This is a genomic window from Gemmatimonadales bacterium (assembly GCA_019637315.1).
Lineage (GTDB): Bacteria > Gemmatimonadota > Gemmatimonadetes > Gemmatimonadales > GWC2-71-9 > SHZU01.
Genome location: JAHBVU010000002.1, coordinates 1 through 115,343, shown reverse-complemented (window position 1 = coordinate 115,343; position 115,343 = coordinate 1). Strand labels below are relative to the sequence as shown.

The 115,343-nt window shown below is 66.1% G+C and carries 109 protein-coding genes, 1 tRNA gene and 1 other RNA gene (1 of these 111 running past the window's edge); 22 read left to right on the top strand and 89 right to left on the bottom strand.

Annotation, left to right across the window (positions count from 1 at the left end):
• Both KF785_02420 and KF785_02415 read right to left on the bottom strand, forming a co-directional pair.
• Positions 1–575, bottom strand: partial view of an HD domain-containing protein gene (locus tag KF785_02420; protein MBX3145599.1) — the 5' portion only. It extends 895 nt beyond the left edge of the window; the window shows 575 of its 1,470 coding nt (coding positions 1–575); it begins with the start codon at positions 573–575; its stop codon lies beyond the left edge, outside the window.
• Entirely contained in the window at positions 572–2,332 is a 1,761-nt protein-coding gene (locus tag KF785_02415; protein ID MBX3145598.1) for a HEAT repeat domain-containing protein, read from the bottom strand. Before KF785_02415 ends, KF785_02420 begins: the two co-directional genes overlap by 4 nt.
• 152 nt (positions 2,333–2,484) lie before the next feature.
• Here KF785_02415 and lexA point away from each other — a divergent pair, with 152 nt between their 5' ends.
• The 15 genes from lexA (at position 2,485) to KF785_02340 (ending at position 18,450) form a co-directional block, all read left to right on the top strand.
• Complete coding sequence (lexA, locus tag KF785_02410; GenBank protein ID MBX3145597.1) at positions 2,485–3,093, top strand: transcriptional repressor LexA; 609 nt, start codon at positions 2,485–2,487, stop codon at positions 3,091–3,093.
• A 137-nt stretch (positions 3,094–3,230) separates the two neighbouring features.
• Entirely contained in the window at positions 3,231–4,010 is a 780-nt protein-coding gene (truA, locus tag KF785_02405) for a tRNA pseudouridine(38-40) synthase TruA (protein MBX3145596.1), read from the top strand.
• Complete coding sequence (locus KF785_02400; GenBank protein MBX3145595.1) at positions 3,983–5,416, top strand: trypsin-like peptidase domain-containing protein; 1,434 nt, start codon at positions 3,983–3,985, stop codon at positions 5,414–5,416. The genes truA and KF785_02400 overlap by 28 nt, the downstream gene beginning before the upstream one ends.
• Complete coding sequence (locus KF785_02395; GenBank protein MBX3145594.1) at positions 5,413–6,852, top strand: adenylosuccinate lyase; 1,440 nt, start codon at positions 5,413–5,415, stop codon at positions 6,850–6,852. Before KF785_02400 ends, KF785_02395 begins: the two co-directional genes overlap by 4 nt.
• Positions 6,849–7,772 carry a phosphoribosylaminoimidazolesuccinocarboxamide synthase gene (locus KF785_02390; protein ID MBX3145593.1) on the top strand — a complete coding sequence of 308 codons (924 nt, stop codon included), beginning with the start codon at positions 6,849–6,851 and terminating at the stop codon, positions 7,770–7,772. The genes KF785_02395 and KF785_02390 overlap by 4 nt, the downstream gene beginning before the upstream one ends.
• Positions 7,769–8,398 (top strand): phosphatidylserine decarboxylase family protein, encoded by a 630-nt coding sequence (locus KF785_02385; GenBank protein MBX3145592.1) that lies wholly within the window; start codon positions 7,769–7,771, stop codon positions 8,396–8,398. The genes KF785_02390 and KF785_02385 overlap by 4 nt, the downstream gene beginning before the upstream one ends.
• Entirely contained in the window at positions 8,386–9,210 is an 825-nt protein-coding gene (pssA, locus tag KF785_02380; GenBank protein MBX3145591.1) for a CDP-diacylglycerol--serine O-phosphatidyltransferase, read from the top strand. Before KF785_02385 ends, pssA begins: the two co-directional genes overlap by 13 nt.
• Positions 9,207–9,458 (top strand): phosphoribosylformylglycinamidine synthase subunit PurS, encoded by a 252-nt coding sequence (purS, locus tag KF785_02375; protein ID MBX3145590.1) that lies wholly within the window; start codon positions 9,207–9,209, stop codon positions 9,456–9,458. The genes pssA and purS overlap by 4 nt, the downstream gene beginning before the upstream one ends.
• A complete protein-coding gene (purQ, locus tag KF785_02370) occupies positions 9,455–10,165 on the top strand; it encodes a phosphoribosylformylglycinamidine synthase subunit PurQ (GenBank protein ID MBX3145589.1) in 711 nt (236 codons plus the stop codon). The genes purS and purQ overlap by 4 nt, the downstream gene beginning before the upstream one ends.
• Before the next feature lie 25 nt (positions 10,166–10,190).
• Positions 10,191–10,502, top strand: a complete 312-nt coding sequence (locus KF785_02365) for a zf-TFIIB domain-containing protein (protein MBX3145588.1) — start codon at positions 10,191–10,193, stop codon at positions 10,500–10,502.
• Positions 10,503–10,504: 2 nt separating this feature from the next.
• Entirely contained in the window at positions 10,505–12,772 is a 2,268-nt protein-coding gene (gene purL / locus KF785_02360) for a phosphoribosylformylglycinamidine synthase subunit PurL (protein ID MBX3145587.1), read from the top strand.
• 3 nt (positions 12,773–12,775) lie between these two features.
• Positions 12,776–14,173, top strand: a complete 1,398-nt coding sequence (locus KF785_02355; protein ID MBX3145586.1) for an amidophosphoribosyltransferase — start codon at positions 12,776–12,778, stop codon at positions 14,171–14,173.
• Positions 14,170–16,833 (top strand): pyruvate, phosphate dikinase, encoded by a 2,664-nt coding sequence (ppdK, locus tag KF785_02350; protein MBX3145585.1) that lies wholly within the window; start codon positions 14,170–14,172, stop codon positions 16,831–16,833. Before KF785_02355 ends, ppdK begins: the two co-directional genes overlap by 4 nt.
• Before the next feature lies 1 nt (position 16,834).
• Positions 16,835–17,326: a 5-(carboxyamino)imidazole ribonucleotide mutase gene (gene purE, locus KF785_02345; GenBank protein ID MBX3145584.1), complete on the top strand. Its 492-nt coding sequence runs from the start codon at positions 16,835–16,837 to the stop codon at positions 17,324–17,326.
• Entirely contained in the window at positions 17,323–18,450 is a 1,128-nt protein-coding gene (locus KF785_02340; GenBank protein ID MBX3145583.1) for a 5-(carboxyamino)imidazole ribonucleotide synthase, read from the top strand. Before purE ends, KF785_02340 begins: the two co-directional genes overlap by 4 nt.
• A gap of 451 nt (positions 18,451–18,901) precedes the next feature.
• Here KF785_02340 and KF785_02335 read toward each other — a convergent pair whose 3' ends face one another.
• The 5 genes from KF785_02335 to KF785_02315 form a co-directional block, all read right to left on the bottom strand.
• Positions 18,902–20,230, bottom strand: a complete 1,329-nt coding sequence (locus KF785_02335; protein MBX3145582.1) for a hypothetical protein — start codon at positions 20,228–20,230, stop codon at positions 18,902–18,904.
• 916 nt (positions 20,231–21,146) lie between these two features.
• Positions 21,147–21,512: a transfer-messenger RNA gene (gene ssrA, locus KF785_02330) on the bottom strand.
• 136 nt (positions 21,513–21,648) lie between these two features.
• A complete protein-coding gene (locus tag KF785_02325) occupies positions 21,649–22,563 on the bottom strand; it encodes a hypothetical protein (GenBank protein ID MBX3145581.1) in 915 nt (304 codons plus the stop codon).
• A gap of 56 nt (positions 22,564–22,619) precedes the next feature.
• Positions 22,620–23,603, bottom strand: coding sequence for a tRNA dihydrouridine synthase DusB (gene dusB / locus KF785_02320; protein ID MBX3145580.1), 984 nt, complete (start codon positions 23,601–23,603; stop codon positions 22,620–22,622).
• 9 nt (positions 23,604–23,612) lie between these two features.
• The gene (locus KF785_02315) at positions 23,613–23,999 is read right to left on the bottom strand and encodes a DoxX family protein (GenBank protein ID MBX3145579.1); all 387 of its coding nucleotides are present in this window, start codon (positions 23,997–23,999) and stop codon (positions 23,613–23,615) included.
• 97 nt (positions 24,000–24,096) lie between these two features.
• Between KF785_02315 and KF785_02310 the strand changes: the two genes are divergently transcribed.
• A complete protein-coding gene (locus KF785_02310; GenBank protein ID MBX3145578.1) occupies positions 24,097–24,549 on the top strand; it encodes a PTS sugar transporter subunit IIA in 453 nt (150 codons plus the stop codon).
• 57 nt (positions 24,550–24,606) lie between these two features.
• Here the strand turns inward: KF785_02310 and KF785_02305 are convergent, their stop codons facing one another.
• The 42 genes from KF785_02305 to aroA all read right to left on the bottom strand — a co-directional run bounded on the left by KF785_02305 (position 24,607) and on the right by aroA (position 69,966).
• Positions 24,607–25,392, bottom strand: coding sequence for an SDR family oxidoreductase (locus KF785_02305; protein MBX3145577.1), 786 nt, complete (start codon positions 25,390–25,392; stop codon positions 24,607–24,609).
• A gap of 10 nt (positions 25,393–25,402) precedes the next feature.
• Complete coding sequence (gene guaA / locus KF785_02300) at positions 25,403–27,034, bottom strand: glutamine-hydrolyzing GMP synthase (protein MBX3145576.1); 1,632 nt, start codon at positions 27,032–27,034, stop codon at positions 25,403–25,405.
• On the bottom strand, positions 26,964–28,280 hold the full coding sequence (lysA, locus tag KF785_02295; protein ID MBX3145575.1) for a diaminopimelate decarboxylase: 1,317 nt from the start codon (positions 28,278–28,280) through the stop codon (positions 26,964–26,966). The genes guaA and lysA overlap by 71 nt, the downstream gene beginning before the upstream one ends.
• An 8-nt stretch (positions 28,281–28,288) precedes the next feature.
• Positions 28,289–29,740 (bottom strand): proline--tRNA ligase, encoded by a 1,452-nt coding sequence (gene proS / locus KF785_02290; protein MBX3145574.1) that lies wholly within the window; start codon positions 29,738–29,740, stop codon positions 28,289–28,291.
• Positions 29,741–29,749: 9 nt separating this feature from the next.
• Positions 29,750–31,063, bottom strand: a complete 1,314-nt coding sequence (hisS, locus tag KF785_02285; GenBank protein MBX3145573.1) for a histidine--tRNA ligase — start codon at positions 31,061–31,063, stop codon at positions 29,750–29,752.
• 44 nt (positions 31,064–31,107) lie between these two features.
• Positions 31,108–32,376, bottom strand: a complete 1,269-nt coding sequence (locus tag KF785_02280) for a hypothetical protein (protein MBX3145572.1) — start codon at positions 32,374–32,376, stop codon at positions 31,108–31,110.
• A complete protein-coding gene (gene accD / locus KF785_02275; protein ID MBX3145571.1) occupies positions 32,373–33,248 on the bottom strand; it encodes an acetyl-CoA carboxylase, carboxyltransferase subunit beta in 876 nt (291 codons plus the stop codon). The genes KF785_02280 and accD overlap by 4 nt, the downstream gene beginning before the upstream one ends.
• Before the next feature lie 104 nt (positions 33,249–33,352).
• Complete coding sequence (gene rodA, locus KF785_02270) at positions 33,353–34,591, bottom strand: rod shape-determining protein RodA (protein MBX3145570.1); 1,239 nt, start codon at positions 34,589–34,591, stop codon at positions 33,353–33,355.
• Positions 34,591–36,462 (bottom strand): penicillin-binding protein 2, encoded by a 1,872-nt coding sequence (mrdA, locus tag KF785_02265; protein ID MBX3145569.1) that lies wholly within the window; start codon positions 36,460–36,462, stop codon positions 34,591–34,593. Before mrdA ends, rodA begins: the two co-directional genes overlap by 1 nt.
• Positions 36,459–36,956 carry a rod shape-determining protein MreD gene (gene mreD / locus KF785_02260; protein ID MBX3145568.1) on the bottom strand — a complete coding sequence of 166 codons (498 nt, stop codon included), beginning with the start codon at positions 36,954–36,956 and terminating at the stop codon, positions 36,459–36,461. Before mreD ends, mrdA begins: the two co-directional genes overlap by 4 nt.
• On the bottom strand, positions 36,953–37,795 hold the full coding sequence (locus KF785_02255) for a rod shape-determining protein MreC (GenBank protein ID MBX3145567.1): 843 nt from the start codon (positions 37,793–37,795) through the stop codon (positions 36,953–36,955). The genes mreD and KF785_02255 overlap by 4 nt, the downstream gene beginning before the upstream one ends.
• Position 37,796: 1 nt before the next feature.
• The gene (locus KF785_02250; GenBank protein MBX3145566.1) at positions 37,797–38,831 is read right to left on the bottom strand and encodes a rod shape-determining protein; all 1,035 of its coding nucleotides are present in this window, start codon (positions 38,829–38,831) and stop codon (positions 37,797–37,799) included.
• 131 nt (positions 38,832–38,962) lie between these two features.
• Positions 38,963–39,403, bottom strand: coding sequence for a dUTP diphosphatase (gene dut, locus KF785_02245; GenBank protein MBX3145565.1), 441 nt, complete (start codon positions 39,401–39,403; stop codon positions 38,963–38,965).
• A 101-nt stretch (positions 39,404–39,504) separates the two neighbouring features.
• On the bottom strand, positions 39,505–40,617 hold the full coding sequence (gene ald, locus KF785_02240) for an alanine dehydrogenase (protein MBX3145564.1): 1,113 nt from the start codon (positions 40,615–40,617) through the stop codon (positions 39,505–39,507).
• A 55-nt stretch (positions 40,618–40,672) separates the two neighbouring features.
• On the bottom strand, positions 40,673–41,923 hold the full coding sequence (locus KF785_02235) for an insulinase family protein (GenBank protein MBX3145563.1): 1,251 nt from the start codon (positions 41,921–41,923) through the stop codon (positions 40,673–40,675).
• Between the two features lie 2 nt (positions 41,924–41,925).
• The gene (locus tag KF785_02230) at positions 41,926–44,007 is read right to left on the bottom strand and encodes a polyribonucleotide nucleotidyltransferase (GenBank protein ID MBX3145562.1); all 2,082 of its coding nucleotides are present in this window, start codon (positions 44,005–44,007) and stop codon (positions 41,926–41,928) included.
• A 108-nt stretch (positions 44,008–44,115) separates the two neighbouring features.
• Complete coding sequence (gene rpsO, locus KF785_02225) at positions 44,116–44,376, bottom strand: 30S ribosomal protein S15 (GenBank protein MBX3145561.1); 261 nt, start codon at positions 44,374–44,376, stop codon at positions 44,116–44,118.
• Between the two features lie 183 nt (positions 44,377–44,559).
• On the bottom strand, positions 44,560–45,666 hold the full coding sequence (locus KF785_02220; GenBank protein MBX3145560.1) for an NAD-dependent epimerase/dehydratase family protein: 1,107 nt from the start codon (positions 45,664–45,666) through the stop codon (positions 44,560–44,562).
• 73 nt (positions 45,667–45,739) lie between these two features.
• Entirely contained in the window at positions 45,740–46,972 is a 1,233-nt protein-coding gene (locus KF785_02215; protein MBX3145559.1) for an MFS transporter, read from the bottom strand.
• Positions 46,973–47,131: 159 nt separating this feature from the next.
• Positions 47,132–48,481 (bottom strand): RIP metalloprotease RseP, encoded by a 1,350-nt coding sequence (gene rseP / locus KF785_02210; protein MBX3145558.1) that lies wholly within the window; start codon positions 48,479–48,481, stop codon positions 47,132–47,134.
• A gap of 174 nt (positions 48,482–48,655) precedes the next feature.
• Positions 48,656–49,036 carry a chorismate mutase gene (gene aroH, locus KF785_02205; protein MBX3145557.1) on the bottom strand — a complete coding sequence of 127 codons (381 nt, stop codon included), beginning with the start codon at positions 49,034–49,036 and terminating at the stop codon, positions 48,656–48,658.
• Positions 49,033–49,584, bottom strand: coding sequence for a hypothetical protein (locus KF785_02200; GenBank protein MBX3145556.1), 552 nt, complete (start codon positions 49,582–49,584; stop codon positions 49,033–49,035). Before KF785_02200 ends, aroH begins: the two co-directional genes overlap by 4 nt.
• Positions 49,581–50,420, bottom strand: a complete 840-nt coding sequence (aroF, locus tag KF785_02195; protein ID MBX3145555.1) for a 3-deoxy-7-phosphoheptulonate synthase — start codon at positions 50,418–50,420, stop codon at positions 49,581–49,583. Before aroF ends, KF785_02200 begins: the two co-directional genes overlap by 4 nt.
• 264 nt (positions 50,421–50,684) lie before the next feature.
• On the bottom strand, positions 50,685–51,818 hold the full coding sequence (gene dxr, locus KF785_02190) for a 1-deoxy-D-xylulose-5-phosphate reductoisomerase (protein MBX3145554.1): 1,134 nt from the start codon (positions 51,816–51,818) through the stop codon (positions 50,685–50,687).
• Positions 51,819–51,826: 8 nt separating this feature from the next.
• The gene (locus tag KF785_02185) at positions 51,827–52,708 is read right to left on the bottom strand and encodes a phosphatidate cytidylyltransferase (protein MBX3145553.1); all 882 of its coding nucleotides are present in this window, start codon (positions 52,706–52,708) and stop codon (positions 51,827–51,829) included.
• 12 nt (positions 52,709–52,720) lie between these two features.
• On the bottom strand, positions 52,721–53,395 hold the full coding sequence (uppS, locus tag KF785_02180) for a di-trans,poly-cis-decaprenylcistransferase (GenBank protein MBX3145552.1): 675 nt from the start codon (positions 53,393–53,395) through the stop codon (positions 52,721–52,723).
• A 71-nt stretch (positions 53,396–53,466) separates the two neighbouring features.
• Entirely contained in the window at positions 53,467–54,021 is a 555-nt protein-coding gene (gene frr, locus KF785_02175) for a ribosome recycling factor (protein MBX3145551.1), read from the bottom strand.
• Complete coding sequence (pyrH, locus tag KF785_02170; protein MBX3145550.1) at positions 54,018–54,725, bottom strand: UMP kinase; 708 nt, start codon at positions 54,723–54,725, stop codon at positions 54,018–54,020. The genes frr and pyrH overlap by 4 nt, the downstream gene beginning before the upstream one ends.
• Entirely contained in the window at positions 54,725–55,591 is an 867-nt protein-coding gene (tsf, locus tag KF785_02165; protein ID MBX3145549.1) for a translation elongation factor Ts, read from the bottom strand. Before tsf ends, pyrH begins: the two co-directional genes overlap by 1 nt.
• A gap of 147 nt (positions 55,592–55,738) precedes the next feature.
• Entirely contained in the window at positions 55,739–56,635 is an 897-nt protein-coding gene (gene rpsB, locus KF785_02160) for a 30S ribosomal protein S2 (protein ID MBX3145548.1), read from the bottom strand.
• 161 nt (positions 56,636–56,796) lie between these two features.
• Entirely contained in the window at positions 56,797–57,201 is a 405-nt protein-coding gene (gene rpsI / locus KF785_02155) for a 30S ribosomal protein S9 (GenBank protein MBX3145547.1), read from the bottom strand.
• Entirely contained in the window at positions 57,198–57,641 is a 444-nt protein-coding gene (gene rplM, locus KF785_02150; GenBank protein ID MBX3145546.1) for a 50S ribosomal protein L13, read from the bottom strand. The genes rpsI and rplM overlap by 4 nt, the downstream gene beginning before the upstream one ends.
• Positions 57,642–57,786: 145 nt before the next feature.
• Positions 57,787–58,302: a biotin/lipoyl-binding protein gene (locus KF785_02145; protein MBX3145545.1), complete on the bottom strand. Its 516-nt coding sequence runs from the start codon at positions 58,300–58,302 to the stop codon at positions 57,787–57,789.
• Positions 58,299–59,546: a class I SAM-dependent RNA methyltransferase gene (locus KF785_02140; protein MBX3145544.1), complete on the bottom strand. Its 1,248-nt coding sequence runs from the start codon at positions 59,544–59,546 to the stop codon at positions 58,299–58,301. The genes KF785_02145 and KF785_02140 overlap by 4 nt, the downstream gene beginning before the upstream one ends.
• A gap of 3 nt (positions 59,547–59,549) precedes the next feature.
• Entirely contained in the window at positions 59,550–61,049 is a 1,500-nt protein-coding gene (locus KF785_02135) for an acetyl-CoA carboxylase biotin carboxylase subunit (protein MBX3145543.1), read from the bottom strand.
• Between the two features lie 13 nt (positions 61,050–61,062).
• A complete protein-coding gene (locus KF785_02130; protein MBX3145542.1) occupies positions 61,063–62,583 on the bottom strand; it encodes an acyl-CoA carboxylase subunit beta in 1,521 nt (506 codons plus the stop codon).
• A 107-nt stretch (positions 62,584–62,690) separates the two neighbouring features.
• Positions 62,691–62,975, bottom strand: a complete 285-nt coding sequence (locus KF785_02125) for a hypothetical protein (protein MBX3145541.1) — start codon at positions 62,973–62,975, stop codon at positions 62,691–62,693.
• Between the two features lie 135 nt (positions 62,976–63,110).
• Complete coding sequence (locus tag KF785_02120; protein ID MBX3145540.1) at positions 63,111–64,820, bottom strand: 30S ribosomal protein S1; 1,710 nt, start codon at positions 64,818–64,820, stop codon at positions 63,111–63,113.
• A 167-nt stretch (positions 64,821–64,987) separates the two neighbouring features.
• Positions 64,988–67,624 (bottom strand): ABC transporter permease, encoded by a 2,637-nt coding sequence (locus KF785_02115; GenBank protein ID MBX3145539.1) that lies wholly within the window; start codon positions 67,622–67,624, stop codon positions 64,988–64,990.
• An 11-nt stretch (positions 67,625–67,635) separates the two neighbouring features.
• Complete coding sequence (locus tag KF785_02110) at positions 67,636–67,968, bottom strand: PadR family transcriptional regulator (protein MBX3145538.1); 333 nt, start codon at positions 67,966–67,968, stop codon at positions 67,636–67,638.
• Positions 67,969–68,026: 58 nt separating this feature from the next.
• Positions 68,027–68,707, bottom strand: coding sequence for a (d)CMP kinase (gene cmk, locus KF785_02105; protein MBX3145537.1), 681 nt, complete (start codon positions 68,705–68,707; stop codon positions 68,027–68,029).
• Positions 68,707–69,966 carry a 3-phosphoshikimate 1-carboxyvinyltransferase gene (gene aroA, locus KF785_02100; GenBank protein MBX3145536.1) on the bottom strand — a complete coding sequence of 420 codons (1,260 nt, stop codon included), beginning with the start codon at positions 69,964–69,966 and terminating at the stop codon, positions 68,707–68,709. Before aroA ends, cmk begins: the two co-directional genes overlap by 1 nt.
• A gap of 237 nt (positions 69,967–70,203) precedes the next feature.
• On the opposite strand from aroA, the gene KF785_02095 reads away from it, so the two are divergent.
• On the top strand, positions 70,204–70,707 hold the full coding sequence (locus tag KF785_02095) for a hypothetical protein (GenBank protein MBX3145535.1): 504 nt from the start codon (positions 70,204–70,206) through the stop codon (positions 70,705–70,707).
• Positions 70,707–71,165, top strand: a complete 459-nt coding sequence (locus KF785_02090) for a type II secretion system protein (protein ID MBX3145534.1) — start codon at positions 70,707–70,709, stop codon at positions 71,163–71,165. The genes KF785_02095 and KF785_02090 overlap by 1 nt, the downstream gene beginning before the upstream one ends.
• Before the next feature lie 9 nt (positions 71,166–71,174).
• Here the strand turns inward: KF785_02090 and KF785_02085 are convergent, their stop codons facing one another.
• Together KF785_02085 and KF785_02080 are read right to left on the bottom strand one after the other, a co-directional pair.
• Positions 71,175–71,987, bottom strand: a complete 813-nt coding sequence (locus tag KF785_02085; protein MBX3145533.1) for a polyphosphate kinase 2 family protein — start codon at positions 71,985–71,987, stop codon at positions 71,175–71,177.
• 17 nt (positions 71,988–72,004) lie between these two features.
• Entirely contained in the window at positions 72,005–72,754 is a 750-nt protein-coding gene (locus tag KF785_02080) for a TIGR00730 family Rossman fold protein (protein MBX3145532.1), read from the bottom strand.
• Between the two features lie 140 nt (positions 72,755–72,894).
• On the opposite strand from KF785_02080, the gene KF785_02075 reads away from it, so the two are divergent.
• Positions 72,895–73,989, top strand: a complete 1,095-nt coding sequence (locus tag KF785_02075) for an HmuY family protein (protein ID MBX3145531.1) — start codon at positions 72,895–72,897, stop codon at positions 73,987–73,989.
• Entirely contained in the window at positions 73,986–76,097 is a 2,112-nt protein-coding gene (locus KF785_02070) for a TonB-dependent receptor (protein MBX3145530.1), read from the top strand. The genes KF785_02075 and KF785_02070 overlap by 4 nt, the downstream gene beginning before the upstream one ends.
• Before the next feature lie 172 nt (positions 76,098–76,269).
• Here the strand turns inward: KF785_02070 and KF785_02065 are convergent, their stop codons facing one another.
• Complete coding sequence (locus KF785_02065; protein MBX3145529.1) at positions 76,270–76,485, bottom strand: hypothetical protein; 216 nt, start codon at positions 76,483–76,485, stop codon at positions 76,270–76,272.
• Between the two features lie 500 nt (positions 76,486–76,985).
• Here KF785_02065 and KF785_02060 point away from each other — a divergent pair.
• Both KF785_02060 and KF785_02055 read left to right on the top strand, forming a co-directional pair.
• Positions 76,986–77,069 (top strand) — tRNA-Leu (locus KF785_02060).
• Between the two features lie 76 nt (positions 77,070–77,145).
• The gene (locus tag KF785_02055) at positions 77,146–78,768 is read left to right on the top strand and encodes a hypothetical protein (GenBank protein ID MBX3145528.1); all 1,623 of its coding nucleotides are present in this window, start codon (positions 77,146–77,148) and stop codon (positions 78,766–78,768) included.
• On the opposite strand, the gene recN is transcribed toward KF785_02055, so the two are convergent.
• From recN to KF785_01870, 37 genes are all read right to left on the bottom strand, one after another.
• Positions 78,765–80,429, bottom strand: a complete 1,665-nt coding sequence (gene recN, locus KF785_02050; protein MBX3145527.1) for a DNA repair protein RecN — start codon at positions 80,427–80,429, stop codon at positions 78,765–78,767. The two genes, KF785_02055 and recN, sit on opposite strands and share 4 nt — an antisense overlap.
• On the bottom strand, positions 80,426–81,295 hold the full coding sequence (locus KF785_02045) for an NAD(+)/NADH kinase (protein MBX3145526.1): 870 nt from the start codon (positions 81,293–81,295) through the stop codon (positions 80,426–80,428). Before KF785_02045 ends, recN begins: the two co-directional genes overlap by 4 nt.
• Positions 81,292–83,190 (bottom strand): 1-deoxy-D-xylulose-5-phosphate synthase, encoded by a 1,899-nt coding sequence (gene dxs, locus KF785_02040; protein MBX3145525.1) that lies wholly within the window; start codon positions 83,188–83,190, stop codon positions 81,292–81,294. Before dxs ends, KF785_02045 begins: the two co-directional genes overlap by 4 nt.
• Before the next feature lie 10 nt (positions 83,191–83,200).
• Positions 83,201–84,103 carry a polyprenyl synthetase family protein gene (locus KF785_02035; GenBank protein MBX3145524.1) on the bottom strand — a complete coding sequence of 301 codons (903 nt, stop codon included), beginning with the start codon at positions 84,101–84,103 and terminating at the stop codon, positions 83,201–83,203.
• Complete coding sequence (xseB, locus tag KF785_02030) at positions 84,096–84,314, bottom strand: exodeoxyribonuclease VII small subunit (GenBank protein ID MBX3145523.1); 219 nt, start codon at positions 84,312–84,314, stop codon at positions 84,096–84,098. Before xseB ends, KF785_02035 begins: the two co-directional genes overlap by 8 nt.
• Complete coding sequence (xseA, locus tag KF785_02025) at positions 84,311–85,498, bottom strand: exodeoxyribonuclease VII large subunit (GenBank protein MBX3145522.1); 1,188 nt, start codon at positions 85,496–85,498, stop codon at positions 84,311–84,313. The genes xseB and xseA overlap by 4 nt, the downstream gene beginning before the upstream one ends.
• Positions 85,495–86,376, bottom strand: a complete 882-nt coding sequence (locus KF785_02020; protein ID MBX3145521.1) for a bifunctional 5,10-methylene-tetrahydrofolate dehydrogenase/5,10-methylene-tetrahydrofolate cyclohydrolase — start codon at positions 86,374–86,376, stop codon at positions 85,495–85,497. The genes xseA and KF785_02020 overlap by 4 nt, the downstream gene beginning before the upstream one ends.
• Complete coding sequence (gene rny / locus KF785_02015; GenBank protein ID MBX3145520.1) at positions 86,373–87,953, bottom strand: ribonuclease Y; 1,581 nt, start codon at positions 87,951–87,953, stop codon at positions 86,373–86,375. The genes KF785_02020 and rny overlap by 4 nt, the downstream gene beginning before the upstream one ends.
• Before the next feature lie 62 nt (positions 87,954–88,015).
• Positions 88,016–88,294, bottom strand: coding sequence for a cell division protein ZapA (locus tag KF785_02010; GenBank protein ID MBX3145519.1), 279 nt, complete (start codon positions 88,292–88,294; stop codon positions 88,016–88,018).
• On the bottom strand, positions 88,291–88,596 hold the full coding sequence (locus KF785_02005) for a hypothetical protein (GenBank protein ID MBX3145518.1): 306 nt from the start codon (positions 88,594–88,596) through the stop codon (positions 88,291–88,293). Before KF785_02005 ends, KF785_02010 begins: the two co-directional genes overlap by 4 nt.
• Complete coding sequence (gene pheT, locus KF785_02000) at positions 88,574–90,964, bottom strand: phenylalanine--tRNA ligase subunit beta (protein ID MBX3145517.1); 2,391 nt, start codon at positions 90,962–90,964, stop codon at positions 88,574–88,576. The genes KF785_02005 and pheT overlap by 23 nt, the downstream gene beginning before the upstream one ends.
• Positions 90,961–92,031 (bottom strand): phenylalanine--tRNA ligase subunit alpha, encoded by a 1,071-nt coding sequence (pheS, locus tag KF785_01995; protein MBX3145516.1) that lies wholly within the window; start codon positions 92,029–92,031, stop codon positions 90,961–90,963. Before pheS ends, pheT begins: the two co-directional genes overlap by 4 nt.
• Positions 92,032–92,151: 120 nt before the next feature.
• The gene (gene rplT / locus KF785_01990) at positions 92,152–92,505 is read right to left on the bottom strand and encodes a 50S ribosomal protein L20 (protein MBX3145515.1); all 354 of its coding nucleotides are present in this window, start codon (positions 92,503–92,505) and stop codon (positions 92,152–92,154) included.
• 15 nt (positions 92,506–92,520) lie between these two features.
• On the bottom strand, positions 92,521–92,715 hold the full coding sequence (rpmI, locus tag KF785_01985; protein MBX3145514.1) for a 50S ribosomal protein L35: 195 nt from the start codon (positions 92,713–92,715) through the stop codon (positions 92,521–92,523).
• A gap of 67 nt (positions 92,716–92,782) precedes the next feature.
• A complete protein-coding gene (gene infC, locus KF785_01980; GenBank protein MBX3145513.1) occupies positions 92,783–93,262 on the bottom strand; it encodes a translation initiation factor IF-3 in 480 nt (159 codons plus the stop codon).
• Between the two features lie 403 nt (positions 93,263–93,665).
• Positions 93,666–95,240: a serine/threonine protein kinase gene (locus KF785_01975; protein ID MBX3145512.1), complete on the bottom strand. Its 1,575-nt coding sequence runs from the start codon at positions 95,238–95,240 to the stop codon at positions 93,666–93,668.
• On the bottom strand, positions 95,237–96,145 hold the full coding sequence (locus KF785_01970) for an MBL fold metallo-hydrolase (protein MBX3145511.1): 909 nt from the start codon (positions 96,143–96,145) through the stop codon (positions 95,237–95,239). The genes KF785_01975 and KF785_01970 overlap by 4 nt, the downstream gene beginning before the upstream one ends.
• Positions 96,145–96,993 carry a 3'-5' exonuclease gene (locus KF785_01965; protein MBX3145510.1) on the bottom strand — a complete coding sequence of 283 codons (849 nt, stop codon included), beginning with the start codon at positions 96,991–96,993 and terminating at the stop codon, positions 96,145–96,147. The genes KF785_01970 and KF785_01965 overlap by 1 nt, the downstream gene beginning before the upstream one ends.
• Positions 96,990–98,225 (bottom strand): hypothetical protein, encoded by a 1,236-nt coding sequence (locus KF785_01960; GenBank protein MBX3145509.1) that lies wholly within the window; start codon positions 98,223–98,225, stop codon positions 96,990–96,992. The genes KF785_01965 and KF785_01960 overlap by 4 nt, the downstream gene beginning before the upstream one ends.
• Before the next feature lie 22 nt (positions 98,226–98,247).
• Positions 98,248–98,868, bottom strand: coding sequence for a redox-sensing transcriptional repressor Rex (locus tag KF785_01955; GenBank protein ID MBX3145508.1), 621 nt, complete (start codon positions 98,866–98,868; stop codon positions 98,248–98,250).
• A 16-nt stretch (positions 98,869–98,884) separates the two neighbouring features.
• Entirely contained in the window at positions 98,885–99,694 is an 810-nt protein-coding gene (rsmA, locus tag KF785_01950; protein ID MBX3145507.1) for a ribosomal RNA small subunit methyltransferase A, read from the bottom strand.
• Positions 99,695–99,708: 14 nt separating this feature from the next.
• Positions 99,709–101,163 carry a SpoIIE family protein phosphatase gene (locus tag KF785_01945; GenBank protein MBX3145506.1) on the bottom strand — a complete coding sequence of 485 codons (1,455 nt, stop codon included), beginning with the start codon at positions 101,161–101,163 and terminating at the stop codon, positions 99,709–99,711.
• A 113-nt stretch (positions 101,164–101,276) separates the two neighbouring features.
• Positions 101,277–101,738 (bottom strand): ATP-binding protein, encoded by a 462-nt coding sequence (locus tag KF785_01940; protein ID MBX3145505.1) that lies wholly within the window; start codon positions 101,736–101,738, stop codon positions 101,277–101,279.
• 7 nt (positions 101,739–101,745) lie between these two features.
• Entirely contained in the window at positions 101,746–102,081 is a 336-nt protein-coding gene (locus KF785_01935) for an STAS domain-containing protein (protein ID MBX3145504.1), read from the bottom strand.
• 13 nt (positions 102,082–102,094) lie between these two features.
• Positions 102,095–102,994, bottom strand: a complete 900-nt coding sequence (locus KF785_01930; GenBank protein MBX3145503.1) for a hypothetical protein — start codon at positions 102,992–102,994, stop codon at positions 102,095–102,097.
• Positions 102,991–103,470, bottom strand: coding sequence for a pantetheine-phosphate adenylyltransferase (gene coaD / locus KF785_01925; protein ID MBX3145502.1), 480 nt, complete (start codon positions 103,468–103,470; stop codon positions 102,991–102,993). Before coaD ends, KF785_01930 begins: the two co-directional genes overlap by 4 nt.
• On the bottom strand, positions 103,467–103,985 hold the full coding sequence (locus KF785_01920) for an RsmD family RNA methyltransferase (protein ID MBX3145501.1): 519 nt from the start codon (positions 103,983–103,985) through the stop codon (positions 103,467–103,469). Before KF785_01920 ends, coaD begins: the two co-directional genes overlap by 4 nt.
• Complete coding sequence (gene recJ / locus KF785_01915) at positions 103,982–105,721, bottom strand: single-stranded-DNA-specific exonuclease RecJ (protein MBX3145500.1); 1,740 nt, start codon at positions 105,719–105,721, stop codon at positions 103,982–103,984. Before recJ ends, KF785_01920 begins: the two co-directional genes overlap by 4 nt.
• Positions 105,718–106,431: a hypothetical protein gene (locus KF785_01910; GenBank protein MBX3145499.1), complete on the bottom strand. Its 714-nt coding sequence runs from the start codon at positions 106,429–106,431 to the stop codon at positions 105,718–105,720. Before KF785_01910 ends, recJ begins: the two co-directional genes overlap by 4 nt.
• 8 nt (positions 106,432–106,439) lie before the next feature.
• On the bottom strand, positions 106,440–108,236 hold the full coding sequence (gene dnaG / locus KF785_01905; protein MBX3145498.1) for a DNA primase: 1,797 nt from the start codon (positions 108,234–108,236) through the stop codon (positions 106,440–106,442).
• Positions 108,237–108,239: 3 nt separating this feature from the next.
• Positions 108,240–110,678: a Smr/MutS family protein gene (locus KF785_01900; GenBank protein MBX3145497.1), complete on the bottom strand. Its 2,439-nt coding sequence runs from the start codon at positions 110,676–110,678 to the stop codon at positions 108,240–108,242.
• A gap of 153 nt (positions 110,679–110,831) precedes the next feature.
• Positions 110,832–111,179 (bottom strand): histidine triad nucleotide-binding protein, encoded by a 348-nt coding sequence (locus tag KF785_01895; protein ID MBX3145496.1) that lies wholly within the window; start codon positions 111,177–111,179, stop codon positions 110,832–110,834.
• A gap of 7 nt (positions 111,180–111,186) precedes the next feature.
• A complete protein-coding gene (locus KF785_01890; protein ID MBX3145495.1) occupies positions 111,187–111,885 on the bottom strand; it encodes a 16S rRNA (uracil(1498)-N(3))-methyltransferase in 699 nt (232 codons plus the stop codon).
• A gap of 3 nt (positions 111,886–111,888) precedes the next feature.
• Complete coding sequence (locus tag KF785_01885; protein MBX3145494.1) at positions 111,889–112,710, bottom strand: 50S ribosomal protein L11 methyltransferase; 822 nt, start codon at positions 112,708–112,710, stop codon at positions 111,889–111,891.
• A complete protein-coding gene (dnaJ, locus tag KF785_01880) occupies positions 112,707–113,846 on the bottom strand; it encodes a molecular chaperone DnaJ (protein ID MBX3145493.1) in 1,140 nt (379 codons plus the stop codon). The genes KF785_01885 and dnaJ overlap by 4 nt, the downstream gene beginning before the upstream one ends.
• Complete coding sequence (gene hrcA / locus KF785_01875; protein ID MBX3145492.1) at positions 113,843–114,886, bottom strand: heat-inducible transcription repressor HrcA; 1,044 nt, start codon at positions 114,884–114,886, stop codon at positions 113,843–113,845. The genes dnaJ and hrcA overlap by 4 nt, the downstream gene beginning before the upstream one ends.
• Positions 114,887–114,895: 9 nt before the next feature.
• Positions 114,896–115,343: hypothetical protein (locus tag KF785_01870; GenBank protein ID MBX3145491.1), on the bottom strand; the 448-nt coding region annotated here is incomplete at its 5' end.

The window sequence follows — 115,343 nt, the reverse complement described above, 5'->3', positions numbered from 1 at the left end:
ACTTCCTTCGTGACGGCGACGCCTTGCGCGTAGGTACGCTTCGCAACCTCCTTGGCCTCCTGCTCCCCCCCGATCTCTTCTGACGCCTCGGCGCTGGGTTCGAGCTCCAGGTTCGGCAGGCCCGCGCCCGTCATACGCTCCAGCAGCAGGAGGTAGCGATCCTCCGCGGGCTGCGCAGCGAGGTTCAGCATGATACTGAGGAAGGCGAGCCACTCCCGTCGCTCGATGCCGGCATGCACCCGCAGCACACCAACGTCGAACGCCCGCAGGATCGAAACGACACCACTGAAGGCGGCGAAATTGTCGAGTTCGAGCCGCAGTCGGACGCCGTTGAGGAACATGAAATCCCCGGAGAGCCGCAGCTCAACTTCCTGCTCCGCCGCGACGAAGGCGGACGACTGCGCCTGCAACTCGTCGAGCGACTTCTGCACGGTCGCGTTCTCGACCGGGTACAGCTTGAGCGACCGCAGCGCCGAGTGGAGGGCGAGCAGCAGACCGCGGCCGGAGGAACGGATGAAACCCTCGTCGCCCGGGTCCCGCCCGCCCGGTCGGGCCCTGTTCTCGTCGCCGGTCACTCGTCCCACTCCCGCAGCGCCCGGGCCACCGCGTTCCGGACCGACAGTTCCTTGTCATTCGCGACCCGCTCGAGCACATCCCGCGCCTCGGCCGTCTTGATCCGGGCAATCGCGTATGCCGCGCAGGTTCGCGTATCCGGCGACTCTTTGCGCTTGAACATGCCCTTGGGTTCGAGAACATCAGCCAGCATCGGCAATCCCTTTGGCCCGGCAACCACCGCAAAGGCTTCGAAGAACTGGCGCTTTTCCGCGCGTTCCAGTTCGTGCGGCCCCTTGCCCTGCACCACCGCTTCGAGGCGCCGGAGGGCGCCCTTGTAGCCGCGACTCGACACGATGGCAACCGCGGCCAGCCGGACGGCCCGGTCGGCATCATCCACGCCACGCTCGAGCAGCGAGAGGGCGCCGGGTGTGCCCAGCTGACCGAGCGTTTCCACCGCGGCCAGTCGCACTGACGGATCCTGATGCCCCACCAGATCGCCCAGCGGACCGATCGCCTGCTGGAGCTCGATCCGCCGAACGATCCCGATGGCCCCGGTCAGGGCGGGAAAGTCGCGACGGCGCAAAGCCTCGAGAAAGGCATCGACGTGTCCCCGAACGATCCGATCGGCGGCTTGTTCCAGAATCTTGCGCGTCCGCTCGTTGCGCACCCCTTGGAGGTGCACCAGCAGCGGTTCCAGCGCAGGCACCCGCAACTCCTTCAGCAGCTCGGTCATGTCCTCATCCTGGACGGAACCGACCGCTTCATCGACCGCCTGCAACATTTGGGCAAGCAAACCCGGCTCGCTGAGGCGGTTCTCGAAGGAGTCGAGCTTACCGCGCACGGCGGGGTCGATCGCGGCTACCCGATGCCCGATCAGCCGCAACTCTCGCAACAGCCACGCCACGACCCGGAACTCGCCCCGGTTGAGCAGGTTGGGAAACACCGACTCGAGGACCGAGATGACCTCCTCACGAACGGCGGTACTGGGCTGCAGCTCGAAAATGTCGAGCAACGCCGAGAGGGCCGAGGTCCGGATGTCGCGCTCGTACTCCTCGTCGACCTGGCGTTTGAGCGCGTTGATCTCGACCTCGTCGAGGAAGTACAGCGTCGAGTCGAACTCATCGAGATCAACAAACCCGGGACCGATCGACCCCAGCTCGTCGCGCACGCGCTGTTGTGTCTGGGTCTGCTGGTACGGATCCGGACCAACGCCCATCTCGATGGCCTGCGGATCGAGCACTGTCAGCGTTTCCGTTACGATCTCCGCGAAGCGGTAGTCGAGAAGCGTGTAGTCGTGCTCCCAGAGGAGAGTGAGCAGGTCGTCTCCTGCATCGGGCGCCAGCAGGCGGGCCCGAACGATGGTCTGGAGAAACACGGCGAGCTCTTCATCCTCGACGCCGGGTCGGAGCACCAGCAATCGGAGGCCGTCCTTGTACAGGCTCCAGGCAAAGCTCTCGGTCCGAACCGGCTGATGGTAGACAACCTGATCTTCCCAAACCAAGTCGGTCTCGACGACTTTGAGCGTCAGGACGGACACGTTGGCCCAGATCGGGTTGAATGCCGCACGCAGCGCGTCGATTGAACGCTGATAGATCGGATTGTTGGGGAGATACATCTGGAACGCCCGCACCGCCTTGACGACGGTCCGGATCAGTTCCTCGACCTGCTGTGGCGGGAGCGGAAGATCGAGATCTCCCGCGGAGCGAACAGCATCCGTCAGGCGGCCCCCCAAAGGCAATGCGTCATCGATTGCACCGAAGAATCGCTGAGCCGGCACCCCCGTGCCTGAGCCGCGATCAGCACAAGATAATAGCCGCCAACGGCATGCCGAGCCGATTGGGGTATCTTGCGCTTCGGGACCCGTTCGGGTACTTTGGCATTGTTTCGGGTTTCCGATACGTGGCCGACTTCCGGAGGACCATCCAAACTATGGCGCTGACACGACGCCAACGGGAAATCCTGACCTACCTCGAGGGGCACATTCGCCAGCACGGCTATGCGCCGAGTTTCGAGGAAATCGCCGAGCAGTTTGCCTTTCAGTCGCTGGCCACGGTGCACGAGCACCTGACCAATCTGGAGCGGAAAGGCTACATCCGGCGCACCTACAACGAGAGCCGATCGATCGAGGTCCTCCCTCCCAAAGGGGCGGCCGGAGCGACGGAAATCCCCCTGCTCGGTCTGGTAGCCGCCGGCCTTCCGATCGAAGCCGCCGTGCATGGGGAAATGGTGTCGGTCCCCGATCAGATGCTGAGCCGGCGCGGGCCGAATTATGCGCTCCGGGTCCGCGGCAACTCGATGATCGACGATCACGTCATCGACGGCGACCTCGTCGTGGTCCACGGCCGACAAACCGCCGAGAACGGCGAGATGGTTATCGCGCTCGTCAACGGCGCCGAGGCCACGGTCAAGCGATACTATCGAGAGGGGGGCGGCTGGGTTCGGCTCCAGCCGGCCAACGCCGCGATGCAGCCTATCAGGGTCCCCGAAGGCGACGTCATGGTTCAAGGCGTGGTGGTTGGGGTCATTCGGAAGTACTGAGCACAGCCGCCGTCGCTCCCAGTGCGCGCCCCGCATTCGACCATCGGTCGGCGCGGGGTTTTTCGTCAGTGGCCCGTCGGATTTTGACGCTGGCACCCGGCTTTGTTTCCCCCCTGTCTTGCGCTACATTAGAGCCGATGCCGCGAACGTTTCTCGCGACGCTCCAATTCGACGGTACCGACTTTGTCGGCTGGCAACGTCAGCGAGAAGGACGCGCGGTACAGACCGAGCTGGAGGCGGTTCTCGAGCGGCTCGCGGGCCAACCGGTGCGCGTGCACGCGGCAGGCCGAACCGACGCCGGGGTCCACGCTTTGGGAATGGCGATCAGCTTCGCTCTCCCGGATCGCTGGACCCCGACTGCGTTAGAGCGAGCGATGAACGCTCTGGTGCCGCGTGACTGCATGGTGACCGCCGTCCGGGAAGCCCGCGAGGGGTTCCACGCTCGGCGCTCGGCTACCGAACGGCGGTATCGGTATCAGATTGGCACCGACCGCCTGGCCAGGTCGCCGTTTCGGCGGCCCTTCGAGTGGGCCTTGGGGGCGCCGCTCGACCTGGCGCACTTGCGGACCTGTGCGGGTCGGTTGCTGGGCGAACACGATTTCGCCGCCTTTTCGGTGCTGCGGTCGCATCCGCCCCACACGCGGTGCGAGATCCGCCAGGCCGAATGGATCGAGCGACCTGACGGAACCGGGGTGACGTTTGCCATCGCCGCCAACCGCTTTCTGCACCACATGGTGCGCATGCTGGTCGGCACGTCGGTGGACATTGCCCTCGGTCGCCGACCGCTCGACGATCTCGACCGGCTGCTGGCTCGGGCCGCCGACGTCCGGACCAGTCCGCCGGCGCCGGCCGAGGGTCTCTACTTCGTAACCGCGGTGTATCCAGAGGAATGGTTCGCGCCTCCCTTCGTTTCCTGATTGCGTCACTGCTGCTCGCAGGCGCCTTCGTGGCGTGCTCCGACCGGCAACGCGACCCCGCCCCGCTCGGTGACCAGGCCAGTGCCCAGCGAGCGGCCACGCATTCATCGGCCATCGACACCAGCCGCCGAACCGCCATTGTCGACGCGGTGACCCGGGTCGCCCCCTCGGTCGTCTCGATCAGCGTGCTCTCGCGGCGCCGGGTCGCCGCCGGCGAATCTGCCGACTTCTTTTCGTTCTTCGTGCCCCAGACGAGGGAACGGACCGTACAGGGCTACGGCACCGGCTTCGTCGCCAAGGCGAACGGAATCATCGTTACCAACCAGCATGTAGTCGAGGGCGCCGACTCGATCACGGTGTCGCTGCCGGACGGTACCGATCTGCCAGCCAAGCTCCTCGGCGAAGATCCCACCACGGACATCGCCGTTCTCAAGGTCGAGCAAACCCTCCCCGCCGTGCAGATCGGCCGCAGTACGGATCTGATGATCGGCGAGTGGGTGGTGGCGCTGGGGAATCCATACACCTACTTGCTCGGCAACGCTGAGCCGACGGTTACCGCTGGCGTGGTAAGCGCCCTCGGCCGAAACGTGCTACCCAACAACACGCTGTCCGGGCTGTATCTCGACATGATTCAAACCGATGCGGCGATCAACCAGGGCAACTCGGGCGGTCCACTGACCAACTCGCTCGGCGAGGTGGTGGGGGTCAATTCCTTCATCCTTTCGACCACGGCCGGTTCCACCGGAATCGGGTTTGCCATCCCGATCGAGCGCGTGGTTCGGGTGGCCGAGGAAATCATTCGCAACGGGGCCGTCCGGCGGGCCTGGACGGGGCTGACCGTTGGCGACGCCTCCACCATGCGCGACTGGAAGCGGTCGGGCGGAGTCCAGGTGGTGGACGTGACCGCAGACGGGCCGGCGGCCAAGGCGGGCATCGAACGCGGAGCCATCCTGGTGGAAGCCAACGGTCGCCAGCTCCGCAACTACCTCGACTGGGAAGCGGTCAAGCTGGACCTGCATGTCGGCGACACCGTGTCATTGCGTGTCAAGCGCGGCACCACCGGCACGGTCGAGACTCGCAGGATCGTCACCGGCGACCTGCCCAGTGTCACCGCCGCCAAGGTCAGCGTGATCCGCGGCCTCGAGCTGATCACGGTCACGCCGAGTGTCATGGCCGAACGGCGCCTTCGCCGCGACCGGGGGGCGCTGATCTATCGGATCACCCCGGAAGTAAGCCGGGCCACCGGTCTACTCGAGGGTGACGTGCTGATCGCCATCAACCGCACCGAAGTCCGCACTGCAGCGCAGGTGGCTGGCATGCTCGAATCGATGGGCTCGAGCACGTTGTTCCGGATCTTTTTCGAACGGGCCGGCGCCTACTCATACGTGGATCTTTCGTTCCGATGACCGAGCCCCGTTACAACTCACCGCTGGGCACCCGATACGCGTCGCCCGCGATGCAGCTGCTGTGGAGCGAGCGCTACAAGATCGGGCTCTGGCGCCGGATCTGGCTTGCCCTGGCCGAAGCCGAGCGGGATCTGGGCCTTGCGATTCCCGACGAGGCGCTCGATCAGATCCGGGCGCACCTCGATGATTGCGACCTGGCCCAGGCCGCCCAGTTCGAGCGGCGGTTCCGCCACGATGTCATGGCCCATGTGCATGCGCTCGGTGAGCAGGCCCCCGCCGCGCGGCCGTTCATTCACCTCGGCGCCACCAGCGCGTTCGTGACCGATAACGCCGACATGATGGTGATGCGGGACGGGCTCCGCCTCCTGCTGGGTCGCCTGGTGGCGCTGGGACGCGCCCTGGCCGGTTTTGCGGAGCGCTACGCCGCGCTTCCCTGCCTGGCCTATACCCACTTCCAGCCTGCGCAGCTGACCACCGTCGGCAAGCGAGCGAGCTTGTGGGCCCAGGATGTGGCGCTGGATATCGAGGAGATGCTGCATCGGCTCGAGGTGCTGCGAACCCGCGGGTGCAAGGGCACCACCGGTACACAGGCCTCCTTCCTCGAACTCTTTCACGGCGACCACGACAAGGTGCGGGAGCTCGACCGAGCGGTGACCCGCCGGCTGGGCTTTGCGGCCTCGTTTCCCGTCACCGGCCAGACCTACAGTCGGAAGGCTGATGCCCAGATTCTCGATCTGCTGAGCGGCATCACCCAGTCGGCGTCGAAGATGGCGGCGGACCTCCGCCTGCTGCAGCACGAAGGCGAGCTGCTCGAGCCGTTCGAATCGGAGCAGATCGGCTCGAGTGCGATGGCGTACAAGCGAAATCCGATGCGCGCCGAGCGGATCAATGCCTTGGCGCGCTTCGTCATCTCGCTGACCGGCAACACCGCCCATACGGCAGCCACGCAATGGCTGGAGCGGACACTCGACGACAGCGCCAACCGCCGACTCACGCTGCCGGAGGCCTTCCTGGCCACCGACTCGGTGCTGATTCTGGCCACCAACATTGCGGCGGGCCTCGAAGTTCGCGAAGGCGTCATCGCACGCCACGTCGCCGATCAGATGCCGTTCATGGCCACCGAGCGGTGGATGATGGTCGGGGTCCGAGCCGGCGGCGATCGTCAGGTGCTGCACGAGGTGATTCGGCAGGCAAGCCACGCGGTCGCCAAGCAAGTCAGCGAGGGCGGGCGGAACGATCTGCTCGAACGCCTGGCCGTGGCGCCGGAGTTTGCCTCGGTGCCGGTGGCCCAGCTTCGCGCCGAACTCGATCCGGCCCGATACGTCGGACGCGCGCCCCAGCAGACCGCGGAGTTCCTCGAGGAATTCTTCCTTCCGCTCCTGGACCGGGCCGCAGCCGTCGCCGCCGAGGCGCCCGCTCCGGAGGTGACGGTATGACCGCACTGGCAGCCAGCTCGCTGCCCTTGCCCCTGCTTCGTCGCGGCAAGGTTCGCGAGGTGTACGAAGTCGATGCGGACCGTCTGCTGATGGTGGCCAGCGACCGGATCAGCGCGTTCGACATCGTCATGCACGAGACCATTCCGCAGAAGGGCGCCGTCCTGACGCAGCTTTCGGCCTTCTGGTTCGAGAAGCTGGCGCCGCTCGGCCCGACCCACTTTCTGACGGCCGATGCTGATGAGATCGTCCGGGAGATTCCCGCGCTGGCCGGCGAGCGAGGCCAGTTGTTCGGCCGGGCCATGCTGGTCCGACGCACTCAGCCGGTGTTGTTCGAATGCGTCATTCGCGGCTACCTCTCCGGCTCCGCCTGGAAGGAGTACGCAGCAACCGGTACACTGGCCGGCGTGCCCCTGCCACCGGGGCTTCGCGAAAGCGACCCTTTCCCTTCACCGGTGTTTTCGCCGGCAACCAAAGCTGCCTCAGGGCACGATATCAACGTCACTCCTGAGGACGTGGCACAGTCGCTCGGCACCGAGTTTACCGCGCAGCTCGAGGCCCGAAGCCAGGCCACCTATCGCGCTGGTCGTGACCATGCGGCTACTCGTGGCATCATCATCGCCGACACCAAGTTCGAGTTCGGCCTGAGCCCGGACGGGACCCTTCGCCTGATTGATGAAGTGCTCACACCGGATTCGTCGCGCTTCTGGCCCCAGGACCGGTATGCTCCCGGTCGCTCGCAGCCGAGCTTCGACAAACAGCCGCTGCGCGACTACCTGCAGGACCTTCAGCGCGCCGGACGCTGGAACATGGAGGCGCCACCTCCCCCGCTGCCGCCCGAGGTCGTTGACGCGACCAGTCGTCGCTATCTCGAGGCCTACCAGTTGCTGACCGGTGTTGCGCTCGCTGAGGACCATTCATGAGAGTTGCGCGGGAGGGCTGGCCGTTCATCCTGATTGCCGCCGCAATCCTGGTCCTGCTTGCCGCCGCCGGGTGGTACGCAGCGGCGCTGATCTGGCTGCCGATCGTCATCTGGGTGATTGCCTTCTTCCGCGACCCGGTCCGCGACCGGATTCGGGGAGACGACCTGATTCTGGCTCCTGCCGACGGCAGAATCGTCAGCATCATCTCGATCGACGAGCCGATTTACCTGGGCGGACCGGCCACCCGCGTGGCCATCTTCATGAACGTGTTCAACGTCCACGTCAACCGTTATCCCGCGACTGGCTCGGTCGAGTTCCGCAGTTACACCGAGGGAGCGTTTCTCAACGCGGCGGTGGAAAAGGCCAGCACCGCCAATGAGCAATCGACCATCGGGTTGCGGGTCCGACAGGGCAAACTGCTGATCCGCCAGATTGCCGGTCTCGTGGCACGCCGGATCGTGACCGACCACGAGGCGGGCCATCACGCCATGCAAGGTGAGCGACTCGGCCTGATCCGCTTCGGGTCGCGGGTCGATCTCTTCCTCCCGCCTGACGCCACGCTCCGCGTCAAGGCAGGCGACATCACCAAGGCGGGCGAGACGGTGATTGCCACATGGTCGACATGACGGACCCGCGGCGCCGGACCGGGATCCGGCGCGTCGTGGTCGTGGTGCCGAGCTTTTTCACGCTGGCGAATCTGTTTTTCGGATTCTGGGCCATCGTGATGGCCTTCAACGGCAACTTCCGCTGGGCCGGCTTCTTCATCGTGTTTGCCGGCGTCCTCGACATGGTCGACGGACGGATCGCGCGGCTTTCGAACACCGGCACCAAGTTCGGCGCCGAACTGGACTCGCTGGTCGATGTGGTGTCGTTTGGGGTTGCGCCGGCGCTGTTGATGTACTTTCTCGAGTTCACGACGGCCGGCAAGTTCGGCTGGGTGGTTTGCTATCTCTACGTCGTCGCCACGGCGCTCCGGTTGGCACGGTACAACGTGATGTCGCACGGTGCGCCGTCGGCATGGTTCACCGGCATTCCCTCGCCGGCCGCAGGTATGACGCTGGCGACGTTCTATCTGTTCACCGAGACTGCCTGGTTTCAGACTACGTTTGCCGACCGCGACGCGCAACACGTCGGCGTCACGGTGCTGATCCTGCTGCTCGCCGCGCTGATGGTGAGCAACATCAAGTATCCTCGCTGGCCACGCATCGGCCTGCGAACCTGGTCCGGCATAGCAGGCCTCCTGGTTCACGTGGTGATCATTGCCGGAGCGATCCTGGCGCCGGGCTCGTTCCTGTTTCTACTGGGCATCTTCTACATGCTGGGCGGCATCGTCCGTCATATGGTCCTGAATCTGCTCGAACGCGGGCAACCGACCGCGCTCGAGGCCGCCGCCGGCAATCAATCTCCTGTCGACCGCGTTCCGGAGGAGGAACGATGAGCTTTCGAATCTTTGTTCGTGTGATGCCGCGCCGGGGGCTGCTCGATCCGCAAGGGCAGGCCGTTGAATCCGCACTCCGCGCTCTCAAGTTCGACCAGGCGGACAACGTGCACGTCGGACGCGCCATCGCCTTCGATTTGCAGGCCGATAGCGAGGGCGCTGCCAGGAACGCAGCGATCGCCATGTGTGAAAAGCTGCTGGCCAACCCGGTAACCGAAGAGTACGAGATCGAGGTAACCGCGCGATGACACGGGTGGCGGTTCTCCGGTTTCCCGGCAGCAACTGCGAGCCGGACGCATACCGGGCTGTCGAGCGTGAAGGTGGCACGGCATTCTACGTCTTCCACCGGGAAACCGACCTGCGCGATGCCGATGCGGTCATCCTTCCCGGCGGCTTCAGCTACGGCGACTACCTGCGGGCCGGCGCCATCGCCCGCTTCAGCCCGATCATGGCCGCCGTGGAGCGCCACGCGGCCGACGGCAAGCCGGTGCTCGGCATCTGCAACGGGTTTCAGATCCTGTGCGAAGCGGGGCTGCTCCCCGGCGGCCTGGTCCGCAACGAAAGCCAGCGCTACGTCTCCCGTCCGGTCGACGTTCGCATCGAACGCACTGACACGCCGTTCACGAGCGACTATCGCCAGGGTGAGATCATCCGGATTCCGGTTGGACACGGCGACGGCCGCTATACCGCCTCGGAAGAGACCCTCGACCAGCTCGAGTCGACGGGGTGCGTCGTGATGCGCTACGTGGCGACCGGAATGCCCGACACGCTCCCCAACCCGAACGCGGCAGCGCGGGACATTGCGGCGATTTCGAGTCCCGGCGGCACGATCGTCGGGATGATGCCGCATCCCGAGCGCCTGGCTGACGACATGCTCGGCAGCTCGGCAGGCCGCCGCACTTTTTCGTCACTCATTCGCTGGACGCGAGCCTCGGTCGCGCCGGCCTCCTCCTGACCACCGCCATTTTGCGAGGTTCCCGATGACCGAGAAGCCGAGCCAGAACGAAGACGAATACTTCGCCCGTCAGAACGCCGAACTGCTCGAAACGCAGCGCATCGCTCAACAGAAGGCAGCCGACCTGGCGGAGCGGAAGACGCACTACATGCGCTGCCCCAAGGATGGCGGCCACCTCGAGCACCACAGCATCGGTGGTGTCGAGATCGACCGCTGTCCCGACTGCAACGGGATCTGGCTCGATGACGGCGAACTCGACACGCTTGCCAAGCAGGATGACCCCGGATACTTCGGGCGCTTCTTCGGTGGCCTCTTCGCGAATCGCAAGAAAGCGTGACCATGGTCCGAGCCGTTGCTGCCAGCCCGTTTGCCGGAGAACCCGTCGTCACCGATGCCCTCGTCCGGGAGCACAAGCTCACGGAGCGGGAGTATGAGGTCATTCTCGATATTCTCGGGCGTACCCCGACCCTGACCGAGCTCGGCGTCTTCAGCGCGCTCTGGTCGGAGCACTGTTCCTACAAGCATACCCGTCCGGTCCTTAAGACCTTTCCGACCGAGGGTCCGCAGGTGCTGCAGGGCCCCGGGGAAAACGCCGGTGTGCTGGGACTGCCCGACGGCTGGGCCGTTGCCTTCAAGATCGAGTCCCACAACCATCCCTCCGCGGTCGAACCGTATCAGGGCGCCGCCACCGGCGTCGGTGGCATCCTCCGCGATGTCTTCACGATGGGCGCCCGACCGATCGCGGTGCTCAACAGCCTCCGATTCGGCCCGCTCGACGACCCGCGTAACCGCTACCTCTTCAGTGGCGTCGTCAAGGGTGTCGGCGACTACGGGAACTGCGTCGGCGTCCCGACCCTGGGCGGCGAGGTGACCTTCGCACCGGGATACTCCGGCAACCCGCTGGTCAATGCGATGTGTGTCGGGATCCTGCGTGCCAAGGACCTTATTCGGGCCAAGGCGCATGGGGTCGGCAATATCCTGATGAATGTCGGCGCGCGCACCGGACGCGACGGCATTCACGGCGCCAGCTTTGCATCGGAAGATCTGTCTGCGGCCAGCGAGGCGCGCCGTCCGCAGGTCCAAGTCGGCGATCCGTTCACCGAGAAACTGCTGCTCGAGGCCAGTCTCGAGCTGATCACCTCCGGCACCATCGTCGCCATTCAGGATATGGGCGCCGCCGGACTCACGAGTTCGTCCGCAGAGATGGCGGCGCGCGGGGGCGTCGGCGTCGAGCTCGACACCAGCAAGGTTCCCCTGCGCGAAGCAGGAATGACGCCGTACGAGATCCTGCTGTCGGAGTCGCAGGAGCGCATGCTGCTGGTCGTCGAACCCCATCGCGTCGCGGAAGTGCAGGCCATCTGCGCCAAGTGGGAACTGTTCGGCACGCCCATCGGCCGGGTTACGGATGACGGCCTGTTTCGGGTAGTGCACGACGGCATTACGGTCGCCGCGATTCCGGGCGAACGGCTCGTCAACGGGGTCCCGATCTATTACCCCGAGGCAATCGAGTCAGCCGAGGCTATCGCTCGGCGCGCCGCGCAGCCGACCGCTCCGCCAGCCGTCGATCTGACCGAGGCCCTGCCCCGCCTGCTCGACGATCCGACCATTGCCAGCAAGCGCTGGGTCTACGAGCAGTACGATTCGACGGTTCAGGCCAACACCGTCCTCGGCCCCGGAGGCGATGCCGGCGTGCTGATGGTCGAGGGCGCCACCTTCGGGCTGGCCGTGTCGGTTGACTGTCCCAACCGGTATGTCGCCCTCGATCCGTATGAAGGCGGCAAGATGACAGTCGCAGAGGCGGCTCGGAATGTCGCCTGCACGGGAGCCGTCCCGCTCGGAATTACCAACTGCCTCAACTTCGGCAATCCTGACAAGCCCGAGGTCTTCTTCCAGTTCCGCGAGGCCGTTCGCGGCATGGGCGACGCTTGCCTGGCATTCAGCACGCCCGTCACCGGCGGTAACGTCTCGCTGTATAACGAGAATCCGACCGGCGCGATCGATCCGACGCCGACCGTGGGCATGGTTGGTTTGCTCGAGGACGTGACGACTCGGATACCCAGTTGCTTCCGGGCCCCCGGAGACCTGATTGCTCTGCTGGGCCATACCACCGGGCACCTCGGTGGTTCGATGTACTGGTGGATCATCCGTGACTTCCTGGGCGGACCGCCGCCGGCCTGCGACTTGGATGCCGAGCACAGGTTGCAGCGATTCCTCGCTGCTGCAGCCCGGCAACGGTTGCTTCGCTCCGCCCACGACCTGTCGGACGGCGGGTTGGCCGTTGCCCTGGCCGAAGCCTGCATCGGTGATCCGTACGCCCGGCACACGTTTGGCGCCGGGGTTCAGTTTGCCGTACCGGACGGCATCGAGCCGGCGGCTTTCCTCTACGGAGAGGACGGCGCCCGCGCGCTGGTGTCGTTTGCTCCGGACCAGGTCGAGGCCGTTCGGGCCCTGGCAGCAGAGCATGGGGTTCCCTTTGCCGTGGCCGGCACGGTTACCGATCCCAACGCCGAGTTGCGCGTGACGGTCGGGACGGCGCTGCACACCTGGCAGACGGTCGAACTGCGGCGAACCTACTTTGATGCTATCCCCCGACGAATGGCGGTCTGAACCATGTGCGGCGTAATCGGTGTCTCCAACCTGCCCGATGCGTCTCGGGCCGCGTATCTCGGCCTCTATGCGCTACAGCACCGGGGGCAGGAAAGCGCCGGGATCGTCACCGTGGACGACGACGGAACGCCGCACGCCGTTCGGGGAATGGGCTTGGTGGGTGACATCTTCCGTGAGGGCGACTTTCGGGCGCTCGAGGGCTCCGTGGCGGTTGGACACACGCGTTATTCCACGGCCGGCTCTTCGGTTCTGGCCAATGCGCAGCCGTGTCTGGCCGATATCCAGGGCGGCCCGCTCGCCCTGGCCCACAACGGCAATTTGACCAACGCGATGACGATCAAGCAGGAGCTGGTGTCGCAGGGCGCCATCTTCCAGACGTCATCGGATTCCGAAGTCATCGTTCATCTCATCGCCCGCTCGCGTGCACCGACGATCGAGGGCCGAATCCGTGAGGCGCTGTCCCGAGTCGAGGGCGCCTTCAGCCTGGTGATTGCGGTCGGGCGCACGCTCTACTGCGCGGTCGATCGACACGGCTTCCGACCGTTGGCGCTCGGTCGGCTGGGCCAGGGTGTCGTCGCAGCGTCCGAAACCTGTGCTCTCGACTTGGTCGGCGCGACGCTCGAGCGAGAACTTGCGCCCGGCGATTTCGTCGAAATCGACGCCGGCATGGTCCGGGATCTCGCGCCGATCGGCCGCGCACCGATTGCGCAGCGGTGCGTCTTCGAGCTGGTCTACTTTTCCCGACCCGACAGCACCGTCTTTGGCGAGTCGGTCGACCGAGTCCGCCGCGACCTCGGTCGTCAGCTGGCAATCGAGCATCCGGCACCCGGCGCCGATGTCGTATTCAGCGTCCCGGACAGCGCCAACATGATGGCGCTTGGCTATGCGGACCAGTCGGGGCTCAAGCTCGAGCACGGTTTGATCCGCAACCACTATATCGGCCGGACGTTCATCAATCCGACCCAGGCGCTTCGGGTGGCCAAGGTCAAGATCAAGTTCAACCCGGTGCGCCACGTCATCGAGGGCCGATCGGTGGTGGTGGTCGACGACAGCCTGGTCCGCGGCACCACCAGCAAGGGCCTGGTCGCGATGATCCGGGCGGCCGGCGCGCGGGAAGTCCATCTGCGGCTGGGGTCCCCCCCCATTACGGGCCCCTGCCACTACGGCATCGACACCCCCACCCGGTCAGAGCTCATCGCAGCGAACCATTCCCTGGCAGAGATTCGGGATTACCTCGGCGTCGACTCCCTCGGCTACCTCTCCTTGGACGGAATGATCAAGGCCGGCGGGGCGCGGAACAGCTTTTGCCACGCCTGCTTTTCGGGCCACTATCTCGTGGATGTGGCCGACGAGCTGGTCCAGCTCGGACGACCCCAAACTCTCGCTGGGAGCACGGCATGACCGACCACCTGACCCAACCGCTGGTCTACTTCTTCGGGCAGGGCCGCGCAGACGGCACAGCCGCCATGAAGGAGACGCTGGGTGGGAAGGGCGCAGGCCTGGCCGAGATGACCAATCTGGGTATCCCGGTGCCGCCGGGGTTCACCATTGCATCGACGGTCTGCGGCACCTACCTGGGCATGCGGCAGTTTCCGCCGCGGCTCCGTGCCCAGGTTGAGGCAGGGCTGCAACGGTTGGAGGCGGCAACCGGCAAGCAGTTTGGAGGTGTGGACAACCCGCTCCTGGTCTCGGTCAGGTCGGGGGCAGCCCTTTCGATGCCTGGGATGATGGAGACCATCCTCAACCTGGGGCTCAACGACACGACGGTGGCGGGCCTCGAACAGCTCAGCGGCAACCCCCACTTTGCCTGGGATTCCTATCGCCGGTTCGTCCAGATGTTCGGCGCCGTGGTGTTCGACCTGCCGAAGAAGCTCTTCGAGGAGCGACTGGAAGCCCACAAGCACCGCGTCGGCGTGGCCCGCGACATCGACCTGCCGATCGAGGAGCTGCGGGCCACGGTGGTCGAGTTCAAGGAACTGATTCGACAAGAGACGGGCAAACCGTTTCCCGAGGAACCGGTCGACCAGCTCTGGGGCGCCATCGAGGCAGTCTTCGAGAGCTGGAATACCCGCCGCGCCATCGACTACCGAAAGCTGCATGACATTCCGGACAGCATGGGAACGGCCGTCAACATCGTCGCGATGGTCTTCGGCAACATGGGCGAAGACTCCGGCACCGGGGTGGCCTTTACCCGGAACCCCTCGACTGGTGAGCACACCCTCTACGGCGAGTTTTTGCTCAACGCCCAGGGTGAAGATGTGGTCTCGGGCGCCCGCACCCCGGCACCGATTGCTGAGCTCAAAGAGCAGATGCCGCAGGCCTATGGCGAACTCGAACGGGTCGCGCGGACCCTCGAGCGCCACTTCCGCGATGTCCAGGACCTCGAGTTCACCATCGAGCGCGGCCGGCTCTACATGCTGCAGACTCGGCGCGGTCAGCGATCGGGCCAGGCGGCTGTCCGGATTGCGGTGGAAATGGTCGACGAGGGCTCGATCAGCGAAGAAGAAGCCGTTGCCCGCATCCCCCCCAACGACCTGAATCAGCTGCTGCACCCGACCATCGATCCGAATGCCCATCTCGACTTGCTCACGACCGGCTTACCGGCCTCGCCCGGCGCAGCGAGCGGCACCGTCGTTTTCGATGCAGACGTCGCAGCCGAGCTCAGCAAGAAGGGACCCGTCATCCTGGTCCGCCGCGAAACCAGTCCTGAGGACTTTCACGGGATGGTTGCCGCCAAGGCGATTCTGACGGCGCGCGGCGGCATGACCTCGCACGCGGCCGTGGTGGCGCGTGGCATGGGCACCCCGTGCGTGGCAGGCGCTCAGGATATCGATGTCGATGTGCCGGAAGCGGTCTTCCGCGTCAACGGGCGTTCGATTGCCGCAGGCGACTGGATCTCCGTCGACGGCAGCAACGGACGGGTTTATGCCGGTCAGGCGCAACTGGTCACGCCCGTCCTCGATGGGCACTTCACCCGGCTGATGACATGGGCGGATCGGATGCGCCACCTGCGCGTCCGAGTCAATGCCGACACCCCGGCCGACACACATCGGGGCCGAGATTTCGGCGCCGAAGGCATCGGGCTCTGCCGAACGGAGCACATGTTCTTCGAAGGCGACCGCCTGACGAGCATGCGCGAGATGATCCTGGCCGAGGACGAGGTCGGCCGGAAGAAGGCGTTGGCCAAGCTGCTGCCGATGCAGCGAGCGGACTTCGAAGGCATCTTCCGGGCGATGGAGGGCTATCCGGTCACCATCCGACTTCTCGACCCGCCGCTCCACGAGTTCCTGCCGCACGACGCCAGCGAACTGGCCGACCTGGCCAAGCAGCTTGGCAAGTCGGTCAAGGACATCCAGCGAATCATCGACTCGTTGCGGGAAGTCAATCCGATGCTGGGCCTGCGCGGCTGTCGGCTTGGTATCATGTATCCCGAGATCACGGCCATGCAGGCCCGCGCCATCTTCGAGGCGGCCTGCACGGTCGCGGAGCGGAAAGGCCGGGTCCAGCCGGAGGTGATGATTCCGCTGGTGGCGCATGTGGTCGAGTTCCGGAAGCAGGCCCTGATCGTCCGCCAGGTGGCGGAGGAGGTCTTCCGAGAACGGCAGATCACGGTACCCTACCTGCTGGGCACCATGATCGAGCTGCCCCGCGCCGCGCTGACCGCCGATGAGATTGCCCGCGAAGCCCAGTTCTTCTCGTTCGGCACCAACGACCTGACCCAGACGACCTGGGGCCTTTCCCGCGACGACTCGGGCTATTTCCTGCCGGCCTACCTCGAGCGTAACATCATCGAGTTCGACCCGTTCCAGGAGCTCGATACCGTGGGCGTCGGCCGCCTGCTGTCCATGGCGGTGGAGCTCGGTCGCAAAACCCGCCAGGACCTCAAAGTCGGCATCTGCGGCGAGCACGGCGGCGAACCGAACGCGGTGGCCTTCTGTGAGAAGCAGAAAATGAACTACGTTTCCTGCTCGCCCTATCGGGTTCCGATTGCGCGGCTTGCAGCTGCGCAGGCGGCCCTGGCCGAGCGCGGCACCATGGACCGGACCCGAGGCACCCTCTGAGATGACAGCTCCCCTGGTCGGCGTCGTGATGGGGTCCACCTCCGACTGGGAGGTGATGCGGCACGCGGCGGCGCGGCTGACCGAGTTTGCCGTGCCCCACGAAACCCGCGTCGTCTCGGCGCACCGGACGCCCGACTTGTTGTTCGAGTACGCCGAATCAGCGGCCGCCCGGGGACTCGGCTGCATCATCGCAGGCGCCGGCGGCGCAGCGCACCTGCCAGGAATGCTCGCCGCCAAGACGACCGTACCCGTCCTGGGTGTTCCGGTGCCGAGCCGCCATCTCAAGGGGCTCGACTCCCTGCTCTCGATCGTCCAGATGCCCGCCGGCGTGCCGGTCGCGACCTTTGCGATTGGAGAGGCTGGCGCCCACAACGCCGGCCTGTACGCTGTGGCCATCCTGGCGCGCCATGACCAGGCCCTGGCTGCGCGACTCGACGCCTTTCGTGCCAATCAGACCGCTGCCGTCCTCGGCGCGACGCTTCCGCCCGAATGATTCCGCCCGGCGGGACCCTCGGCCTCCTGGGCGGAGGGCAGCTGGGACGAATGTTCACACTGCGGGCCCGGGCCATGGGCTACGAGGTCGTCGTCCTCGAGCCTGACCCTGATAGCCCCGCCGGCGCTGTCGCGACCCGCCACCTGACCGCACCGTACGACGATCTCCAGGCCCTCGAGACGCTGGTACGATCGGTCGCGGCGGTGACGACCGAGTTCGAGAACGTTCCGGCCAGCACACTCGATTGGCTCGCAGAGCAGATCGAGTGCCGACCATCCGGAACTGCTGTCGCCATCTGTCAGGACCGGTTGATCGAGAAGTCGTTCCTTCGTGCCCACGGTATCGCCACTGCGCCGTTCGAGTCGATCGAAGTTGCTGCCGACCTTCCCGGCGCCTGGGATCGGCTCGGCGCCCCGGCTCTGCTCAAAACCAGCCGAATGGGCTATGACGGCAAAGGACAGGCAGTCGTCGATTCACTCGACGACGCGACTGGGGCCTTCGAGCGCTTTGGCCGAGTGCCCTGCGTCCTCGAGCGACGCCTCACGCTCGAACGGGAAGTTTCGGTGGTGCTTGCGCGTGGTGCCGATGGCGCTGTCGCGTCATTCCCGGTGGGTGAGAACGTGCACCGCAACGGCATCCTGCACACGACCGTCGTCCCGGCTGCGATCGATGCCGGACTCACGGCACAGGCGCTCGAGCTGGCCGGCCGAGTGGCCGCGGAACTCGAGTATGTCGGGGTGATGGGGGTCGAGCTGTTCGTGGCGGACGGAGGCCAGCTGTTCGTCAACGAGTTGGCACCCCGACCTCATAACTCGGGCCATTACACGATGGACGCTTGCGCAACCGATCAATTCGAGCAACAGGTGCGCTGCCTGGCCGGCCTGCCGCTCGGCGATCCGCGCCTGCTGACCCCAGTTGCCATGATCAACCTGCTCGGCGACCTGTGGTCCGATGGCCCCCCGCCCTGGCACCGCGCCCTGGCGCTACCGGGCGTGACCCTCCATCTCTACGGCAAGAAGACTCCTCGGCCGGGCCGGAAGATGGGGCACCTCAACTGCATCGCGGCCACGCCGCAGGGCGCACTTGCGCTTGCCGAGCACGCGTTCCGGCTCCTCACAGCTTAGCCCACTCGCTGCTCTTCCCTGCGGGGCCGCGCTATGGCGTATCCGGCACGACGACATCCAAGCGAACACTATCCCGCGGAACGATGTTGTTTCCCTCCCGGAACTCGAGATTCACTGGGAATTCGACTCCGGGGGGACGGTCTCCTGGTTCCGGATCCACGGCCACGAGGATACATCGGGCCGTCTGCGGTGAGTAGAGTGACGAAATCAGCATCCGACGGTGCCCGTTAGCGTCGGTTACAACGTTACTCTCTCCTCCGAGCTGAAAGCCCCCGCAAGCATCGCGGAAAGCCAGGACCACGAGTCGCGCCCCGGCAACTGCGGCGCCGCTTTGGGTGCGCACATAGACATTTGCAAGGGCCGTCGTTCGGCACGGATGGCATTCCGGCTTTGTGTTGCATCCCGCGAGGAACCCAACGAGCAGCACCAAGCCCAATGGGTGTTGCATGGCTTATGGCTTCTCGTACAGGTTCCAGACCCAGTTCTTTCGGGCACGAGCACTGGTCCATCCTCCGCCTTCGCTGGCTGATTCCCGATACTGACTGGCCACCAACATACGCGGCGAGAAGTACGAACCAGGGTTGATCGCGTTCTCTACACAGTACGCAATTTCGTCAGGGCCATCCGCTCGACCCCATGCACTTGCGCCATACTTGGTCTCGCAGGTACGAATGATGTCTCGTATATAGGTGCCCGGAGCGGCGATCGAATCGTGAACTTCGACTTCTGAATCTGTCAGATCGTACAGAAAGGCAGCGAACGCAGCCTCAATCAGAGCACCTTCGTATGAGGTACCTCCTGTACAGGCGTACGGATACGTCGATGCCCTCTGAACACAGCCCGGAAAGTAGACGTTGGATTCGATCTCACCCCGAATGGGGAACGTTCCGAGGTCCGGTCTGGTCGCAGCGCCAAAGTAGTCGGCAAACCCTTCCGAAAAGGCACAGGTCCAATTCGAGTTCGTGTCAAGAAAGTGCTTTGAAGGGCAATTGCCACCAACGTTCCCCCACAGCGTCGTCTGATGGAAGGCGTGCCCGTACTCGTGACCCGCGATGAACTGACCCCATCCGCCCCAAACGTCCTGGGTGCAGAGATAGATTTCGTCCTGCCCCGGCGAATAGTAGTTCGGATAACTGTCCGTTGGGCAGGAATACATATTGACGTCGATGAAGGGATGAATCGTTCCAAACAAGGACTGGGTTCCATCGAGCGTCTTCTGCAGATTGGTGAAGGCATGACCGCCCACCGACGACGTGATCGTATAGTAGCTTTCGCCACAGTCGGTCGCGACCATCCCCCATTGCTGTGTCCCGCCGCCCTTCACCTGAAACCGGCTGAGTCCGGCATGGGTCCAGAGTGTACTCCAGTACTCCGCGTTGGACGTGGTGCATCCCTCGAGATAATAGTACCCTTGAGAGTTCGTCGCCCCGGATACCGCGGTCTGCCAGTTCTCCGGATCGCAAATGAACTGCCACTCCTCGACGACACACGTATCGACCTGGAACTTGGCGCCAACCAACGGATGGTAGGCCGAGGCGTCGCTATTCCAATAGATCGCCTGGAACGTAATGACGTCGGGTGTGAGGGAACGGTTCTCGATGTCGAGTCTTGTGCTACTTGCCCCTGCTGCACGGCGGGGCGCATCCCGTGCTGGGCTGTCGGGCGCCTGGGGTGGACCCGACGTGCGCCGAAAAGGTCCAGGCTGGTGTTGGTAGCCGGGCGGGACATTGGCCCGCTCATACTCAGTGGTGACTCGTCCGCCCGTGTCGAGAACAAGCAACCATACCTCAACAACCCGTACGTTGCTGACCCACATTCGCTCGAACGTGTTGGGAGTCTGGGGTGAGGCGGAGCGAACCGAGACGGTTGCACGATAGTACCCGGGAGCCTGAGGTGTTACTTCGACAACCTCAGCCGACGTGCTCCCGCGATCGAGACTCCGTGGCTGCGTTCTCAGAACAGGACTTACCTCCGCGCCAACGTCATACGAAAACGTCTCGCCCCACCCTGTTCGCGCGGCAAGCGTTATCTCCGGCACAGACACGCTCACCTCGACGCATCGGTCGGAAGGTTCGCTCTCGTGGCGACGGCGAGTTGGACCGGCTGACCCGGACGGAAGGATCCCGTCGCAGCAATGGAGGCATCGAAGCGATGAATCCGCAGGACTTCGTTGGTTCCGTCGCTTCGACTACTCGCCTGGATGGCCGATTGAGGTTGTTGCACGATTGTCGGAGCGACCGTGGGTTCCTCGGCACAACCCCAATCAGGAGCAGGACAGCAACTGCAGTGAAACCTTGTACATAGCCGCCCCACCGTCTCGCAGCCGTACTCTCCCTCCAACGTGCTCGCGACAACATCGGCAGTTCCTCCTCGGTGGAGTGAAGCAGAAAGTGGCAGTAGTCTCCTACGATTGCTTTGGGGTGCGCGACCGAGAACCTGAGAATCACGGTAACAGCTTTCTTCTCGGTGCGCAAGACCTGAGAATCAATTTGCTGGGCATCATGCGCACCGGCTGCGCAAAACCAGCCACTCGTCAAGGACACAACATAGGGCCATTCGGCCCTACTCCGGAACAAGCGCATAGAGCAGTGAGGATGTGGAAGGCCGATTCGGAAGGCCTGAACCAGGCCTCGACCGCAGACCAAACACAGTAACGACAAAGCGACCGACCGTCTTCTCGACGGCCGGCCGCTCGGTCATGGAGGCGCAGGGAATCGAACCCTGGTCCGAATCAGCTTCCAGCAGAACCACTACGTGTGTAGGCCGATTTTCTTACCCTGGAGCGCCGCCGGCTACCGGCCAGCCTTCGTCGCCCCGAGCTCTCCTGAATCTCACCCGCACCGCGAGAGCGTCGCTACGGGCCAGCCTGGATTTTCGGTCCGGATTGGGGCGCCCCAGGCAGGGCTCCTTTCTCCGGTGGTGCGTAAGCGAGCTTAGCTCAGCTTAGGCAGCCATCGCCAATTCAGTGTTGGCAGATAATGTTTTCCAAGGGTTTTACCAGGTGCTTGGAACCTGGACACGCGTTTCCACCTTCAACTAACCCGTCGAAACCAGTCGCCCCCGAGAGGGCCCAACGAACCTGAACAATAACAACAATCCGCCATACGGTCAACAAAGCACTCCAAGACAATTGCCGTAAAGACAATACTGCCAGCGCCTTACAGTCGCAAACTCAAGTTACCTGTAAAGTGCCCACGGTCAGCCTAGCCAGCCTCTTCGGCGGAACCAGGCGGCGATTCCAAGGCACACGACCCCCATCAGAACGAGTACCCCGGGGTAACCCCAGCGATGCTCCAGCTCCGGCATCCAACGAAAGTTCATCCCGTAGATCCCAACGATGAACGTCAACGGGAGAAAGAAGGCCGAGAATACCGTCAACACCCGCATCGTGTCCCCGGCCCGCTGCGAAGCCATGGCGACGTGGAGGCTCTGGAGGTTGTTGATCTCGTCCATCAGTTGTTCGGCGTAGAAATAGTAGCTCTCGGCGTTCTCCTTGACGTCCTGGAAGACCGCCCCTGCCCGCTCTTGAACCGGCACCAGCCGCTGGATGACCGCATTGGTCTGCCAGAGTAGCCGCTTGATCACCCCCACCCGCCGCTTGATGCCGTGAACGGTCTGCAGGTCAGGCGTCGGGGTGTTCTGGGTCAGCAGCGCATCCTCGCAGCCGTCGATGGTCCGTTCGGCCACCTCCAGCGGAGCCTCGAAGGAATCGAGCGCGGAGTTGATGAGGTAGCCGAGAATTCTCGTTTCGTGGAGGGTGCCGGTCCCTGACCAGTGGGCAAACTGCTCCCGGGCAAGGCGCACTGCCGGCAGGTCGACCCGATGAACGGTGATGATGAGGCCGGCGCGAAAGTAGATCGCGATCTTGCGGGTGACGTCCTGAATGGTTCCACCCGAAGGAGGGCTGTTCGGATCGAAGACCCGGAGGATCAGAAAGGTGGTGTCGCCGATCCGCTCGACCTTGGGAAGGTGCCACGGATCGAGGCAGTCCTCGATCGACATCGAGTGGAAGCCGAAGTCACTGGCGAGCTCCGTCAGCTCGCGCCGGTCGGGACCCACGACATCGATCCATTTGAGAGGCGGGTCGGCTCGCTCGACAACGGTCTGCCACATGGTTGCTCTCTCGATTGCCGCCGGGTCGACCGGTTTGCCCCAAGGGATTTGCGACGTCAGACGCTGATGGTGCTTGCCTCGAGGTACTCGCGGAAAATCGCTTCTGCGGCCGACATGGTCTCGACCTGAAACAGGCGCTCCCGCAGCGATGACGCCTGCGGCAAACCCTTGGTGTACCAGCCCAGGTGTTTCCGGAACTCGATGACCGTCCTGCGGGAATCACCCTGGAGCCTGAGGGCCAACTCCGCATGGCGGAGCGCCACCTCGAACCGCTCCGCCGGCGAGGGGCGGCGGAAGTCGGCCGCTCCATCGAGGAGCGCCCGTCCCTGCTGGAAGAGCCACGGGTTGCCGAACGAGCCTCGGCCGATCATGATAGCCGCGCACCCCGTGTGCTCTTTCATGCGCACCAGGTCAGCCGGCGATTCGATATCGCCGTTGCCGATGACCGGGATGTCGAGCGCGTCGACCACCCGGGCGATCTCATCCCAATTGGCCTTGCCCGAAAACATCTGGGTCCGGGTCCTGGCGTGAAGCGTAAATGCCTTGGCCCCGGCCTCCTGCATCCGGAGGGCGATCTCGACCGGTTGACGGGAGTCCTCACTCCAGCCGCTGCGCGTCTTGACGGTGACCGGAAGATTGGTCGCGCGGACCACGGCCCGGATGATATTCGTCACCAGCTGCAGGTCGCGCAGGCAGCCCGACCCGCCGTTGCGCTGCACCACTTTCTTGACCGGGCAACCGAAATTGATGTCGATGAAATCGGGAGCGTACTCGGCGGTGACGATCTCCGCAGCCCGAGCCATCGCCTCCGGGTCGGCACCGTAGATCTGCACCCCGAGCGGACGCTCGATCTCCTCGAACTCGCACCCCTCCAGGGTCGCTCGGATGCCCCGGCGGATGGCCTCCGCCGCGAGAAACTCGGTCATCAGCACATCGGCACCGAACTGCCGGCAGATCTGCCGGAACGGTGCCTCCGAAACCCCGGCCATAGGGGCCAGGATCAGGGGTGTCTCGATCGAGGAGGCGTACGGTAACCGCATGGCCTAAAACTACTTGCGTGCAGGCCCGTGAGCCAGCGCCAGGGCAACCAGGCAGCCGATCAGCAGCACGCTGAACTCCATCCCGTTCCGCCCCAACCCGACGACGAACCAACCCTCACGAGCGTGAACCAGGGCAACACCGGCGGCCAGCTGACCCGCGAAGAGCCACGCGACCGGTCGGACGAATCGGCCCAGCCACAACGCAATGCCGCCGATCACCTCGAAAATCGAGATTGCCCAGGCCAGGGCGAAGCCAAACGGAATGCCCTGCCCGGCCAGGAACTCGCCAAATGGAGAAACGCCGCTGTGCGCGATCCTGGCTGCGCCATGAATCAGTAACGTTGCCGCCACGATCCGACGTATCAAACTCAGCGATTGCGCGGCAGACAGCGCCATAGAACCTCAGCCAGACGAAGGATGGATCAACGGATTGCGCAGGATGCGACCGACCACCCTACCGGATTCCCCGCCAGACTCATAGACTTCCCCCCGCATGCGACTGCGCGACTTCTTCGACCCTCGAGCAATCTCGCTCGATCTCCACGGTACCGACAAGGATGCGGTACTGGCGGAGATGGTGCACCTCCTCGGAATCGATCCGCGTTCGCACGGCACGGTACTTCGGCTGGTCCAGCGAAGGGAGCAACTGGGGTCGACTGGCATCGGACGGGGTATTGCCGTACCCCATTGCCGCACGCTTGCCGTGAACCGCCTTCGGGTCGCCTTTGGCCGGCATCAGGGAGGAATCGACTTCAATGCCATCGATCAGAAGATCGTCAACAACGTGTTCCTGATCGTGGCTCCGCCGTCCGAGGTCGCCAATCAGTACCTGCCAGTACTCGGCAAGATTGCACAGCTTGCCAAAGACCCCGAGGTGCCCCTCCGGCTGAGTCGCCTCAGCTCTGCCGAGGAGTTTCTGGCACTCCTCGACCTCAAGACAGCCTGACAGGCGCGAGCGTCCCATATCCCGCAGACGCACGGCACGCCGTCGTCTTGGTCAGGTCTACTCCTCCCATTCGACGTTGCCGTCAACCCCGATCAGCTGACCCGTAATCCGGGCGCCTCCGGGTGAGGCAAGAAACTCGATCATCGCAGCGATATCGTCCGGCTCGACCATCGTTCGCATCGAGATGTAGCGGAGCAGCGACCGTTCGTAGTCGGTCGGCGATACGCCGAGCGCCTCCGCCTTGGCCGCAATGACCCGCTCGATCCGCGGGCCGCGAATGGCCCCAGGGAGGATGGCATTGACCCGAATGCCAGACGGCCCCAGTTCCCGGGCAAGGTTGGTCGTCAGGCTGAGCACCGCGCCTTTCGACACGACATACGGCAATCGAAGTGGCAGGCCGACCTTGGCACTGCCCGAGGAGATGTTGACGATGAGGCCGCTGCCCTGATGCTTCATGCCCGGGATGGCTCCCCTGGCGAACAGGAAATGACTGGTCAGGTTGGCGCGGAGGCAACTCTCCCATTGATCCAAGGTCACGTCCTCAGCCGCCGCCGTCGGGCCCGCCACGCCAACGTTGTTCACCAGCACGTCGAGGCCGCCCAGCTGGCGGTCGACCATCTCGAAAACGCCGGCAACGTCCGACTCGATACCCGCATCGGCGCGGATACCAACGATGCCGTCCGACTCCTGAGCGACCTGTGCAATAGCTGCGCCGTCGATATCGCAGGCGACGACAGCGGCCCCAGCCGCGCGAAACCGCAGGGCGATCACACGGCCCAAACCACCGCCTGCTGCCGTGACCAGCACCCGCAGCGGAGGCGGTGGCGTCGAGTCCGAACTCATTGCGGGGTCTCTACTCCCACTCGATCGTGGCGGGCGGCTTCGAGCTGACATCGTACACGACGCGATTGACGCCGCGAACTTCATTGGCTATCCGATTGGACATCCGTCCCATGACCTCCGGCGGAAACGGGTACCAGTCGGCCGTCATGCCGTCTCGGCTGGTGACCGCCCGAAGGGCAATCACCTGATCGTAGGTCCGCCCATCGCCCTGCACACCGACCGACCGAATCGGCAGCAGGACCGCGAAGGCCTGCCAGATGTCGTCGTAGAGGCCCGCCGCCCGAATCTCCTCGAGATAGATCGCGTCGGCCTGGCGCAAGGTATCGAGCGATGGCCGGGTGATCTCCCCGAGAATACGAATGGCCAACCCGGGCCCCGGGAAGGGATGTCGCCCGACGATCTCTTCAGGCAGGCCAAGCTCCCTGCCTACCGAACGAACTTCGTCTTTGAAGAGCTCCCGCAGCGGCTCGACCAGCTTGAACGGCAGGCGCTCGGGCAGGCCGCCGACATTGTGATGGCTCTTGATCGTCACCGATGGCCCACCCGTCGGCGAGACGGACTCGATCACATCGGGATAGAGCGTCCCTTGCACCAGAAAGCCGACGCCATCGCCAACTTCTCTGGCCGCCTGCTCGAAGACATCGATGAAGGTATGGCCGATGATCCGGCGTTTCTGCTCCGGGTCGGTCACACCGTCGAGCAGGCCGAGGAACTGCTCGCTGGCATCGACAACCCGCAGGTCAATGCCCAGGTGACGCCGGAAGGTCTGCTCGACCTGCTCGCGCTCATGCAACCGCAGCAAGCCGTGATCGACGAAGATGCAGGTCAGCCGGTCGCCCACGGCGCGATGCACCAGTGCAGCCGCCACGGCGGAGTCGACCCCGCCCGAGAGGCCGCAGATGACGCGGGCCGTCTCGCCGGTCTGAGCTCGGACCTTGGCAACCTCGGTCTCGATGAAGTGCGCCGAGGTCCAGTCGGGGCTGCAACCGCAGACATCGAAGAGGAAGGCGTTGAGGATTTCTCCGCCGCGGGCCGTGTGGGCAACCTCCGGATGGAACTGCACCGCGTACCACGGCTCGCGTTCGTGCTCGATGCCGGCGACCGGGCAGTTGTCACTCGATGCGGTCAGGCGATACCCCGGCGGCACCGCATCGACGTGATCACCATGGCTCATCCAGACCGTGGTGCCCTCGCCGGCATGAAAGCCACCGAACAGCTTGCCGCCCTGCACTGTGATCTGCGCCCGACCATACTCGCGACGGCCGGCAGGAACCACGACGCCCCCCGCCAGCTGCGCCATGATCTGCATCCCGTAGCACAGCCCCAGCACCGGGACGCCGAGTTCGAGCACGCCTTCGGGAGCGGTTGGCGCGCCCTCGTCGTACACCGAATTGGGGCCTCCCGAGAGAATGATTCCCTTCGGATCCCACGCCTTGATCCACTCGAGCGAGCGGGTAGGCGGGTGGATTTCGCAGTAGACGTGCGCTTCGCGGACCCGGCGCGCAATCAGCTGGGTAAACTGGGAACCAAAATCCAGGATGAGAACTGCGTTCTTGCTCACGGGGACCCTGTTACGGTAACGGCTCGACCACCTCGTCGCGGAAGAGCGCGTCGGTAGTCTCACGCGGGCGGGCAACGGCATACCGGCCGCGATCGACCAGCACCTCCGGCGCCCGAGGCCTGGTGTTGTAGTTGGACGACATCACGGCACCGTAGGCGCCGGCACAGAGAATCGCGATGCGCTCCCCGGGCTGAACGTCGGGAAGCAGCCGCTCGAGCGCCAGAAAGTCGCCGGTTTCGCAGACCGGGCCAACCACGTCGGCCACCACGCCGTTGGCATGGCGGCTGGTGGTCTCGACCATCGCATGATAGGCCTGGTAGTGGCTCGGGCGCACCAGATCGGTCATCGACGCGTCGACGATGACGAAGTCCTTCCCCCCCGAACGCTTGCGATAGAGCACCTTGGCGAGCAGAATGCCCGCACTGCCCACCAGGTACCGACCGGGTTCCAGGTGCAGCGTCAGCCCCCGCCCGGTCACGATCGGGCCGAGCTGCGCAGCAAGACTTTCCGGACTGAGCGGCGTCTCATCGCGATACCGGATTCCCAGCCCGCCGCCCGCATCGAGGGTCGTGATGGTCCTGATCCCGAGGTCCTTCAGCTGGTCGAGCAGCTCCGTCAGCTTGGCAGCACCGCGGGTGAAGGGAGCAGGATCGAGCAACTGGCTCCCCAGGTGCATGGCGATGCCGACCAGGGTAAACCGCGGGTTCGACGCGATCCGCTTGGCGAGCGCAGGCACCTGCTCGACCGGGACCCCGAACTTGATGCCGCCGGCGCCCGTCGAGATATATGGATGGGTCTCCGCTGCGACATCGGGATTGACTCGAATACCCAACCGGATCGGACTCGGATCGGATCGACGGGCGGCGATCCGCTCGAGCACCGTCATTTCTTCAGGCGCTTCGATATTGATGCTGCCGATCCGGGCAGCCACCGCCGCTTCGAGTTCCTCTTCCGATTTCCCGACGCCGCTGAAGACAATCAACCCGGGGTCGAATCCAGCACGCAGCACCCGCTGCAGTTCGCCGCCCGACACGATGTCGGCCCCGGCGCCAAGCCCTTTGAGAAGATTCAGAACCGCCAAATTCGAGTTCGCTTTGACCGCATAGTGTATCTCATGCGGAATCTCGCGAAACGCCGCCGTCAACGACCGATATCGCTCCCGAATCGGTGCCGCGTGGTAAAGATAGGCCGGTGTCCCGATATCGGCGGCGATCGAGTCGAGCGACACGCCGCCCATGCGAAGCACGCCGTGCCCGTCCCGCTCGAGCCCGGCATCGGCGAAGAGCGGCGTTGGATCCGCCGGCGCCGATGCGTCGGTGCGAGCCACCGGCGCGTTCAATACGCCCTCGCAAAAACCACTTCGGCTGCGGCGGGCTTCCCCGTCCAAATACAGGTGGTCGGAGCCGTCGCTGATCGGAATTCGGGATCAGGGATTACCCGGATCGTCGCCTTGGTCGCCTCCTTGATCTCGGCCTCGACGGCGGCATCTCCGCACCAACCGGTATAGACCAGCCCGCCACCGCTTTCCAGATAGTCGATGAACTCCTGCTTGCTCTTCGGACCCCGAAGCGTGTTGGCCTCGCGCCGCGTCTGGGCGGCATCGATCAGATTACGCTGCATGGCATCGATCTCGCCATGCAAACGCCCCCCGAGCCCTGCGAGAGGAAGCGAGACTTTCGGGCCACCCAGCCGTCGGGCCAGCATGGCCGAACTGGTGGTGAGGTCGCGGGGACCGATCTCGATTCGGAACGGCACACCTCGCCCTTCCCACTCATAGTACTTGGCACCCGGCTTGATCCCCTCACGGGTGTCGACCATGACGCGAAGGTCCTGCGCCTTGAGCTCAGCCGCAAGCCGCGTGGCGGCCTCGAAAACAGTTGCCCGTTCCGAGTCGGTCTTGTAGATCGGCACGATTACGACCTGCCATTGCGCCAGGCGTGGCGGACAAACGAAGCCCGCGTCGTCGCTGTGCGCCATGATCATGCCGCCGATCATTCGAGTCGAGGAGCCCCACGACGTATTCCAGACGTGCTCGAGCCCGCCGTCGGCCGTCTGATATGTGATATCGAATGCCTTGGCAAAGTTCTGCCCGAGATTGTGGCTGGTCGCCAGCTGAAGGGCCTTGTTGTCCTGCATCAGGCCCTCGAGTGCGTAGGTCCGCAGCGCGCCGGCAAACTTCTCGCCTTCGCTCTTGCGCCCCGAGACGACGGGGATGGCCAGGTACTCTTCCTGAAAACGTCGATAGATCTGCAGGATTTCGAGCGTCTTGGCCTCCGCATCCGCCTCAGTGGCGTGGGCGGTGTGCCCCTCCTGCCAGAGGAACTCGGTGGTCCGCAGGAACAACCGGGTCCGCATTTCCCAGCGCACCACGTTGCACCACTGGTTGAGCAGCAGCGGCAGATCCCGGTGGCTCTGAATCCACTTCGCCATCATCGCACCGATGATCGTTTCCGAGGTCGGACGGACCACGAGTGGCTCTTCGAGTTCCTTGCCGCCAGCGTGCGTGACAACCGCCGTCTCGGGCGCAAAGCCCTCGACGTGCTCAGCTTCTTTGGCCAGAAAGCTCTGCGGAATGAAGACCGGGAAGTACGCGTTCTGCACCCCGGTGTCCTTGAACATCCGGTCGAGCGCGGATTGCATGTGCTCCCAGATCGCAAAGCCGTTCGGGCGAATCACCATACAGCCGCGCACGGGGCTGTAATCGGCCAGTTCAGCGCGAGCGATGAGTTCATTGTACCAGGCGCTGAAATCCTGCGCCCGAGTCGTGAGTGCCTTGTTGTCCGACATGCCGATTCCTTATCGTTCGATCCCAGCTGCGACCCTGGCAATGCCCATGTGGTCGAGCGCCTCCGGCAAGCGTGCCGGCTCGATAGCCAGCTGTGATCCCGCCGCCAGGTCTTTGAGTACCACGTGTCCGCGGGCTCGATCATCGGGCCCGATCACCACGACTGCCCGCGCACCGCGTGCGTCTGCCAGTTTGAGCTGCTTGCCAACGGCCTGCTCCGCAAACGGAAACTCCACCCGAAAGCCCGCATCGCGCAGCTGGTGCGTCACCGCCAGCACATGCGGACGGTCGTCCGCCGTGACCTGAGCCACGAAGACATCGGCGCTGGCCGGCGCGCGCGGCAACAGCCCGCGCTCCCGCAACAGGTCACCCAGCACCACGTCACCCATGCCGAAGCCGAGCGCGGGCAGGTCGACACCGCCGAGCGCCTGCAACAGACCGTCGTAGCGGCCGCCGCCGCAAATGGCGCGCAGCGATCGCTGGGCATCGAAGAGCTCGAACACCGTGCCCGTGTAGTACGCCAGCCCGCGCACGATCGTGAGGTCAAGATCGAGGTACCGACCGAGTCCCATGGCCTCGAGGGCCTGCCAACTGGCTCGGAGCGGCGCGGCGGCGGCCCCGAGATCGGGAAACGCCTGATCGAGCGCGTCCCACCCGTTCAAGGTGGCGAGCCCCGACAGCCGCGCCAGCGCGGACTCATCGACTCCAGCCGCTCGCAGCGCCGCCTCCCGCGCCGCGTACTCATTGCGACCCAGCTTGTCGAGCGCCTGAAACGCGAGCGTCCGCTGGGCATCCGTAAAGCTGAGTCGGGTCAGGATGCCGGTCAGCAAACGCCGATCGGAGATGCGCACCCGGACATCGGCCTCGGTCAGGCCGAGCTCGCGCATCACGTCGATCGAAAGCGCAATGATCTCGGCATCGGCCAGCGGCCCCGCCTCGCCAATCAGATCGCAGTTGAGCTGAAAGTGCTCCCGAAGCCGTCCACGCTGCTGCCGTTCATACCGGAACAGCTGGGGAATCGAGAACCAGCGGATCGGCTTCTTGAGCGCTGCCGCCTTCGGCGCCACCATGCGCGCCAGGGTCGGCGTCATTTCCGGGCGAAGCGCAACCTCCCGGTCGCCCTTGTCCCGGAAGTTGTAGAGCTGCCCGACGATCTCGTCGCCACTCTTCCTGGTGTACAGCTCCAGCGACTCGAGCGGCGGTCCGTCGTACTCCTGGAACCCGTACCTGAGGGCCACGCGCCGCATCGCCCCGAAGAGGTGCGACCGAGCGGCGAGATCATCTGGATGGAAGTCACGGAAGCCGGGGAGGGCCTGAATCGCCATGCCCCAATATAGACGGGGGCACCCCGGTTATGGACGGCTCTGCGTCAGGCGAAACCCAGTGCGGCCATGACGTCGCCAACGGTGTGGAACGAACCGGTGACCAGCACGGTTCCGGCCCCGTCTTGCACCTCCGCCAACGCCGCAGGGAAGTCCTCGATCAGTCTCCAGCGGGCCCGGGCCAACGGGCGATCCGACCGCTCCAGCCACTGACGAAGCCATTCCAGGTCCCACTTCCGCGTATCGGCGGACGGCGCAACGGTCAGAACACCCTGGTCGACGACCCGGTCGAGCTCGACCAGCATCGCGGGCCACTCCTTGTCGCCCAGGATCGAGACCAGAGCATGGACGGGCCCCGCCGGCGCCTGATCCTGCAGGGCCCGCACCAGTGCTCGGACCCCGTCCGGATTGTGGGCCACGTCGAAGAGCCACTTGCCCCGACGATCGAGCCGCCCGGGAACGAAGGCCGCCGCAAAACCGGCAGCCGTCGCCTCGGACGACGGTCGATAGGGCACCGGCAGGGCCGCCAGCAACGCGGCGGCGACGGCCGCATTGCGTCGCTGGTGCGGTCCTGCCAGACCCAGGGGGCCATCCCAAGCGACGCCAGCGGGAACCACCCGGAGATCGGGATGGACGCCGGCATCGATGGACTGAACCGCCCGGGCGGCTTCCGATGCCAGGACGGCTATTACGGCAGGATCTTCCTCGCCGATCACGAACGGCGCCCCCGGTTTGGCAATCCACGCCTTCTCGGCGGCAATCCGCTCGAGTGTGTCCCCGAGATACTTCTGGTGGTCCATCGCGATTTTGGTGACCCCGCTCGCCAGCGGCCGGACCACGTTCGTGCTGTCCAGTCGGCCACCCAGGCCGACCTCGATCACGGCAATCTCGGCACCGCGAGCGGCCAGGTCCGCAAACGCAATCGCGGTGGCGGCCTCGAAGAACGTCGCGCCCTCAGCCTCGATCAGAGGACGGAGCCGAGCCGTCCACATCGCCACGGCTGCTTCCGATATCGGAACGCCGCCGACGGTTATCCGCTCACGAAAATCGACGAGATGTGGCGAGGTGTAGGTCCCAACCCGCCACCCGGCTTCCGCCAGCGCAGCGACGACGAGGGCAGTGACGCTTCCCTTCCCATTGGTGCCGCCGACGTGCACAACCGGCACTACGTGGTGCGGATTGCCGAGCGCGGCCAGCAGGCGCTCGGTCCGCTCGAGGCCGAACTTGATCGCGGTGGTTCTGGGAAAGAGAAAGTCGAGGGCGTCGCGATAGCTGAGCTCCGCAGCCTCGACCATCGGGCTCGCGGGCTCGCTCACCCCTCGGCCCTCGGCCCTCCGACCTGAGCCTCAGACTTGTGACCCAGCATATGGCGGAAGAGCCGGGTCACGGTTTCACGAAGCGAGCCCCGGGGAACGACATCATCGATCTGGCCGTGCTCCAGCAGAAACTCGGCCGTCTGAAAACCTTCGGGAAGATCCTGTCCGATGGTTTGTTTGATGACCCGCTGGCCGGCAAACCCGATGACCGCCCCCGGTTCTGCAAGGATCACGTCTCCCTGCATGGCGTAGCTCGCCGAGACCCCACCTGTAGTCGGGTTGGTAAGCAGAGTCAGGAACGGCACCCCTTCACGCTTCACCTCCGCAATGGCCGCTGATGTCTTGGCCATCTGCATCAGTGAGAAGACGCCTTCCTGCATTCGGGCGCCGCCAGAGCAGCAGACCAGAATGAGCGGGACCCCTTTGTCGGCCGAGCGGCGCGCCAGCCGGGCAATCCGCTCACCAACCACCGAGCCCATCGAACCGCCCATGAAGGCAAAGTTCATGACGCCCAGGTGGATCGGAATCGACTCGAGGCGCGCCAGTCCGGTGAACATCGCATCGAGCTGACCCGTCTTGGCTTGGGAAAGCTTGGTGCGATCAGGATAGTGCTCGAACGAAAGCGGGTCCAGTGCGCGCAGGTTGCCGTTCAGCTCCCGCCAGGTTCCCGCATCGGTCAACAGCTCGATGTACTCCTCCGCCGTGAAGCGGCGATGGTGGCCGCAAGCCGGGCAGACATTGAGAGCCCGCTCGAACCGCTCCCGAATGTCGACGTGATCGCACGCCTCGCACTTGTCCCATGCGTCTTTCGGGATCTCGAGGCGGGCGCGCTGGGACGCCCGAGGCTTTCGTTCCTTCTTAAACCAGGCCATCGCTGCCACCGACTCGCAAGGAGAATCGCTCCGCAGAAGAAATCGAGCGGTGGAATCTGGCGGCCGGGGTCGGTTCGCGCCAGACCTTGACACCTAACATGTTGCTATGTCTCGACATAGCCACTCAATCTTGAGTCCCAAGCAACCCGGAACACAAGCCCCATCGACAGGCCACACGCCAGAATGAAGGATCCGCCATAGGAAAAAAACGGCAGCGGAATCCCGGTAATCGGCATGATGTTGATCGTCATCCCGATATTCTCGAAGACATGGGTAAACAGCACACCGAGCACCCCGAAGACAACCAGGCTGCTGAAGGTGTCGGTGGCCCGCCTGGCCACCCGCACCAGGATCATGAACAGGAGATAGAACAGCACCAGGGCCACGAGGACGCCAATGAACCCCAGCTCTTCCCCGACCACCGAAAAGATGAAATCGGTCTGCTGCTCGGGCAGGAAGGCAAGGCGCTTCTGCGGACCCTCCAGCCAGCCGTTGCCGAACCATCCGCCCGAGCCGATGGCAACCTTCGACTGAATCGCCTGGTACCCTGAATTGACCGGGTCGGCAGCCGGGTTGAGGAAGGAGACCAGCCGCAGCTGCTGGTGGGGTTTGAGACGATCCCAGAGCATGATCGCGAGCACGCCCATCGCCGCATTGACGAGCCAGATGAAGACGCCCTCGCTGACATAGGTCCGCCACACCAGCAGGAGCACCGTCAGCAGGACGATCCAGCCAGCCCACCAGACCGTGTTAGCGGCAAGCAGCAGACTCACCATCGGCGAGGCAAGCAGGAGCAGCAGGGAGGGTCGGACACCGGCCCAGAACAGCATCGCAAACACGATCCCGATGAAGACCATCGCGCTTCCCAGATCCGGCTGCTGCATCACGAGCAGGAAGGGTATGCCCGCAATCAAACCCGGCTTGACCAGGTCTCGGAGCGTCGCGGGAGCGTGCCTGAGGCTGGAGAGGTAGCGAGCAAGCAGCAGCACGGTCCCCAGCTTCGCAAGCTCAACGGGCTGACCAAGCCGGACGCCCGCGATCGTGAGCCAGCTTCTGCTGCTCGCCGCCGTGCCCGCCCCGGTCCCGATGAAAAGTGTTACGAGGAGCAGAACCAGGCCGAGCCCGTAGAGCATCGGCGCACTCCACTCGAGCAAGCGGAAAGAGACTCTAAAGGACAGGGCCGCTGCCGTGGCGCCGATCGCCATCCAGCCAGCCTGCCGAATCCAGGCGCCCTCGGCAACCGAGGGAACATCAGTCTGTCCGGCCGAATAGACCATGGCGAGGCCGTACCCGCAGAGCAGGATCAGCGTAACAAGCAGCGGCCTGTCGAGGGCTGTCCGCATCACGGCTCTCGCGCCGGTCCCGCCGAATCCTCTGGCAACTCCGACACTGTGGTCGCGGAATCGGGCTGAATCAGGAGTCGTACCTCGGCGTCGCTCAGCGAGGGATCGAGACCCTCCAGATAGCGCCGAATCACTTTGACCACGAAGGGCGCGACGCCCGACCCGTGCCTGGCAAACTCCATGATGGCGCCGACCACGATCTTGGGCTCATCGGCCGGCGCAAAGGCCACGAACCAGCCATGATCGGGGCCGTGCGGGTTCTGGGCGGTCCCAGTCTTGCCGCCAACCCTGATATCCCGGCCGCCGCTCCGGGCCGCCGTGCCGTGGTCGACCACGGCCTGCATCGCACTCCGCAAGCCTCGCAGCTGCTCCGGGGTCAAGCCCAGCGAGCGCTGCGCACCAGTCGGCGGGTTGACGATATACGGAGTCGGAATGGCGCCGTCGCCCGCCAGGGCGGCGTAGAACCTGACCTGGCTCAGCAGCGTCTGGGTGTTTTCGCCCTGCCCGATCGACAGGTTGAGGGTGACCGCGTTGCTCCAGCCGCGCGGCCCGTACTGCCGGTCGTAGTACGCGGTCGAGGGAGGAAAGATCGAGCTGCGTTCGGACCCAAGATCGATGCCGGTCGGCTGCCCAAGCCCCATTGCGGTGACTTCGCTGAGCAGGTTCGGAAGACCGATTCTGAGGCCGAGCTGGTAGAAATAGACGTTGCAACTGTTCGCAATCGCTCCCCTCAGATCAAGAGAGCCGTGGCCGCTACGCTTCCAGCAGTGGAACACCCGATTCCCGAACCGCAGTCCGCCGGAACACGACTGCGGCATATGGGTGTCGAAGTCGACCAGCCCCCGTTTGAGCGCCACGGCGGCCGTCACCAGCTTGAACGGCGATCCAGGAGGAAAGGTGCCGCGCACGGCCCGATTGAGCAGCGGTCGCGCCTCGTCGGTGTTGAGTTCAGCCCAGCGCCTCGACGTGATACCGCTGATGAACTCGTTCGGGTCGAACGCGGGCGCCGAGTATAGCGTCAGCACTTCGCCGTCGGGCTGCATCGCAATCAAGGCGCCGCGCGTACCCGGTCGCTCCGCATTCCACAGGCTGTCGGTAAAGAGCTGGAGATCCAAATCAATGGTCGTCTTGATCGGTTCACCCGCCACCGGTCGCAATACCGGCGACTGACTCTCATCTCGAACCATCCGGCCCCGGGCGTCGACCTCGACGAAGCTGACGCCCTCGAGGCCCCGCACGATCGAATCGTAACGGAACTCGAGTCCGTCCTTGCCGACCAGCGTTCCCGCCTTGGCGCCGGGATAGCGTTTCTTGTCGAGGTCGTCGTCCGAGACTTCGGTGACGTAACCGATCAGATGCGCGACAGCGGCCCCGCCCGGATAGGATCGACGCGGTTCCGTGCGCACCACCAGTCCGGGCAGCAGATACCGGTGTTCTTCAAGCACCGCCACCGTCTCGAGGCTTGCATTGGCGAAGACGAGCGCGGGTTGGAAGGGCGCGATCTCGTACCGGCGGATGACCTGGGCTTCCAGATCGTCGCTGACCGACACCAGCTTTCCGATCCGGCGCACCACGGCCCGCAATGAGTCCTTCGGACTCTGCCCGGACCCGGTCCGCGCCACCAGCCGCACCGTATACCCGGGAGCGTTCTCGGCGATGGGAATGCCATGCCGATCGAAAATGATTCCGCGCGGCGAGGCCAGCGTCAGGCGCCGAATCCGATTGTTGGCCGACTGTCGGCGGAAATCCTCGCTGCTCAGTACCTGCGCCCGGAAAAACGCCGCCACCAGCAGCAGGAACACCACGGCGAGCACCCACGCCGCGATCGTGCTCCGCTCGCGAACCCGGAAGGGATTGAACGCGCTGCTCATTCTTCCAACCGGATGGCCAGCCACTCTCGGAACAACACCACGACGATCACCCCCGCCACGGCCGTAGACAACGCCTGGATCGGCGACCAGATCAGGAGCGATTCCGCCAGGTCACCCGTCGTCGCCGAACTGGTGATCAATACAATCAGGTTTCGGAGCCAAAGGCCAGCGGCAAACAGGCCGGCATTGACCAGCAGGTTGTCCGGGAAGAACACCGCTCGGCCCCACGCCGCGAGATACCCGACGATCGTGTGCGCCAACGCACCCGCTCCGAATCGCGCCGGGGTCAGAATGTCTGCGGTGAGCCCGACCACGAATCCGACCACCGCGGCCGTTCCCGGGCGGCTCCGAATCGCAACCAGCATCATGGCCAGCATGATCAGATCCGGACCGGCACGCCCCCCGAACCACGGACGAACGTAGAAATGCGCGGCAACCAGAATCGCGATCACCACTCCGACCCGCCACCGCTGGGCCCGCCGGCTCGTCATCATGGATTGGAATCAGGCTCGCCGATGGACAGTCGGCTGCTGCTGCGGATCAGGTACACCAGGACGTGTGTTACGTGCGCCGGATTGGCCAGCGGGTTGAGGCGATAGATCCGCTCCCATCCCAGTTCTTCACGACGCACGCCGGCAACCCGACCGATCGGTATGCCCTTGGGATAGACCCCGGTGAGCCCGGACGTCAGCACCTGCGTACCGACCGCAACCGTGTCACGATACGGCACACCCCGAAGCTCCAGAAACGCTTCATTGGCGCCGACATTGCCGATCGGCGCCGCAAGACCCATTACGCTGCCATCTTCTGTCACCGCGGCCACGGCAAAATCGGGATGCGCCCAGGACATCGCGATTGACGACGCCGCATCCACACTGATCACCAGGCCGATCAGCCCTTCCGGCGACACCACGGGGTCACCCACTGCGACTCCGGACGACTGCCCCGCCCCGAGCAGCAGGGTCCGTCCGTCGGTCGGGAGCGACTGACGGAGCACCTCGGCTGGCACCGTCTGGTAGCCAACCCGCGGCCGCAACTCGAGCAACGCCCTGAGCTGCTGGTTCTCGGCGGTCAGGGCCGCCAGCGATTGCGCAGCGAGAGCCGCCGAATCGCGGGCGCCGGCAATAGCCCGCAACCGCAGCCGGCTGGTGCGCTGTTCTTCGGCGTTGTTCTGGATCCAGAGAAGCGGGGCAAGCGCGGTCGACCGCACCCAGGAGGCAAACGCCTGAGTCCAGCGCGACGGCAAGGCCAGCGCAATGAGCGACAGGACCAGGCACACCGCGAGAAGGAACGTATCGCTCCGGGACAGCGACCGGCCCAGGCTCGGCCTCATGTCACCTCGTCAGGACATTCCGATACTTGTCGTACTCGTCGAGAATGCGACCGGTACCGCGGACGACGCACGTCAGGGGATCCTCATCGACGTGGATCGGCAGACCGGTTTCCTGCTGCAACAGAAGATCGAGACCGCGAATCAGGGCGCCGCCGCCGGTCATCACGATGCCGCGATCGACGATGTCCGCGGCCAGTTCGGGCGGCGTGATTTCCAAGGCCCGGCGCACCGCGTCGACGATCTGCTGAATCGGCTCCTGAACCGCCTCACGCACCTCGGTCGAATGCACTCGAACCGTCTTGGGAATACCCGAGACCAGGTCGCGGCCTTTGACTTCCATCTCCCGCTCGTCGCCCGTCGGGTAGGCGGACCCGATCTTGATCTTGATCGCCTCGGCCGTCGGCTCACCAACCAGCAGGTTGTAATTCTTCCGCATGAACTGGACGATGGCCTGGTCGAGCTCGTCGCCGCCGGTCCGGATCGAGGTGTCACAGACGATGCCGGACAGCGCAATCACGGCGATCTCGGTAGTACCGCCGCCGATATCGATCACCATGTTGCCAGTCGGCGTTTCGACCGGAAGGCCCACCCCAATCGCCGCGGCCATCGGCTCCGCCACCATGAAGACAGCCTTGGCGCCCGCCGTTTCCGCCGAGTCACGAACCGCGCGGCGCTCCACCTCGGTAATCCCGGAGGGCACCGCAACGATGACCATCGGTTTGACGTGGAAGAAGTGCTTCGAGATGATGGTCCTGAGAAAGTGACGCAGCATCTTCTCGGTCCGCTCGAAGTCGGCGATTACCCCGTCTTTGAGTGGACGGACGGCGATGATCCCCTCAGGCGTACGCCCGAGCATCCGCTTAGCATCCAGTCCGAACGCCTTGGGCTCTCCGCTGGCCCGATCGATGGCGACCACCGACGGCTCGTTGAGGACGATCCCCTCGCCCTTGACGTAGACCAGCGTGTTTGCCGTGCCGAGATCGACGGCGATCTCGTTCGCGGGTATGAGTGACTTGAATTTGAACGGAAACTTCATGAGATAGCTGACGCCCCCCGGCCGATGCGCAAGTTAATGTCCGGCAAGAACTTCGACAAGGCTGCACCAGCCGACCTCGCCCGACCTGACCCCCCGGGCCCAAGAAGGACGTTTAAGAATGAAACGGCAAGTTACTTGAGGCCGGTACTCCCAAAACCGCCCTCTCCCCTCGACGTCGCTGGTAACGAATCAGCCAGCCGAAATTGCACCGGCTCGACTCGACCGAGTACCAACTGGGCGATCCGCATGCCGCGAGTCACCTGGAACGGCTCCTGGCCCAGGTTGATCAGCCCGACCTTGAGTTCGCCGCGGTAGTCCGAGTCGATCGTGGCGGGGCTGTTGGGAAGGGTGATCCCGTGATTGAGCGCCAGGCCAGAGCGCGGCCGAATCTGGATTTCGAATCCGGTCGGAATGGCCACGGCAAAGCCGGTTCGGAAGATCCGCCGCTCGCCGGGCAGAAGGGTGCCCTCATCGGCCGACGCGATATCCGCACCTGCCGAGCCCGCTGTCTGCAGAGCTGGCACTGGAAGGTCCACGCCGTGAGAGAGTCGCTGAATCTGAACAGTCACCATGATCGTTTTGCGGAGGAAGCGAAATGGTTCGAGGGAACAACACCTGCGGGAGAGGCGATCCCGGGCGCACCGTCGATCGGCGCGCCCGGGATCGCCTCGTCTCAGAGCACGGCGCCGACTTCGACCAGCGGCAGGCTAAACGCCTCCGCCACACCGGGATACACCACCTTGCCCTGCACCACGTTGAGGCCGAGTTGCAACGACCGATCGCGGCGACAGGCCTCCTGCCAGCCAAGCTTGGCAAGTGGAATGGCATAGGGCAGCGTTGCATTGGTCAGCGCCAGGGTCGAGGTCCGCGGCACCCCGCCCGGCATGTTTGCCACGGCGTAGTGCAGCACCCCGTCGACGAAATAGATCGGATCTTCGTGCGTCGTCGGCTTAATCGTTTCGACACACCCGCCCTGGTCGACCGCCACGTCGACGATGACCGCACCCGGCTTCATCGTCTTGAGGTCGTCACGGCGAATCAGTCGCGGCGCCTTGGCGCCCGGGAGCAGCACGGCGCCAACCACGAGATCGGCACGCTGAATCGCGCCGAGGATGTTGTAACGGTTGGAGTACAGGGTCGTGACGTTGGCCGGCAGGACGTCGTCGAGATAGCGCAGCCGATCGAGCGACAGGTCGAGAATGCTGACGTTGGCGCCCATGCCGGCCGCCATCTTCGCCGCATTGATGCCGACCACGCCGCCACCCAGGATGATCACATCGGCCGGCGGCACACCGGGAACGCCGCCCAGCAGCACACCCCGACCGCCGTAGACCTTCTCGAGGTACTTGGCCCCCTCCTGCACCGCCATTCGACCGGCTACCTCGGACATCGGCGTCAGCAGCGGCAGCTCCCCGGTCGGCAGCTGAACGGTTTCGTAGGCAATCGCAATGGCACCCGAGGCAATCACCGCCCGGGTCAGCTCCTCGGACGCCGCGAAGTGAAAGTAGGTGTAGATGACCTGCCCCGCGCGCATCCGGGGCCACTCCACCGCGATCGGCTCCTTCACCTTCATGATCATGTCGGCCTTGGCCCAAACCTCCTCCGCCGTATCGAGGATCTTGGCACCGGCGCCCACATAGTCTTCATCGGTGAAGCCGCTTCCCAGCCCCGCGCCTTTCTCGATGTAGACCGTATTGCCAGCCTCCGTCAGTAGCTCCGCACCAGCCGGGACCAATGCGATCCGATTCTCATTGGTCTTGATCTCCTTCGGTACGCCGATGATCATGCCCGTCTCCACATGTCGCGACAAAGTTGGTTTACGTCCGGAGCGGCCGGAAACTTCAGCCGCCCAACTGCACTACAGTCATCCGCTCGGGTGCCAGGAACTCCCCGGCTACTTGCAGCGCGTCATCCCGGCTAACCGCGTCGATCGTGGCCAGGACTTCGTCCAATCTACGGTACCGGTCGTCGTTGAGCACGAAGCCCGCCAGGCGGTGCATCCGGCTCGACGGGTTCTCCAGCGCCAGCATCAATTGGCCCTGGAGCTGGCGCTTGCCATCGGTCAGTTCCGAATCAGTCAGGTCACCGGCAGACAGCTGCCGAAGTTCCGCAGCAATCGCCTCCCGAGCCCGCTCCGCCGCGGCGGGCTGCGCCGCCACGTAGATACCCAGCAGCCCTGCGGATCGGTAGGCCTGCTGATAGGCGTAGATCGCATACGCCAGCCCCAACTGCTCGCGAACCCGCTGAAACAGCCGACTCGACATCCCGCCGCCCAGCAGGTTGACCAGGATGGCCAGGGCGAATCGCCGCGGATCCCGCGAGGCAAAGGTATCCGTTCCAAGGACCAGATGTGCCTGTGCCGTTTCACGCGGCACCACCGACCGATCGCCGCGGCGGCCAGGGCTCGGCGCAACCGGTGGCGTCCGATCGCCGTCGAGCGAGGTGTCAAACCACCCCTCAGCGGCCAGGTGTTCCAGCAACCGGTCGTGATCGACGTTACCGGCGGCCGCAATGACCGAGTTGCGAGGATGATAGGCGCCACGATGAAAGGCCGTCAGGTCGGCCGCAGTCAGCGCTCCCACCGTCTCCGGGGTGCCGAGTATGGAGTAGCCATAGGGATGCGAAGGCCAGAGCGCCGCCGAAGCCAGGTCGAAGACCAGGTCATCCGGGGTATCCTCGACTCCCTTGATCTCCTCGAGCACGACGTTGCGCTCGAGCTCGAGGTCCTCGGGCCGCAGCAGCGGGCGACGAACGAGATCGCTCAGAACCTCCACCGCGAGCGGCAGGTCCTGGTCGAGAACATGGGCCTGAAAACTGGTGTGATCCCGGCTGGTGTACGCGTCGAGAGCACCGCCGCGTACTTCGAGCGCGTGGGCCAGTTCCTTGGCCGATCGCCGCTCGGTTCCTTTGAAAACCATATGCTCGAGCAGATGGGCAATGCCCATCTGCTCGCGCCGCTCGTGACCACTCGCCGAGCGGAACCAGACCCCTGCCGCCACAGACCGGAGCCCCGGGAGGTGCTCGGTGAGCACCACGAGGCCGTTCGGTGCGGTGGTCTGGTAGAGCCGCTCGTCGAGTTGCTCCCGAGCCACGGTCACTCCTTGGGCAGGAGTGCTTTCCGCGACAGCTTCATACGGCCCCGCTCATCCACCTCGAGGAGCTGGACCCGCACGATGTCGCCTTTCTTGACCACGTCTTCGGTCTTCTCGGTCCGCGCATGCTGCAACTCGCTGATGTGCAGCAGGCCCTCGACGCCGGGCATGATTTCCACGAAGGCGCCGAACGCCGTCGTGCTCTTGACCGGTCCTTCGTAGACTTTGCCGACCTCGGGTTCGGCCACCAGCGCCGAGACCATCTCGCGCGCCTTGTCGCCCGCCTCACCACCGACAGCGGCGATGGTGACCAACCCCGAGTCCTCGATCGAGATCTTGGCCCCGGTGGCGTCCTGGATGCCCCGGATGGTCTTGCCCTTCGGACCGATCACGTCACCGATCTTGTCGGGCTTGATCATCATCGTGAAGATCCGCGGCGCATACTTGGAAAGCTCCGCACGCGGCGCAGCAAGCGCCTTCTTCATCTCGCCCAGGATGTGCAGGCGGCCACGGCGAGCCCGCTCCAGCGCATCGGTCATGATTTCGAGGCTCAGGCCGGCGATCTTGATGTCCATCTGGATCGAGGTAATACCCGCCTCGGTTCCGGCCACCTTGAAGTCCATGTCGCCAAGATGATCCTCGGTGCCGAGAATGTCGGTGAGCACTGCCACCCGCTTACCGTCGGTGATCAACCCCATCGCGACACCTGCGCACGGCGCCTTGATTGGCACGCCCGCATCCATCAGTGCCAGCGAACCGCCGCACACCGTCGCCATCGACGACGATCCGTTGGATTCGAGAATTTCAGACACCACCCGCAGCGTGTACGGGAAGGCATCGAAGCCCGGCAGCACCGCCTGCAACGCCCGCTCGGCCAAGGCGCCGTGTCCGACCTCCCGGCGGCTGGTGCCGCGGATCGGGCGCACTTCACCGGTCGAGTACGGCGGGAAGTTGTAGTGCAGCATGAACGACTTGGTCGACTCGCCGGCCACGTTGATCGAGTCGATCCGCTGCTCGTCATCGGCCGTGCCCAGGGTCACAGCCACCAGCGCCTGGGTTTCCCCGCGAGTAAAGAGGGTGGAACCGTGCACCCGCGGGAGGAGACCAGCCTCGATCGAGATCGGACGAACGGTCTCGAGATCGCGACCGTCGATCCGCTCGCCCTTGTCGAGCACCTGACCGCGCATGACGCGATACTCGATCTCGTCGAGCTCGGCCTCAGCATCCTTGATCTTGTCCGGGAACTCGACCGCAATCGTGGCGGCAGCCGCTTCACGAATCGACCGCACCTGACCGGCCCGACCCGCTTTGTCCTTGTGATTGATCGCCTTGGACATGTCCTTCTCGGCCAGCTCGCGAACGCGCTTGATCAGCGTCGCGTCCGGCTCGGAGCGGGTCCATGACATCTTGGGCTTGCCCGCCTTGGCCACCATCGTCTCGATGTGCCCCCGCAGCTCACGGATGCCCTTCTGGGCGACCTTGAGCGCTTCGATCACATCCGCCTCGGACACTTCGGCCGAACCGCCCTCGACCATGCCGATCGAGTCGCCGTTGCCGCTGACGGTCACGTCGAGATCGGAGAACTCGAGCTGGTGGAAGGTCGGGTTCAGAATCCACTTGCCTTCGACCCGGCCGACCCGCACCGTCGCGATCGGTCCGTTGAACGGAATCGGCGAGACGGCCAGCGCCGCCGACGCGGCCAGCGCACCAAGCACGTCCGCTCCGTGTTCCTGGTCGGCCGAGACGACCGTCACGAAGACCTGGACTTCGTTCTTGAAGCCCTCCGGAAAGAGCGGACGTATCGAGCGATCGATGATCCGCGCCGCCAGAATTTCGTCGTCGCTCGGACGGCCCTCACGCTTAAGGAAACCGCCCGGGATCTTGCCAGCCGCGTAGGTCTTTTCGCGATACTCGACCGTCAGCGGGAAAAACGGCAGCGACGACTCGCGGCTGCTCACGGTGACGGACGCCAGCACCACGGTTTCTCCGAACTGCGCCAGCACGGAGCCCGCAGCCTGCTTGGCCAATCGGCCGGTTTCGAGCAGCAGCGGCCGCCCGGCAAAAGTCGTTTCGATACGATGCACAGGATTTACCCTCAACGGTGAACTGGCGGTCGGCGACACACCAGGCAGCCCCAAAGCACCGAGGGCGTCCCGTCATATCCTGGGACGCCCGCGTCTGGAGCCGATGTTTTAGTGACGGAGACCGAGGTCCTGAATCAGCGCTCGGTACGTCTGAAGATCGGTGCTGCGGAGATAGGAAAGGAGCCGCCGCCGCTGACCGACCATCTTCAGCAACCCACGCCGACCATGATGGTCTTTCGGGTGAGTGCGGAAGTGATCCGTGAGGGAGTTGATACGCTCGGTGAGCATGGCGACCTGAACCCGGGCCGATCCCGTGTCCTCGCCGTGCTGGCGATACTTCACCATGACGCCCGCTTTGTCGTACCCCATTTTTCCGTGTCCTCGTTGCTTCGATGCTCAAAAAGTTCGTAAGTGGTTGTAGCCTTTCAATATAGATGCCTGGAACCCGGCAAGCAAGACGCCCCCAGCCTCGGCCGACGGGCGAGGTCGGGGGGGGGAAATCCGAGCCAGAGGCGCCGGCCGAATCCCCCTGGACCCCGCCCCCAAGCCCCCCTAGCGGCGGGCGCGCCAGGCGGCCAGGACTTCCCGCTCTCGCTCGGCCGAGATACCCGCCCGAAGCTGCGCCTGCCGTTCGGGCGTCTGCGCGTGGTAGTAATCGAGCGTATCCCTGGTCGTCACCGCCAGCGACCGGAAGGTCAACCCCAGCGCCACCTCACGGGAGATATCGAAGCGGGCAAACCCCTCTTTCCCGTCCCGCGCCGGCTGCCAGACCGGCATCTCCTGGTAGGGCCGAACCTTGTTGGCCAGCAGAAAGTCGGTATCGACCCAGGTAAATGTTGCGTTGGACGTCGTGACGGCCTTGATCCCATGGAGCAGCTCAGCGAAGGACCTCGGCGTCTGTGGCCCCAGAGCGTTGTACGTCCCTGTGGTGCCCATCTCGACCAGCCGAATGACCCACTCCCCCAGGTCCCGGGCATCGATGAACTGCACCGGATCGGTTCCATCGCCTGGCGAGAGCACCTCCCCGCCCCGTTCGATTCGCAGGGGCCAGTAGGTGAACCGATCGGTGGTGTCCCCGGGCCCGACCACGAGCGAGGGCCGCACCACCAGCAGCCGGCTGCCGAACCGATCTCGCAACGTCTGCTCGGAGATCGCCTTGGCAAGTCCGTACGGCAGGGGCTGCCCGGCGGGCACCGGCGTGTTCTCCCGAGAGAAGAGTGGCGCATCCACCGTCATCGGGACTCGGCTCGTGTCGTAGTAGACGGATCGGGTCGAAATGAAGACGTATCGTTTGACCGAGTTCTCCAGCACGCGCCCGGAGAGCGCCACCCAGTCCGGGTTGGTCGCGGAAATGTCGATCACAACATCCCACTTACGCCCTTCCAGCGACTTGAGGTCACTGTTCCGGTCACCGGTCAGCTTTTCGACATTGGGAAACAGGCCCGGATTGGTTTTGCCCCGGTTGAACAGCGTAATCGAATGCCCGCGATCGAGGGCGTACTGTACCTGGTAGGGTCCAATGAAGTTGGTGCCGCCGAGAATCAGGATGTTGAGCTTTTCCGAGCGGAAACGCGGCACCCAGATGTGAAACGGCGCCAGGGCGAGAGCCCCGGTCGCGGCCGAGGCCCGGCGAACGAACTGACGACGTGACGAGGTCATAAGAATCCGAAGTGGGGATGAGGAGGGAAACTTGCGCCGTCGATCCGAGGGCGTCAACGCTCCTTCGCGCCTCTCAGGCCGAGCGAGACCCTGGCACCGGCGACAGCGTGAGCGAGATCAACGCCGCCAGCAGCGCGGTCCAGACGAGCAGGCCAAGCGCGGCGGCCACGCCATGCTGATCGGCCATCCGACCGAGGAACGGTGCGGCAAGTCCGCCGACCGTCACGGCCAGTCCGAGCGTGACGCCGGACGCCGTGCCGACGTGGCGTGGCAAGTATTGCTGACCGAGCACCACCATCACGCTGAAGGGCGCCGAAAGCGCCAGAGCGAGGGGAACGAGCAGACCAAGCGCGACGAGACGATCGTCGGCCTGCAGGAAGAGCCAGAGCAGCGGCCCGAGCGCGCAGGAGCACGCCACCACCACAGCGCGCGCACCGAACCGATCGGCCGCGCGGCCCCCGAGCAACGTGCCTGCAACACCGACGACGAGGAGGACGGTCAGGGCCACCCCGCCCGCAGCAAGCGTGAGGTTGAAGCGGGTGGCCCAGTAGATGGGCAGAAAGGTGTTGAGCCCGAAGAACACGATCGAACGCATCCCGACCGCGCCGGTCAGCCGAGCAAACGCGCCCCACGCATCCGGAACCCGTGCCCCGCCACCTGGGCCGGTATGGGTCCGACCGACAGGAACGACCTGCCACTGGACCGCATTCCGGGCCAGATACGCCATCATGACGAGGGCCGGAATGATCAGGACCCCCACCGCGCGAATCCCGTAGCTCGAGGCCAGGGGGACGACGGCAAGCGGCGCCAGGGCAAAGCCGGCGTTGCCGCCCAAGGCAAACAGGCTCATCCCCGCCCCGCGCCGGCGCCCCGATGCCTGCGCGGTGGCCCGCGACGCCTCCGGATGGAATGCCGCAATCCCGACGCCGGTAACTCCGCAGAACGCCAGCACGAGGGGAAACGAGTCGACCAGCACCGCCAGCGATACCCCGATCCCCGCCAGGCCCATCCCGCCCCAGACGAGCCACGGCGCCCGTCGGCGATCGGCCCAGTAGCCGAACAGCGGCTGCAGCAGGGAGGACAGCAGGTTCGAGACCAGTACCGCAACCGCCGCCGCCTGATAACTCAACGAATGCGCGACCACAAAGAAGGGGACCAGGGCGGGCACGGCAGCCTGGTAGAAATCGTCGACGCCATGCGCAGCCGCAAGGTACGTAATGGCACGCCGATCATACCCGCCGGCACCGTCAGCGGCGGGCGCCGGCAGTTCGCCGGACCCCGCCGTGACCGGCACCGAAACGCTCATTTGAAGATCTCGAAATTCCCGAGCAGCCACCACAGCAGCAGAAAAATGAGCACGGTGCTGAGACACCCGCCGCCGAGCTTCTTGGCGCCCCAACCGGCCGCGAGTCCACGCAGCAGTTTGCTCATATGATCCTCCTGAAAAAATGACCGGCGTGACGCATCAAATGCCGAGCAATCGGCGGATGTCGTTCGAAAAAGCCAGTACCATCAGCATCACCAGGGCAATGAAGCCAGCCATGGTGAGCCCCTCGCGCACCCGCCCCGTGATCGGGCGCCGAGTCACCGCTTCCGCCAGAAGGAAGAGGAACTGGCCACCGTCGAGCAACGGGATCGGCAGCAGGTTGAGGACCGCCAGGTTGACCGAGATGGCCGCCATGAACAGCAGAAAGTCCTCTGCACCACGCCGGGCGCTTTCACCCGCGGCCATGCCGATGGCAATCGGCCCGCCGACCTCACGAGTGGAGACCCGACCCGAGAACATCCCGCGCACCGTGTTGACGATCTGGGTCGCGATGAACCAGGTCCATTCGCCGCCTTCGACAATCGCAGTGCCAAGGCCGACCTGCTCCCGGAGTTCCGGACTGAGCGGCCCGAAGATCCCGATCCGGCCGACCGTCCTGCTGCCGCTCGAATCGCGCACCTCCTCGGCTGCCGGGGTGACCTGGATGACGGTGCGACCGGTCGAGCGACCGACCAGCAGCTCGACTGACTGATCAGCCTTGCTCTCGATCTGGCTCACCATCTCGCGCCATTCGCCGACGGCGACCCCGTCGAACCTGACGATCGTGTCGCCCCGGGCCAAGCCGGCTTTCGCACCGGGGCGCTGAGGCACCACATCCGACACCACCGGGGGCAACAGGGGCCGCATCGTGCTGAGCGCCGTCCGCCGGTCGTCGAGCGAGCCCGAGATAATCACCGGGCTCCGCTCCGCAAGATCGATCCTGACCGTATCGCCGGTTCCGAGCCACTCCCTCTGCATCGCTTCCCACGTCGACACCGCAACCCCATTGATTGCGACGACGCGGTCACCGCGCCCGAGCAGCTCCAAATCTCTGGCCCCAGTCGGCAGCCGGGTAGAATCGACCCCTGCAATGGTGGTGACGGGCAAGGTCGGGCGTCCGCGCACATAGATCAGCCCCGACAGAACGATCCAGGCAAAGAGCGCGTTCATCGCAACGCCCGCCAGAATCACCACCATCCGAACCCAGACCGGCTTGGCTTCGAAGCGGCGCTCGGCAGGCACCTCGGCCTGCGCTGCCCCGCCCTCGAGGACCGCATCGGTTTCTTCCATGTCCGTCGCCATCTTGACATACCCGCCAAGCGGCAGCCAGGACACGGAGTATTCCGTCTCGTTTCGCTTGAAGGAGAGCCAGCGAATCGGCGCGCCAAGTCCGAGGGAGAAACGGTGGACGTGGATGCCGGCCCACTTGGCGGCCAGGAAATGCCCCAGCTCGTGGATGAACACGAGCACGCCGATGACAACCAGCGTCGAGATGATCGTTAAGCCCACACCAACCCCAGGTTCAGCCGACGATCCCGAGCGGGTACCCGCGGGAGGCCGGAGATCCAACCAACCCGGCCGAGCGCCGGGCTGGACTGTTCCGTGGCGGAACAAGTGCGGCAGGAAGGGTAACCCGACCGCCAGCCATTCCGAAATGGCCGGCTACCGATGCGGTGACCCGCCTCAGGAGGGCATCGCCACGAGATCAGGACGCAGCGTCGTGGCGCCCCGGAGATAGACCGGGTGCCATTGGGGCCGGGGCGCGGCAGGCTCGACATGCAGCAGCACCCGAATCACCCGGCGCAGCCCGCCCGGAACCGGAATTTCGGTCGTGCAGAGCAGCGGGACCTCGACCCAGCCCAGCTCCCGCGCCCCTGACGCAGGATACTCGCTGACCAAGTCTGTGGTCACGCTGAAGATGGCACTCACGATCTCGTCCTGGTCGAGACCGTTTCGCGCCACCAGCTCCGCGAGCAGCTCGCGCGTCGCGGCCCGCACCAGATCCGCGCGGTCTGCATCGACGGTGGTAGCGCCTCGAAGGGCCCACATCCGGCGGCGGCTCATGCACGCCTCCGAATCAGCACGAACCGCGTTGCGTTGCCGGGAAGGTCATGGACATCTGTCGCAAGGAGGGCCAGCCCGTAGCGGGTTGCGGCCGCGATGCCTGCGATGGCTGCAAACGAGGGCTCTCCTCGACCCGCCACGTCCCGAGCTGCACCCGCGCTGTCATAGTAGTCGTCCACGATCCAGCCGGGGTACCGCGCCAGGAAGCGGCGACACTGCGCCAACGCCACCGGGTGCGAGGCAACCTGCGTCAGGGTGTGCAGACTCGCCGTACTGAGCCCTATCAGGTGCAGCCGCACCGGAACCAGGCACTCCCCGTCGATCTCGACGGCCGTTCCGCTCGCCAGCGCAGCGAGGCTGTCGACCACGGGTCCTACCGTTCGGTTCTCAACCGGCAGCACGCCCGCATTGACCCGTCCGGCCTCGACCGCCTCGACCACGGCCCGGAACGACCGGGTCGGCACGACCTGACATCTCCCCCCGCTCAACGACTCGGCGGCAAGCTCAGAAAAGGCGCCGAGCTCGCCCTGAATGGCAATGCGCATCATGCGACCGCCTCGATCGGCAGCGGCGCGGCGGCCGCGGTGCGTCCGACCGCCGCCGCCACGCGTTCGACCTGCGCCATCAGCTCGGCAAATGCGGCAAACGTAAGGGCTTGCTCCGCATCGGACTGCGCCGAGGCGGGTTCGGGATGTACCTCGACGATCAACCCGTCCGCGCCCGCTGCGATCGCGGCGCGGGCCAGCGGGGCCACCAGCGAGGCCCGCCCGCCCGCGTGACTCGGATCGACGATGACCGGAAGATGGCTCTCGGCCTTGAGCACAGGGACCGCGGTGACGTCGAGGGTAAAGCGGGAGGTCGTTTCGAAGGTCCGAATGCCACGTTCGCAAAGCACGACCGCCTCATTGCCGGCCACTCGGATGTGTTCCGCAGCGAGCAGAAACTCCTTGAGGGTCGCCGCGAGGCCGCGTTTGAGCAGAACGGGCCGTCCGCTCCGACCGACCTCCGCCAACAGGGCGTAGTTCTGCATGTTGCGGGCGCCGACCTGCAGCATATCCGCCACCTGGGCAACCCGTTCGACGTGCCGTGGGTCGGTCACCTCCGTCACCACCGGAAGGCCCGCACGCACACCGGCCTGCGCCAGCAGGTCGAGAGCAGGATCGCCCAGCCCCTGGAAGGTGTGCGGCGAGGTGCGTGGCTTGAAGGCGCCGCCACGAAGCATCCGGGCACCCGATGCTGCCACTGCCAGGGCGGTATCGAGGACCATGGCGGCGCCCTCGACGGAGCAGGGACCGCCGACCACGACAAGATCGACGCCGCCAAAACAGCACCGATCCCCCACGAAGACGGGCGTGGTAGCTGGCTGGGCAGAAAAGGCGGTCATAGAATCCTCGGGTCTGGGGCAAACAAAAAGGCCCCCGCGATGTGCGGGGGCCGTGGCTCGCTTGCGTCGGGCGCTACTGTCAGCCTGATCTACGCATGCGAGCCACTCCCCCGCTGGCAAAATACGCCGCGTAGGTAAAGTAGGTCGCAAACGAATAGAATCGGGTCGAGCGCATGGATTGAATTTGGGAAGTCGTTAGGGTTTGCGCAAGCCCACCACGCCCCGAGAGGTAGCGTCCCGACACTACGCGCCCTGCCCAGGTCTCTAGGGCCGTGACGGCACGCCCTCGACAGCAGCCCGCGCTTCGGTACGAGCCCAGCCATCGGCAGTCCGAATGGCTGCCAGATCGTCCGCCGGCTCGGGACGATGAGCGGCCAGCACGCGCTCGACCACTTCGGCAATCCGACCGAACCCGATTTCTTCTGCCAGAAAAGCGGCCACCGCCACCTCATTGGCCGCGTTGAACACCGCGGGCGCCGTTCCCCCCGTTCGGCCGGCAGCAACACCGAGCGCGAACGCGCGGAAGACCTCATGGCGGACCGGCTCGAAGGTCAGCGGACCCGCGGTAACCGGATCGAAGCGGCGTATCCCCATATCGGGCAAACGCTCCGGATAGGTCAGCGCGTACAGGATGGGGAGTTCCATCGACGGGTAGCCCAGCTGGCTCAGCACACTGCCATCGACAAATTCGACGAACGCATGTACCACGCTCTGCGGGTGGACCACCACCTCGATCGCATCATAGGGCAGGCCGAAGAGCACGTGCGCTTCGATGACCTCGAGGGCCTTGTTGGCCAACGTGGCGCTGTCGACGGTGATCTTACTGCCCATCCGCCAGGTGGGATGCTGCAACGCCTCGGCAACCGTGGCTGCCGCCACCCGTTCAGCGGGCCAGTCACGGAACGGTCCGCCCGATGCCGTCAGGATGAGGCGACTCGGCCGCGGCCCGTCGGTGGTGATGCATTGGAGGACGGCACTGTGCTCCGAATCGACCGGGATGAGTTCCCCGCCCCCCCGACGACGGGCTCGATCGACCAGCGCCGCCGCCGCGACCAGCGACTCCTTGTTGGCCAGCGCGACCCGCTTGCCAGCCTCGAGCGCAGCGAGCGTAGCTTCGAGCCCGGCAAAACCGACCACCGCATTGACGACGATATCGACATCGGGATGCGTTGCCGCCTCTACCAGACAGGCCGTCCCGTTGGGCCGGTTGCCGCCCGCGGCGCCGTTGGCCAAGCCGGCAAACGCCGGCTGCCACTCCGCCACCTGCGCATCGAGCGCCGCGGCATTGGTGCCGGCGGCAAGCGCCACCAGGCGGAACCGGTCGCGGTGCCGACGCAGCACATCGAGCGTGGAACAACCGATCGACCCGGTCGATCCCAGGACGGCAACCCCACGCATGGCTGGTATCAGATCACGCCAAAGAAGCTGTAGAGCATCGCGGCAATCGGCACTACGAAGTAGAGCGCATCGAATCGATCGAGCACCCCGCCATGGCCGGGAATCAGGCCGCTGGAGTCCTTGACGCCGGCCTCGCGCTTGAAGAGCGACTCTGTCAAGTCGCCGATCTGCGCGGCGACCGACAGGATCACCCCGAACGCAACCGCTTCGAGGTCACTGATGGTGTAGCCCAACGGCGTCATCACCAGCCGGTTGAACAGCACGGCCGTGACCAGACCCGCGATCAGTCCGGCGACCGACCCCGCCCGGGTCTTGCCCGGACTGACCACCGGCGCGAGCTTGGCCCCGCCGATGGCCTTGCCCGCGTACATCGCGGCCGTGTCACAGATCCAGGTCACCGCCAGCGGGAAGAACACCGCCGCGGTGGCTTCCCAGCTCCGACCGAGGCCAGTGGCATAGCGGATCCCCAGCAGGAAACTCGGCAGCACGGCGCAGTACAGGGGCACCAGCAGCGTCACGCTCGCCACGCCGAGTGGACGCTCGTCCGGAGCGCGCCGGATCAGAGTCGCCGTCAGGATCCAGATGACCGTCCCGGCCAGGGTGAACCAAACGGACGGCATCAGCGAGCTTACCGCGAACCCGCCCCAGGCAATCGGCTGACCGCCATAGGTCAGCCAGACCCCGATCGGAATGGCAACCGAGAAGACCATGGCGTGCTTGTCGAGCGGCGCCAGGCCCTGATGCCGCGCCAGGGACACCATCTCCTTCGCACCAAGCGCTGCGATGACGGCCACGAGCACCGCGAGCGGCCAGCCGCCCCAGTAGACGACCCCGATGGCGATAGGAATGGCAACGACTGCAAAGAGAATGCGCTGCAGATTATTCGACATGGCCAACCGTCCTCAGGCTCCCACCCGCCCGAAACGCCGTTCGCGGCGCTGATAGTCCAACAACGCCTCGTAGAAATCGGACGGGGCGAAGTCGGGCCAGAGCACCGGGGTCACATACAACTCCGCGTAGGCAAGTTGCCAGAGCAGAAAATTCGAGATCCGGAACTCACCCGACGTTCGAATCAGCAGATCCGGGTCGCCCCACGGCGCGGTATAGAGGCGCTCCGCAATGTCGGCCTCGCCGATCGCATCCGGATCGAGCCGCCCCGCCACGGCGTCCTTCGCCAGTTGCTGAGCAACCGAGACAAGCTCCGCCCGCGCGCTGTATGAAATGCAGATATTGAGCGCCAGGACCGTCCCGGCTACCGTGGCCCCCTCCACGAAGTCGACCGCCCGACGCGCGGCCGGCGAGAGGCGGGTCAGATCGCCCAGCATCCGGACCCGGACGCCCTGAGCCGACAGTTCGGTCGACTGGGTCGCGACATACTCCTGCAGCAGCGCCATCAGCGCGTCGATCTCCTCAGGAGGACGCTGCCAGTTCTCCTGGCTGAAGGCAAAGACCGTCAGGGTGCGGACCCCGGCTGCGATGCTGGCTTCGACGATCCGTCGGACCGTGGCCATGCCCGCCTGATGGCCGGCGGTCCGCGGCAACTTGCGCTGCGCAGCCCACCGACCGTTCCCGTCCATGATGACCGCGACATGACCGGGCACCCGGCCATCGCGCTGCACGCGCGCCAGCACCTGCCCCGGATCGGAGGTCAAACCTCCATGATCTCCACTTCTTTGCCCTGCACCAGCTGATCGACCTGCTTGACATGCTCGTCGGTCAGCTTCTGGATTTCCTTCTCGGCGCGAGTCTTGTCGTCTTCGGAGACGTGCTCGACCTTCTTGACCTTCTGCAGCGCATCGGTTCTGGCATGGCGAATGGCAATCCGCCCTTCCTCGGCCAGCTTGTGGATCACCTTGATCAGATCCTTGCGCCGTTCCTGTGAGAGCGGCGGAATCGGAATCCGGATCAGGTTGCCCTGGGTCGAAGGATTGAGCCCCAGGTCGGACTCCCGAATGGCCTTCTCGATCGGGATGATCAGCGATTTGTCGAACGCCTGAACCGTCAGCAAACGCGGCTCGGGCGCCGACACCATCCCGACCTGATTGATCGGCACGTGACTGCCGTAGGCGTCGACTCGCAGCACGTCGAGCAGATGGGTGCTTGCCTTGCCCGTGCGAATCGAGCTGAACTCGCGCTTGGTATTCTCGACGGCTTTGTGCATGCCGTCCCGAGCGTGCTTCTGGATCTCCGGAATCTGGCTCATCGTACGATCGTCCCCACGCGTTCCCCGGACAGCACTCTGGCGATAGCCCCGGGTTTGTTCATGTTGAACACCACGATCGGCAATTTATTGTCCTTACAGAGCGCAAACGCATTGGCATCCATCACGGCATACCCTTTCACGATCGCCTCCTGGTAGGATAACTCCGGAATGAAGGTCGCGTTGGGATCCTTCTTGGGGTCGCCAGTGTAGATCCCATCGACGCTGGTGGCCTTGAGGATAACCTCGGCACCGATTTCCAGGGCGCGCAGCACCGCGGCCGTATCGGTGGAAAAGAAGGGATTCCCGGTCCCGCCGGCAAAGATGACCATCCGCCCCTTCTCGAGGTGGCGAACCGCCCGACGACGAATATACGGCTCCGCCAGCGACTCCATCCGAATCGCCGTCATGACCCGGGTCTGCACTTCCATCTTTTCGAGGATGTCCTGCAGAGCCAGGGCATTGATGACCGTGGCCAGCATGCCCATGTAATCGGCATTGACGCGGTCGAGCCCTTCTTTACTGGCGTGGGTGCCTCGCACAATGTTGCCGCCCCCGACCACCAGGCCGAGGTGGATTCCCTGGGCGTGAACACCCTTGAGCTGCCCGGCGAGTCCCTCGACGATACCATAGTCGAGACCGGACCGCTCTCCGGCGAGGGCTTCGCCGGAGAGCTTGAGCAGGGCTCGGCGATACGCCAAGCCCATCAGGCCTCACCCACCTTGAAGCGGGCAAAGCGACGCACCGTCACGGGCGCTCCGGCAGCCTTGGACGCCGCAGCGATCAGATCGCCGACGGTCTGAGTCTCGTCCTTGACGAAGGGCTGGCCCACCAGGGTTCGCTCGGCCACGAACTTGCGCACCTTGCCATCGACGATCTTGGCTCGGATGTTTTCCGGCTTGCCCTCGGCCGCGACCTGCTCCTCGGCAATCCGGCGCTCCCGGTCGACCAGGTCGGCAGGGATGTCCGCTTCCGTCACGCCGATCGGATCGGCCGACGCAATGTGGAGCGCCACATCCTTTGCCAGGGTCAGCAGGGCCTCACCCGCCGGACCCACGACGTCCACCAGGACGCCCACCTGCCCGTTGTGATGGAGATACGCAGCCACCACACCGTCGGGCTGCACGAACCGGGCGTAGCGATTGAGGGTCATGGCCTCACCCGTCTTGCCTGACACTTCCTTGATGGCCTCGCCCAGCGCCTTGCCGCGGAACTGCTGTTCGTCGATCGCGCCGGCCTTGATGCCCTCGGGCGCGTTGGCCGCGACGTGCACAGCAAGGTCGTTTGCCAGCGACTGGAAGTCATCGGTCTTGGCCACGAAGTCCGTTTCGCAGTTGAGCTCGATGATTCCCCCCGACCGACCATCCTCAGCCAGGCGAATCACCACCAGGCCCTGGCCGGCACTGCGTCCAGCCCGTTTCTCGGCCTTGGCAACGCCCCGCTTGCGGAGCGACTCGGCCGCCTTCTCCATGTCGCCGCCGGTCTCTTCGAGCGCCGCCTTGCAGTCGCCGATACCGGCGCCGGTTCGGGCTCTGAGCTCGCTGATTTCTTTCGGTGTTGGCTTGTAACTCATGTCTATCAACCAGGTTTACGTAGAAAAGAATGACTCACGCTTGAAAATGGCGCACCTGACGCGGTCCGATACGACGCCGCCGCGAACGACCCTCGGGGGCCATTGCGCGGCGGCAAACGGATCAGAGGCGCTTGGTCGGCGAGCCGGTCAGGCCTCTCCCGCCGGTGCATCGCCTTCGGTCTTGAGCCGCGCCGCAATGGCCTCGGGCTTCGGCCGCCGCTTGCGGGCGCCGCCGCCACCACCGCCACCGGCCGGAGCGCCCGCCCGACGCCGACGACGATCGCCGTCGCCTTCGCCCTCGCTGCCGGCATCGGTGCTGTAGGTCTCGGCTTCGCCGCCTTCAGACGCATCACGGGTCGGGGCCGCCATCCGGCCTTCTTTGACCGTCTCGGCCAGCGCCCGCGTGATCAGCGACACCGACCGAATCGCATCGTCGTTGCCCGGAATCGGAACCGTGACCACGTCGGGATCGGCGTTGGTGTCGACAATCGCCACCACCGGGATACCCAGCTTGTTGGCTTCCTGAATCGCGATCCGCTCCTTCTTCGCGTCGACCACGAAGATCGCGCCCGGGAGCCGGCTCATCTGCTTCACGCCTTCGAGGTACCGGGACAGTTTGACCCGTTCCCGCTCGAACAGCAGCTTTTCCTTCTTGGTGTAATTATCGAAATCGCCGTCCGTGGCTCCCTGCTCCAGCTCGCGCAGACGCCGAATCTGACGTTTGATCGTCTGGAAGTTGGTCAGCGTGCCGCCGAGCCACCGCTCGGTCACCCAGAGGGCGCTGCACTCGGCCGCATCGGCCTGAACCAGCCCTTTGAGCTGTTTCTTGGTGCAGACGAAAAGCACGTTGTCGCCCCGTGTGACGACCGACTTGACCAGCTCCTGGGCTTTGGCAATCTGGGAACGGGTCTTCTGGAGGTCGATCAGGTAGATCCCGGAGCGCTCGGCGAAGATGAATCGCCGCATCTTCGGGTTCCACCGGCGGGTCTGGTGACCAAAATGAACACCGGCGTCGAGCAGTTCCTGCAATTCGGGCAGCGCCATTCGAAAGACAAATCCTTCCAAGTATTCGGGTTTGATCCGCCACCGCCATCATCTCAGCCACGAACCCCTGAGGGCACCCCGCGACCGATCCGGCGATGTGTGTCGTTCGGATCAGCGGCGGCCGAGATGGTATCCCAGAGCCGGCCGCTGATCCGATGTGATTACCGCTTGCTGAACTGGAACCGCTTCCGGGCGCCAGGACGACCCGGCTTCTTCCGCTCGACCGCACGCGGATCGCGTGTCAGCAGTCCGCCGGCCCGCAGCTTGGTCCGATGCAAGCCGTCCACCTCGAGCAATGCCCGGGCAATGCCCAGTCGGAGCGCGCCGGCCTGGCCGGTGACCCCGCCGCCGTCGCAATGGGCTCGCACGTCGAACGCGCCCAGCGTGTCCGTTGCGGAAAAGGGCTGCTGGATGTGCTGAACCAGCGAGGGCCGCGGGAAGTAATCACCCAGCGTCCGGCCGTTGATTTCCCACTTCCCGGTGCCGGGGGTGAGGTAGACGCGGGCAACGCTGGTCTTGCGGCGGCCAACACCATGCCAACGCAGCAATTCGGGAGTCGCGGTCATGCGGACACCTTGATCGGATAAGCTTTCGGACTCTGCGCAGCATGCGGATGGCTCTCGCCGGCGTACACCTTGAGCTTGCCGCGCAAGCGCTGCTTCGAGAGCGCATTCTTCGGCAGCATTCCGAAGACCGCCTTCTGAATCACCCGATCCGGGTGCTTGGCCAGAAGGTCCTTGACCGGCGTGAATCGCTCGTGGCCCATGTAGCCGGTGTGCCGGAACGCGCGCTTGTTCTCGAGCTTGTTACCGGTCAGCTTGACCTTGTCCGCGTTGACGACAATGACGAAATCGCCACCGTCGACGTGCGGCGTAAAGGTCGGCTTATGCTTACCCCGAATGAGCTGCGCAACGGCGCTGGCGAGGCGCCCGAGCGGGACCCCGTTGGCATCAACCACATGCCAGCCGTGCTGAACGTCTTGCGTTCGCTCCGAAAAAGTCTTCATGACCGTGCGTGCATCCTCTGTGTTCGACGCTCGTCGCGATTATCGCGGAGCCATGAATAATACTGTGGGGCCTTGACTTAGGTCAAGTTGAGCCGCGACCCCGCCTGGGGCGACCCGGGTCGGGATCTGGGGGGTCCGGCTCGGCTCAGTTGGAAGGTTGCGGCGCGGCAAAGGTGATGAGCTGGGCCCCTTTTTCGACCGCCTGCCCGGGTTTGGCCAAAATCTGGTCCACGGTCGCGGGTCCGGCCGCCTTGAGTTCGTTCTCCATCTTCATGGCCTCGAGGACGACCAGACCCTGGCCGGCCACGACCGCCTGGCCCGGCTCGACCAGGACCCGGACGACCAGCCCCGGCATCGGGGCCTTGAGCACGGCCGGACCGCCCTGAGCCTTGCCTTCGCCGACCAGGCTTCGGATATGCCGGGTCCGCTCATCGACGACTTCGACCTCGAATCGCTCACCCCGCCGCTGCAGCGCCCATTCCCCCGGCTTGCCCGGCGACAGTGACACGATCCAGGACGAATCGTCCAGCAGGAGGTTTGCCAGCGGCGTTCCCGACACCCGCCGGAGCTCGGCGCGGCGGACCGTTCCGCCGACCCGGACCCCTTCGGGAACGATCTCGACCTCGACCTGCTGCCCCGCAATCGTCACCACGTATTTCATGCCCGCTCCATCACGGCCACGGTTTCCACGTGCGCCGTCTGAGGAAAGAGATCGAAGGCTTCCAGACTGACGAGCCGGTAGGCCGGCGGCCCCCTCCCGACCAGACGGGCCAGATCACGGCCCAGCGTTGCCGGGTCGCAGGAGACATAGACGATCCGGTCCGGTCCGCGCTCCCGCAGCCCGTCGACCACCTCGGTCGCCATCCCGGTTCGCGGCGGATTCACCACCACCCGATCTGGACGGCCGAGCGACCCGATGACCCGTTCGACGGCCCCGGCAATCCGCTCGATCTGCCGTCCATACCTGGCCTGACGCCGGGCGGCTTCCGCGACCGCGCTCCGGTCCCACTCGACGCTCACGACGTCGGCGCCCCGCTCGGCGAGGAGGCTGCTCGTCTCTCCGATCCCGGCGTAGAGATCCCAGACCGAGCGACCCCCGACGGCGCCCAAGCGCTCGATCGCGGCGGCGCGGACCCGGTCACCCATGACGGGATTGACCTGTTCGAAGGCGGTCGGGGGATAGGCACTGTCGCTTCCCGCCACGGCTCGCGGCGCCTCGCCTGCCTGGCGCCACCAGATCGTGAGCGGCGCCTCGGCCTTGACGGCGGCGTGCAGCGCGCGCCCGCCCTGCCAGACCGGCCCTTCGCCGGTTTCGACGACGACGTGCTCGGCGCCCGAGCGATCGAGCCGGAGCACCAGCCTGGACAGATGGCGCGGCAGCTCCGGTCGGCTCTGGCGTAACCGGGCCAGCAGGCGGTTGACTCCGGGCGCCGCGATGGGGCACTCTCGAACCGGAAAGACCTCGCCAGGTCGATCATACCGGTGATAGCCCACCGCCCCGTCAGGCCGTCGCGTCAGCGAGATCTTGGCCCGGTAGCCCCATTCCGAGGCTGCCGGCACCAGCGGCGGATCATCGGCCGACAACTTGCCGATCCGCCGGATCGCGTCGCCCACGATGGCACGGCGGGCCGTGCGCTGGGCCTCGGTCGGCAGGTGCTGCAACTGACAACCGCCACACTCGTCGGCCACGTAGTGGGCGCAACCGGGCTCGGTCCGATCGGGGCCGGGCTCGACAATCCGCACCAGGCGGCCGCGCACGAACCGTGGCGCCACCTGCATGACTCGCATTTCGACCCGGTCGCCGGGCGCGGTACGGGGCACGAACGCCACCCGGCCGTCCGACAGCCGGCCGACGCCGACCCCGCCCGCCGCAATCCGATCGATCGCCAGGATGTCCGTCGTCACCGCCTACCGGAGCCCCTCCTGGCGGGCTCGGGTCAACCAGGCACTCGCTCGACCATCCTCGACGGCCACGGCCGGCTTGTGCGCCAGCCTTCGCTCGTGCTCAGCGAGTGCAGCTGCAATCGCCAGCCGCTCGACGAGATCCGGGCCCGGCGGTCCGGTCACCAGATCGGGGCGCTGTTCCAGGAACTGGATGTGGATGTTGCCGGCCCGGAAGTCCGGATCGGCCAGCAGCCGAAGATGGAACGACTGGTTGGTCGCCACGCCGACGACGACCAGCTCCCAGAGGGCGCGTTCCATTCGAGCAATCGCGTCCGCGCGAGACCGACCATGGACAATCAGCTTGGCCAGCATCGAGTCGTAGAAGAGGCCCACGTCGTCGCCGGTTTCGACCCCGCTGTCCCAGCGCACCCCGGGCCCGGCGGGGCTGCGCAGGTACTCGATCCGGCCCGTCGACGGCAGAAACGCATTGGCCGGATCCTCACTGGTAATCCGGCACTCGATCGCCCAGCCGCGCGGCGACAACGGCAGCGCGGGCACGCTCATCGGGAGGCCGCGCATGATGCGCAGCTGCTCCCGCACCAGGTCGACCCCATAGACCAGCTCGGTCACCGGATGCTCGACCTGGATCCGGGTATTCATTTCCAGGAAGTAGAACGAACCGTCGCGGGCCAGCAGAAACTCGCAGGTTCCCGCACTCCGGTACCCGACGGCCTGCGCGGCGGCCACGGCGGCGGCGCCCATCCGCTCGCGGAGCGCTTCGTCGACCGCGACGCTGGGCGCCTCCTCCAGCAGCTTCTGATGGCGGCGCTGCACCGAGCACTCGCGCTCACCGAGGTGGATGGTCCGTTCGTGGTCGGCGAGGATCTGGATCTCGACGTGCCGAGGCTCCTCGATGTACTTCTCGAGATAGACCGACGCGTCGCCGAAGGACTTGAGCGCCTCCGACGCCGCCGACTCCAGCGCCCCGGCAAGCTCGGCAGACTCGCGCACCACCCGCATGCCCTTCCCGCCGCCGCCAGCAGCCGCCTTGACCAGCACCGGATACCCCAGCGACCCGGCGAGCACGGCCGCCTCGGCCGGATCAGTCAGAGCCGCCATGGCGCCGGGCACCACCGGGACCCCGGCAGCTTCCATCCGTCGCCGAGCTTCGGTCTTGTCGCCCATGGCGTCGATGGCGGACGCGGGCGGACCAATGAAGACGAGTCCAGCCTCCTCCACGGCCCGGGCAAACGGGGCCCGCTCCGACAGGAATCCGAACCCGGGATGGATCGCCTGCGCACCAGAGGCGCGCGCCGCCTCGAGGATGCGGTCGATCAGGAGATAGCTCTGCGCGGCTGGCGCGGGTCCGATATGGACCGCAGCGTCGGCCGCACGCACATAGGGCGAAGCCCGATCGGCGTCGGAATAGACCGCGACCGCCTCCAACCCCTCTTCGTGGCACGCCCGGATGATCCGGAGGGCGATCTCACCCCGGTTGGCAACCAGGACACGTCGAATCGTCATGAAAGAGTCACCGTCACAGGGGCATGGTGCCGTGCTTCTTCGGCGGGTTCCGGTCGCGTTTGTTCCGCAGCGAGCGAAGCGCATCGATCAGCCGAGGGCGGGTATCGCGCGGATCGATCACGTCATCGATGAAGCCGCGAGCCGCCGCCTTGTACGGATTGGCAAAGGTCCGGGTGTACTCGTCGATCTTGCGATCCGTTTCCGCCGCCGGATCGGCCGCGGCGGCAATTTCCTCCTTGAAGAGAATCTCGACAGCGCCCTTGGGACCCATCACCGCGATCTCCGCCGTAGGCCAGGCCAGGTTCAGGTCGGCCCGGATATGCTTCGAGTTCATCACATCGTAGGCGCCACCGTAGGCCTTGCGGGTAATCACCGTCAGCTTCGGCACGGTCGCTTCGCAGTAGGCGTAGAGCAACTTGGCTCCATGCCGGATGATGCCTCCGTGCTCCTGTGCCACGCCGGGCAGGAAGCCGGGTACGTCGACGAAGGTGACGAGGGGAATATTGAAGGCATCGCAGAAGCGAACGAACCGAGCCGCCTTGACCGAACTCGCGATATCGAGCACGCCGGCCAGTACGGCAGGCTGGTTGGCCACGATCCCGACCGACTGGCCGCCCAGCCGGGCAAAGCCGACCAGGATATTGCCCGCATGCCCCTCGGCGATCTCGTAGAAATGGCCCTGATCGGTCACCGCGCGAATGATGTCCCGCATGTCGTAGGGGCTCGACGACGAGGGCGGGATGATGTCGAGCAGCGACTCTTCCCGGCGGTCATCCGGGTCACTGCTCCGGTCGGCGGGAGGGTCATCAAGATTGTTCGACGGCAGGTAGCGGACCAGCTCCCGGATCGAGGCGAGGCACTCCGGTTCGGACGAGGCCACGCGATGGGCAATGCCGGAGGTCTCGCCGTGCACGTCGGCGCCGCCCAGCTCCTCGAAGCTGACATTCTCGTGGGTGACCGTCTTCACGACGTTCGGGCCAGTCACGAACATGTAGCTGACGCCCCGGACCATGAAGATGAAGTCGGTAATGGCCGGACTGTAAACGGCGCCACCTGCGCAGGGGCCGAGAATGGCGGAGATCTGGGGCACCACGCCGGAGGCAAGGGTGTTGCGCAGAAAGATGTCGGCGTACCCGCCAAGCGAGGCAACTCCCTCTTGGATCCGCGCACCGCCCGAGTCGTTGAGTCCGATGATCGGCGCACCATTCCTGACCGCGAGGTCCATGACCTTGCAGATCTTCTCGGCGTGGGTTTCCGAGAGTGAGCCGCCCAGCACGGTGAAGTCCTGCGAAAAGACGTAGACCAGGCGGCCCTCGATTCGGCCGCTTCCGGTCACGACACCGTCGCCTGGAATGCGTTGCTTATCGAGTCCGAAGTCGGTGGCACGGTGGGTGACGAATCGATCGATTTCGACGAAACTGCCCGGATCCAGCAGCAGGTCGAGTCGTTCGCGGGCGGTGAGCTTGCCCTTCTTGTGCTGTTGAGCGATGCGAGCCGGACCGCCACCCTGCTCCGCCTGGGTGCGGCGGGCCATCAGATCATCGAGGAGTTGTCGGGGATTGGGCATGGCGACAATCTAAACCGGGCAGCAATCGACCCGCGACGGCAGTGACCTCCGGCCAGCAGGGCGGGATGAGCGCTTCAAATGTCGCCGCGCCGGTGGGCCTCGACGGTCCAGAGGACGGCGATGGTCAGCGGGAGGACGATGACCCCGACCTGGCCTGCCCCGAGCAGGAAACGACCAAGCGCGGGGTCGTCGACGAGAAAGCCTGCGGCCCCCACCGCAGTTGCCGCCGCCTGCGCCCCGAAACACCAGGCAATCACGTTGCGGATGGTCCGTCGCCAGACCCGGTGCGCTGCCTCGGAGCGTTCAGCGGACCGAACCTCGCGAGCAACCTGCTGCTCCGACACTCGAAACCGGACCATGGTTTGCTCCTCGTCTACGCGACCTCTGGAAGGTTCGCTCCGACGACGGGCCGAGGCAAGGACTGGTACCCCGAAACGGACAACGTGGCGGGCCCCAGGGGAGCCCACCACGTTGTCACCTTGCCTGCCCGGCGCTTACTCCATCGTGTCCGTAATCGGTGGCAACGGCTCCTGCTTCGGCGGCGCGCCGGTCTCGTCCTCCGGATACGTCTTGACCACCACCACGATCCGGTGATGAATCGGGTCGACTTCGATCACTTCGACATCGGCGACCTGACCCTCGGTGACGACATCGGCGGGGTTCTGGACGTTCTCGAAGCCGAGCTGCGACATCGGGGCAAAACCCTCGAGGTCGTTGCCCAGGTCGACGACAACACCCTTGTCCATCATCCGCACGATCCGGCCGCGGATTTCCGAGCCGACCGGCAGGCTCTCACCGATCTTGAGCCAGGGATCTTCTTCCGCCTGCTTGAGGCCGAGCGAAATCCGCTTGTTCTCTGCATCGATGTTGAGCACCACCACGTCGACGCCGTCGCCTTTCTTGACGACCTCCGAGGGATGCTGCACCCGCTTGGTCCACGACATGTCGGAGATGTGGATCAGGCCATCGATGCCGGGCTCGATCTCGACGAAGGCGCCAAAGCTGGTCAGGTTGCGCACCTTGCCCTGGATCCGAGTGCCCACCGGGTACCGCTGCGGCAGGATCATCCACGGGTCCTGCTCGGTCTGCTTCATACCGAGCGAGATCTTCTCTTCGGTCTCGTCGACCTTGAGCACCACCGCCTCGATGGTCTCACCGATGGAGACGATCTTCGACGGATGCCGGACGTTGCGGGTCCAGCTCATCTCGGAGATGTGGACCAGACCTTCGATGCCCGCCTCGAGCTCGACGAAGGCGCCGTAATTGGTGATCGAGACCACCTTGCCCTGCACCCGGGTGCCGACCGGATACTTCTCGGCGATGTCCTTCCACGGGTACGGCTGGAGCTGCTTCATGCCGAGCGAAATCCGCTCACGCTGCCAGTCGATGTCGAGGATCTTGACCTCGACCTCGGAACCGATCTGGACCAGCTCGGTCGGATGCGAGACCCGGCCATACGACATGTCGGTGATGTGCAGCAAGCCGTCGACGCCACCGAGATCGATGAAGGCACCAAAGTCCGTGATGTTCTTGACGACGCCTTTGCGCACCTGCTGCGGCTGGAGCTCCTTCATCAGGTGCTCGCGCTTGCTGGCCCGCTCGTTCTCGAGGATGACGCGGCGTGACACCACGATGTTGCGGCGACGCTTGTTGAGCTTGATGATCTTGAACTCGAAGGTCTGCCCCAGCAGCTCGTCGATGTTCGGGACCCGGCGGAGCGCGATCTGCGACCCCGGGAGGAAGGCGTCGACGCCCATCACGTTGACGACCACGCCGCCCTTGATCTTCTTCATCAGGGCGCCCTGCACCGGCTCGTCGCTCTCGTGGGCTACACGGATCTTTTCCCAGACCCGCATGAAGTCGGCCTTCTTCTTGGAGAGCACCACCGCGCCCTCCTGGTCTTCCAGGTGCTCCAGGAAGACTTCGACCTCCTCACCCTCTTGCGGACGCTCTTTGAACTCATCGAGCGGCACGGAGCCTTCGGACTTGAACCCGACATCGAGAATGACCGCGTTGTCGGTGATCCGGAGGACCTTCGACTTGACGATCTCGCCCTCGACGATCTGGGCCATGGTGCCCTCGTACATCGAGAGCATGCTTTCGTAATCGGCATCCGAATAGTTCTCGTCGTACAAATCCGTGCGGACGCGAAGGCCCGTCGCGGTCGAGAACTGCGCAGCCCCTGATTTGCGGGGTTTGGACATAGGAGATCCCCTCGTGGAACACCCAGGCTCTGGATACCCGGGGTTGAAGTGAAAGACGCCAGGATCGACCGATCCGGGCAAGCATGGAAAGATATGGTATCTGAGGCCGTGAAACAAGCTTAGGGACTCGGCTGCCCTGTGTCGCTCAGGCCTTGCCTGGCGCCGAACTAATCGGCCTGGATTGCGGTGAGAGGATCGATCCGGGTGGCCCGTCGGGCCGGCAGCCAAGCGGCCAGAAACCCGGCGAAGGTGAGAACGACGAGCACGACCCCGACCGTAACGAGGTCGAACGGCCCGACGCCGAACAGCATGGACCGGATGGCTCGGCTGGCCAGGAAGGCACCCGCGGCGCCACCGATGGCCCCGACGACGACGAGCCGCGCCCCTTGGCCGAGAATCATCCGACGGATGGCGTGCGGGGTGGCGCCGAGGGCGATCCGAACGCCGATTTCCCGATGGCGCTGGGCGACCGAAAACGCCATCACGCCGTAGATCCCGAGCGCGGCCAACGCGAGGGCCGCCGCGGCGAAGATACCGACGAGCACCGCATAGGTCCTGGGTAGTGCTACCGCCCCGGCAGCCGCCTGCTCCAGCGTCCCCGGCTGGAAAATCGGCACCAGCGGGTCCACCTCGGCGAGCGAGGCACGGAGCGCGGCGAGGGCCGCCGCGCCGGTCGAGACAGGCTGGATGATGACCGTAAATGTCCGCGCCGGGTACTGTCCGATCGGGATATAGAGCTCCGGCTTGATCGGTGCCCGCGGCCCGTCGGAGGAGACATCGGCGACCACACCGATGACGGTGAGCTGCTCCGCATCGGGCCTCCCGCTGGTCGCCAGCGTCCGGCCGACCGGGTCCTTACCGCGCCAGAATCGGCGGGCGGCCTCCTCGTTCACGATGACCACCGGCCTGCTGCCCGCTCGGTCACCCGGCTCGAACCCTCGGCCCGACACCATCCGCATGCCCAAGGTGGGCATCAGCCCGGGAGACACGATCCGAACCCAGAGACTGTTGTTTCCCTCGGGCGGAGGCTCGCCGACTGGAAACGCGGACACATCCTGATCGCCGGCCACGAACGGAGCCCGATCGATGACTTCGACCGCCCGCACAGCCTGGTTGCTCCGCAACCTGCCGAGCAGATCCTCGACCGCAACGACCGCGTGCGCCGGATCGAGGTACCGCGCTCGCGGGAAGCTGACCCGAGCGGTTACCACGCCGTCGGTCCGGATGCCCAGGTCGTGGCGCTGCATTGCCACGAAGCTGCGCATCAGGAGTCCGGCACCGACCAGGAGGATGACCGAGAGCGCCAGCTGCACGACGACCAACCCGCTCCGCAAGCGGGCATCGTCCCGGCCAGCATCCCGCCCGGATCGGAGTGTCCTCATCAAGGAACCGCCCGCGGTTCGGAGCGCCGGGACCAGGCCGAAGAGCAGTCCTGCGAGGATCGCGACGCCCGCCGTGAAACCGACCACGGTATAATCCATTCGCAACGGTCGCACCTGGCGGAGCGAGGCGGGAATGATGGAGGTCAGGCCGCCCTGGAGCGCAAAGGCGAGCGCGAGCCCGAGCCCGCCGCCCAGGACCGCGAGCAGAACATTCTCGGTCAGGAGCTGGCGCAGCAAGCGGCTGCGCCCGGCACCCAGCGCGGCCCGAATGGCGAGCTCACGGGCCCGACCGGCTCCGCGCACCAGCAGCAGGTTGGCCAGGTTGACACAGGCAATGAGCAACACCATGCCCACGGCGCCGGCCAGCGCCCAGAGGGCCAGACGGGAGGCGCCCGTGAGCTGGTCCCGCAAGGGTATCAGCCAGACGCCCCGGTCCCGGTTCGTATCCGGGTAGGTGCGCTCGAGCTCCCCGGCAATCCCGGCAAGATCGTGATGCGCCTGTTCCAGGGTGACACCGGGACGGAGCCGCCCGACGGCGCGCAAGACGATGCAGTCGCGCCCGCAGCCGCTCGTGGCCAGGCGTCGGAGCGGCCGCCAGACGTCGGGCATTGCCGGCAATGGCGCCCGGAAGTCCGGACCAAGCACACCCACCACCGTCCAGGGCTCGCCGTTCAGGGTCAGGGCCTGCCCGATGATACCCGGATCCGCCCCGAAGCGATTCCGCCAGACCCGATCGCTGAGCATGATGACGGCTTCGGCGCCTGCGTCGTCGTCTTCCACCCGGAAATCACGACCGAGGGCCGGCCGAACTCCGAGCGTGGCAAAGTAGTTCCAGGAAACCTGAGCCCCACCGAGCGCTTCCGGATCGCCGGTGCCGGTCAGGTCGGGAGACCAGTCGATGTAGGCCGCCATCGACGCGAAGGTCCGGTTCTGATCCCGCCAATCCAGGAAATCGGGAGGCGTGAGCCATTCGGGCGCCAGCCGGCCGCGAGCCCGCTCATCGGTCCACAGCTGCACCAGCCGATCGGCCTCCGGATAGGGCAGCGGAGCAAGCAGCACCGAACGGACCACCGCGAAGATGGCTGCGTTGGCGCCGATACCCAGCGCCAGGGTCAGGATGGCGACCAGGGTAAAGCCCGGCGCCCGACGCAAGCCACGCACGGCGACCCGAAGATCCTGACGGAGATCGCCGAAGAACTCCCGCCGCCGACGCCACCGGATGAGATCACTCCGCACCTCGCGGCACTCGGCTGCAACCGCGCCCGGATCGCCGAACGAGGCCCGCGCGGCGCGACGCGCTTCTTCCGTTTCCAGCCCGGCCGCCTCCAGTTCTTTCGCCTTGAGCTCCAGGTGGAGGTCGATCTCCTTCTGGACGTCCCCGCCCGCTCGCCGCGGATCGTCGGGCAATCGGAAGATCGGCACGAGCGCCTCCGTCAGCTCCGCGCGGCGTCGAGCGCCAATCGCATCACGCGCGAAAACCGGTTCCAGCGGGCCATTTCGTCTTTGAGATGGGTCCTTCCGGCGGGGCTCAACCGGTAGAACTTCGCCTCCCGGTTGGTATCGGTGATACCCCACTCCTCCTCCACCAGCCCGCGCCGTTCGAGACGGTGGAGGGCCGGATAAAGGGCGCCTTCCTGAATCAGGATTTCCTGCTCGGTTTGATCCCGGATCCATCGCCCGATGGCATATCCGTGCCGGGGGCCGAAGCTGACGGCCTTGAGGATGAGGAGGTCGAGTGAGCCCGTGAAGAGATCGGAACCGGCCATAGGCCCAAGCTAGGCCATGACACCTAGCTGCACAAGGGGTATCAGAACTAGGCTTAGGTCAGGTGCAGGAGGCACCCAGTGCGGCCCGAGCCGCCGCGACGATCCGGGCGACCTGGTCCTCGAAGGCGAGACTGGTCGTATCGAGCAGCATGGCGTCCGCCGCCTGCCGGAGGGGCGCGACGGCTCGTCCCGCATCGAGCGCATCCCGAGCCGCGAGTGCATCCGCTTCCTGGCGGATCGTCTGCGCGTCGGGATCGGCGCCCCGCTGCCGAAGGCGCCGATCGGCTCGGGCCTCGGGTGTGGCGGTGAGATAGATTTTGAGCGGCGCCTCGGGAAACACGGCGGTGCCGATATCGCGGCCGTCGAGCACCAGCAGGTGCCCGTCGGCGGCCACGGCGCGAAGCCGGCGATTGACCCAGTCGCGGAGCGGCTCCAGCGCAGCAATCGCGGAGACATGGGCCGTCACCGCATCGGATCGGATCAGCGGTTCGGCCGGTCGGCCATCGAGTACGGGCACGATCTCGATCCCGTCCCGGACCAGCCCCAGGCCACGCCGGTCGGCGGCGGCAACGATCCGGGTCGGGTCATCGGTTCGGGCGTCGAGCGCCACCGCCGTGAGTCCCCGATACAGCGCCCCGGAATCCAGATGATGCGCCCCGATGACGCGGGCCACGGCCGATGCGGTCGACGACTTGCCTGACGCAGCGGGGCCGTCGATGGCAATGACGCGGACCGTCATCAGCGGCTCCGCACCTGCGCAAGCGCGGCGCTGAACCCGGGAAAGCTGACCGCTGCGCAGTCGGGGTCATCGACGACGACGCGCGCCCCCGGTACGGTGCCCAGCACGGCAAACGCCATGGCAATGCGATGATCGCCGTCAGTGCGCACCCGGCCGTGCGGCGGGTGGTCGCTGCCCTCGACGATCAGGGTATTCGCCTCGCCCGTTGCCCGGTAGCCCAGCCGGACCAGATTCTCCGCCATGAGGGCCAGTCGATCGCTCTCCTTGACTCGGAGCTCGCCCACTTCTTCGAACCGGGTGGTCCCCTCCGCCCGGGCGGCCATCACCGCGAGCAGGGGGACTTCATCGATCAAAGCCGGGATTTCGGTCGCCGGAACCACGGTGGCAGTGAGCGTCCCAGGCCCGACCTCGATGGTTCCGACCGGTTCGCCCAACTCGGTCCCGGACACCTCTGCGGACACGGCGCCGCCCATTCGGGTCAGCACGTCGAGAAAGGCCGTCCGGGTCGGGTTGAGCCCGACCGGGCCGATCCGCAACTGACGCCTGCCCAGGAGCCCGGCGCCGACCAGAAAAGCCGCCGAACTCGGGTCGCCGGGCACCGCAATCTCGAACGGCTCGATCGGCCCCCCGCCCTCGACGCTGACCCAGCCGCCGCGTTCCCGGACCGTGAAGCCCAGGCCGCGAAGCATTCGCTCGGTGTGATCGCGCGATTTGCCATGCGGTTCCCGGACCGACACAGGCAGGTTGCCGACGATACCGGCCAGGAGCAAGGCACTCTTGAGCTGCGCACTCGAGACCGGCAGCTCCCAGCGAATGCCCTCGAGCTTCCCGCCCCGAACCACCAGCGGCAGCCGATCGGCTAGCGCGGGCTCGAAGTGCGCACCCATTGCGCCCAGCGGTTCGGTCAGCCGTCGCATCGGACGGCGGCGCAAGCTCGCGTCGCCGGTCAACCGACTGGCAAAGGGGTGCGGCGCCAACAGGCCGAGCATCAGCCGGGCCGTGGTGCCGGAGTTGCCGCAATGGAGGGTTGACGCCGGCTCACGAAAGCGGCCCTTGCCGGCAACCAGCACGGTTCCCCCGCTCCGCAGCGGCCCGATCTGGGCGCCGAGTTGGCGGAGCACCCGGGCCGTCGACCGGGCGTCGAGGGAGGTCAATGGGCGGGAAATCCGGCTGGCCCCCCGGGCCAGGGCAGCCAGCATCAGGGCTCGGTGGGTAATGCTCTTGTCGCCTGGAACGGCGATCAGGTCCAAGGATGGCATGAAACTCGATATATAAGCCGGCAAGCCGCTCTGACGGGCCCCGGTCGGGCACCCTGCCTCGTCGTCTTGCATGGTGTCTAGAACGTTGCCACGTCGAAGCTTAGTATACCAGCAGGTGACCGGCTTTCGAAACGGCCGCGGGCGCGATGTCGCAGCTGGTCCGGCCGCAACGGCGTCCGGAAGACGGGGCAATCTGATTACCTTGGAGGATTGGATCCTCCGGAAAGCACTGACCGCATGGACCCTTCCCGCCCCCGGGGCACCCCGAAGCTGACCAGCAGCAAGAGCGCCCTGTACGAGGCCGCCAGCGCTGCCGTGGCCGACCAGCGGAACCGAGCTGCCGATGGTGCGGGCCGAGGTCCGCGGCGGGGGCGGACGGCGTTGCGGACGGCGCTGGTCGTGCTGCTGATCGCGGCAGGTACGGTGCTGGCGCTGCAACCGGTCTGGCTGGTGGGTCCCGGGCTGCCCGAGGAAACGCCCGCGATCCGCACCGCGTCGGCCGAGCTGGCGCTGGTCGATGCGGTGGCTCGGGTCCGCAGCTACACCGCGCAGCACGGCCGGCTCCCGGCAACGCTCGACGCTGCGGGCGTCACCAACCAGGCCATCCGCTTCACATCGCTCGGTTCGCAGGACTTCGAGGTCAGCCTCCCGAGCGGCGACTCGCTGATCCGCCTCCGACCGTCGAGTCCGATCGAATCGATTGCGGCGGGCGCCATTCGCGCCCTGCAAAGCAGGCAGTGATGCGGAAGGACCGAGGCGGCTTTACCCTGGTGGAGATGCTGATGGTCACCCTGATCATCGGCATGCTTGCCTCGCTCGGCATGCTCAAGTACATCGACCTTCGGTCGACGGCACGCGTGGCGTCACTCACCGCTGATTTCCGCTCGGTTACCGTTGCGGCGCTCAACTACTACGCCGACCACGATGTCTGGCCGCCGGAGGCGGGGGCCGGCCAGACCCCCCAGGGGCTCGCCCAGTACCTCCCCGGCGGTCTCGCAGCCTCCTTCGACCGCACGGACTACGTCCTGGATTATGACCACGTGGCCGCCGGCAACTTTCCCCTGATTTCCGTGTCGGTTTCCTCCAGCGACACCAAGCTCACGGCCAAGTTCGTCAACGCCTTTTCCACCAAGTACCCGTTCTATATGAACGGCGACCGGCTCGCCTACCTGATTGCGGGGCCGGGCGGCACGTTCTGAGCGATCGGGTCAGCGGATCTTGCCCCGGTAGGCAAGCACGGCAGGATCGGCTTCGGGATAACGAGGATCGATGCGTTCGAGCGCGTCCACCACGATCTCCGCAATCAGCAGATCCCGCGTCGCCTTTTGGTCGGCCGGGACCAGATACCACGGAGCGTGGGCCGTTCCCGTCTCGACAAACATGTCGTGGTACGCCTCGGTGTAGTCGTCCCAGAGCTCCCGCTCCTTGAGATCGCCCGAATCGAACTTCCAGTTCTTGGTCGGGTCGTTCAGGCGCTCTTCGAGCCGCTCTCGTTGCTCCTGCTTCGAGATGTGCAGGAAGAACTTGAGGATGGTGACGCCGTGGTCGACCAGCATCCGCTCAAACTCGTTGATGTGTCGATAACGGGCCCGCCAGAGCGACTCGGGCGCCAGCCGATGCACCCGAACCGGGAGCACGTCCTCGTAGTGGGAGCGATTGAACACGCCAATCACCCCGGCAGGCGGGATCTGATGATGCACGCGCCAGAGGAAGTCGTGGCGCAGTTCCAGCGGCGTCGGACGTTTGAAGGTGCTGATCCGGCAATAGGCGGGGTTGAGATCGCCAAATACCCGCTTGATCGTCCCGTCCTTCCCGGCGGCGTCGCGTCCCTGCAGCACCACCAGGAGCGCACGCCGGTTCTCCGCACCAAGAGCGTGCTGCAGGTCCTCCATCCGATGGCGGAGGGGGTCGAGCAAGGCATTGGCCTCGCTCCCCCTGGGCGTGCCTTTCGGTGCGCGCGCAGCCTCATCGGACAGGTCCGGCGCGGTGCCCGGGGCAACGGCATCGAGGCGTGGGGTCATGGCAACGTCGCTCCAGTTCAGGTACGCTCGCCCAGGATGGGCTTCGGGCGCGGTGACCGAGACCATCCGGGCGCATTCACAGCCATCGACCGTTCGAGCTCCTCGACCATCTCGTCGAGCGAGTCGGTCAGGCGAAAGTACTGCAAGTCCGACGGATCGATGGTGCCTTGCGCAACGAGCGTATCGCGGATGAAGTCAAACATGGGTGACCAGTAGTCGACACCCATCAGGACAATCGGAAACGCGGTGATCTTCTCCGTCTGCACCAGCGTGAGCGCCTCGAACAACTCGTCGAGCGTGCCAAAGCCACCCGGCAGCACCACGAAGGCGTAGCTGTACTTGACCAGCATCACCTTCCGAACGAAGAAGTACCGGAAGGTCACGAACCGATCGACGTAGGGATTGAGGTGCTGTTCTTTGGGCAGCCAGATGTTGCACCCGATCGATCGGCCGCCGGCCTCCCGCGCCCCGCGATTGGCCGCCTCCATGATGCCGGGCCCGCCGCCGGTCATCGTCGTCAACCCCAGCCCGGCGATCCGCTCGCCGACCTTGCGGCCGAGTGTGTAATACGGGTGGTCCTCGCGAAACCTGGCCGATCCAAACACGGTGACGCACGGACCGGCAAAATGAAGCGCCCGAAAGCCACGAACGAACTCGGTGGCGATGCGGACCACCCGGAAGAACTCGGCAAGGCGCGACGCCGGTGCCGCAAGAAAGCGTTCCTCGTCGTCGGGACGATGTGCAGATGGGTCTTCGATCTTGGTCATTCGGGAACGTGATCCGGCCTGGCTTCAGATGCAACCCCAAATACCGTAGAAGTTCGGTACCTGTCCCCGGGACACCTCCATAGCTTGTGCTCCAGGACCGTCCAAGGTCCGCCTGACCTCTTCCAATACGGTATGTTGCGATGCCAACCTCCTGGTTCGTTTCCCGGCTCGCCCCCCGCGTACGCGGGGCGCTTGCAGCTCTGACCGTCAGCGCCACGCTTGCCGGGTGCGAAGGTGACACCACCGGTCCCGACCCTGTGCTACCGTCCGGCACAGTAACCCTCGACGCCTCATCCGCCACCGCCTTCGTATACCTCGACCTTTCGTCGGGCCAAGCGGTTCAGGTGACGAGTCCGAGCACCTCATCGGCCTGGGACTTGGCGGTGCGCCGCTATGAGGTCCGCCTCAACGGCGGCGTTGCCGGTCCGAAGGGCCTTACCGGCGTCAACCTCGCCAACAACGAAAACGCAACGACAGAACAGATCCTCGCCTTTACGGCGGAGAACCAGAAGGCAGCCTTCGACGCCGTCGGCCCCAGCAACGTTCCGCCAGCTGCGTCATTCGTATCGGAGCGGGTCGTGGCCAATCCACTTGGCTGGCTCACCTTTGGCCAGCAAGGCCCGGTTGCCAACGCAACCGCGTCGTGGAAGGTCAGGCGGAGCAGCAATGGCGGGCACGCGGTCTTCCGGGTCATCCAGGTGACGGTCGGCGGCACCAGCCAGCAGAACGCGGTTCTCAACACGGCCACGGTCGAGTGGCGGGCGCAGGCGCCGAACGGCACCCTGGGTGCCAAGCAGACGGTCGTCGTTCCGGTCGGAACTGGCAGCGTAGCCCTCGATTTCGGAACCGGGGCAGCCGGTGCAGCCACGGGCTGCGGCTGGGACATCCGGTTCGACCCCGCCAGCTTCGCGATCATTCCCAACGTTGCCTGTGGAGCTGGCACCTTCCCGCTCGATGCGGCCCAGACGTTCGATGGCATAACCACGGCGGCCGACGCGCCCGAGTATGGCGCGTTCCTGGCCGGGCGAAGCGGGGTCGTCCCGTTCAGCGCTGCACTGGCGGACAAGAAGGGTCCGTTCCTCTACAACTTGGCGGGCGACAGCCGGCTTTCTCCGACCTTCAACATCTACCTGGTCCGATCCGGCAACGACGTTTACAAAATCCAGCTGACCAGCTACTACAGCGCCACCGGCGCAAGCGGCCACGTAACGTTGCGATACGCCCAGATCCAATGAGGCGCCTTTCCCGGCTCGGCATCGGTGTTCTGATCGCGCTGATCCCGGCCCGGGCAGTTGCGCACCAGGCATCACCACACCGCCAGGTTCGGGGCGTAGTGGTCGACACCGAGTCCGGGACCGCACTGGCCGGTGTTCGGGTCGCCGCGCGGGCCGGACGTGTGCGCACCGAGACAGGCGGCGATGGTCGCTTCACCATTGCCGCGACGCCGGGAGACACCCTGGTCATTCGCGCCGGCGGCTATCGGGCCGGCTTCCATGTCGTCGCGCCGGGCGATACCCTGCTTCGCATCAGTCTCACCAATGCGCCCATCATGCTGGCGGACTTGGTGGTCACGGCCAGCCGGCGGACCCAGCGCGCCGGCGAGTCCGCCGTTGCGGTGACCCGGATCTCGACGGCCGAGATCGAGAGCGCGGCGGCGGCATCGCTCGACGGTATCATTGCGACCGTGCCGGGTCTGGCCATCCTGCCCAACCCGCCGACCGGGGCCAACCTGGCGGTCAGGGGCATCGACGGCGCGCGGGTGCTGGTACTGATCGACGGCGAACCCACGCTCGGCGCGCTGCTCGAGAACCGAGACCTCAGTCGGATCTCGACCGTCGCCGCCGACCATATCGAGATCGTCAAAGGGCCGCTGTCTGCGCTATATGGCTCGGACGCGCTGGGCGGGGTCATCAACGTCATTACCCGCGATCCTGCCGGCCCGCTGTCGCTGGAGGGCCGGGCCCACTTCGGCAGCCTGGGCCGCCGAGATGCGCAGCTCACTGCCCAGGCGGGGGGGCCGTTCAGCTTTCGGATCTCGGGAGGATGGCGCGAACAGGGCCAGGTGGCCAGCGCGATGTGGGCCGACGACGCATTGAGCCGAGTCTGGGATGTGCGGGCGACCGGTCGCGTGGTCGCTACGCCGACACTCGCCATCCGCACCGACGTCAATCTGTTGCGTGAGCGCCAGCGTTGGCGGGTTTCCTCCGACGGGTTCAACGGCTTCAACGACAATACCGGAGCAACCGGTTGGACCGAGTTGCGCTGGCAGCAAGGCAACCATACGCTCCGATCCCGGGTCTACTTCGAACGGTACGAGCATTTGTTTCGTCAGGCCCGGTCCTCTCGCCCGCTGGCCATCGACACCACGCCGGCCCAGACGGAGTGGCTGGCGAAGGCCACGGCTTCATGGTCGGGGCTGCTTGGCGGGCATACCTGGGACGGTGGTCTCGACCTGAGCCACCGGGCTATCGAGTCCCCCGGCAAGGTGGCCGGCACCGCAGCCGACGATATGGTGGAGGGTTACCTGCAGGCCGGGTTCACTCTGGGCGAGCTGCTCATTACGCCCGCCGCGCGGCTCAGCTGGAACTCGAGATGGGGCGAGGCTCTGACGCCGAGCCTGGCGGCGGCGTGGAACGCGTCAGATCGGCTGCGACTGCGCGGTGGAGTTGGCCGCGGCTATCGCGGCCCGAGTTTCAAAGAGCTGCTCTGGGATTTCCCCAATCCGACGGCGGGATACCTGCTGAGCGGCAATCCGGACCTCCGGCCGGAGCGATCCTGGCAAGTCTCCGGCGGCGCTACCTGGGCGGTTGGGGGCGGCGTCTCGCTCGACGGCGAGGTGTACCACAACAACCTACGGGACCTGATCGAACTCGGGGACTTTGGCTTCGACCCACCGAGCGGCTTGATCCGGTACGCGGCACGCAATGTCGCCCGCGCAATCACGCAGGGCTTCGAGGTCGGCCTGCGCTGGACTCGACCCACCACCGACCTTTCGGTTGGCTACAACTACCTGGACTCAGAGGACCGGGCCACCGGAGACCCGCTGGCGCGGCGTGCCCGGCACAGCGGCCGCGCTCGTGGCGCCTGGAACACACCGGACAACCGGATCGGAGTGGCCACGACGCTCGTCCTGACCGGGCAGTCGAGCTTTCAGCAGCTGGACGGTACCCGGGCACAGCAGGGAGCGTTCGTATCCGTCGATGCGCAGGGACGCATCGACCTTGCCGAACGCCTCGGCGTCGTGCTCGGGGTCGACAACGTACTCGACCAGCGCCCGACCAACTGGGTCGGCATCTATGGCCGGAGAATGTACGCCGGGCTGCGCGCCGGCTGGAGGCCGTAGCACCCCCTGGGCAAACGGGTCCTTCCCCGGTTCAACTCTTGTTTAGACCGTGATTACTGCGAGACAGGGTGACGCCTGCCGGGCCCGCCCGACACCGACTCGGACCGGCAGCGCCTTTCGCCCCCTGGATCGAGCGCCAAGGGGCGAAGGAGACAGCGACGCTGTTGCTGACTTACCGCTTCTTGGCGCGCGCCTTTGCGTGCCGAGCCAAAGCGGCTTTCCGAGCCGACGCGGACCGCTGCGCCTTGGTGCGGGCCTTGGCCGTTGCCAAACCACCGAGCCGGCCGAGCCGGGCCCACTCTGACTTCTTGCGCGTCTTGGCCGTAGCTTTGCCGCCCTTACGACCCAGTGCGACGAACTTCGGGTTCTTCTTTGCAGCCTTTGCCATACCAGTTTCGAGCCTCCGAAGGAGAACGGTCCCCGAACGACCCGGTGCGCACACGCCGGACCTGGCGTGACACCCCGAGCGAGACCCTCGCGCAACCGCGAAAAGGCCCCACTTGACCTACCTGCCCAGTTAACACGAACCTCTGGCCAAACCCTGCACATTCAATGTATACAATTATTGTCAAGAGTGGTAGCGAAAAACCGAAACAGATTTCGGCGGCAGCGGCGGCGGACCCGCCGAACCCACTCGCACCGCACCTGACGCCGGCAGCCAACCAGCCGGCACGCCTGTAACCCGAAGCACACTTCGGGCCAGAACCCACCCCGGCCACCGGCAACCGGGGTTCCGAGCAAACGGCGGCAGGCGCACCTGACCGGCCGGAAGCGGATCGGCGGCCTTCGCATGCCCGCTGCGCAAGGGCCAGCCGGGACGTCGCCCGGCCACCGGCATTCGCTAGCGCTCCTGCCGGCGACTATCTTCCCGACGTGTCACGATTCCCCGCTCGGGTGGTGAAACCGGTAGACACAAGGGACTTAAAATCCCTCGGGGGCAACCCCATGCGGGTTCGAGTCCCGCCCCGAGCACTGCCCGTCGGAAGCGCCGGGTTCGCGCAACTGCTCCCCTGGCATCCGACGCCCGAGACGGGCATTTTCCCCCACGATGCTCGTTACCCTTCGCCCCGCACTACTGGCCGCCGGCCTTGTCCTCAGCCAACTCGCGCTGTCCCCGGCGTCGGCCCAGGTACCGGCTTCGCTTGCCGCACCAGGGCTTCCGCTCCTGGTGCCCAAGGGCCGGATCCAGTGGACCCTGACGGGTGAGTTCGAGAATTGGGATTGGCGCTGGAACAATGGTGGGCGGGAAGAGTACGTCGCCGACTTCAATGCCCCCCTCGACCGGCGTTTCCTGCCAACGCTCGGTGCCAGTGAAGAGGCCTTGCGGCGCGCCACCGGGATCCAGTCGCTCAACCTCTCGGTCGGGCGGGCCATTGCATCACAAATCGTCGGACGCAACACCTTCGGGGTCGGCGGTGCCCTCGGCCTGACGCGCTGGCTGACGGTTCGCGGCTGGGTCCCGATCGTGGCCGTCGACGCCGAGCAGCGCCTTGCCATCGATTCCTCCGGCGCCAATGCCGCGTTCAATCCGGCCAGTCCCGTCTACGGCGACGCCACGGGACGAGCCACAACGCAGTCGTTCTTCATCGAACTGAACTCGGCGCTTGCCCTTCTCAGCGGGCGCCTTGCGGCGGGCGACTACGACAGCGACCCGCCGCTCAAGCAGCGAGCCGTCGAGACGCTGGCCAGAGTCCAGGCCAAGCAGGCTGAGTTGAGTGCGCTCTTGCAGAGCCCAACTGCCGACTTTGCGCCGACCCAATCGTCCGCTGCAGGAGTGGCTCTGTTGCAGGTCGTCGCGACGCTCCGGAGCGATCTTGCCGCTGTCGGCATCAACGGCCTGACTGGCCAGCCAGCGCTTCCGGGATCGCGGCTCGGCTATGCGGGCTTCGAGAACTATCTGACCAACCCGGACGGTGTGATTCGCACCGGCCGGATCGACACCCCCGTCTACTCCTATCTGGGCGACGTCGAGGTGGGCGCTTCGATCGGACTGATCGACCGCTTCCCTGCCTCAGCGTTCGGCAGCGGCATCCGGACGGTCCTGGACGGCACGGTCCGGCTCAGAACGGCGCAGCTCGACCGACCCGACCGGTTGTTCGATGTCGGCACCGGCGACCGCCAGCCCGATGTCGAGCTTTCCCTGGTCACAGACCTGGCGGTGGGCCGACTCGGTGCGCGGCTGACCGGTGGTTACAACCTCCAGTTGCCGGGCAACCAGAACCGCCGGGTCACACCGCGAGATCAGCCCATTGCCCCGGCAACCTCGCTCGCCGGAGTCCGCCGCGATCCGGGCGACGTGCTACGCCTGTCAGCACAGCCGTTCTTCCGGCTGGCGCCTTATCTGATGCTCTATGGCGGGGTGGACTACTGGTCGCGGGGTGTCGATGAGTACAGCTATGTGGCGGGTCAGCCCGACATCGAGGGTGTCGACCTGGCTGTCCTGGCGGATGGCAGCGAGTCGACCTTCATCACGGTCAACGCGGGACTGACGTACTCCCATTCCGGCATCGACAAACTCGGGCGGCGGAAGCTGCCCATGGACGCCAGCTTCCGGTACCAGCGGATCGTCCGGAGTCAAACTGGGATTCTTCCGGACGCGCACCTGGTCCGGATCGACCTGCGGTTTTACACCCGCCTGTTCGGCGAACGCAACGGCGCAACGGCCCGCTAGCGCCCGACCGGCTGTCCCAGCAACGTGGCAGCGTGCCGTCGGGCCGAGTCGCCGTCGGCGTCGCCCAGCATCCGGGCAATCTCGGTGACACGATCTTCGCCGTGCAGGATCTCGACGTCGCTGGTGGCGACACCTCCCTTCGCCCGCTTGCTCACCACGAGATGGCGATCGGCCCGTGCCGCAACCGTCGGCAAGTGGGTAATCACCAGCACCTGGTGCCGAGCCGCGACATCCGCCAGGGCCGCGCCGAGTTGCGGACCAACCTCACCGCCGACCCCCTGATCGATCTCGTCGAAGACCAGGGTGGGCACCCCGTCCTGCCTGGCAAGCGCCACCGTCAGGGCCAGCAGCAGGCGCGAGAGTTCACCGCCGGACGCCGCGCGGTGCACCGGCCGTGCTTCGAGACCGAGATTGAGCTGGGCGGAAAACTGAACCTGATCGGCGCCATGCGGTCCGATCGGATCCAGTGGCAGCAGCCCGACCTCGAAACGACCGCCCGGCAGGCCAAGCTTGGGCAGTTGCCGGTTGACCGCGCGGGCCAGCCGATCGCCTGCGATTCTGCGGCGGTCGCTCAGCCCGCGGGCTGCGGTTCGGAGCGCATCTTCGGCGGCCCGCCGTCGCGCGGCCAGCGCGGCGAGGTCGAACTCCGCCCGATCGACCAGGTCGAGCTCTGCCGCAGCCTCGGCGCGGGTCTCGAGGATCGCAGCAACCGTCGCCCCGTGCTTGCGGGCGAGCCGGTCGAGCACGTCGCGGCGTGATTCCAAGTCGCGCAACCGCCGGGGGTCGTCCTCGATTCCGCGAGCGTAGTTGCGCGCGAGGCGGGCCAGTTCTTCGAGCGACGCGTAGGCGCCATCGAGACAGCTCCGCCATTCGGTCACTGCCCCGTCGAGGCGCTCGAGACGGGTCAGGGCGCGCTCGGCGTCGTGCAACGCCTTCAGCATGCCATCGTCGTCTCCGTCGACGGCTGATGCAATCCGATCGCTCAAACCGCGCATTTCCTCGGCATGGGTCAACCGCGTGATGTCCTGATCGAGCCGCTCCTCCTCGCCTCGAGTCAGCTTCGCAGCGTCGATCTCGGCCACGACATGACGAAGGTAGTCGGCGCGCTTGAGGGCCTCGTCTCGTCGTCCGATCAGGTCGGACTCCTCGCGGGCCAGGTCCACCAGGGTGCGGTGCGCGGCGGCCACCGCGAGCGCATCCGCCCGGGCGCCCGCATAGGCGTCGAGCAGCTGTCGTTGCGCATCGGGTTGGCGAAGGGATTGGCTCTGGTGCTGACCGTGGAGGTCGACCAGCCAGCCGCCGATCGTTTCGAGGGCGGCAACGGTGGTCGGACTGCCATTGACCCAAGCCCGTGAGCGACCTTCGGTCGACACGTCGCGCCGGATCACCAGCCGGTCGTCGACGGGATCGAGACCGAGGGACTCGAGCACCCGGTCGACCCCTTTCGGCAGCGGCTCGAAGACCGCCTCGACGACCGCCTTGCCGGCACCGGGTCGGACGGCCCCGCTCTCGGCGCGCCCCCCGAGCAGGAGGGCCAGCGCATCGACCAGCATCGACTTGCCGGCCCCGGTTTCGCCGGTCAGGACATTGAGACCGGGTCCGAGCTGCAAGGTCGCGTCAGCGATGGTGACCAGGTCGCGAACCCGAAGTTCGCTGATCATTGCCGCCCGTCGCGCTCGGCGAGGTCGCCCCAGCGAAGGCTCTCGCGGAGCCGGCTGAAGTAGGCGCGCGGGCCCAAGCGCACCAAGTGCACGAACTCGGGACTCCGAACGATCTCGACCACCTCATCCGGACCCAGGGACATTGCTTGCTGCCCATCGACCGAAATCAGCAGATCGCCGACGGACCCTTGGAGCGGCACGATGCCGATCCGCGAGCTGGCATGGATGACGAGCGGGCGAACCGCCAGGGTGTGGGCACAGATCGGCGTGATCACGACCGCGCGGACGCCGGGCGCAATGATCGGCCCGCCAGCCGACAGCGAGTAGGCGGTCGACCCGGTGGGCGTGGCGATGATCAGGCCATCGGCGCTGTAGGGGCCGACTTCCTGGTCGTCGACGGTCACCGTGAGCTGGATCATCCGCGCGACGCCGGCCTTGTGCACACAGACATCGTTGAGCGCCTGGGGCAGCGTGAAGCGGGAGCCACCTTTGCCGACGATTTCCGTGTTGAGCGCCAGGCGAGGCTCGACCTCGTATTCACCCGACGCCAGCTGCGTCACGGCCTGATCGAGATCCGCGCGGGTGCACGCCGTCAAGAACCCGACCCGTCCGAGGTTGACGCCGAGCAGCGGCACCGGCCGGCCCGCAAGCTGCCGGGCGCCGCGCAACAGCGTTCCGTCGCCCCCCAGCGTCAGCAGGGCGTCGAGTGTGCTGGTATCGATCAGGGGAATCGGCTGCCCCCAGAGCGAAGCCAGTTCTGGCTCCGTCTGGAAGCTGATGCCGAGCGACTGGGCGCGATCGGCCAGGCCCGCGAGAATGGCGGAGAGGCCGCGGTAGCGAGGATTGCCGATGACGCCGACGTTCATCGAGCCTCGAAGCTGGGCTCGTGCTGGAGTGCAAGCACCCGCGCGGCAATCTGCGGACCGGTCAGTCCAAACCAGGCCAACTGCTCGGCCCGAGGCGCCTGCTCGACCAACTGGTCCGGAACGCCCAACGTGACGACCTGGACCTCAGGATGGGTTTCACTCAACTCTCGGGCCAGGTACGCACCGAAACCGTTGACGACACACCCTTCCTCCACCGTAATGATCCGTTTGGTGCCGGCCAGGATGGTCTCCAGCATCCCACGATCGTAGGGCTTGATGAAGCGGCAGTTGACCACTGCGGCATCGACCCCGTCCGCTTCGAGACGACGGGCCGCATCCAGTGCCGGAGCCACCATGGTGCCCACCGCGAGGATGGCCGCATCGGCGCCGCTCCGCAGCATTTCCCAACTGCCAAACGGCACCGCAGGAATGGTATCGATCGGTGACGCCTCCGCGGGCGCCTTGTCTCGCGGATACCGGGTGCAGAAGGGGCCGTCGTTGTACTGCAGTCCGGTCTTGATCAGGCCGATCAGTTCGTCCGCATCTTTGGGCGCCGTCACGACCATCCCGGGCACCGCCAGCATGTACGGGATGTCGTAGAGGCCCATGTGGGTCTGACCGTCTTCGCCAACCAGCCCAGCGCGGTCCATGCAGAACATGACCGGCAGATGCTGCACCGCAACATCATGGATGATGTTGTCGTAGGCGCGTTGCAGGAAGGTCGAATAGATGGCGCAGACGGGACGGACCCCCTGGGTCGCCATGCCGGCGGCAAAGGTCACCGCGTGCCCCTCGGCAATCCCGGTATCGAAGAACCGCTCGGGCCACTTGCGCTGGAAGATGCCGGTGCCGGTGCCCGACGGCATTGCCGCCGTGATCACCACGAAGTCACGATGATCTTCGGCCAGGGCGGTCAGCGCTTCACCGAACACCTGCGTCCATGCCGGCGGTCCGCTGGCGGCCTTGCGCAGGTCGCCTGTTTCCGGATCGTACGCCGCCAGGCCGTGCCACTTTTCCTTGTTGGCCTCGGCAAACGAGAAGCCCTTGCCCTTTTCCGTCAGGATGTGGATCACCCGGGGGCCGCTCAGGGAGCGAACGAACCGGAAGGTGTCGCAGAGCTTGCCGACGTCATGCCCGTCGATCGGTCCGAAGTACCGGAAGCCCAGCTCCTCGAAGAACATCCCCTCGGAAAAGAGGTTCTTGGCGCTCTCCTCGACGTTCTTGGCAAACTCCACCACCTCGTCGCCAAAGACCTTCCCGGCTTTGAGGGTCCAATTCTTGACGATATCGCGCAGTCGATTGGTAAAGGGGCTGGCAACGATACGACCGAGCGTCTTGCTGATGGCGCCAACGTTCGGCGAGATCGACATCCCGTTGTCGTTGACGATCAGGATGACATCGCGGTCGGAGTGACCGGCGTTGTTCATGCCCTCATAGGACAGCCCGCAGGTCAAGGCGCCATCGCCGACGACAGCCACAACCTTGTAGTCGAGTCCCAGCAGATCCCGCGCGGTGGCCATCCCGAAAGCCGCGGACATGGCCGTACCGGCATGCCCCGCCCCGAACTGGTCGTGCTCGCTCTCGCTCCGCTTGAGAAAGCCTGAGATCCCGGCACGCTGCCGAAGCGTATCGAACCCCGTGTCGCGCCCGGTGAGCAACTTCCAGGCATAGGCCTGATGCCCGACGTCCCAGACAATCTTGTCCGTCGGGGAGTCGAACTCGTACAGCAGCGCAATAGCCAACTCGACGCATCCCAAGCTGGCGCCGATATGACCGCCGGTAACCGAGCAGGCTTGAATCAACCGCCGGCGAACATCCTCGGCGAGTTCAGGCAGCTGATCGCGGCGGAGCTGTTTCAGGTCGGCCGGACCCCGAAGCGTCGATAGGAGCGACATGCAGAATCCCTCAGGACTGTCGATTCACAATATAACGGGCCAGACTGGGCAAGGCCGGGTCGACGATCCCCGCCTGGTCGAGCGACCGGACCGCCGCGTCGGCCAGCCGAATCGCCTCGGCCCGAGCCCGGTCGACCCCGAGAAAGCGAACATAGGTGGACTTGCCCAGCGACGCATCGCGCCCGGCTGTCTTGCCCAGCTGCGCCGTGGTGGCAGTCGCGTCGAGCACATCATCGGCAACCTGAAAGGCCAGCCCGATTTCCCGGCCGAACCCCGCCAGGCCGGCCAGCAGCACCGGCGACGCCCCGGCCGCGAGCCCGCCGACAACGCAGGCCGCCTCGATCAGGGCACCGGTTTTCCGGGCATGAATGGCCGTGAGTTCCGCCGCCTCGAGGGCCCGGCCCTCGGCATCCAGATCGAGCCATTGGCCACCAACCATGCCACGGATCCCGCTGGCCGCCAGCAACGTCCGGGCAACCGCCTGTCGGATCGAACACGGCAGATGCAGCTCGTCGGCAGCTTCGCACAGAACCTCGACCGCGACCGGAACCAGCAGGTACCCGACCCGGGTGGCCGTCGCGACGTCGAAGGTGACATGGGTCGTCGGGCGCCCGCGACGACGGGCATCGTCGTCCATACAGGGCAGGTCATCGTGCACCAGCGAGTAGGTGTGAATGACCTCGACCGCAACCGCTAGCCGCGCAATGGCAGCCGCCTGACCTCCCGCCGCGCGATAGCTGGCCAACACCAGGGCCGGTCGGATCCGCTTGCCCGAGGTTTCCAGCGCGTACTGCAGCGCCTCACCGAGCTGACCGGACACCTCCCGCCGCAACCGTGCGGCAAGTTCCAGGAGGTGATGCTCGGCGATCGACTGGGCTTCGGCGAGCAGGGCTTCGGCAGCGCCCTCAGCCATCGAACCGGGTCAGCTTGAGCACCCCGGCGGCGTCGGTCAGCACTCGTTCGACCTTGGCCTCGGCCTCGGCCAGGCGTTCCTTGGCCGCCCGCAACCGACCCACGCCCTCCTCGAACAGCGCCAGCGCACCATCGAGATCCAGGTCGTCGCGTTCGAGCGCGTTGACGATCTGCTCGAGCCGGTCGAGATCGGCGCTCAGCGGATCGGTCATTCGGCCCGTGCCTGGACGGCGCCATCCGCCACACGGAGGGTGAATCGCGTTCCCGGCGGCAACTGGCTCTGACGGGTAACCACCCGGGCGTCCTCCGTCTGGGCCACGCTGTACCCACGGGCCAGCACCGCCAGCGGATTGAGCGCATCCAGGGCGGTCGCGAGCCGTTCGAAGCGGCGGGTCTGGCGCTGCAGCCGTCCGGTCATGGCGTGGCGAGCCCGATCGGCGACGCGGTCGACCCGCTCGCTCTGCCAGTCGATTCGCCGGCGCAGCCCGCCGGCCAGGCGGTTCCCCAGCGAGCCGACATGCCGTGCGACTTCTACGCGATCGGGCAGCGCCAACTCCGCAGCAGCCGACGGCGTCGGGGCACGAACATCGGCGACAAGGTCGGCCAGCGTCACGTCGGTTTCGTGGCCGATGGCCGAGATGACCGGAACGCCGACCCGAGCCAGGGCCCGACAGACCGCCTCGGCGTTGAACGCCAGCAGGTCGTCCTTGGCCCCGCCACCCCGGGCCACGATGCAAAGGTCGATACCGGTCAGGCGATCGACGGTGTCGAGTGCCTCCACCAGCGTGCCGACGGCGTCGCCGCCCTGCACCCGAGCCGGCACAATCACGATGCGGGCGGCTGGCCAGCGACGGCGCGCCACCGTGACGATATCGTGAATCACGGCGCCGTCACTGCTGGTAACCACCGCGAGGCCTCGCGGGAAGGCGGGCAGCGGACGCTTGCGGGCGGGATCAAAGAGCCCGTCGCGCTCGAGCAGCTCGCGGGTCCGCTCCAAGGCCAGCTGCTGGACCCCGACACCACTGGTCGGCAGCACCGTCACCGCCGAAAGCCGCAGCTCGCCCCGCGGCGCCCAGACCGTCGGCGTGCCCAGCAAGTACACCTCGGTACCTTCGGATGGCGGCACCCGCAGGCGCTCCGCATAGGTGCGCCACATGACGCACCTCAGCTGCGCATCGGCATCGCGCAGCGAGAAGTACCAGTGGCCGGCCTCGTAGGCCTTGAAGCCGGCAATCTCGCCTTTGACCCAGACTTGTCCCAGCGCGCCTTCGGTCAGTTCCTTGAGGGCGCCTGCCAGCTCCGAAACCGAGAACGCCGCCCGGGCGCTGTCGGCGCCAGGCGATGCTGCCGGCGCCTCGCCGAACAGGTCGATGGGTGCCGTCCTGCGACGTTTCACGACGGTTGCCGCGCCGCCTGAACCGTGTTCATCAGCAACATGGCAATGGTCATCTTCCCGACTCCGCCGGGCACCGGCGTGACCGCGCTGGCCACCTGCATCGCCTCGTCGAACGCTACGTCGCCGACGATGCGGTACCCCTTGGGTGCGGTGGGATCCGCGACGCGGTTGATGCCGACATCGATCACGACGGCTCCGGGCTTGATCATGTTGCCACGGACAAAGTCCGGGCGACCGATCGCGACCACCAGCAGGTCCGCCTGCCGAGTCAGCGCCGGGAGGTCGCGGGAGCGGGAGTGGCAGACCGTGACGGTGCAGTTGCCGCCTGGCGTATCCTGCACCAGCAGGCTCGCCATCGGCTTGCCCACGATGTTGGAACGGCCAACCACGACCGCGTGGGCGCCTTTGGTCTCGATGCCCGATCGAATCAGCATCTGCTGCACCCCGTAGGGCGTAGCGGGCCGAAAGGCCAGCGGATCACCGATCGAGACCCGGCCCACGTTCATGGGATGAAAGCCGTCGACATCCTTGCGCGGGTCGATTCTGAGCAGAACGCGATCGCCGTCGATCGACTTCGGAAGCGGCAACTGGACCAGAAAGCCGTGAATCGTCGGGTCGGCGTTGAGGCGGTCGATCACGGCCAGCAGCTCCGCCTCGGTGGTCGTATCCGGCAGCCGAATGGTTTCCGAGTGCATCCCCGCCTCGAGGCAGGCGCGCCCCTTGCTTGCCACGTAGACCTTGCTCGCCGGGTCGTCGCCGACGATTACGACGGCCAGCCCGGGCGTGATGCCGCGCTGACGCAGGGTGCGAACCTCGCGTTCGACGTCCTGGCGAATCTCCGCAGCAAGCGCCGTACCGTCGAGAAGCCTGGCGCTCACTTGGCCACTCCGGTGGCGCGGGTCTCTCGGATCACGGTGACCCGGATCTGCCCGGGATACTGCAGTTCACCTTCGATTCGTTTGGCAATCGTTTCCGCCAGCTCCTGCGAGCGAGCATCATCTATCTTTTCAGGCACCACGATGACTCGAACCTCCCGACCTGCCTGGATCGCATTCACTTTGTCGACGCCATCGAAGCTCGAGGCAATTTCCTCGAGCTTGGTCAGGCGCTTGACGTAGGTCTCGAACGACTCGCGCCGGGCACCCGGCCTGGAGCCGCTGATCGCATCGGCCGCCTGCACCAGCACCGACTCTGCCGTCTGGTGGGGTTCATCGTCGTGATGCGCGGCAATGCAGTTGATGACGAGAGCGTTTTCCCGGTACTTGGTCGCGACCTCGACGCCGAGCTGCACATGGGTGCCCTCGTTGTCGTGGGTCAGCACCTTGCCGACGTCGTGGAGCAGACCGCCCCGCTTGGCGAGCTGCACGTCGAGATGCAGTTCCGCAGCCATCATCCCGGCAATCCAGGCAACTTCTTTGGAATGCTCGTAGATATTCTGGCCGTACGAGGTGCGGTAGCGCATCCGACCGACCAGCTTGATCATCTCCGGATGGAGGCCGTGGATGCCCGTCTCGTAGGCGGCCTGCTCGCCCAGCTCGACAAGCTGCTCCTCCAGTTCCTTCTGGATCTTCTTGACCACCTCTTCGATCCGTCCGGGATGGATCCGCCCATCCGTGATCAGGGCTTCGAGCGCACGGCGCCCGACTTCGCGCCGGATCGGATCGAAGCATGACACGATGACGGTATCGGGAGTGTCGTCGATGATCAGGTCGACGCCGGTTGCCATCTCGAAGGCGCGGATGTTTCGGCCTTCGCGACCGATGATCCGGCCCTTGAGCTCGTCGCTCGGCAGCGCCACGGCGGACACGGTCGTTTCGGCCGTGTGCTCGGCGGCCAGGCGCTGGATCGACATCGCAATGATCCGCTTGGCCTCGCGATCGGCATTCTTTTTCGCCTGGTCCTTGATGTCGCGCACCAGAGCCGATGCCTGGGCCCGAGCTTCGTCCTCGACCCGCTGGAAGAACTCCTTCCGGGCCTCCTCGACCGAGAGCCCGGCAATTCGCTCGAGCCGCTGGCGCTGCTCGTGCGCCAGAGCGTCGACTTCCTTGAGCCGGGCGTCGATCAGGACTTCCCGCTGCGCCAGGGCGCTCTGCTGCCCGGCAACCGATTTGCCCTGCCGATCCAACTCCTCACCACGGCGTGTGAGCGTTTGATCGCGCTCGTCGAGTCGCCGCTCGACCCGGTCGATTTCCTCGCGGCGGCGACCGACTTCCTTCTCCGCTTCTTCGCGCAGCCGGAGCGCCTCCATCTTGCCTTCGACCACGGCGGCGGCGCGGACCTTGTCGGCCTCGGACCGGGCATCGGCGGCGGCTCTGGTCGATTCCTCCCGTGCTGTCGCGATCAGGCCGGCCGCATCACGTCGTTTGGAACGCAACACGGCTGAATACCCAAGCAGCGCGACGAGGGCACCTCCAATCGCCCCGGCGCCCACCAGGACGATCTCCATGAGGGGCATGGCTGTATCTCCGAACGCGGCGACAGGAGCGCCGCGATTGATGTGTGAGTCCGAGCTTCCTGTTACGACCCGACCAACTGCTCCAATCGCGCGGCGACCGCCCGAACCCGAGCGGCGGTCCCCTTTTCCGCCCGCTGCGCCTGGAAGAGCTCGTCGGTTACCGCGAGCCCGGCCAGGATGGCGGCACGATGCGCATCTACCGTCGGCAACGCCGCGCGGATCCGTTGAACGGCCTGATCGAAATGATCGGCGACCGCCTTGGTGTATTCCGCCGGGTGATCGGAACTCACCAGCAGCTTATGGCCGCCGATGACCACCTCGACGGGACGGGAATCGCTCATCGCCGTTCTCCCGCGGTTTGACCACCCATGAAACGGACCCGCGTCCGCAGCTGCTCCAGCTGTTCGCGCGCAGCTTCGACTCGACGCCTGAGCGCCAGATTCTCCGCTTCGACTTCCTCGATTCGCTGCCGCAATGCGGCCAGGTCGTCGGTCGAAACGGCCGGCACCTGATTTCGCACAGCCACGAGCTCAGCCTCCGCCGCAGCGGTGCGACCGCGCCAGCGATCCAGCTCGGCCTCGAGGGCCGCGACCGCCCCTTCGAGGGCCGTCAGTGCGTCATCAGCTCCGGAGGCTTGCGCCAAGATGCTTCTCCACGGCAGCGCGTATCCGATGCACCGCCTGATCGACTTCCACGTCCTTGAGGGTCCGATCGCGGCTGCGGAATCGGAACCTGAATGCCACACTTCGCGCCGAGTCAGGCACGCCCGCCCCGCGATACTCGTCCACCACGTCGATCGCTTCCAGAATGGCGCCCCCGACCCGGCGCGCTTCCGCGAGAACCGCAGCGGCGGGAACGGTCCACGGCACCACCAGCGCTACATCGCGATTGGCGGCCGGAAAGGCCGGCGGGGGTACGAACGGCGGTACGGATCTGAGGCTTGGATCCACCTCGATCTCGAATCCGAAGAGCGGCGCGGCCCACACGGGCGCGTCGCCCTGTTCGAGCCCGGCCTGACCAACCTGCCGATCGCCGACCATAGCCACCAAGCGATCTCCCGCAACTTGCACCGTCGCCCCAGGATTCGCCAGGGACACGGCGCGCTCGAACAACCCCTTCAGATCCCAGCAGTCGAGGTCGGGCGTCCCCCCCGAATCGGTCCAGTGCCCGGCCAGGCGAGCCCCGGTCACGACCCCCGCGACCCGGAGTGTTTCGACCGGACGGCGGCCCTCGGCCGGCCTCGCAAAGCCAGTCCCGATTTCGAAGAGCCGGATGTCGCGCACCTGGGCCGCCCAGTTCGACTCCACCTCCCGAATCAGTCCGGACAGCAGCCGCTCACGCAGGTATCCGTGATCAGCCGAGAGCGGATTGAGGACCGGAACCGCAGCGGTCCCCGTCGCAGGGCCGATGGGCAGGAGCACCGCCTCGAACAGCCCCTCAGCAGTCAGCCCACGACGAATCGTCTGCGAGACGAGTTCACTCGGAGCATCGACCTGCGCGCCCGGGCGGAAGGGACGAAGCCCGTCGGGCAGCTGATCATACCCGTAGATCCTGGCCACTTCCTCGACCAGGTCGATCTCCGTCGTCAGATCACGCCGCCACCCGGGTACGTCGACGGCAAGGCGAGCGTCATCCGGTTTGGCCAGCACCGTCGCGCCGATGGCGACGAGCGTCTTCTCGATTGTGGTCAGCGGCAGGTCGAGCCCGATGACCTGGGCAACCCGGGCCTGTCGGAGAAAGATCCGCGGCGGGTGAACGATCTCGGGCCAGACGTCGACGGCGTCGACGAGACGTCCACCTGCCACCGCCAGAACGAGTTCGATGGCACGCCGGAGCGACTCTGACACCGAGAAGAGGTCGGCGCCCCGCTCGAAGCGCTGACTCGCCTCGGTGGCCAGTCCAAGCGCGCGACGGGTGGCTCGGGTTGCCGCCGGATCCCACCAGGCGGCCTCGAGCACGACGGTGGTTGTGGCCGCGCCCACTTCGCTGTCCCCGCCACCCATGACGCCGGCCACACCGAGCGCAGCGGTCCCATCGGCAACCACGGTCATGGACCCGGTCAAGGCTCGGTCGACCCCGTCCAGGGTCGTCAGCCGCTCACCCTCGCGCGCCAGGCGCGAGAGCAGCCGACCGCCCCCGATTCGACTCGCATCGTAGGCATGGAGCGGTTGACCGATCTCGAACATCACATAGTTCGTGATGTCGACGATGTTGCTGATGGACCGCTGGCCGATGGCGGCGAGGCGGCGGACCAGCCATTCGGGCGAGGGACCGACCCGCACATTCTCGATCACTGCTGCGGCAAAGCGCTTGCCCGCCGCTCCCGCCTCGACCGCCACCTCGAGGCCGTCAGGCAGCGCCTCACACTCGGCCAGCACGCCTGATGCTCCGGTCGCCCGACGGATCGTCGCGCCGACGGCCGGGTTGACCCCGGGCACAGCCGGAAGCCGGTAGCGGAGCTTGAGCGACGCAGCCAGCTCTCGGGCCACACCTTTGTGCGAGAGCAGGTCGCCTCGCATCGGCGAGATGTCGAGCACCAGGCGCTCATCCGCCAGATCAAAGACCTGGAGGATCGGTGTTCCGGCCGGATGATCGCCCTCGAGCGTCAGCAGCCCGTCATGATCGGCGCCCATACCCAACTCATCCGCCGAGCAGAGCATGCCTTCGGACACCTCGCCGCGCAGCTTGCGCTTTTCGAGCGTGATGCCATTGGGCAGCGTCGTCCCGACCGGCGCAAACGGATAGCGGCCACCGAGCACGACATTGGTGGCCCCGGTGACGACCTGGCGGCGCTGATCGCCGCCGATGTCGACCTGACAGACCTGCAGCCGGTCGGCATTGGGATGGCGGCTCAGTTCCACCACCTGGCCGACGACGACAGGCGCAAGCTCCGCACCGAGCGGCTCCACCGCATCGGGGGGCAGCCCCAGCATGGCGAGCCGCGGCACCAGGTCCTTGCTGTCGAGCGGGTGCTGGAGAAACGCCTCGAGCCAGCGACGGGAGACGTTCATCGATCCACTCCTCCGAACTGGCGCAGCAAGCGCATGTCACCGCTGTAGAGATAGCGGATGTCGGGCAAGCCGAAGCGATTCATGGCCACCCGGCCCGGCCCCATCCCGAAGGCCCAGCCCGTGTAGCGCTCGGCGTCGACCCCGGCATTGGTCAGCACGTTGGGATGCACCATGCCGCATCCGAGGATTTCCATCCAGCCGGTACCCTTGCAGGCCGGACAGCCGCTGCCGTGACAGAGCTGGCATTCGACGTCCAGTTCCCCCGAGGGTTCGGTGAACGGGAAGTACGACGGCCGGAAGCGAACTTTCGTGCTCGGGCTGAAGAACCGATGCACAAAGTGGGTCAGCGTGGCTTTCAGGTCGACCAGCCCGATGCCTTGATCGACGGCCAGGCCCTCGATCTGGGCAAAGGCCGGGGCGTGCGACGGATCGAACGGATCGTTCCGGTACACCATGCCGGGAATCACGACCCGGTAGGGCGGCGGGCCGCTCTGCATCACCCGGATCTGCACCGGTGAGGTATGGGTGCGCAGCAACAGCTTGCCGCCCGCGCGTTGCCCTTCCGACGCCGGCTCCACCGTGTCAGTCAGGTAGAGCGTATCATGCGCATCGAGCGCGGGATGATTCTCCGGGAAGTTGAGGGCGAAGAAGTTCATCCACTCGTCCTCTACCTCCGGACCCACCGCCACCGCGAAGCCGAGGCTGCGGAAGATCTCACAGATCTCAGCCGTGACCTTGGTCACCGGGTGGTCGGCGCCCACCCACCCGCGCCGGCCGGGCATGGTCAGGTCGCGGCGTTCCGCCTCACCGGCGGAACCGGTCAGGGCGGCCTCGCGGCTCTCGAACGCCGCCTCGAACGCCTGCTTGAGCCGGTTGACGGCCGCACCGAAGGGCTTGCGCTCCTCGGGGGCCAGGGTCGGCAGCGATTTGAGCAGCGCAGTCAGGACCCCTTGTTTGCGGCCCAGGAGCGCAATCCGCTCGTTGTCGAGCGCCGCCGCGTCGAGGGCCGCGAGGGCCTCGAGGCGCGGGAGCAGCGCATCCAGCTCGGAATATCCAGTCGGCTCCATGCAGAGAACGGCCCTATCACAGCCAGTCGAAGGTCAGATCGGTCCCACAACGCACCACCCCCGCGACCACCGAGGGGGTGAGCGCGGGGGTGGTCGTCAGTGTCTCAGGTGCCGACGCGCTCAGGCGGCTCCTTTGGCGACTTCGGCGAGGCGCGCAAACGCATCGCTGTCGGCAACCGCGAGATCGGCCAGCATCTTCCGATCGATCTCGACGCCGGCCTTCTTGAGGCCCGCCATAAATCGGCTGTACGACAGATCGTGGAGCCGCGCGGCCGCGTTGATCCGGGTAATCCACAGGGCCCGGAACTCGCTCTTCCGCTTACGCCGGTCGCGATAGGCATACCGCAGCGCCCGTTCGACCGTTTCCTTGGCTGCCTTGTACAGCTTGCTGCGCCCACCACGAGCGCCCTTGGCCGCCGCCATGTACTTCTTCTTCCGAGCGTGGTGCGCCACGCCGCTCTTTACCCGAGGCATCGATCAGTCTCCGCGTTAGGCCAGAAGCAGCTTTTCGGTCCGCCTGAAATCAGCGGAACTCACCAGCGCCGGCTTGCCCAGTTGATTCTTTCGCTTGCGCGTCTTCTTGGTCAGGATGTGGCGCTTGTTGGTCTTCGACCGCTTGATCGCGCCGCTTCCCGTCACTTTGAACCGCTTCATGGCGGCCCGTTTGGTCTTCTGCTTCGGCATCTCGCTTCCGTTCCGTTTCCTATGGGGCCTCGGCTGGCGTTCAGCCTGCGGGCCCAAACCGCCGGCGCTATTTGGGCGCCAGCACCATGACCATGGTACGACCTTCCAGCCGCGCGTCGAACTCGACCTTGCCGACGTCGGACACCATTCCCAGGACGCGATCCAGCACGGCCCGTCCGAGATCCACTCGGGTTACCTGCCGGCCACGGAACATCATGGTCACCTTGACCTTGTTCCCTTCCTGCAGAAACTCGCGCATGTGCCGGACCTTGAACTCGAGATCGTGTTCGTCGATGCCCGGTCGGAACTTGACTTCCTTGACCTCGATCACGTGCTGTTTCTTCTTGGCCGCACGCGCCGCTTTGGCTTCCTCGAACTTGTACTTCCCGTAATTCATGATCTTGACGACGGGGGGCCGCGCCATCGGGGCGACCTCGACGAGGTCGAGCCCTCGCTCCTCGGCGATTGCCATCGCTTCATCGATGGTCAACACCCCCAACTGCTCGCCAGCGTCCGAGATGACTCGGACCGGGCTGATGCGGATCATCCGATTGATCCGGACCCGTCGTTCGCGCTCGTTCGTGCTCAGTGGCCAATACCTCCAAGTTCGGTTTGACTGTCGGACCCCGACCCTTCCGGGAATTCCGCGCCGGAGATGCCGGCGTCCTACGCAAAACGCCCCGAAGCGAGTCGGGGCGTCCAGAACGCTCCCAGGCCTGCAAGGGCCGGGAGATCAGATTCAGGACCCGTTCGCCGCTGGCTTGGGGTGGAGGCCACTCAAGGCCTCACTTGCGATATTCTTAAATGATAGGTACTTACGCCATTCCAGTCAAGTCAGGGATCGGGCGACCAATGCGCGGATGATCCGCCGGCAAACGACGCCAAACCGGGCGCACTCTTCGGCTTTGCGAGCGGGATGGAGACAAATACTTCCCCGGCGTCGAGGCGGGTCAGGGGCGCAAGCGCCGCCCGGCTTGCCGATCCCGGCTCTCGACCAGATGGGCGACGAGGCGCTCCGCCAATTCGCTTAGCTCCCGAGCTCGACGGTTGTACGCCTTCAGATAGAGATGACGGGCGGTCCCAATGGCAGCGCCGTACCCGACGAGCAGGAAGACCGGGATCATGAGCGGCATGCTCATCGCACCGATCGCGAGTCCGATGCTGCCGGGAACGATGGCACCGCTCCCTCCCCCCACGATGGCGCCGAAGTAGCCTCCCATGAGGTTGCTCACCGTTTCTTCGATTCGAAGCCGGGTGCGCCCCTGCGACGGAGTCACGAGCAGACTGACGTTGCGACCCAGCTGACCGGACGGCACCACCGTTCGCCACGCCAGAGACCGGCCCAGCGTCGACGACTGCCCCACGTTGCCCACCGTCATCCGGACTTCGTCGACAATGGTGGCGTATTCGTCGTCGGGAATGTCGCCCTCGATCCATCGCTCGACGACGATCCGCGGCTGGGAGGTCCACGCCTGGCGGGAGCGGGCCAGCTCCGCGGACGACATCTCCGGACGCAATTCGCGCGCGGCGCGATCCACATGCTGCGGAGGAATCCCGACTTCGGCGGCCAGGCGCTGAATCCCGCCCAGCGTCAGACTGCCGTCCGCCGTGAGGGCCGTGGCCTCGAGTTCCGAGGCCCGCGCCACGATGTTGCGCACCTGCCCCTCGTCGAACCGGGGCCGCTCGCGAAAGGCCTGCAGCAAATCGTCGACCATGGCCTTCGGGCCCGGATAGCGGCTGTCGGGCCGCAGCGCCAGGCCGCGGACCAGCACCTGCTCCGCCGCGGCCGGCAGCAGATCGAGCTGACGCCGATGCTCTGGCGGCGCCTCCAGAAATCGCTGAACCCGGAGCGATTCATCGCTCGGCCACATCCCGGGGATCCGTCCGACCAGCAACTCGTAGATCACACACGCGAGGCTGAACACATCGGACCGGGCATCGAGCGCGGTAAACCCCGCTGCCTGCTCCGGACTCATGTAGCCGACCGTACCGAGCGGAAAGCCGGTCCGGGTCAGCGAGCGGTCGCTCGCTTCGGTGAGGGCCTTGGCAATGCCGAAGTCCGCCACCACGGCCAGGCCGTCATTGAGCAGGATGTTCTCGGGCTTGATATCGCGATGCACCAGGCCCCGCCGGTGCGCGTAGTCGAGTGCATCCGACACCTGGCGGGCCAGCCGAGTGACCTCATCGACCGAAATTGCCTCGCCGGTATCGAGCCTGGTGCGTAGCGAGCCGCCTTCGACCAGCGGCATGACGTAGTAGAGGTGCCCGCCGGCCTCGCCCGAGTCGATCAGGAGCAGGATGTGGGGATGCTGAAGCTGTGCTGCGATGGTAATTTCGCGCAGGAAGCGCTCGCTGCCAACGCTGGCGGCGAGATCAGATCGGAGGACCTTGACCGCAACCCGACGACCATGCTTCAGATCGGTTGCCTGGTAGACGGTGGCCATGCCGCCCTGCCCGATGGCACGCTCGATCCGGTAGCGATCTGCCAGGGCGGCCGAGAGCGACTCCGGAACGGGTCCGGTCACGCCCCCCCCGCGCCGACCCGAACGACGTCGCCCAGGGCGTGGCCTTTGCTGCCCTCGCCGATCCGACCCATGATGACATCGGCGTCGTGCTCGAAGAAGAACCACCAGCCCTCATCCTCGGCGATGCGCAGCGACTTGCGCTTCGACTCGAGCGTCCGCATCGGCTCGAGGTCGTAGCCCATGATCCAGGGAAGACTCAAATGGTGGCTGGTGGGCATCACGTCGGCGAGAAAGAGCAGCGTATCGCCGCCGCTCTTGACCTCGATACTCTGGTGGTGCGGCACATGACCGGGCGTGACACGCGCGGAGATTCCCGGCAGGATCTCGACGTCGCCCCGGAGCAGCTTCCATTTCCCTGCTTCCGAAATCGGCTCAAAGTTCTCACCGAGGTACGAGGCCCGGGTCCGCTCGTTGGTATTGCGGGCAAACTCGAGTTCACCCCATTGCGCCACATAGGTCGCGTTCGGAAAGGTGAGCCGCTCACCCCCGATGGCGACGCCGGTTTCATCCCGCTCGACCCAGGTATTGCCGCCCGCGTGGTCGAAATGCAGATGGGTGTTGATGACCCATTTGACATCGGCGGCCCCATGGCCGGTCTCGGCGAGCGCAGCTTCCAGGCGCGTCCGGCCGTGCGGGCCCTGGTTCTCGACGCCGTACAGATCGAGGAAGCGATCGTCCTGCTTGTTGCCGAGGCCGGTGTCGATCAGGGTCAGGCCGTCGGGATGTTCGATCAGCAGGCAGCGCATCCCGAGCTGGATCCGGTTCCGTTCATCGGCCGGAATCCGTTTCGACCAGAGCGGCTTGGGCACTACGCCGAACATGGCGCCACCGTCGAGCTTGATGCCGCCGGTCTCGAGCGCGTGGCATTTGAGGCTGCCAAGGGTAAAGGAATGGGCGTACCCCATCAGATCATGTCCTCCGGTGCACTTCGCCGTTTTCTGCCGCGCCGGCGGCGCCGGCCCGCCCGCAACCGCTCCAAATCTGCCACCGTTCGCACCTCGCTGCCGCGGGCCAGTTCGAGCAGCCGCTGGAGCACGCGGCCGGTCACCAGCGCGTCCCCCCCGGCCCGGTGTCGCGCCGGATTCTCGAGGCCGAAGTAATCGGCCATGGTGTCGAGACCGTACGACGGCAGCCCTGGCACCAGCGCACGCGCCAGTCGGACGGTACAGAGCCGATCGCTGTGCAGGTCATACGACTTGACCCGGCGCACCTCGGCCGAGAGGAAACCCCAGTCGAAACCGACGTTGTGGGCCACGAAAATCCGTCCCGCGAGCGCCGCCAGCAAATCGTCGATGACGGTGTCGAAGGTCGGAGCGCCTCGCACCATGGCGTCGGTGATCCGGGTCACCGCCACCACGGGCGGCGGAATCGGCCGCTCCGGGTTGATCAGCGAATCGTAGACGACCTCGCAACGGTTTCCCTGCACCACCACCACGGCGATCTCGGTGATCCGGTCCCGCCCGCGCGCCTGGCTCCCGGTGGTTTCGACATCGACCACCGCAAATGCCGCCTCCTCGACCAGCGGCGACCCGGCAGCCCGAGCCACCAGACTCCAGCGGCCGTCGGGCAACCGCCGGACCCGTGGATCCGGACCAAGCAGAGCCACCGCGATCCGATCCGCGATGACCGGCGGCGTCCGGGGCATGCCGAACACGCGGGCTGCCAGCGACTCCGCTGTCTGCGGACCCGCCGCGAGCAGGTCGAGCGCCCGATCGGCAAGCATACCGCTCGGCGCGGCGATGAGCCCGGTCACCAGATGTCGCGACGGCGGATCGGAAGCGTCATACAGCGCGGTCCGCCACCGCCCCGCACCAGTTCGCCGCCGGGGATCGTGACCGCGACCCGCCCGCGCGAGTCATCCCAGTCGTCGAAGGCCAGGTAGTCCTGGTTCGGAACGATGGCAAAGCCGTGGGCTTCGAGTTCACGCAGGGTCGCCTCGTTGCGCTGGTAGCTGATCACGTGCCCGGGGCGCACAGCCAGAAAGTTGCAGCCGCTGGCCCATTGCTCCCGCTCCTGGGACGAACGGCGCTTGCCGCCGGTAAATACCGGCGCCAGCGGCAATCCGACCTGCTTGAGAGCCACGAACAGATCACTCCGTTCCTTGACGGTTTTCCGCCCCTTCTTGCGGTGCAGGATGGTGAGCCGTTCGGGACCCAGGAATGCCGGCGGATAGACCGCGCAGAGGTCCCGATCGAGCTGGGTAAAGAGCATGTCGAGGTGGATCGCGGTGGGCTCGCGGGGCATCACAACCACGATGGCGTCTGTCACGGGCGTCGTGGCAAAGAGATCGTCGACCAGGCGATCGAGCGCCGCCGGTGACGACCGTTGCGAGAACCCGACGATCAGCAGGTCGGGACGCACGACGTGTACATCGCCCCCTTCGAGCGTATAGTTGCTGCGCCGCTCCTCGGAACCGTCGTACAGGATGCCGGCGTTACCCAGCTCCGGGTGAAACTGGAAGACCGTCTTGATCAGCAGTTCTTCGGTCCAGCGGATCTCATGCCGCATGGCGCCGACCACCGCATGGTCGCCGATGATCATGCCGATGTCGCGCGGATAAAACAGATTCGGTAACGGCGGCAGCACGAAGCCGACCTCGTTGACGGTCCGCGCAATCGGACCGCCGGGTTCTTCGCTCCCCTCGATCAGCAACCGAACCAGGTCTTTGGGCGGCAGCGCATTCAGTTGCTGCGCAAGCGGTTCGGAAGGCACCACGTCCATGGTGCTGGTGATCAAGAACTCCCGCGCCTCAGCGAGGGCGAGCACATCTTCGAGCAAGGCGCCGACCTCGAAGACCTTGGCCGACTTTTCCAGGACGGACACCAGCCGGCGATGTTCACGAGCCGCGGTATCGAGTCCGATCAGGTCGTCATAGAGGTAAGCCGCCCGGGTACTGGGCGTGACCGCTTCGAGCTCACGCCCAGGCGTATGGACGAGGACCGCCTCGAGCGGACCGATCTCAGAGGTAACACGTACTGATGGCATGAGAGGAAACTACCGGAGCGTACTACCGACTCGCCAGCGCGTAGCTCAACGCCTCCAGCTCGAGCACGAGATTGACCGCCTTGACCGTGACACCGTCCGGGACCTGGAGCTGGACCGGTGCAAAGTTGAGGATGGCCTTGACGCCACACGCCACCATCCTGTCGGCGATGCCCTGAGCCGCTTCGGCCGGCGTCACGATCACGCCAATGTCCGGGTCCAGGGTACCGCAATCGTGCTCGAGCTCGCTGACATTTCGAACGGTCAGACCGTCCCAGGCCTGCCCGACCTTCGTAGTGTCATGATCGAAGATCGCAACGATGTCGAAACCCCGGTCGCGAAAACCACGGTACTGCACCAGCGCGCTGCCGACTTTACCGGCCCCGACCACGACGACCCGGTAGTGGCGACCCAGGCCAAGAATCTCGCGGAGCCGCTTGATCAGCTGCGGAACGGAGTAGCCCAGGCCGCGCTTGCCGAATGACCCGAAGAACGACAAGTCCTTGCGCACCTGGGCGGAAGTGGTGCCACCCCGGGAAGCAAGCGCCTCGGAACTAACCGTTGTCGCTCCCTGGTGCTGAAACTCCTCGAGGAAGCGAAGGTAGAGTGAGAGGCGACGTACAGTGTTATCGGCGACAGTCCGCATGAACATGTGAAAGTTTTCACAATGTTAGTCGGTCGCCCAGCCCCCCGTCAATCATCCGCTGATGCAGTTGTCGGAACTCAGCGACGCTGAGGGTCTCAGCCCGGCGGGTCGAGTCGAGGCCGGTTTCGGCGAGGAGGTGTTCGGCGCTGGCCGCATCGCAACCCAGCAGGGTCCGAACGGCCCGACCCAGCTGCTTCCGGCGGGACGCAAAGAGACCGACCACCATCCGGCGGAAGCCGGCCTGATCGGCTGGACGGTCGGCGACCGGTCTCGGGGTCAGCCGGACCACGGCGCTGTCCACTTTGGGCGGCGGGTGAAAGGCGCCCGCGGGCACGGTGAAGAGACGTTCGACCAGTGCCGTCGACTGCGCACCGACCGAAAGCGCGCCGTAGTCAGAGGTTCCCGGCCCGGCTGCGAGCCGGAGCGCCACCTCTTTCTGGACCAGGAACACGATGGCGGCGGGGAGCGGCCGAACCGTCAGGGCCTGATCGATCAGCGGCGACGTGATGTTGTAGGGGATATTGCCGGCCACGAACCAGCGGGTGCGGGTTGCGGCGGACATCAGGGCGGCCCAGTCGACCTCCAGGGCGTCGCCTTGGACGAGTGTCAGGGCGGGCCAGCGAGAGCGGAGCAGCGGGATGAGGTCGCGATCGCGCTCGATGGCCGTGACCTCGAGGCCGCGTTCAATCAGGGCAGCGGTCAGGGCACCCTTCCCTGGCCCGATTTCGAGGACGGCGTCGCCCGGCTCGGCGGGGAGCGCCGCCGCAATCCGGCTGAGAATTCGCGGATCGGAAAGGAAATGCTGCCCGAGATACTTTTTCGCCACGTCGAGGGTACCGATCAGACCTTGAGCACGAGCAAGGTGCGATCGTCCGCGGGTTCGGTCCCGAAACTCTCGACCAGCGCCATGACGGTGTCGACGATGACCGAAGGGGGCTGCCCGCGTTGAGCGATGACGGCATCGAGCACCCGTCGCTCGCCGAACCGTTCGCCGGCGGCGTTGGTTGCGTCGCTGACGCCGTCGGTAAAGATGCAGAGGAGGTCTTCGCCAGGGACCCAGGGCGAGGTCTGATAGCCGATGGCGTCCTCACCCAGACCCAGCGGCGGCGCGGTTGCTTCGAGGCGCCAGGACTCGCCCGACCCGGCAATCCGGAAGACATGCGGGTGGCCCGCATTGGCAAAGACGAGCCTTCCGGCGGCCGGGTCGATCCGGGCATAGACCATGGTGATAAAGCTCTCGGTCGACGCCAGCTGCCCGGCAAGTGTCGCCCTGAGCGCCGAGAGCACCACGTCGGGTGCGCCGGCTGCGGCGGCGGCATGGAGGCCGGCCGTACCGAGTGCGGACGCCATCAAGAGCGCGGCGGAAAACCCGTGGGAACTGACATCGCCCACCATCACGCCGACGGCCCCACCGCCGAGACGATTGAAGCCGTAGAAATCGCCACCGACCGACTCGAGCGGAACGCATTGAACCCCGACTTCGGCGTCGCCCGACAGCACGTCGGGGAGCGGCAGCAAGCCCTGTTGCAGCGTCGAGGCGAGTTCGAGCTCGCGTTCGAGTCGCTCCTGCTCGCGCTCGCGCTCCGCCAGGCGGGCATTCTCCAGCGCGGCGCCGATCTGATTGGCCACCGCCGCCACCAGCTTGCGATCAGTCAGGCCGAAGCGATCGCCGCCGACCCGGTCGGTCAGGTTGACCACCCCGATGCAGCGCACCGGCCCTCCTGGAGCGGCGTAGGTAATCGGGACGCTCATGAAGGCCACGCCCTGGTAGCCGCGCTCCTCGGTCCCGGCCGACGAGATGACTCCTTCGGTGGGGTCGCCGATCAGGGGCCGTTGCGTCCGGAACACCCGGGCGGCAATCGAGATCGGATCGTCGACCGAGACTTCCCCGGAGCGGCCTGGCGGAATGCCCTGGGACGCGACCGTGCGCAGAATGCCCTGCTCGTCGTCGTGCACCATGATCGACGCGCGGCGGGCGCCGACCACGCTGCTGACGGCGCGAATGATGGTGCGCGAGGCCTGCTCGAGGCGAACCGTCTGGCCCAGAATTTCGCTGATGGTGTAGAGGAGGTCGATTTCTTCGTAGCGACTGGCGAGTTCCTGCGACAGCCGACCGACCTCACGCTCCACCCGCAGGAGGTGATCGATCATCGCCGCCGACGAGGTGTGCCGCAGTTCTTCGGTCGGCGCGGGGTCGCCCTCGATCCAGAGGCCGGGCTCTTCGGAAATTGGGGCAAACCAGCGCGGCCCCTCGGGCGTTTCGACGAGGCCGGCGAGGCCGGGAGCCGCGGGCACCCAGTCGGGTACCCGCCCGATCAGGACCCGCGTGTCCGCCGCGCCGAAACGCCAGATGCGCTCCGGAGCAAGCAGGGTTCCGTCGAGCGCGTCGAGGGCCGGTCTGAGGCGCCTCAGCTGCGCGGCAGCGTCATCCAGATCGTGTTCCCCTGGTCGCTGAAGCCGACCTGGTCGGCGAGATGTTTGATGATGAAGAGCCCGCGGCCACCTTCGGATTCGAGCTCGTCCGGCAGGACGGGCCCTGCGTCCCAGCGGGCCGGATCGAGGCCCGGGCCCTGATCCTGGACCGACAGGTGGATGGCATCGGAGGTCAGCTCGGCATGGACGAAGACCTGTTTGTCCGGATCCGCTCCGTTACCACGCAGGATTGCGTTGCTCAGGGCTTCCGCCAGGGTGACCTTGAGGCGAAAGGCAGTACGGGCGCAGGGCGCCTGTCCGGCAAAACACTGACCCGCCATCAACTCGACCACCGTCCCGACCTTGTCCACGTCGCTCGGCATGGCGAGATCGACGGCCACCGGCCCCACCTCGCTTGGCGCGGGCTCGGTCCGGTGGATGGTCAGGCGAAAGGTCACGGTAACGTCAGAACCCTGCCAGACCGTCGTCGACGGTCGGCACAATGGTGAAGAGCGCATCGAGCTTGGTGAGCTCGAAGAGTGACCGCAGGTCGTCGTTGAGCCCCGCCAGTCGGAGGTCGCCCCCGTTTTCGCGGACCTTCTTGGAAATCGTTACCAGGGCACCGAGCCCGGACGAATCGATGTACGCCGTCTGGCTGCAGTCGATCAGGAACTTCCGGTCACCGGCCTCGAGCGACTCCTGGATCAATGCCTTGAGCTCTTGCCGATTGCCGACGATGAGCTGGCCTTCGATCCGAACCACGGTGACCCCGCGGCCATTGGCCGTCTTGGTAAAGCCCATGAATCCTCTCCCGTTAGGCCCCCGACACGCCGGCGAGCGCGAGAGCCGCGACCGCGACGATGTCCGAGGGTGTCGCACCTTCGGGTACGCCTGCCAGAGTCCAGCGTCCTCCCGGAAACAATGGTCCCCATGCTTTGCGCCCGACCGTATCCCGAAGCACCAATTGGGCCACATGACCGGAAACGGGATCCGGAAATATGAGAACGTTTGGCCCTGAGCGGAATCGGCCCGATTCCGTCCCCTCCGACGGGGTGGTCCAACCCCACTCCACCGAGGCCGCAATTCCGGGCGCCAGCGTCCGAAGCTCGTTCAAGGCGACCTCGGCGTCCGCGTGGCTGGCATCCTGGCTGGGCGGCGGCACCAGGAACCCGACCCGGGGCTGGTCGCCGAGGACCCGGGTTCGGTGCCCGGCGGCCGTCATCACCAGTTCTGCCATGGCCCTGGCATTCAGCGGGCCGGCCGAGTCGGGGATGGCCAGCGTCGTGAGACGATCGTCCAATGTGAGCAGGTACGCAAGATGGCCCCGGACCCGGCTCCGATCGGGGCCCAGGATCCAGCGGGTAGCCTCTTCGACCGCGTCCATCGGGACGGCGGTGCCAGCCAGGCAAACATCGGCGTGACCGAGCGCGGTCAGCCCGGCGGCAAAGAGCAGCGGGTGGGCGGCCAGATCGAGTGCGTGGATCCCGTCGCGAACCCGTTCGGGCCAGCAATCGCGCAGCACGGCGGCAACTTCTCCCAGCCGCGGATCGGAGGCGGGGTCGACGCCCGCCCGCCCGACCAGGGTGATCCCGTCGATGCCCTGCTGCCGCAGCAGGTCGGCCGCCCGCTCGATCGAGCCATCTTCCTGATCGATCATGACGAGGCGTCCGCGCCGCTCGGCGGCCCGGGCGGTGATGCTGGCGAGCGGTGTCATCGGCGCATCCGCGCAGCAAGTGCCTCGGCCACCACGGGATGCACCATCGGCGTGACGTCACCACCGAAGCGCGCCACCTCACGCACCAGCGTACCACTCACGAAGCTCACCTCTGGCGAGGGCGTCAGGAAGATCGTTTCGAGTCCTGGCATCAGATGGCGGTTCATCACCGCCATCGGCGCTTCGTGATCGAGGTCGTTGGCGTTGCGGAGGCCGCGGACGAGCACGGTCGCGCCCAGGACCCGCGCCCGATCGGCCAGCAGCCCTTCGAAGGCCTCGAAGGTGACGTTGGGGAGCGCGACGATCCGACGAAACAGGTCGAGCCGCTGCTCGACCGGGAGCAGGGGCTGTTTGTTGGGATTGACGGCAATGGCCACCACAAGCTGGTCGAGCAGCAATGCCGCCCGCCGAATCACGTCCTCGTGACCGAGTGTCGGAGGGTCGAAGGATCCTGCGTACAGGCCGATTCGGCTCATGGCGCCTCGTAGAAAGTCACCGCGGTGTCTCCGTAGCCCCGGGTACTGCCCTCGGGGAGAGCTTCATCGGCCCGGTGCTCGACCGCCAGCAGGTCCGCAAACGGCGCGCGCTGGAACAGCGCCGCGACTCGTTCGGCCAGACCAAGGCCGTAGGGCGGATCGGCCAGCGCCAGCGTGAACGCGCGGCCGGTCGTTCCTGCCAGGAATCGAAAGACGTCACCGCGGACGATACGGACCCGACCTCCGACGCCAAGTGCATCGACGTTGGCGCGAATGGCATCGAGCGACGGACGGTTCAGATCCACCAGGGTGGCATGCCGCGCACCGCGCGAGACAGCCTCTAAGCCTAACGCGCCGCTGCCGGCGAACAAGTCGACTACCACTGCATCTACGACTCGCGGGCCCAAAATGCTGAACCAGGCTTCGCGGACCCGGTCGGCGGTCGGTCGCACCCGGCGATCGGCGGGCACCACCAGCCGTCGGCCACCGAACTCACCGCTGATGATCCGGGTCACGCCGGATCGGGATCAGGGCCTTGCCCGGTTGCGGGCGTGATGCCCACCAGTTTGGCCTGCAGCTGCGTCTGCCCGCGGAAGACGTTCCGCTCGAGTCGGAAGGCCACGTCGACGGGGTCGCTGCCCAGCCAGCCGGTCCGGTCGGCGAACTGAAAGCCGATGGCATCGAGGCGGCCGCGCTCGGTCTCGAGCACACCACGGAGGTGTTCGTTCTTGGCACCAATGTAGCTCCAGCTGACGAGCCGGGCATCACGAGTCAGAAAGACCGGCCCCGGGTTCCCCATCCCGCAGGGTTCGAGATGGCGACAGAGCCGTTCGAGGTCGGCGGTTGCTTCGTCGAGTCCGATCTCCAGGTCGACCCGCTGTTCGGGGCCGAGGTCGCTCGGCGAGAGTCGTTCGCCGCAGACGGCTGCGAAGCGGTCGGCAAACTCATCGATGCGGTCACGGCGGACGGTCAGCCCAGCCGCCATGCGATGTCCGCCGAAGCGCTCGAGCAGGTCGCCACACTGTAGCAAGGCGCCGTGGAGATCGAATCGCGAAATGCTTCGGCCCGAGCCCTTGCCGACATCGCCGGCCAAGCCGATCAGGAAGGCGGGACGTCCGAAGCGCTCGACCACTCGCGACGCCACGATCCCGACCACGCCCGGGTGCCATCCGTCCGATGCCAGCACCAGCCCGGCGGTTCGGTCGAGGTCGACGGTGCGCTCAACCCGCTCGATGGCCTGCGCGAGAATCCGCTGATCGAGCTCTTGTCGTTCGGTGTTGAGCTTCTCGAGCTGGGCCGCCAGAGCGCCGGCTTCGGCCTCATCGTCGGTGAGCAGCAGCCGCAACCCGTCGTTGGCATCGCCGATCCGCCCCGCCGCGTTGAGACGAGGACCCAGCACGAAACCCACCTGCGATGCACGCACCTCGGCGTTGTCCAGGCCTGCGCTCCTGATCAGCGCCCGGAAACCAGGCCAGCGGGTTCGGTTGAGCACCTTGAGACCATGACGAACCAGAACCCGGTTCTCACCGATCAGTGGCACCACGTCGGCCACGGTGGCCACTGCGACGAAGTCGAGGAAGTGCAGCGGAAATGAGGCAGGCAGGCCCAACGGTTCAACCAGGGCCTGCACCAGCTTGAAGGCGACGCCGGTGCCGCACAACGTGCCCAGCCCCGACACGTCATCGGGACGCTGCGGATCGAGGATGGCATTGGCGGGCGGCGCCGTCGGACCGAGCAAGTGATGGTCGGTCACGACCACATCGAGCCCCGCTTCCCTGGCCTGCCGGACCGTCTCGACCGCGGTAATCCCGCAATCGCAGGTCACGATCAGACGGGCGCCGAGTTCGCGCGCGCGGGCCAGACCGGCCGGACCAAAGTCGTATCCGTCCCGCATCCGATGTGGCACGAAGGCGTCGACCGTGGCTCCGGCCGCACGGAGCGCGCGGGTCAGCAAGGCGGAGGCGCACTGGCCGTCGACGTCGTAGTCACCGTGGACCAGGATCCGATGCCCACTGCGGATGGCGCGCACGACGACCTCGACGGCATCCGCCATCCCGGCGAGCGCGTACGGGTCCGAAAGCGACTCGAGCTCGGGCCGCAGGAAACCCTTGGCCGCAACCACCTCGCCGTAGCCGCGCTGCACCAGCAGACGGGCCAGCGGAGGCGGAATCTCGAGCGAGTCTGCCAACTGCCGGGCTGTGTCGGGATCGGGAGGCGGCGCCACCCGCCAACGCAGCACGGGTTGGGTCACGAGGAGGCGTCCTCGGCGTAGAGGATGACGCCACACGCTTCGCAGTTGTCGAGCAGGATGCCGGCCCGAATCTGGGTCCGACGGTTGCGGGGCACCGAGGTGTAGCAGGCGCCACACGCCTCACCGCGGAGCGCGACCACCACCGCAACCGAGCGAGCCGAGCGAAGGCGGTCATACCGGGCCCGGAGGCTGCGGTCGATTCCCGCCGCCACGCCGTTGCGCTCGCTCCGCGCAGCGTCGCGTTCGGCTTCGAGAGCCGCCTGCTCCGCAGCAAGGCGGGCTCGCTCTTCCGCCTGCTTGCCCTCGGCCTCGGTCAGGCGCTCGCGGCTGGTCTTGGCGCCGCGTTCGAGGTCGGTCACGCCTTCTGCCACCTTGACCCACTCCTGTTCTTCGCGTGCCAGCACCGCCCGCGCGATCTCGACTTCCGTCATCACGGCCTGCGCCTCGCGAGCGCCGCGGGCCAGCTCGAGCCGCTCTTTTCGGCGAGCCTCGACGGCGCGATAGCCTTCGATCCGCCCCTCCAGATCGCCCCGTCGCGCGAGGCCGTCTGCCAGGCGTTTCTCGGCCACCTGGATTTCGCGCTGGCCGGCCTCGAGTTCGGCGTCGAGCTTGGCAATCTCAGCCAGGATCGAACGGAGTCGAGCCTCGACCTCGAAGAGATTGAGATCGCGAGTTTGGAGATCGAGCAGTTTCGTCAATTCAGCATGCATGAGTTACGTCATCCTTCACGTCGAGCGTCCGGTGGACGCGATGGGGAGTTGGCCTTCTGTTTCTCCCAGGGGAATCTGGCTTTCGCTGTCGGGGAGAGTTGTTGCTTGGAAACGGTTCTCGCGGTGATGTCGGTAGTTGGCGGGAGCGCAAAATAGCCGTCACGATCATCAAGACGCGTCAATTCTGCAGCATAGACGGTGTCGAGTTCCTGCCCCTCGAGGCCGATCGCTGCCTCGGCTAACTTTTGCCACGCTGCGGCCGCACGTGGCGAGAGTTCGGCAAGCGCATCGCTGGCGGGAGACGTTTCCCCCAACGCTGTCAGCCGTTCAAAAATCTGCCTGTACGTTTCTACCTTGAATCGGTCCGGCGTCAACTCGCGTGTGGCGCGTGCGCGCCAACTGGCATCATGAATCATCAACTGCAGGAGCACCCCTTCCGACCGCGCGCCCGTTGGGCGGCCCTCTGAACGAGCGGGCCGCCGATCGACCGAGGGCGGTGCCGGACGAACGGGCTGCCGCGGCGCCGAGGATCTCGGCGCGGCCGTCAGCTCCTGCTCCAGCACCGCCCGAGTCAGCCCCACCCGCTCCGCTACCCGCCCGATGTAGAGGTCACGGGCAATCGGATCGCTGGCGGCACGGATGGTCGGCAGCAAGCGATCCAGGGCGTCCCGGCGCCGCTCGACACCCTCGAACCAACCGCGCCGCTCGAGCAGCTGGATCTTGCGTTCCAGCACATCGACCGCATCGTCGAGGATCTTGCCCAGCGCGGCGGCACCCCCGTTGCGAACCAGCGTATCGGGATCCTCGCCCTCGGGCATGGTTGCGACCCGAACCCGAAGTCCGTTCCGGAGGCATTCGTCGCCGGCCCGGAAGGTGGCTCGCAAGCCGGCGGCATCGGAGTCGTACAGGAGGATCACGGTCGGCGCGAAGCGGCGCAGCAGGGTCGCCTGGTCCGCAGTGAGCGCGGTGCCGAGCGGAGCAACCACCGACTCGATCCCAGCTTCGACCAGCCGGATCACGTCGAAGTAGCCCTCGACGACGATGGCATGCCCATCCTTGCGAATGGCATGCTTGGCCTGGTGGAGGTTGTAGAGTCCGGTACCCTTGTGAAAGATCGGCGATTCCGGGCTGTTGAGATACTTGGGCTCGCCAGCCCCCAGAATCCGCCCGCCGAATGCCACGACGCGGCCGCGCTGGTCGCGAATCGGAAACAGGAGCCGCCCGCGAAATCGGGGCACGGTGGTGCCGTCGTCGCGCCGGACCAGCAGGCCGACCTCGAGCATGACGCGCTCGTCGAGACCGAGCTGGCGCATGGCATCGACGAAGGCGCGGTCTCGCGGCGCAAAGCCGAGCCCCCACTCGGCTGCGACCGTCAGGGGCAACTCACGCGACTCGAGATACGTCCGGGCCTGCTCCGCATCAGCACCCTCACGCAGCCGCGTGGCAAACCACTCCTGCGCCACCGCCATGGCACCGTAGAGCGGTTCGCGCGGATCGGGCCCTTCCCGGGCGCCCTGGTCGGGAATCACGATGCCGACGCGGCGGGCCGCCTCACGCACCGCAGTCGGATAGTCCATTCCGAACCGCTTCATCAGAAAGGTGAAGACGTCACCCGCGGCGTGACAGACATAGCAGTAGTAGAGCCCCTTCTTGGGCACCACGGCAAAGTTGCGATGCGTGCCACCATGAAAGGGACAGGGCCCGCGCCAGTCGGCGCCGGTTCGCTTGAGACTGACCGCTTCGCCGACGATCTCGACCAGATCGGCCGAGTCGCGCACCTGCTCGATCAACTCGTCGGCTATCATGGTTCAGCCCGCTGCGAACTCGGCAATGGTCACGCCGGTGCCGCCCTGATTCGGCGGCGCGAAGGCAAAGCGCGCCACTCGGCGATCGCTCTTGAGAATCTGACGAACCCGGTCGCGCACCACGCCCGTGCCCATACCGTGGATGATGCGCAGGTAGGGATTCTCTGCCAGGACGGCCGCATCGAGCGCCGCCGTGGCTACGACCGCGGCCTCGTCGCCCCTCATGCCGCGCAGATCGACTTCAAAGGGTGCCGACGGTGCTTCGTACACTGCCGTCTTGCGACGCGCAGCTTGCGCCTCAGCCAAGGGCGTCAGCTCACCAGCCGGCGCAACGAGCTTGACCGCGCCGACCGTCACCACGGCCTTGCCATCGCCGCGGAGCTCGTGCACGACACCGGTACTGCCCGAGGGCAGCCGGACCCGGGCGCCGACCGCCAGACCGTCAGGCTCAGCCTCGGCATGATCCGCTTTTGCGCGGCTGGCGTCGAGCGCGGCCCGTTCGCGACCAGCCGCTTCCTCGATCAGTCGGCGCGCCTCCTTGGCCTCCGCGCTGTCGGCGGCGCCCCGGGCCAGCCGCAGCGCCTCTTCGACCGTGGCTCGGGCCTCGAGCAGGTGGCGCCGCGCCGTTTCGCGCGCCTGGCGATCGGCGTCCTTTTCCCGTCGTTTGAGTTCCCGCTCGCGAATGCCCTGCGCCTCGGCCGTCAGAGCTGCCACCGCTTCACGGTTGCCGACTTCGAGTTCCCGATCCTCCAGCGCGGCTTCCCGCTGTTCCAGGTCGCGGGCGCGCTGCTCGACCTGAGCCAGCAGCTCATCGAGCAGCCGCTCCTGCCTTGGCACGAGAGCGTCGGCCATGGCCAGCACCTCGGAATCGATTGCCAGTCGCCGCGCAATGGCCAGGCCGTAACTCCGACCCGGGATACCCTTGCGAAACCGGAAGGTGGGCTGCAGTCGTTCCGCATCGAACTCGAGCGAACCGTTGACGATGCCCGGCACTTCGCTCGCGAGCGATTTGAGCGCGCCCAGATGCGTCGTCACGACGGTGCGCACACCGCGCCCGGTCAGCGCGCGCAGCGTCGCTGCTGCCAAGGCACCGCCCTCGGCGGGATCGGTGCCGCTGCCGATTTCATCCATCAGCACCAGGGTGTCGGAACCGGCGGTCGCCAGAATGTCGCGGAGCGCAACCACGTGCGCACTGAAGGTGGACAGATCCGCAGCAATCGACTGGTGGTCGCCGATGTCGACGAAGATGCCATCGATGACGGGCAATCGGGTGCCCGGCCCGACCGGCGGCGCAATGCCCGACTGGGCCAGCACCATGGCCAGGCCGGTCGTCTTGAGGAGGACGGTCTTGCCCCCGGCATTCGGTCCGCTGATCAGCAGGGTGCGCTCATTCGGCTCGAGCAGGAGGTCGAACGGAACCACCTCGAGACCGCGGGCCAGCAGCAAGGGATGACGCGCCTGCCGGAGATCGATCGCATCGGACCCGACCGTCGGAACCGAGGCCTCGACGGCATGGCTGTAACGGACCCGAGCCAGCAGGTCGTCGCCTTCGACACACATGGCGTGGGCAGCCCCGACGAGGTGGCGCTCCGGACGCACCAACTCGGTCAGCTCGCGCAGAACGGCCAGCTCCTCCTGCTCGGCCCGGGCAATGGCACTGCGCAGAGCGTTGCCGGATTCGATAGCCGCTGTCGGTTCGATGAAGAGGGTGCCGGCGCTGCCGGACTCGCCGTGGATGATACCCTCCGGGCGCTGCCTCGCATCCCGGCGAACCGGAATGACGTAGCGGTCCTCCCGGATCGTGACCTGCGCACCTTGAGGAACCGCCTGGGCCTCGGCGCTTCGCAGAATCGACTCGAGCTTCTTGACCAGTCGCTCGCGGGCGGAGTGAATCTCGCGGCGGGCGCGGAAGAGCGCCGGGCTTGCCGTGTCGAGCACCTCGCCCTCGTCGCCGATCGACTCGAGCAGGCGCCGATCGAGCGCCCGGTCAGGCAGGGGCACCACCCGGATCGCGGCCGAGGGCGCATCCGCGGCCACCCGGGTCAACTCGGCAACCGCGATTCGGGCGGCCGAGACGGTTAGCCGAACCCGGAGCAACTCGGGGCCGTTGAGGACGCTGCCAGCCACCCCGAGCCGCGTCAGCACGTCGGCGATGACCGGCACTGGCGGCACATCGACCCGTTCACCGCGCCGCCAGAGGGTCAGCAATTCATCGAGTGGCCGGAGGGCGTCGGCAATCAGCACGGGGTCGGTGGTCGGACGACGGCCCCGCACGCTGTCCGCACCGAGCGGACCCTTGGCCCAGCCGGCTACCGCTTCGAGAACTGCCGGAAATTCAAGCGCAGCAAGCGAAGCGTCACTGGCGTCCCCTCGAAAAGGAAGCGGGGTGCCAGCGCTTCGCGCCTGCACCCCGCTTTTAGTCTGCCCGGAGCCCATCACCATCGCGCATTGTATCCGGGAGTTCTTCGATTGACACCAGGCTTCTCGGGTTGACGGCACCGTAACGGACCGCGGCAGCGCCTGCATCCAGGCGGCCACGGGGAACTCATTGTCACCAGCCAATTTATCGGACCGGCGGAAAGGGGACAAGCAGCCTCAACCCGGAGGCCAGCCCAACCTCCGCCCGGCCAGGAGGTGGACGTGAACGTGCCAGACCGACTGCCCGCCATCACGCCCGGTGTTGATGACCAGGCGGTAGCCACCATCGTCGAGTCCCTCCGCTTTGGCGACCTGAACCGCCAGCCGGATGGTCCGACCCAGAGCCAGCTCTGCGCTGTCCGAGTCAACCTCCGCCGTACTCGCGATATGCTGCGTCGGAATGACCAGAATGTGGACCGGGGCCTGCGGGTTGAGGTCGCGAAATGCTACCGCGTGGTCGTTCCTGGCAACCACGGTGGCCGGAATCTCGCCTGAGGCGATACGGCAGAAGATGCAATCTGTCATCCCTGACTCACTCCTTTCGCTGCCATGCTGCGATAGCGGCCGCGGCTAATGCCGCCGTTTCGAATCGAAGAATCCGGGGCCCGAGGCGCACCGGAATGAAGCCATGCTGAAGCAGGGTACTCCGCTCATCGTCGACGAAGCCCCCTTCCGGCCCCACCGCAATCGCAAGCGGCGTGTCCGGGCCGACCGGTTCAGGTGGTTGACCGGCGGGATCGGCGAGCCAGCGAACCGGCTCCGTTACCTGGGCCACCGCAGCGGCGACCGGGACCGGGCCTGCCACCTCCAGCGCCCAGGCTCCACCGCTCTGTTTCAGCGCCTCAACGGCCCGGCGCCCCAGTTTGTCATGGTGCTCGGCGCGGATCCGGGTGGCGACGTTCCGACTCCGAACCGTCTCGAGCGGCGTAAGGCGGGTGACCCCGAGTTCGACCGCCTTCTCGACCAGCCAGCCGAAGCGATCCCGATCTCCGGCGCCCACCAGGAGCGACAGGGGGGGCTGGGGAGCCCGGTGCGCGACGGTGGCAACGTCCACCGCCCAACTGCGACCGGCCGCGACGAGCACGCCCTGACCTACCGCCCCGCGGCCATCGAGCAGTTCGACGGCGTCGCCGGGCCTGGCACGTCGGACCTCGAGATGGTGGCGTTCCTCGGCTGGCAACTCGAGCCGAGTGTCGGGGGAGAAGGATCCGGGCAGGAGCAGGCGGTGCACCGCTCAGGCCCGGCGCGCAGCAACCGACCACCAGCCTTCGTCGATCACTTCGTCGAAGATGGTCCACCCCGCCCCGATCAAGACCGGGCGGAACAGCTCCGCTTCGGGTGTTTCCATCCCGGCAAAGATGGCAAGGCCGTCCGGTGTCAGGGCCGCCGCAATCGGCGCCAGCAGCGTCTCGTTGACATTGCGAAGAATGTTGGAGACGACGACCGTCGCCGGGCCTGCCAGCGGAGCAAGCGCAGCCGCGTCGCCGGTGACGAAGCGGACGGATTGGCTGACCCCGTTGCGCTCCGCGTTGACCTCGGCAATCGGGGTCGCTTCGTCGTCGACCTCGATGCCCAGCGCTTTGTCCGCACCGAGCTTTCGGGCGGCAATGGCGAGGATGCCGCTGCCGCTGCCCAGGTCGAGCACGGCGCCGCCGGGCATCAGATGACGTTCCAGGAGCGTCAAGGCACCTCGGGTCGAGCCATGCTCGCCGCTCCCAAACGCCATCTCCGGATCGATCACGATGGCGTCCGGCGCCGGTTCGAGCAGCCAGGACGGGCCGAGCCTGAGCCGGCCAACGGTCCGAACCGCGAGCCCTTCCCGCCAGGCGGTGGTCCAGTCCGCATCACCGACCGGACTCAGTCTGACCTCGATGCCGGCTCCGAAGCGATCGCGAATCGAACGTTCGACCGCCAAGGCCGCATCGCGGTCCGCTGCGTAACCCAGCACGCGGCCATCCCGCTCCTCGACAGCCTGCCCGCTGACCTCGACCAGCGCCCGCGCGACCGGCTCCGCATCGCCGCCCGGCGCGCCGACTTCGATCAACCACCAACTCATGCGCCGAGCGCTTCCTTGAGCTTGGACCAGAAACCGGTGGAGGCGCGGGGCGGATCGCCCTCGATGGCGGCCAGCTCTTCGAAGAGCCGCCGTTGTTCGTCGCTCAGACTGTCAGGGGTCCAAATCGAGACCCGAACGTTGAGGTCGCCGGTGCTGCCCTGCCCCAGCCGGGGCAAACCCTTTCCTTTCAGGCGGAGCACCGTTCCAGCCTGAATTCCGGAGGGGACCGTAACGGTCTCCTCGCCGTATGGGGTCGGTACCACGACGGTGGCACCCAGCGCCGCCTGCGAGAACGACAGTGGCAGATCGTAGAAGAGATCGTCGCCCTGGCGCTCAAAGCGGTCGTCGTCCTTCACTTCGATCAGGACCAGCAGGTCGCCGGCCGGCCCGCCCCTGGGACCGACAGCGCCCTGGCCCCGCAAGGTGATGTAGTTGTTGCTCGAAACCCCGGCCGGCACGTCGACCGACACGGTCCGCTCGCCGCGCACCCGGCCCTCACCCCGACAGACCTCACACGGGTCGGTGATCACGGTGCCTTCGCCGTTGCAGGTCGAACACGGCGCCACCTGGATGAACTGGCCGAACATGCTGCGGGCGGCGCGACGGACTTCACCCGACCCGCCGCAGGTGCCGCAGCGCGAGGGTCGAGTGCCCTTGGCGCCGCCGCTTCCTGCGCAATTGGTGCAGCCGACGTAGGTCTTGAGCTTGACGGTGCGCTTGGCGCCGGTCGCCACCTCGACCAGCGAGAGCCGGACGGTAACCCGCATGTCCTGACCGCGCTTGGCCTCGGACGGATCGGCCCGGCCGCCCCCGAACATCCCCTCGAAACCGCCAAAGCCGCCCAGGTCCCGCATGAAGATGTTGAGCGCTTCATTGAGATCGATGTGGGCGTACCCGGCGTTGCCCATGCCGGCCCGACCGTTGACGCCGGCCTTGCCGTAGCGATCGTACGCCGCCCGCTTCTGCGGATCCCGAAGGACCTCATACGCCTCGGCGATTTCCTTGAACTTCGCCTCGGCATCGGCCTCGCGGTTCCGATCCGGGTGGTACTGCATGGCCGCCTTGCGATAGGCCTTCTTGATCTCGTCGTCCGAGGCCTCTCGGGAAACGCCCAGCAGGTCGTAGAACTCGCTCACGTCAACAATCCTTCCACTAATCGACTGGTGTGATCCACCAGGCCGATGATCTTGTCATAGGGCATCCGGGTCGGGCCCAGTACACCAACCACGCCAGTCAGGTCGCCTCGTCGGTAGGTCGCCGTGACCACCGTCAGCCCCGCCAACCTCGGGTCATCGTTCTCGGCCCCGATGGTAATCCGAACGCCCCGCCTGCGGTGCGCCTCGAACGCATCGCGGAGCAGGTCGCGCCGCTCGGTCAGCTCCAGCAGCGCGCGCATCCGCTCGTTGGAAGCAAACTCCGGCTGCTCAGCAAGCAGCTGCGCACTGCCGAGCAGCACCCCGTCGTTCACCTCGGCATCGAAGACACCTTCCCGCTGGGCCACGAACACATTGAGCAGGCCGGCGGCCCGGCCGGTGCCGTCGGCGTCGCGCAACCGTTCCTGCACCGACGCCCGGATTTCGCGGAGCGGGAGGCCGGCCAGCCGCTCGTTGAGAATGCGGGTGACATGTTCGACGACTTCCGCAGCAACCGCTGTGGGCACTTCGACGAAAATGGTGCGGACGAATCCGCTCTCCAGGGTCAGCACCACCAGGAGACGCTCCGAGCTGACGCGGACGAGTTCCAGCCGCTCGAGAATGGCCCGATCGAGCGCCGGCGCCACCGCGACGCCCAATTCCTGGGTCAGCACCCCCAGCACCTGCGCCGCCCGGCGGAGGATCTCTTCGATCGGGCCGCCCCCGACACTGACCGCGCCGACCTCGGTCTTGAGCCGCTCGACGGCTTCCTCACTCGGGGGCGCGTGACGCATCAAGCGGTCGACATAGACCCGATACGCCAGGTCGGTCGGAACCCGCCCGCTCGAGGTGTGGGGGTGGAAGAGGTAACCCCGAGCCTCGAGGTCGCTCATCGTGTTCCGCACCGTCGCCGATGAGACACCCAGCTCGGAGCGGACCGCCACGGCCTGACTACCGGCCGGTTCGGCATGCTCCACATAGAGCTGGATGATCGTGTCCAGGATCCGGGCTTCGCGCTCGGAAAGCTCGTCAAGTCTCGGCATTACCATAATTTAGGATCGAGCGACCCGACTTACCAAGGCGTCGAGTCGAAGCCAGCCCAAGGGCGTCAGGACCAGGGAACTGCCAACTCGACTGGCCCATCCGGCAGTTTCCCAGGCCTCCACCTCCCCAAGAGGCAGGGATGATGCCGGAATCCCCCCGTCGGTCCGTAGTCCGAGATAGAGGTCCTCGAGGCCGACCTGCTCCGGGGTGAGGTGCTCATTTCCGGCCACCAGGCACCCTGAACCCGCGGCCTGACGGTAGGCTTCCCAGTCCCGGATATTCCACCAGCGGTGCGCCCCGACCGCGCTGTGCGCCGACGGGCCGAGGCCGAGGTAAGGGGCCCGGCGCCAGTAGGCCCGGTTGTGGCGCGACTCGAACCCGGGCCGAGCGGCGTTCGACACCTCGTAGTGACGGTACCCTGCCCGAACCAGCCGCTCATTGGCCGCGAGATACTCG

Coding starts and splice junctions, on each gene's coding strand:
- KF785_02055 (MBX3145528.1), top strand. CDS start 77,146: ATGCTCGTTACCCTTCGCCCCGCACTACTGGCCGCCGGCCTTGTCCTC.
- KF785_02080 (MBX3145532.1), bottom strand. CDS start 72,754: ATGACCAAGATCGAAGACCCATCTGCACATCGTCCCGACGACGAGGAA.
- KF785_02250 (MBX3145566.1), bottom strand. CDS start 38,831: ATGAAGTTTCCGTTCAAATTCAAGTCACTCATACCCGCGAACGAGATC.
- KF785_02220 (MBX3145560.1), bottom strand. CDS start 45,666: ATGACCTCGTCACGTCGTCAGTTCGTTCGCCGGGCCTCGGCCGCGACC.
- pheS (MBX3145516.1), bottom strand. CDS start 92,031: ATGGAGCCGACTGGATATTCCGAGCTGGATGCGCTGCTCCCGCGCCTC.
- KF785_02200 (MBX3145556.1), bottom strand. CDS start 49,584: ATGATGCGCATTGCCATTCAGGGCGAGCTCGGCGCCTTTTCTGAGCTT.
- dut (MBX3145565.1), bottom strand. CDS start 39,403: ATGGTGACTGTTCAGATTCAGCGACTCTCTCACGGCGTGGACCTTCCA.
- ald (MBX3145564.1), bottom strand. CDS start 40,617: ATGATCATCGGCGTACCGAAGGAGATCAAGACCAATGAGAATCGGATC.
- KF785_02215 (MBX3145559.1), bottom strand. CDS start 46,972: ATGAGCGTTTCGGTGCCGGTCACGGCGGGGTCCGGCGAACTGCCGGCG.
- dnaG (MBX3145498.1), bottom strand. CDS start 108,236: ATGATAGCCGACGAGTTGATCGAGCAGGTGCGCGACTCGGCCGATCTG.
- accD (MBX3145571.1), bottom strand. CDS start 33,248: ATGGCCTGGTTTAAGAAGGAACGAAAGCCTCGGGCGTCCCAGCGCGCC.
- KF785_01930 (MBX3145503.1), bottom strand. CDS start 102,994: ATGACACCGCTCGCCAGCATCACCGCCCGGGCCGCCGAGCGGCGCGGA.
- KF785_02145 (MBX3145545.1), bottom strand. CDS start 58,302: ATGAAATACGTGGTGACGATTGCGGGGCAGCAGGTCGAGGTCGAGATC.
- KF785_02035 (MBX3145524.1), bottom strand. CDS start 84,103: ATGGCTGAGGGCGCTGCCGAAGCCCTGCTCGCCGAAGCCCAGTCGATC.
- purS (MBX3145590.1), top strand. CDS start 9,207: ATGAGCTTTCGAATCTTTGTTCGTGTGATGCCGCGCCGGGGGCTGCTC.
- KF785_02390 (MBX3145593.1), top strand. CDS start 6,849: ATGACCGCACTGGCAGCCAGCTCGCTGCCCTTGCCCCTGCTTCGTCGC.
- rodA (MBX3145570.1), bottom strand. CDS start 34,591: ATGCGGACAGCCCTCGACAGGCCGCTGCTTGTTACGCTGATCCTGCTC.
- KF785_02070 (MBX3145530.1), top strand. CDS start 73,986: ATGAGGCGCCTTTCCCGGCTCGGCATCGGTGTTCTGATCGCGCTGATC.
- purE (MBX3145584.1), top strand. CDS start 16,835: ATGACAGCTCCCCTGGTCGGCGTCGTGATGGGGTCCACCTCCGACTGG.
- KF785_02065 (MBX3145529.1), bottom strand. CDS start 76,485: ATGGCAAAGGCTGCAAAGAAGAACCCGAAGTTCGTCGCACTGGGTCGT.
- pssA (MBX3145591.1), top strand. CDS start 8,386: ATGGTCGACATGACGGACCCGCGGCGCCGGACCGGGATCCGGCGCGTC.
- KF785_02075 (MBX3145531.1), top strand. CDS start 72,895: ATGCCAACCTCCTGGTTCGTTTCCCGGCTCGCCCCCCGCGTACGCGGG.
- aroA (MBX3145536.1), bottom strand. CDS start 69,966: ATGCCATCCTTGGACCTGATCGCCGTTCCAGGCGACAAGAGCATTACC.
- KF785_01935 (MBX3145504.1), bottom strand. CDS start 102,081: ATGGGCTTTACCAAGACGGCCAATGGCCGCGGGGTCACCGTGGTTCGG.
- xseB (MBX3145523.1), bottom strand. CDS start 84,314: ATGACCGATCCGCTGAGCGCCGATCTCGACCGGCTCGAGCAGATCGTC.
- KF785_02400 (MBX3145595.1), top strand. CDS start 3,983: ATGGTTCGCGCCTCCCTTCGTTTCCTGATTGCGTCACTGCTGCTCGCA.
- KF785_02095 (MBX3145535.1), top strand. CDS start 70,204: ATGGACCCTTCCCGCCCCCGGGGCACCCCGAAGCTGACCAGCAGCAAG.
- KF785_02395 (MBX3145594.1), top strand. CDS start 5,413: ATGACCGAGCCCCGTTACAACTCACCGCTGGGCACCCGATACGCGTCG.
- hrcA (MBX3145492.1), bottom strand. CDS start 114,886: ATGCCGAGACTTGACGAGCTTTCCGAGCGCGAAGCCCGGATCCTGGAC.
- rpsI (MBX3145547.1), bottom strand. CDS start 57,201: ATGACCGCGACTCCCGAATTGCTGCGTTGGCATGGTGTTGGCCGCCGC.
- KF785_02185 (MBX3145553.1), bottom strand. CDS start 52,708: ATGTCGAATAATCTGCAGCGCATTCTCTTTGCAGTCGTTGCCATTCCT.
- dxr (MBX3145554.1), bottom strand. CDS start 51,818: ATGCGTGGGGTTGCCGTCCTGGGATCGACCGGGTCGATCGGTTGTTCC.
- infC (MBX3145513.1), bottom strand. CDS start 93,262: ATGATCCGCATCAGCCCGGTCCGAGTCATCTCGGACGCTGGCGAGCAG.
- cmk (MBX3145537.1), bottom strand. CDS start 68,707: ATGACGGTCCGCGTCATTGCCATCGACGGCCCCGCTGCGTCAGGCAAG.
- rpmI (MBX3145514.1), bottom strand. CDS start 92,715: ATGCCGAAGCAGAAGACCAAACGGGCCGCCATGAAGCGGTTCAAAGTG.
- rplM (MBX3145546.1), bottom strand. CDS start 57,641: ATGAAGACTTTTTCGGAGCGAACGCAAGACGTTCAGCACGGCTGGCAT.
- KF785_02010 (MBX3145519.1), bottom strand. CDS start 88,294: ATGAGCGATTCCCGTCCCGTCGAGGTGGTCATCGGCGGCCATAAGCTG.
- coaD (MBX3145502.1), bottom strand. CDS start 103,470: ATGAGCCGAATCGGCCTGTACGCAGGATCCTTCGACCCTCCGACACTC.
- mreD (MBX3145568.1), bottom strand. CDS start 36,956: ATGATGACGAGCCGGCGGGCCCAGCGGTGGCGGGTCGGAGTGGTGATC.
- uppS (MBX3145552.1), bottom strand. CDS start 53,395: ATGGACGGGAACGGTCGGTGGGCTGCGCAGCGCAAGTTGCCGCGGACC.
- KF785_02315 (MBX3145579.1), bottom strand. CDS start 23,999: ATGGCGCTGTCTGCCGCGCAATCGCTGAGTTTGATACGTCGGATCGTG.
- KF785_01895 (MBX3145496.1), bottom strand. CDS start 111,179: ATGACAGATTGCATCTTCTGCCGTATCGCCTCAGGCGAGATTCCGGCC.
- frr (MBX3145551.1), bottom strand. CDS start 54,021: ATGAGCCAGATTCCGGAGATCCAGAAGCACGCTCGGGACGGCATGCAC.
- truA (MBX3145596.1), top strand. CDS start 3,231: ATGCCGCGAACGTTTCTCGCGACGCTCCAATTCGACGGTACCGACTTT.
- KF785_02110 (MBX3145538.1), bottom strand. CDS start 67,968: ATGGCCGGTTCCGATCTCTTCACGGGCTCACTCGACCTCCTCATCCTC.
- dxs (MBX3145525.1), bottom strand. CDS start 83,190: ATGTCGCTCCTATCGACGCTTCGGGGTCCGGCCGACCTGAAACAGCTC.
- KF785_01955 (MBX3145508.1), bottom strand. CDS start 98,868: ATGCGGACTGTCGCCGATAACACTGTACGTCGCCTCTCACTCTACCTT.
- KF785_02340 (MBX3145583.1), top strand. CDS start 17,323: ATGATTCCGCCCGGCGGGACCCTCGGCCTCCTGGGCGGAGGGCAGCTG.
- purQ (MBX3145589.1), top strand. CDS start 9,455: ATGACACGGGTGGCGGTTCTCCGGTTTCCCGGCAGCAACTGCGAGCCG.
- ppdK (MBX3145585.1), top strand. CDS start 14,170: ATGACCGACCACCTGACCCAACCGCTGGTCTACTTCTTCGGGCAGGGC.
- KF785_02085 (MBX3145533.1), bottom strand. CDS start 71,987: ATGACCCCACGCCTCGATGCCGTTGCCCCGGGCACCGCGCCGGACCTG.
- KF785_02355 (MBX3145586.1), top strand. CDS start 12,776: ATGTGCGGCGTAATCGGTGTCTCCAACCTGCCCGATGCGTCTCGGGCC.
- KF785_02325 (MBX3145581.1), bottom strand. CDS start 22,563: ATGTGGCAGACCGTTGTCGAGCGAGCCGACCCGCCTCTCAAATGGATC.
- KF785_02310 (MBX3145578.1), top strand. CDS start 24,097: ATGCGACTGCGCGACTTCTTCGACCCTCGAGCAATCTCGCTCGATCTC.
- rpsB (MBX3145548.1), bottom strand. CDS start 56,635: ATGGCGCTGCCCGAATTGCAGGAACTGCTCGACGCCGGTGTTCATTTT.
- lexA (MBX3145597.1), top strand. CDS start 2,485: ATGGCGCTGACACGACGCCAACGGGAAATCCTGACCTACCTCGAGGGG.
- KF785_01960 (MBX3145509.1), bottom strand. CDS start 98,225: ATGCCATCAGTACGTGTTACCTCTGAGATCGGTCCGCTCGAGGCGGTC.
- mrdA (MBX3145569.1), bottom strand. CDS start 36,462: ATGAGCAGCGCGTTCAATCCCTTCCGGGTTCGCGAGCGGAGCACGATC.
- KF785_02365 (MBX3145588.1), top strand. CDS start 10,191: ATGACCGAGAAGCCGAGCCAGAACGAAGACGAATACTTCGCCCGTCAG.
- KF785_02120 (MBX3145540.1), bottom strand. CDS start 64,820: ATGTCCAAACCCCGCAAATCAGGGGCTGCGCAGTTCTCGACCGCGACG.
- proS (MBX3145574.1), bottom strand. CDS start 29,740: ATGTCGGACAACAAGGCACTCACGACTCGGGCGCAGGATTTCAGCGCC.
- guaA (MBX3145576.1), bottom strand. CDS start 27,034: ATGCCGTTGCCCGCCCGCGTGAGACTACCGACGCGCTCTTCCGCGACG.
- dusB (MBX3145580.1), bottom strand. CDS start 23,603: ATGCGGTTACCGTACGCCTCCTCGATCGAGACACCCCTGATCCTGGCC.
- KF785_01900 (MBX3145497.1), bottom strand. CDS start 110,678: ATGGTGATGGGCTCCGGGCAGACTAAAAGCGGGGTGCAGGCGCGAAGC.
- aroH (MBX3145557.1), bottom strand. CDS start 49,036: ATGAGCCGCCGCCGGATGTGGGCCCTTCGAGGCGCTACCACCGTCGAT.
- purL (MBX3145587.1), top strand. CDS start 10,505: ATGGTCCGAGCCGTTGCTGCCAGCCCGTTTGCCGGAGAACCCGTCGTC.
- tsf (MBX3145549.1), bottom strand. CDS start 55,591: ATGAGTTACAAGCCAACACCGAAAGAAATCAGCGAGCTCAGAGCCCGA.
- hisS (MBX3145573.1), bottom strand. CDS start 31,063: ATGGCGATTCAGGCCCTCCCCGGCTTCCGTGACTTCCATCCAGATGAT.
- KF785_02125 (MBX3145541.1), bottom strand. CDS start 62,975: ATGGTCCGGTTTCGAGTGTCGGAGCAGCAGGTTGCTCGCGAGGTTCGG.
- pheT (MBX3145517.1), bottom strand. CDS start 90,964: ATGAACGTCTCCCGTCGCTGGCTCGAGGCGTTTCTCCAGCACCCGCTC.
- rplT (MBX3145515.1), bottom strand. CDS start 92,505: ATGCCTCGGGTAAAGAGCGGCGTGGCGCACCACGCTCGGAAGAAGAAG.
- pyrH (MBX3145550.1), bottom strand. CDS start 54,725: ATGGGCTTGGCGTATCGCCGAGCCCTGCTCAAGCTCTCCGGCGAAGCC.
- KF785_01910 (MBX3145499.1), bottom strand. CDS start 106,431: ATGCATGCTGAATTGACGAAACTGCTCGATCTCCAAACTCGCGATCTC.
- KF785_02130 (MBX3145542.1), bottom strand. CDS start 62,583: ATGGCCCGCCGCACCCAGGCGGAGCAGGGTGGCGGTCCGGCTCGCATC.
- KF785_02135 (MBX3145543.1), bottom strand. CDS start 61,049: ATGACGATTCGACGTGTCCTGGTTGCCAACCGGGGTGAGATCGCCCTC.
- KF785_02255 (MBX3145567.1), bottom strand. CDS start 37,795: ATGAGGCCGAGCCTGGGCCGGTCGCTGTCCCGGAGCGATACGTTCCTT.
- rny (MBX3145520.1), bottom strand. CDS start 87,953: ATGCCCCTCATGGAGATCGTCCTGGTGGGCGCCGGGGCGATTGGAGGT.
- KF785_01970 (MBX3145511.1), bottom strand. CDS start 96,145: ATGGGGTACGCCCATTCCTTTACCCTTGGCAGCCTCAAATGCCACGCG.
- recN (MBX3145527.1), bottom strand. CDS start 80,429: ATGATCAGCGAACTTCGGGTTCGCGACCTGGTCACCATCGCTGACGCG.
- aroF (MBX3145555.1), bottom strand. CDS start 50,420: ATGACCGCCTTTTCTGCCCAGCCAGCTACCACGCCCGTCTTCGTGGGG.
- KF785_02045 (MBX3145526.1), bottom strand. CDS start 81,295: ATGAACGTCGGCGTCATCGGCAATCCTCGCTACCGCGGCCTCTCCGCC.
- KF785_02385 (MBX3145592.1), top strand. CDS start 7,769: ATGAGAGTTGCGCGGGAGGGCTGGCCGTTCATCCTGATTGCCGCCGCA.
- rpsO (MBX3145561.1), bottom strand. CDS start 44,376: ATGGGGTACGACAAAGCGGGCGTCATGGTGAAGTATCGCCAGCACGGC.
- KF785_02305 (MBX3145577.1), bottom strand. CDS start 25,392: ATGAGTTCGGACTCGACGCCACCGCCTCCGCTGCGGGTGCTGGTCACG.
- KF785_01885 (MBX3145494.1), bottom strand. CDS start 112,710: ATGAGTTGGTGGTTGATCGAAGTCGGCGCGCCGGGCGGCGATGCGGAG.
- KF785_02090 (MBX3145534.1), top strand. CDS start 70,707: ATGCGGAAGGACCGAGGCGGCTTTACCCTGGTGGAGATGCTGATGGTC.